The organism is Rhodococcus wratislaviensis (assembly GCF_900455735.1).
GTDB lineage: Bacteria > Actinomycetota > Actinomycetes > Mycobacteriales > Mycobacteriaceae > Rhodococcus_F > Rhodococcus_F wratislaviensis.
The window spans coordinates 461,374-576,716 of sequence record NZ_UAUI01000022.1; the positions used below are offsets into that span (position 1 = coordinate 461,374).

The window sequence follows — 115,343 nt, forward strand, 5'->3', positions numbered from 1 at the left end:
GCGATTCCGCGAACCGCTCGCCGAGGTCACCCTCCAGAGCCGTCATGTCGGACATGTACCGCTGGCCGGCGAGAGACGCCGCCAGAACCCGGGTGAACTTCTCGGGGTCGGCGTCGGCGCGCAGCAGACCGTCGCGCTGCGCGCGGATCGCGAACTCGTGCGCGGTGCGCCCCCACACCTGCGAGCCACCGGACTGCACGTCCGGATAGAACTCGGGTTCGACGATCAGCCGGAACTCGGCCCGCACGATGACGCTCGAATGAAAGAGCTTCGCCAGGTCGATCACGAAACCGTGGAGGGCTTCGAACGGCCCGATGTCCGTGCGACTCGTCCACCTGTCGGTCAGGGCGGTGAATTGCTCCACTCCGGATTGAAGGACGGCACGGGCGAGTTCTTCCTTCGATTGGAAGTGGAAGTACATCGCCCCTTTGGTGGCGTTCGAGCCCTCGAGGATCGTGTTGACCGACGCCGCCGCATAGCCGCGCTTCGCGAACTCGATCGCGGCCGACTCCACCAGCGCAGCGCGAGTGCGTCGCGCACGCTCCTGCTGACGTGCCATGACGGTGAATCCCTCTCCCAGATGTAGTAACCCCGTTTTCGCCCTGTCAGGACGAGTGCGGAGCCATACATAACAGTATCCCCGTTTTGAAAAAACCGACACAGCAGTCTCTAGATCATGGAAACTTCTCAGAAACAAACCTGAAGACCTTTATAGAGTCGAAACCGGACCGCTGCCGAAAACACACCAAGTGGTATAATTTGGGTCGGCTCGGGTGCGCTGCAGGGGGTGCGCACCCGAGCCGACCCTTTTCACCCCCGCGCGGCGCGCCGTGCCGGGGGTCCTGTTTTCTCGGTCACTGTCTGCGCACTAGACTCTGGCCCCGCGCCCCTATAGCTCAGTTGGTAGAGCTACGGACTTTTAATCCGCAGGTCGTAGGTTCGAGCCCTACTGGGGGCACTCTCCCCTTACTCGGCACATGCCGGGTAAGGGGCACAAGCACTCACTCGCGGCCCGGCGCTTCCGCCGTCGCAGACACCCGGATCAGACGACGAACCGCCTCGACAGCGCTCTGCCGCCGCTGCGCCACCGTGCGCTCCCCCGACTTTCCCCCCGCCGGCTTGCGGCCGCCACGGGCGACGGCCAGCGACAGGGCGATGTCGGTGATCACGAGCAGCAGCTCGCCTGCGTTCCAGGACGGATCGACGAACCCCTCCTGCTGCCCTCGCCGAATCTCGGCGATCTTGGGCCGCAGCGTGAGGATCCGCGCATCGCTGTCGGCGATCTGCTCGCGCATCTCCAGGTCGGCCCACTTCTGCAGTCTCGCGTTCTCGGGGTGCGCCACGTAGTCGTCGAACAACCGGCCCACGTAGCCCGGCAGATCGTCGCCCCGCAACGCCGTCTGCTCCGTCGTCTCGGCGATCCATTGTGCGATGACGGCGTCGAACAGCGCTTCCTTGCTGTCGAAGTACGCGTAGAGACGGTCCTTGCTCGCCCTGGCCGCCTCTGCGATGCGGTTGATCCGGGCTCCGGCGACTCCGTGTCGGGCGAACTCTTCTTTGGCCGCGGCGAGGATCCGTTCTCGCGTGGCTTCTCCCGCTGTTCGCATTCCGACATCCTAAATTGCCCGTTGCCGAACCATCTGGTTCGGCGTAGCGTGCGAAGTTGACGAACAGTTTGGTTCGTAAACCTCACACCCCCTCACGCCAAGGACCGTTTCATGGACATCGATCAGGCCCGCAGCACGTTCCACGAGCTCCGGGGACGCGAGAGCGGCGTCTCCCCCGACGAACTCGACGCCGTGTGGGCGGCGCTCGACACCGTCAGGGCCGAAGACATCCTCGGCAGCTGGAAGGGCGACGACTTCGCCACCGGACACCGTCTCCACGAGAAACTGTTCGCGAGCCGCTGGCACGGAAAGACGTTCCACTCTCTCGAGGATGCGAAGCCGTTGATATGCCGTGACGCGGACGGCAACCTCTACTCCGACGTCAAGGGCGGCAACGGCGAAGCCAGTTTGTGGAACATCGAGTTCCGGGGAGAGGTCACCGCGACCATGGTGTACGACGGCGCGCCCATCTTCGATCATTTCAAGAAGGTGGACGACTCCACCCTCATGGGCATCATGAACGGCAAGTCCGCGCTGGTACTCGACGGCGGTCGGCACTACTACTTCCTGCTCGAAAGAGACTGAGCTCCAATGCAGGTCACAGCAGCCGTCTCACGCGGACCCGATTCTCCGTTCACGCTGGAGAAGGTCGAACTCGACGAGCCCCGCGCGGACGAGGTACTGGTGCGGGTCGTCGCCACCGGCTTGTGCCACACAGACCTCTTCACCAAGGCGGCACTCCCCCGCGCCCTCGGCGCCGCCGTCCTCGGCCACGAGGGGGCCGGGATCGTCGTGGACGTCGGGTCACGCGTGAGCGGGGTGGTGCCCGGTGATCACGTGATTCTCAGTTATCGCCACTGCGGCGACTGCGACCAATGCCGAAGCGCGGGTCCGGCATATTGCGTCGACGCGCACCGGCTGAACAGTTCGGGCCGGCGCGCGGACGGCTCGGCCACCGTCACCCAGAACGGCGAACCCGTGCGCGCCGCCTTCTTCGGACAGTCCAGCTTCGCCGAGCACGTCCTCGCGACGGCCGACAACGTCGTCGTCGTCGACAGGTCCGTCGACCTGGCCGCTGCGGCGCCGCTCGGCTGCGGGTTCCAGACGGGGGCAGGCGCGGTACTGAACGTGCTCCGGCCCGGCAGTGATTCGAGCGTGGTCGTCTTCGGCGCGGGCAGCGTCGGGTTCGCCGCGCTGCTCGCAGCCCGATCAGTCGGCGTCGCAACGCTTCTCGCCGTCGATCCGGTACCCGCCCGACGTGCGCTCGCGGAGGAGTTCGGCGCGATCGCGATCGATCCCGGGTCGCAGGACGTGGTCGCCGCGATCCGTGCGGCGACGGGTGGCGGCGCCACCCACACCCTGGACACGACGGGGATCCCCGCCGTCATCGGACAGACGTTGTCCTGCCTGCGGGCGCGGGGCAGCGCGGTGGTCGTCGGGCTGGGCGCGCCCGAAGTGACGGTGAACATCCAGGACCTGATGCTGAACGGCAAGACCCTCCGCGGCTGCGTCGAAGGCGATTCGTCCGTGCAGCAGTTCATTCCGCAGCTGCTCGCGCTGCACGCGGACGGGAAATTCCCGTTCGACCGTCTCGTCACCGAGTACCGATTCGACGACATCAACCGCGCCGTGGCCGATCAGGCCGCGGGCACGGTGATCAAACCGGTGCTCGTGTGGTGAACTCGCTAGGGCGTGGCAGGTGACGGTCCGGCCGGCGGCCCGTCGCCCACCTGTCCGTCCTTCGCTTTCGTGTCTCTTCGCATCTCGGCGAGATCCTCCCCGCGCTTGCGGTACGTGAAGCTGACGCCGGCGACGCCGAGGAACAACACCACTCCGATGATGGCGCCGGCGAGTGACGCGCCGCGGAATCCGGGCGCGTCGACGTCCATGATCCGTTCGCCCGCGTGCGCTGCGCTGTTGCCGCCGAGCACCACACTGAGCGTCAGCAGGTTGGGCAGCACCACCAGGACACCGAGGATCAGCAGCACGATCTGCACGGGCTTGAACCGGCGCCGGCGGAACAGCCGCCACGCTCCGCGGAACAGGAGCAACGGCAGGAGGGTGCACAGGGTGCCGAACAACAGTCCCCACAGGATGCCGCCGCCGAAGCTGCCGTCGGCCAGTCCGCCCACGTTCTGAGCCCACGCCCGCGGGAGGTACGCCGCGAGGATGAAGTACGCGATGACCAGTACCACGAGGAGGACGGCGATGCCGATGGCCTTCTTGGCCCACGCCGGAAGTCCCGATTTCGCCGGTGTGGAGGTGGATGCGCTGTTCTCGGTCGTCATGACTGGTCTCCCTGCGTCGGCAACGGTTCTTCGTCCAGCACCTGCTCGGCCAGTCGCTTCGGGGCGACGAGCGTGTACGACGTCCTGATCCACTCACGCAACTGTTCCCACCGGGGCTCGTCCGCGTCCGCGACGTCCAGTGCGATCCAGCCGTGTCTACCGAGACCGTATCCCGCTGGCTCGGCCCCTGGTTCCGTTGCGACGACGGCTTCGGCCTCGTCCACGGTGAGCTTCACCGTCAACCGGGTGGCCTCGACGTCACTGAACACGAAGTTCTTCCCCCGCACCCGGAACGTCGGGTGTCCGTCCCACTGGGCGATGTCCACCCGAACGGCTTCGGGCAACTCGGCGACGATCTGTTCCAGGCGGCTCATGTTGTTGCCCATGTGACGATTGTCGGCAGCCCTCCGACCGACCGCAACCGGCATAACGGACATTCGGGATTCACTAGTGTCGGGAGTCCGGGGGTGTCGACGACGAACCCCATGACGAGGCAGGCATCAATGGCATCGATCGACGACCTTCTGTCCCAGATCCCGATCAACCAGATCGCCCGGCAACTCGGCGTCGACGAGGCCACCGCCGAGACCGCGGTGAAGTCGGCGCTGCCGACGCTCGTCGGCGGGCTCGGCGCGAACGCACAAGATCCGAACGGCGCCGCGTCCCTCCGGAGCGCGCTCCACGATCACAGCGGCACGACACTGCTCGACGGCGGAATCGACATCGACCAGGTCGACACGGACGACGGCGACAAGATCGTGTCCAACATCTTCGGCGGCGAACGTGACCGAGTGGCGAGCACACTCGGCGGTGTCGGCGGCGGCAGCGGAGTGGGCAGCGACCTCGTGAAGCAGTTGCTCCCGATCCTCGCGCCGATCGTGCTGGCGTACATCGCCAAGCAGGTGACGGGCGGCGGAAGTTCTGCTCCGCAGACGCAGGGCGCGGGCCAGGCCGGCGGAGGTCTGGGGGACGTCCTGGGCGGGCTCCTCGGAGGCACTGGTGGTTCCGGCGGGCTCGGCGGGGTCCTGGGCGGCCTGCTCGGAAAGGGTGCGGGCGGCGGACTGGGCGACGTGCTCGGCGGACTGCTCGGCGGCGGAAAGAAGTAGGTCCCGGGGGCGGCGGGGCCACCGTCGCCCTGCGGGTGGCGATATTCACACCTAGGGTGGATCGAATTCCCAGGAGACCGACAGCTCGGACGAACGGGTTTCCGCGCAACCGCCGACACGGCTCGAGTTACGGCGGGGAATCTGTGGAGACCGACAAATCTGTGATCGTCCACAACTGTCCGCGCGTCGCTGTGATGATCTCTCCCTGCGATGATTACGCTGGTCACCGCACACGCATGCTCATCAGTACACTGTCATGTAACGGTTCGCCGCGTGGCGGCGACACATCCCGGAAGATCCATTACGGATCGGTAACTTGGACGGTTCCCGGGCCGCCGACGGCGTTTACCAACCTACTTACGGTGCCGTAGGCTGAACAAAGTCAAATTGAGCTACTGGAGGCATTACACATGGCGAGGGATCTGACCCAACTCGAACTGCTGCAGGAGTTGTCGCCGGTTGCAGAAGAGAACGTCAACCGCCACATCTCCATGGCCAAGGAATGGCATCCCCACGACTATGTTCCGTGGGACGAAGGACGTAACTTCGCCGCGATGGGCGGCATCGACTGGGATCCCGAGCAGTCGCAGCTCGACGAGGTCGCCAAGGCCGCGATGATCACGAACCTCCTCACCGAGGACAACCTGCCCTCGTACCACCGCGAGATCGCCGAGAACTTCTCGCAGGACGGCGCGTGGGGAACGTGGGTCGGTCGCTGGACCGCCGAGGAGAACCGTCACGGCATCGTGATGCGCGATTACCTCGTCGTGACCCGCGCCGTCGACCCCGTCCAGCTCGAGCGTTTCCGCATGGAGCACATGACGAACGGCTTCGCCTCCCCCGCCGACGTCGACGCCGGCTTCCTCCACTCCGTCGCCTACGTGACGTTCCAAGAACTCGCCACCCGCGTCAGCCACCGCAACACCGGTAAGGCGTGCAAGGACCCGATCGCCGACAAGATGCTGCAGCGCATCGCCGCCGACGAGAACCTGCACATGATCTTCTACCGCAACATGTGCGGCGCTGCCCTCGACCTCGCGCCCGATCAGGCGCTCGAGGCCATCAACATGATCGTCCAGAACTTCCAGATGCCGGGCGCCGGCATGCCGAACTTCCGGCGCAACGGTGTGCTCATGGCCAAGCACGGCATCTACGACCTGCGTCAGCACCTCGAAGAGGTGCTGATGCCGGTCCTGCGCAAGTGGAACATCTTCGAGCGGACCGATTTCACCGCCCGCGGCGAGGAGATCCGCGAGAGCCTCGGCAAGTTCCTCGAGAACCTCGAGGGCCAGGCCACCAAGTTCGAGGAGCAGCGCGACCGCATGCTGGCCCGTGAGGCCAAGAAGCGCGAGCAGAAGGCTTCGTGACGTAAACAGTTATCCTGTGCCCGGTACCGGATTCGGTACCGGGCACAGTTTTTGTTCCAGCACTTTCCCAGAGGTCGTCAATGTCATCCCTTCGTATCGGATCGCTCGAGCTGCGCAGTCCGGTGGTTCTGGCCCCCATGGCCGGGATCACCAACGTCGCGTTCCGCACGCTGTGCCGTGAGCTCGAGACGGAGCGCGCGGGCAGCACGTCCGGCCTGTACGTGTGCGAGATGGTGACAGCGCGTGCGCTGGTGGAGCGTCAGCCCGCGACCCTGCACATGACGACGTTCGGCCCGACCGAGACACCGCGGTCACTCCAGCTGTACACCGTCGACCCGGACACCACGTACGCCGCGGCCAAGATGATCGTGGACGAGAACATGGCCGATCACATCGACATGAACTTCGGCTGCCCGGTTCCCAAGGTGACCCGCAAGGGCGGCGGTGCGGCGCTGCCGTACAAGCGCACCCTGTTCGGTCGGATCGTCGCCGCGGCCGTGAAGGCGACCGAGGGCACCGACGTCCCGGTGACCGTCAAGTTCCGCGTCGGTATCGACGCCGAACACCACACGCATCTCGACGCCGGCAGGATCGCCGCAGGCGAAGGCGCCGCCGCGGTCGCACTGCACGCGCGTACCGCCTCGCAGCGGTACTCCGGCACAGCCGACTGGAACGAGATCGCCCGGCTCAAGGAACACGTCACGGACGTGCCCGTCCTCGGGAACGGCGACATCTTCGCCGCCGAAGACGCGGCCCGCATGATGGAGCAGACCGGGTGCGACGGCGTCGTCGTCGGGCGCGGATGCCTCGGCCGGCCGTGGCTGTTCGCGGAGCTGAGCGCGGCACTGAACGGGAACCCGCAGCCCACTCCTCCCAACCTCGGTGAGGTGGCCACGATCATCCGCCGTCACGCGGAACTCCTCGCCGATCACCACGGCGAGGACAAGGGCCTGCGTGAACTGCGCAAGCACGTGTCCTGGTACCTGCGGGGCTTCCCCGCCGGGTCCGAACTGCGGGTCGCGATGGCCCTCGTGAGCACCCTCACCGAACTCGACGACCTCCTCGTCCAGCTCGATCCGACCATCCCGTTCCCCAAGGACGCCGAGGGACCGCGCGGACGGCAGGGGTCGCCCGGCACGGTCGCGCTCCCCGAAGGGTGGCTCGACGACCCCGACGACTGCCTGGTGCCCGCCGGCGCCGACCTCATGCATTCCGGTGGTTAGCAGCACGGACGCGCGTCACCTCGCTACATGTGTGGAGCCTCGACGTTCGATAAGTACTATGGCTGGAATCCGTCGAGGCCGACGGAGGTCGGAGTCGGCGGAGAGGTCAGGTTGCATCGGTGGGTGATGATCACAGCTCGGACTCACCGACTCCCGAATCCCGCGCCCCCTGGGAGCGTCCTCTCGCGGATCCCAGCTACCGAGAAGCCCAGTCGGGACGGCCGCGGCGTCTCCCGCCGCGGCAGCCACCGCCCGAACGGACCGCACCACCCGAACGGACCGCACCTCCCGAACGGACCGCGCCGCCCGAGCGCCGTGCGCAGGTAGAACGCACCGAACCGTCCCGCCACGACAGTGGCCGGATCGGCCGCCGGGCCGCGGGTGGACCCACCGAAGCGCTCTCCGTCGCAGACCTGGTGAAGAAGGTTTCCGGGGAAGAACCGAGCGAGCCGGACGATCCGGACAAGACGGAGATCATTCCCCCGATCGACGAGCGGCAGCCGCCGCCTCCCGGGATTCCGCCGCGGGAGACCCCTTCCGCGCCTCCGCCGCCGGAGCCGGAGCCCCCGCAGAGCACGCCCGAGCCCGAATGGGTCGCGGATTCCGCCGAGACCACCGCGGTACCGCAGGTGGTCGGCAACCCGGGCACCACCCGCCTGGCCCTCAGCAAGACCCGTAAACGCAAGCGTCTCCGCGCAGCAGGACGCGCCGTCGTCGCGCTCGTGGCGGTGGTCGCACTCGCCGGAACCGGCATCGTCTGGGGTTACCTCCGCTCCACCGAGGGCAAGTTCGACCAGATCGCGGCACTCGACACGGAGTCGACCGACATCGTCGACGCCGTCGGGCAGACCGGTGACGAGACCTATCTCATCGTCGGCAGCGACACCCGCGCCGGCGCGAGCGGTGAAGTGGGTGCCGGGACCATCGACGACGCCGAGGGATCCCGCGCCGACACGGTTATGCTCGTCAACATCCCTGCCGACCGAAGCCGGGTGGTCGCGGTGTCGTTCCCCCGCGACCTCGACGTCGAGCGGCCCGTCTGCCAAGGCTGGGACAACGCCAGCGGCACCTACACCGAGGAAACCTTTCCCGCCGCCGACGGCGACAAACTCAACGCCACCTACGCACTCGGCGGACCGAAGTGCCTGGTGAAGGTGATCCAGAAGATGTCGGGTCTGAAGATCGGTCACTTCGTCGGCATGGACTTCGCCGGCTTCGAGTCGATGGTCAACGAGATCGGCGGGGTCAAGGTCTGTACCACCCAGCCGCTCGAGGACGGCGTCCTCGGCACCGTGCTGCCGGAGGCGGGCACCCAGATGCTCGACGGCAAGACCGCACTGAACTTCGTCCGCGCCAGACATGTCGAGGCGGAGGGCAACGGCGACTACGGCCGCATCAACCGTCAGCAGAGATTCCTCTCCGCCCTGCTGCGGGGCGCCCTGTCCAGTCAAGTGCTGCTCAACCCCAGCAAACTGAACGGCTTCATCAACGCGTTCACCCGCGACACGTTCGTCGAGAACATCGACACGAAGTCGCTGGTCACCCTCGGACGCTCACTGCAGAACGTCGACGCGGGCGCGGTCACGTTCCTGACGGTGCCCACCGCAGGCACCACCGAGTGGGGCAACGAGATTCCCCGCACCGACGACATCAAGGCCATTTTCCGCGCCATCATCGACGACGAGGCGCTGCCCGGCGAGAAGCGTGCCGAACCCCTGCCCTCCGCCCCCGAACCGCAGGCAGCGCCGGCACCGTTGTCGGTCCAGGCCGTCGACCCGTCCAGCGTGACCGTGCAGGTGTCGAACGCATCGGGTGAGTCGGGACTGGCCGCGACCGTGGCCGACTCACTGGCCGCCGAGGGGTTCCAGATCTACAACGTCGGCAACTACACGGGAACCAGCGGCGAGACCGTCGTCCGGTTCTCGCCGGGCCACGAAGCCGAGGCGGCGACCCTGGCGTCGTCGTTCCCGAGTGCGGTGCTCGAGTCGACCACCGGACTCGGGACGGTCGTCGAGGTCGCACTCGGTTCGAACTTCTCCGGGACCCTCCAGACACCGAGCCCGATCGACACACCGCTCAGTATGTCGGACGTGCGAATCGGCCAGCCCGAGGACGTGGAAATCCCCGCGGACCTTGCGGTTGTGAACGCGGGCGACACGTCCTGCGAATGAGCGCCCGCCGGGTCGCGTCGTTCACTCTGCGTTTACCGTGTGATCGTGACTTGGTTTCCCGTGCACCGTAGGCTGTGACCTCATGCGCGTGGCTTACAACGAACAGATGACCGAGCTTGCCGACTTGCTCGGTGAGATGGCGGGGCTTGCGGGGGTCGCCATGGAGCGAGCCACCCAGTCGCTGCTCCAGGCAGATCTCTCCCTCGCCGAGCAGGTGATCGGCGAGCACGACAAGATCACCGAGCTCAGCACCATCTGCGAGGAGCGGGCGTTCGCCCTCCTCGCCCTGCAGGCACCGGTCGCCGGCGACCTCCGCTCGGTTGTCAGCGGGATCCAGATCGTCGCCGACATCGACCGCATGGGTGCGCTGGCTCTCCACGTCGCCAAGATCGCGCGCCGCCGACATCCCAACCACGTGCTTCCCGAAGAGGTCAACGGCTACTTCGCCGAGATGGGACGCATCGCCGTCTCCATCGGCGCCGCTGCCCGCGAGGTTCTCGAGACGCGCGATCCCGAGCGGGCCGCGCGCCTGCGTGAAGAGGACGAGGCGATGGACGACCTCCACCGTCACCTGTTCACCGTGCTCATGGACCGCGAGTGGAAGCACGGCGTGGCCGCGGCGGTCGACGTCACCCTGCTCGGCCGCTTCTACGAGCGGTTCGCCGACCACGCCGTCGAGGTGGGCCGCCGGGTGATCTTCCTCGTCACCGGCAAGCTGCCCGACGAGACCCAGACGCCCGCCGTCGACGCCGACACCCTCACCTCGTACCCCGACCTGTAGAACTCCCCCAACACTTTTCGCGCGAACGGGACGCTCGTACGGTCAGACCGTACGAGCGTCCCGTTCGTTCGCCCGACGTCCGTCCGCGGACACGACAACGCCCCGACCGCAGATCCGGCCGGGGCGTTCTCGTGTGCGTCGCTCTATCCGAAGCGGCCCGAGATGTAGTCCTCGGTGGCCTTCTGCGTCGGGTTGGAGAAGATCTTCTCGGTGTCGTCGATCTCGACGAGACGTCCCGGCTTGCCGGTGGCCTCGAGGTTGAAGAATGCGGTCTGGTCGCTCACACGCGCCGCCTGCTGCATGTTGTGGGTGACGATCACGATGGTGAAGTCCTTCTTCAGCTCCGTGATCAGGTCCTCGATCGCGAGGGTCGAGATCGGGTCGAGCGCCGAGCAGGGCTCGTCCATCAGCAGGACGTCGGGCGAGACGGCGATGGCCCGGGCGATGCACAGACGCTGCTGCTGACCGCCGGACAATCCGCCACCCGGCTTGTCGAGACGGTCCTTGACCTCGTTCCACAGGTTGGCGCCGCGCAGCGACCGCTCGGCCACCTCGTCGAGACGCTTCTTGCTGCGCTCGCCCTGCAACTTCAGTCCGGCCACCACGTTGTCCTTGATGGACATCGTCGGGAACGGGTTGGGACGCTGGAACACCATGCCGATCGTCTTGCGGACGCCGACCGGGTCGATGCCGGAACCGTAGATGTCCTCACCGTCGAGCAGGATCGAACCCTCTACGCGCGCACCGGGAGTCACCTCGTGCATGCGGTTCAGCGAACGCAGCACGGTCGACTTGCCGCAGCCGGACGGGCCGATGAAAGCGGTCACGTTCCGCGGGGGGACGGACAGCCCGACATCGGCGACGGCGTGGAACTTGCCGTAGTAGATGTTGACGTCCTTGAGATCCAGACGCTTGGCCATTACCGGCTCCCTACTGATTGGTGTTCGAGATCGAGTGTATGTGTCACTTGCTGCGGACCTGTGAGAAGTGGCCGACGATCTTGGCCAGGACGTTGAGGATGGCGATGAGGAGGATCAATGTCAGCGCCGCGCCCCAGATGCGGTTGGTACCGGCATCGGTCGGGTTGTTCATCTCGGCGACCATGACGCCGGGCAGCGTGCCCATCTCACCACCGAACAGATTGAAGTTGATGAAGGGCGCGTAACCCACGAGGATCAGCAGCGGCGCGGTCTCACCCATCACCCGGGCCAGCGCCAGCATGACGCCCGTGATGATGCCGGGCAGTGCCGTGGGCAGCACGATCTTGGCGATCGTCTTCCACTTCGGAACACCCAGCGCGTACGACGCCTCCCGCAGGTCCTGCGGAACGATGCGGAGCATCTCCTCCGTGCTGCGGACGACGACGGGGACCATCAGCAGCACCAGGGCGAGCGCCACGGCGAAGCCGGACTTGGGGAAACCGAACGTCGCGATCCACAGGGCGTAGATGAACAGGGCAGCCACGATGGACGGGACACCGCTGAGGATGTCGACCATGAACGTGGTCAGCTTCGCGAGTCGCGACTTCCGGTCGGCGTACTCGACGAGATAGATCGCGACGAACAGTCCGAGCGGAATGGACAGCACCGCGCAGACGAGTCCCTGCAGAATCGTGCCGATCAGCGCGTGATAGATGCCGCCGCCCGCCGCGGAGGACGTCAGTCCGCTGAGCGAGTGGGTGAACCACGTGGCCGACGTCAGGGCAGGGATTCCCTTGATGACGGCGGTGACCAGGACCCACACCAGTGGGACCAGCGCCACGAGCACTGCCAGCGTCACGAGGACGGTGGCGGTGAGGTCGGTGATGCGTCGGCGGACACCGACCCCCTGGAAGGTGGGGGCCTTGACCGGCTTGTCGAGGGTCGCGGTCATGGGTCAGTCCTTCTTTCCTGCGATCACGGCGCGGGCCGCGGCGTTCACGACGAAGGTGAGCACGAAGAGCACCAGGCCTGCGGCGATGTAGGCGCCGGCCTGAATGTTGTTGTTGAACTCCGCGTAGCCGAGAGCGATCTTGGAGGCGATGGTGGCGCCGCCGTCGAACAGCGACCATCCGAAGGGCTGCGACGTGGTGCGCAGGATCAGGTAGAGCGCCATGGTCTCACCGAGGGCGCGACCCAGACCGAGCATCGATCCGCTGATGTAGCCGGACTTGCCGAACGGAATGATCGTGGTCCGCACCACTTCCCACCGGGTGGCGCCCAGCGCGAGCGCCGCCTCGATCTGGGGCGTCGGCGTCTGCACGAACACCTCGCGAGTGACCGCGGTGATGACGGGAAGGATCATGACGGCGAGGACGATGCCCGCGGTGAAGATGGTGCCACCGCCGGTGATGGAACCGCTTCCTGTCGCGAACAGCGGGAACCAGCCGAGCTTTTCGTTGAGCCACACGGCAAGCGGCTTGATCGCGGGAGCGAACACCAGCAGACCCCAGAGGCCGTAGACGATCGACGGCACGGCGGCCAGCAGGTCGATGACGTACGCCAGCGGACGTTTGAGCCAGTTCGGCGAGTACTCGGTGAGGAAGATGGCGATGCCGAGGGCGACGGGCATCGCGAGGATCAGCGCGAACAGCGAGACGAGCACCGTCACCTGGAACAGGTCGAGCACACCGAACGCCATGGCGTTGATGTTCTGAGTGACCCACTCACTGCTGGTGAGGAAGTTGACCTGGTTCCTGCTCAGTGCGGGAACTGCGCGCCAGATCAGGAAGATGCCGATCGCGGCGATGAGGATGGAGATGAAGATGGCCGAGGTGGTTGCGAGGGACTTGAAGATCCGGTCCCCCGGCCTGGCGACGGCCTTGCCGCGGGGTGCACCTGCCGGAGTCGGGGTTTCGGCCTTGGTGGTACTCAACTCGGCCTCCGGGGTGCCGTTCGGACCGCCCACCCCGACTCCGCCAGAAGCGGAGCCGGAGGCGCGAGGTGCTGATTCGATGTGCGCTTCACTCATCTGCGCTCGCAATCTTTCCTGGTCAGAATATCGAGTCATGGGCGGGTCCGAACGACTAACGGTGCGATCAGCCGATGGCGGCGACCGACGCGTTCAGCTTCTCCTTCATGGAGTCGGGCAGCGGCACGTAGCCCTGCTCGGCCAGGTTGTCCTGACCCTCGTTGGCTGCGCTGGTCAGGAACGACTTGACCGCCGCGGAGGTGTCGGCGTCGTAGCCCTTCGAGCACACGATCTCGTAGGTGGCGAGCACCAACGGGTACGCACCCGCTTCCTTGGTACCGAAGATCGAGCCGAGGTCGAGCGTCAGATCGCCCACGCCCTCACCCTTGAACTGTGCACCCTCGATCGCCTTCGCCGCGGACTCGTCGGTCAGCGCGACCGGGCCGGAGCCGGTGTCGATCTGCGCGGCCGACAGCTTGTTCTGGTCCGCGTAGGACTTCTCGACGTAGGTGATCGAACCCGGGGCGGAGGCCACTGCCTGCGCGACACCGGCCGAACCCTTGGCGCCCTCACCGATACCGCCGGTGAAGTCCGAGCCGGCACCGGTGGTCCACGCGCCGTTGGAGGCGGCCGTGAGGTACTGCTGGAAGTTGTCGGTAGTTCCCGACGAATCCGAGCGGATGATCGCGGTGATGTCCTGGTCCGGCAGGGTGGCGCCGGGGTTGAGCGCGGCGATGGCCGGGTCGTTCCACTTCTTGATGGTGCCGTTGAAGATCTTGGCGGTCACCTCGCCGTTCAGCACCAGGTCCTTGACGCCGTCGAGGTTGTAGGCGACGGCGACGGGTCCGAAGACGAGCGGAAGGTTCCAGGCCTCGCCGCCGACGCAACGGGCCTTGGCCTGCTCGGCCTGCTCGGCCTTGATCGCCGAGTCGGAGCCAGCGAAGTCGATCTGGCTCGCGATGAACTGCGTACGTCCGTCGCCGGAACCGCTGGGGTTGTACGCCAGGTTGACGGTCTTACCCTTTTCCTGGCAGACGGAGATGTAGGTGGAGACGAACTGGTCCATGGCATTCTTCTGGGCCGAGGAACCGGCCGAGGAGAGGTTGGCCTTGCCCTCGCACGTCGCGTTGGACGACGCTGCGTCGACGCCGCTCGACGCCGCGTTGTTGTCGCTGCCACACGCGGCCAAGGTCATGGCACCCAGGGCCACTGCACCGAGCAGGGCGCCACTGCGCTTGAGATTCACCTAGTCCTCCGGAAATACCGTCTCGCCCGCGATCGGGCGGCGACATGAGGTGCGCTTCGTTGAAATCTGCACCAGGCAACACGGCGCTGCCCACGGAGAAACCTAGGGGTAGCTAATGTCCAGTTGGACCACGATCGGTGAACGGAAGGTGAACAGACCGAGCATTTGTCCACATTTCCGAGACGAACAACAGGTGCGGAAGTAAAGAAGCCCCTCAGGCGCGCGCGTACGCGACGTCGGTGTGGAACCGCTCGAACCCAAGCCGGTCGTAGGTGTGCAGCGCCGAGGCGTTGTCGCCCTCGACGTAGAGCAGCACCGCACCGAGCCCGCGGTCACGCAGGTAGTGCAGTCCGGCGAGCGTCAGCAACCGGCCGAGACCACGCCCCTGGGCGTCGGGGCCGATCGCCACCACGTAGACCTCACCGATGGCCGGCTCGTCGCCCTGCTTCGGATGCACCTTTGTCCAGTGGAATCCGAGCAGTCTCTGCTCGTCCGAAGCGGCGAATGCCATGAACAGCCCGGCCGGATCGAACCAGGCCTCCGCGCGCCGTTCGGCCATTTCACGTTCGGTCCACGACCCCTGCTCGGGATGCCAGGCGAAGGCGGCAGCGTTGACACGCAGCACCTCGGGATCATCCTCGACTCCGCGGTACACGCGGAGTGAAATATCTTCCGGTACAACGAGTTCCGGGAGTTCCGCATCGGCGAGCGGACGCCGGAGCTGCAGGAGTTCACGCGCACCGGTCAGCCCCAGACGCTGCGCCACCGCCTGCGCCGCAGGCAGGTTGCCGTGCGCCCACACCCTCGTGTCCGGACCACCCTCGGACAGGACCTCGGTGACCAGCCTGCCTCCGATTCCGCGGCCGCGCGCCGCGGGGTCGACGGCGAGTTCGGCCATCGCGGGATGATCCCCGTGACCCGGCTGCAGCTGCGCGTACCCGACGATCCGATCGGCGTCGGTCTCGACGAGATGACGGACACCGTCGCTCCCGGCGCCGGACACGGCGTGCACACCCTGCTCCGACACCGGCGCGGTTCCGTCCGCTGCCGTCGCGCGTTCGAGCAGGGCGGACACGTCCGCGGCCTGCTTGCCGTCGAGTCGATCAGTCCAGGACTGCACGGAGGCACTCACTCAGATCGCCGGCCCTTCCGCGGATTCGAAGTCCGCGTCGTCCGCGTCGAGGTCGTCGACGGGCGGCACCGGCGCACCCGACTTGCTGCGGGTGGGACGGACGGCCTTGTAACCGACGTTGCGGACTGTACCGATCAAGGATTCGTACTCGCTGCCCAGCTTGGCGCGCAGACGACGCACGTGGACGTCGACCGTGCGGGTGCCACCGAAGAAGTCGTAACCCCACACCTCCTGCAGCAACTGCGCGCGGGTGAAGACGCGACCCGCGTGCTGTGCCAGGTACTTGAGGAGTTCGAACTCCTTGTAGGTGAGGTCGAGGGGACGGCCGCGCAGACGAGCCGTGTACGTGCCCTCGTCGATGACCAGTTCGCCCAGCGTGATCTTGCCGGACGCCTCCGGGCTGGCGACGCCGCCGGTGCGTCCGACCAGCAGCCGGAGGCGGGCGTCCACCTCGGCCGGTCCGGTGCCGGGGAGCAGGATGTCGTCGAGGCCCCAGTCGGAATTGACCGCCACCAGGCCACCCTCGGTGAGCACCGCCACCACCGGAACCGCGGAACCCGTGCTGCCCAGCAGCCTGCAGAGGCCGCGAGCCGCCGCGAGATCGGTGCGCGCATCCACCAGGGCGATGTCGGCGGAGCTCGCTTCCAGGAGAGAGGACACCTCCGTCGGGGCAGGCCGCACCGAATGCGCCAGCAGGGCGAGGGCAGGCAGCACTGCCTCGGGGTTGGGGTCGGAGGTAAGAAGCAGTAGCTCCACACAGCCTCCCATCTCGTCGCCGTCGTACCCGGCCGGCCGACGGATCGTTCATCCGCCGGTCCAGGTAGATCGACACTGAAGGTATCGACACTTTTGTCGGTGACAGAGTAGCGCGCCGCCGTCGGCGTCCGTTGCACCGAACCCCCGGCAACCGGCGCGGAGGTTGCACCGACACTCCCCCGGCCGGTGTCCGTCACAATGGGGCCGTGCGGAAACTCATCATCGGAATCGTCTTCCTCGTGGCTCTCGGTCTCGTCGTCGACTTCGGTTCGGCGGCCTACGCGGAGTACCGGGTGTCGCGGGAACTGCGGGCAGGCGCGTCCCTCACAGCGGATCCCGAGGTGACCGTTCACGGCTTTCCGTTCCTCACTCAGGCGTGGGACGGCAAGTACGAGAACATCGAGATCCGCGCCCAGGGAGTACAGAGTGACGTGGTGGGCGAGGTGACGATCGAGTCCACCCTCCTGGGTGTCTCCGCGCCGCTGTCCGACCTCGTCGACGGCTCCGTGAAGACCCTTCCGGTCGATCACCTCTCCGGCCGCATGCTCATCGACGCCACCGACCTGGGACGCTTCCTCGACATCCCCGACCTGCAGGTTTCGGCCCCGCCAGCCAGCAAGTCGGACGGCACCGGCGGTTCCGGCGGCTCGGGGATGCCGACCGCGGGCGGCGTCGTCCTCACCGGCACCGTCCCCGTCGGGCCCATCGAGACCACCGTCAGCGTGCAGGCCGACCTGGTCCTCGACGGTGGTCAGGTGAAGATCGTCGCCAGCGACTTCTACTTCGGGCCCGAGGGCCACGCCGACTTCACCATCCCCGAACCCCTCGCTCCCGCGATCCTCGGCCTCTTCACCCGGACGATCGACCCCAGAGAACTCCCGTTCGGCGTCCAGCCGACCGAGGTCTACGCGGAAGGCTCGCAGATCGTCATCGAGGGCGTCGGCAACAACGTCACGATCGACCTGAACGAACTACAGAGCCGATGACCGGAATCACACTGTTACTGATCGCACTGTTCGCCGCCGTCGTGTTCGGGCTCGTCTGGCAGCGCCGCCAGGGAGCGGTCCGGAGCACCGGCGAGACGACCGCAGTGGTGACCGACCAGCGACGGCTGCTCCTCGAGGCGGCCGGCATCGGGCCGCAGTCGCCCGAACACCCTCGGCGGGCCACCGTCCTCCACTTCTCCGCCGACTGGTGCGGCCCCTGCGCGGCGGTGCGCAGAGTGGTCGGACAGGTCGTCGCCGACCTCGCCGGCGAACCGGAACCGCCCGTCGAAGTGGAGGTCGACATCGACGAGTATCCCGCTCTCGCCAAGGAACTCGGCGTTCTGTCGTTGCCGACGACGTTCATTCTCGACGCCGACCTGCAGCAACGCTTCCGGGTGTCCGGAGTGCCCGCCGCGACCGACCTGCGGGCCGCTCTCGGACCCCTCACCCGGCCCCCGGCTTCAAATTCCTGAAGAACCGGGTAAACTCGTCGTCGTGCAATCCAGCCACGAGCTCATGCTCACCCGTCGCCGCACAGTTGACCTGTGCCGCCTCGGGGCTTGTTGCTGTACCTGTTGCTGATCACCAGGGCTGTCGCTTTCTGCTGACACCGCGGACTCCGCGCACGTGATCGAAATCCCGATGACGACGTCTTCCGTCGTCGTTCGGCGCCAGGCAAGCATTCAGGACTCACCGCAGGAGCACTTCTCATGTCCACAACACTCGAGCTCGAGCAGGTCGACGTTCGTGGCCCCCGGTTCGCCGCCTGGGTCACCACCGCTGTCCTCGTCGCCGTGCTCGTCGTGTCGACGTTCTCGCTGGTCGCAGCAGGAATTCTGCTGGCGTTGCAAGCGGTCGTCTTCGCGGCAGGCGCAGCCACCGGGCCGCGACGCAGCCCGTACGGCCGGATCTTCGGCACCGTCGTCGCGCCGCGACTCGCTCCGGTGAGCGACCGCGAACCCACCGCACCGCTCCGCTTCGCGCAGCTCGTCGGCTTCGTCTTCGCCGCCGTCGGCACCGTCGGCTTCCTCGCAGGCTCCGGCGTCGTCGGCGCCGTCGCCACCGCATTCGCCCTGTTCGCCGCGTTCCTCAACGCCGCATTCGGGTTCTGCCTCGGCTGCCAGATCTATCCACTCGTCGCACGCTTCCGCACCGCGGCCTGAAAGTTTTCACACCGAGAACCACTGCACGATCCACCCGACACAAGTAAGTACACATCGAAAGGAACACCATGGCTCGCTCCGATGTCCTAGTCTCCGCCGACTGGGCTGAGCAGAACCTCAACGCCCCCAAGACCGTTTTCGTCGAGGTGGATGAGGACACCAGCGCATACGACGGCGGCCACATCGAAGGCGCCATCCGCCTCGACTGGCGGAAGGACCTGCAGGACGGCGTCCGTCGTGACTTCCTGAACCAGCAGCAGTTCTCCGACCTCCTGTCCGCCAAGGGCGTCGCCAACGACGACACCATCGTTCTCTACGGCGGCAACAACAACTGGTTCGCGGCATACGCGTACTGGTACTTCAAGCTGTACGGCCACCAGGACGTCAAGCTGATCGACGGCGGCCGCAAGAAGTGGGAGCTCGACGGGCGTCCCCTCTCCAAGGAGACCGTCACCCGCGAGGCCACCCAGTACAAGGCCGAGGCACCCGACCTCTCGATCCGCGCGTTCCGCGACGAGGTCATCGACGCCATCGGCAACAAGAACCTCGTCGACGTGCGTTCGCCCGACGAGTTCTCCGGCAAGATCCTCGCTCCCGCTCACCTGCCGCAGGAGCAGGCGCAGCAGCGTGGACACGTCCCCACGGCCATCAACATCCCGTGGAGCACCACCGCCAACGAGGACGGCACGTTCAAGTCGGACGACGACCTGGAGAAGCTGTACTCGGAGAAGGGCTACGACGAGGCCAAGCCCACCATCGCGTACTGCCGTATCGGCGAGCGCTCCAGCCACACCTGGTTCGTGCTCAAGGAGATCCTCGGCAAGTCCGATGTCAAGAACTACGACGGCAGCTGGGTCGAATACGGCTCGCTCGTCGGCGCACCCATCGAGTTGGAGGTTCACTGAGCCATGTGTGGAGCACCTGTACAGACCCAGACCCTGCCCGCGGGCGTCGACGTCGAGAAGGAAACGGTCATCACCGGCCGCGTTCTCGCCGCTGACGGCCAGCCGATCGGTGGAGCGTTCGTGCGTCTCCTCGACGGCGGCGGAGAGTTCACCGCCGAGGTCGTCGCCTCGGGCACCGGAGACTTCCGCTTCTTCGCCGCTCCCGGCGAGTGGACCGTGCGTGCACTGTCCAGCTCCGGCAACGGCACCTCGACGGTGAGCCCGTCGAGCGCAGGCGTGCACAACGTCGACGTCACGGTCGGCGAGTAGTCACCAGCTGACGACACCAGAATGGCCCCGCTCCGGATTCGGAGCGGGGCCATTCTGTCGTGTGAGACTACTTGCCCTCCGGGACAGGGACGGCTGACGCCTCAGCGGCCTTTCGGTCCTTCTCCGAATGCGCGAGTGCGGTGATCCAGTCGACCACCTTCTCGCTCTCCCAGTACCAGGGGTCGTTCGGATTGTTGTTCCAGTAGAACAGGTGCTGGATGAAGCCCAGGAAGATGTACGGCTTGATCACCAGTTCGAAGACATCGCTGTTGTCCTCGACGAACCCCGGGCCCTCCTGCGCGAGCTTCGCCTTCACGACCTCCGAACCGGGACCCATCGCCCAGTTGAGCGCCTCGACGATCTGTTCCTGGGACACCTGCATGTTCCGGTCCGGGCCGTCGGGGTCGTAGGTCCGGTCGGCGACCTTGCGGAGAACGTCCAGGAAGGACTCGTCGGAGGCGAACCAGTCTTCGTGGGTGACGATGTGCACGATCGACCGCGCCGCCATGTTCGTCACCGCATTCGCGAAGTCGGAGACGGTCTGGCCCGGGTTCAGCAGGGTGAAGTGCATCTGTCCCAGCACCCCGAGCGCCAGTTCGAGGACGGCGATCTCCTGCGGCGCGTCGCACGCGATGTCGTAGGGCCGGCACGCGTACGTGATCTTGCCGTCGAGAGCGCCGTAGTCGGCCGGCTCGGATGACATGAATCCGCCGCCGGGCGGGCCGGGTTCGCCCATCGAGGGGGTGCCCGCGGGGCGGTACGGGTCGCCGATCAACGCGACGCCGGCGATGTCGTCGGCGGTGACCAGAGCATTGCTGTCGCGGTGCCCGAGTTCGCGCGACACCCGTTCGACCACCTCGGCGCCGACGCTGTACCCGAGCAGCACGTACTTGGTGTCGTCGCCGCACTTCACCTTGTTCTCGTCGAGGATCCTGTTCGTCGACGCGACACCCGCGGCCATCGAATCCTGGTATGTCGGAACGGGTTGCAGCAGACCCAGGCCGTACGTGGACGGGTAGGGGACGTACATCCACCCCACCGTTCCCGGTTCGTCCTTGTTCGCCTCGCCGGTCGGCACCGTCACGTTGCCCACCCAGTTCGACCAGAGCTGCCGATTCTCGTCGGCCAGCGGGTTGCGGTCCTCCGTCGAGTCGGTGGCGCCGGACACGGCGACGATCATCACGTCGGGGCAGTCGGCGGCGTAGTTGTTCGGATCGACACGGTCCGTGTCGGCACTTCCCGAACCCGCGCTGCCGGTGTCGGGCGCGGCGACGGCGAGACCGGGAGCGCCGAACGCGGACACGGTCAGCAGCAGCGCCGTCGCCGTGATCGCGGCCCGCACCGGACCGGTGGCGGCAGTACTCGATCGAAGCATGGGACCTCCGGGAGGGGCGGGAGACGAGACGACCGCATGAGGATGTTCGGAACCGACCGGGTGGTCGCCTTCGGGAAACCGTAGCCGCAGTCACCGTAAGTCGCCTCCCGTTTCGACCGTTCGACGGGTTCGGTTTAGGATGTCCCCGTGGTTATCTTCTTCGAGGTACTTCTTGTCCTTGCCGCCGTGTTGATCACGTGGTTCTCGCTCTACACGATCTACCGCCTGGTCACCGACGAGTCGTGAGTCAGAACCCGGACGCAGGCGCAGATCCGCCTTCCGAGCACCCGACTACGAGCGCGCCCGCTGGGGACACCCCCACCGTGCGTCGTGGTAGCGGTGACGCAGCCGTCGCGGACGCCATCGAGCGTTCCAAGACGACGGCGTCGCGGAACATCCCGCAGCTTCCGGACCTTCCGCTGCCCGAGGACACCGCAAATCTGCGCCTCGGCCCGGATCTGAACAACGAACTCCTCGCAGTACTGCCCCTCGTGGGTGTGTGGCGCGGTGAAGGGGAAGGCCACGACCCCGACACAGGCGACTACCCCTTCGGGCAGCAGATCATCGTCTCCCACAACGGTGGCAACTACCTCAAGTGGGAATCCCAGACCTGGGTTCTCGACGCCGACGGCGAATACGTGCGCCCCGACCTCCACGAGACCGGCTTCTGGCGGATCAGCGGAGACGGCATCCCCGGCAGCACCAACGAGGAAGTCGTCGAACTCCTCCTCGCCCACAGCTCCGGCATCGTCGAACTGTTCTACGGCCAGGCCCTCACCCAGTCGTCGTGGGAACTCGCGACCGACGTCGTGATCCGCAGCACCTCCGGTGTTCTCGTGGGCGGCGCCAAGCGCCTCTACGGCATCGTCGAGGGCGGCGACCTCGCGTACGTCGAGGAACGCATCATCGCCGACGGCGAGCTGCGCCCCCACCTCTCCGCGCGGCTGTCCCGCTACGTTGGCTAGCGCCCGTGAGTACTTATTAACCACGGGCGGTTAACAAGTACTCACGGCTCGGGTTATCCACAACCTGAGGTTCATCCACAGGTCAGTTGAAAACGGCCTGTTTCGGGCGAATCCTGTCGGTCGGCGTGCGCACCGTCGCGTTCATGACGACTGCGACGATCGACTTCAGGCCCGACTTCCAACGCGTCCTCGACTATCAGCACGGCCTCGTCACGGCCCGGCAACTGCGCGGACTGGGTATCTCGACCCGGCAGATTCAGCACATGGTGGAGTCCGGCCAGTGGTCGGCGGTTCTGCACGGCGTCTATGCCGTCACGAACGGTCCGCTCGACCGGCCGATGACGCTGTGGGCGGCGCTGTTGTTCGGCGGTTCCCGAGCGATTCTCAGCCATCGGACCGCGGCCGAGGAATGGGGGCTGATGCCCATCGATCCGGACGGGCCGATTCACGTCACCGTGCCCTACGGGTTGTCCGCGGAACCGCAGGGACCGACGTATCGGAAGGTCGGCCGGCGATCCGACCGTCCTGTTCCCCGCGAGGGCGATCTCCTCCACCCCGGGGTCGTGGTGCACCGGTCCCGGGCGCACGCACACATCCTCGTCCCGACGCTTCAGCCTCGAACGTCGCGGGCAGACACCATCGTCGATCTCGCCGTCGCGGAGCCGTCCGCGGTGGCGGCCGCACGGGTCCTCGTGTCATTGGTCACCGGCAGCGACATTCCGGTGCACGAAGTGCTTCGACGGATCGAGCAACGTCCACCGCGCAGATACCGCAAGGCGCTCACCGACGCGCTGGCGTTCGTTTCCGGCGGAGTCCAGTCGATTCTCGAGCACCGGTACGCCGTCGACGTCGAACTCGCGCACGGACTACCGGCCGCCCGACGACAGTCGCCCGTTCTCGTCGACGGAAGAACCCTCTACGAGGATGTGGACTACTCGGACAGCGGCGTTCCGCTCCTCGTGCGGCTGGACGGTCTGCGGTACCACTCGTCGCGGTCGGTGGCGCTGCGCGACCGTCGTCGCGGCAACGCGGCGGAACTCGCCGGCCTGGCGACGCTGGTCTACGGCTGGGAGGAGGTGACGCGGCGCTCGTGCGAGGTCGCGGCCGAGGTGCGGACGGTTCTCGAGCGGGGCGGTTGGAGTGGGCCGAACCTGTGCCCGCGCTGCCGTGAGTACTTATTAACGTCGGGCGGTTAACAAGTACTCACGGGCGCGGAGCGCACAACAGCCCCCGAGCCTTCCGGTGCTGGTGCACCGGGCCCGATCTGGACCAGACCGGGGGCTCGGGGGCCGGGTAGCTGCCTGGGATTCGCTCGCCGCTCGCGCGGTCAGTGAATTCCGTCAGCGGTAGCGGCTAGCTGGCAGCCACCTCACGTGTCCGTCTGTCATTCAATTTCAGACCACCTCCTTCCTCGTGTACTGAAGAAAGTACGCCGCACTCACGGAGTCGGCAACGCATTTTCGCTCTCAGCTTTCTCGACCCGTATCACCAGGTCAGCGCTGGTATCCTCCGGAAGCTGGTGAGTGACCACCACGACGGTGCGCTGCGGCGACACCAGTCCGCCGTCGCGCGCGAGCAGTCGCCGGAGCAGGTCGGCGCCCGCGTCGGCGTCGAGGTGCTCGGTCGGTTCGTCCAGCAGCAGCACCCGGGCGGACGACAGCAGCGCCCTGGCGAGGAGCAGTCGGCGACGCTGTCCGCCGGACACCGCCCTGGCACCACCGGCGAGTGCCGTGTGCACGCCATCCGGCAGCCCCGACACCCATCCCCCGAGCCCGACGCACTCCAGGACGGTCAGCGCCTCCGCTTCCTCGAGGTCGCCGCGCGCCACCCGCAGATTCTCGAGCACGGACGTGTCGAAGAGGTGCGCGTCCTCCGCGAAGAATCCGACGTTCCGGCGCAGAGACTCGGATCTGACCTGGTGCAGGTCGAGCCCGTCCACCTGGACCGTCCCCGACACCGGTGGGAGCAACCCGGCCAGGGTCATCAGGGTGGTCGTCTTCCCGGACCCGCTGCCGCCGACGATCGCGACTCGGAAGCCGGGCCGCAGGTCGAGGTCGAGCGGGGCGGTGACCTGTCCTCCGGGCCAGCCGCACCGCAGGTCCTTCGCGACGACCTCGGCGGGTCCGTCCAGCTCCCGGTCGCCGGGGTGCGGATCCGCGACGGCGGCGTCGAGCACGGCGAGTATGCGGCGCGACGCGATCCGGGCCCGGGTCAGTGCGACCGCCGCGGCGGGCAGCGCGGCCGTGGCTTCGAACGCGGACAGCGGCAGGAGCACCAGGATGCCCATCGCCATCGGGCTCATGGTCCCCGACGAGTACAGGTCCATGCCGATGAGCAGCGACGCGATCACGCTGACGCCCACCGCGAGTGGTGTGGCGGCGTCCGCGAACGCGCTGGGTGCGGCGGCGCGGTCGGTGGCCTCGACCGCGGCGTGTTCGGCGGCGACGGCCCGCGACACGGTCCGGTCGACGCGACCTGCGACGCGGAGTTCCGCGGCGTGATCGAGCGCCGTGACGGCGTCTTCGCTGAACCGCGCCCGCGCGTCGGCGCCGGACGTCTCGGCCAGGCGGGCGGCCCGCGCGGACAACCAGGGCGCCGCGACCCCCGACACCGCGAGCGCGACTGCGAGCACGAGCGCCGAGGCGGGCGAGATCACCGCGAGGATGCCGACCGCGGCCACGGCGAGGACGACGGACACGGCAATGGGGACGAGCGCGCGCACGACGACGTCACCGAGGGTGTCGACATCGGCCCCGGTGCGGGCGAGCAGTTCGCCGCGGCGCAGGCCGGCGGCGGCTGCGGGGTCGCCGTCGGCCAGCCGCTGGTACAGCTGGGTGCGGGCGGACGTGGTCCCGCGCAGGGCGGTGTCGTGGGTGGCCAGCCGCTCGAGGTAGCGGAAGACGCCGCGGGAGATGCCCAGCGCCCGCACCGCCACGACGGCGACGCTGAGGTCCAGGACGGGCGGCATCTGCCACGCCCTCGTGATCAACCACGCCGACAGCGCCGCCAGCGCGAGCGCACTGCCCAGCGTGGCGACGCCGGCGGCGACGGCCCGCACCACCCGTCCCGGTTGCAGGTCGAGGAGCGGCAGTGCCCGGATCAGCGGGTCACGCGACATCGGCGCTCACCTCGATCACCCGGTCGGCGGCCGCGAGCACGGTCGGCCGGTGCCCCACGACCACGACCGTCCGGCCGGCGGCGGCCAGGCTCCGCAGGGAATCGAGCACCGTCCGCTCCGACGCGTCGTCGAGGTGTGCGGTGGGTTCGTCGAGCACCAGGACCGGACGCCGGGTGGCCAGCACGCGGGTCAGCGCGAGCCGCTGCCGCTGACCGAGCGACAGTCCCGTTCCACCGGACCCGACGCGCGTGGACCAGCCGTCGGGGAGTTCGGCGAGGACCTCGTCGAAACCCGTTGCTGCACAAGCCTGTTCGAGGTCGACGACCTCGCCGATGAGCCGAAGGTTCTCGTCCAGCGTGCCGGGAACGAGGACGGGGTGCTGCGGGAGCCACGCCACCTGCGCCCACCACGCGGACCGGTCGAGCGAACTCACGGCGGCGCCTGCCACGCGTACCTCCCCCTGCTCGGGTTCGACGAGGCCGAGGAGTGCCTGCACCGCAGTCGATTTCCCGGAACCGTTGGGCCCGGTCAGCACGGTCACCGCGCCGGGTTCGAGGGTCCCGGTCAGTCCGTGCGGCGCCAGGCCGTGCCGCGACGCGACGTCGACGCCGTCGAATTCGAGACGCGCCCCGGCCGCATCCACCACGACCGCACCGTCGGCGGCGTCGTCGGGACGATCGGTATCGATGACGGCGAAGGCCCGGCTCGCGGCGGCCATTCCGTCCTCGGCGGCGTGGAACTGGGTTCCGACCATCCGCAGCGGAAGGTACACCTCGGGCGCGAGAATCAGCGCCACGATCCCCGCTTCGAGACCCATCTCCCCGTACACCAGCCGCAGTCCGATGCTGACGGCGACGAGCGCGACGCACAGCGTAGCCAGCAGTTCCAGCACCATCGACGACAGGAACGCCACCCGCAGCGCCGACATCGTGGTGCGGCGGTGGGCGTCGCCGAGTTCGCGCACCCGCGTCGCCGGGCCCTGTTCGCGGCCCAGCGCGCGGAGTGTGGGCAGGCCGGCCAGGAGGTCGAGCAGCTGGGAGGACAGTGTGGTCATCGCGGTCAGCGTCTTGGCGGCCTTGCCCTTGGTGAGCAGGCCGATGAGGATCATGAAGACCGGGATGAGCGGCAGCGTGACGAAGATGATCGCCGCCGACGTCAGATCCTGAAACGTGATGACCGCGAGCGTCGCCGGAGTGAGCGTCGCAGCGAGAACCAGAGCCGGAAGATACCCGGTGAGGTACGGCACGAGACCGTCGATTCCGCGGGTGAGCACGGTCGCGATCTCGTCCCGCCGCGGATCGAGTTCGCGCGGTCGCAGGCGGGTGGCGACGCCGAGAACCTCCCCCTTCAGCTCCGCCACGACCCGCGTGGCGGACCGGTGCGCGAACCGGGACTGCAGCCAGGTGCCGAGCACTCGCACTCCGACCGCGGCGGCGAGGACCACCAGTTCGGTGGACCACCGCCCGACGTCGGTGTCGTCGTCGACGATGACCCCACCGAGCACCCGGCCGATCATCAGCGCCGACACGATGACCATCGCGACGTTGACCACCGACAGCGCGACGGTGAGGACGAGGTACCCGCGGGCCGCCGCGGAGTAGCGCCAGAGGCGGGGATCGACGGGACGCCGGGATCCTCGCTCCCCGCCCGGGCGCTCGTCGGCCGGGCGGGGTGCGTCGCCTACCGCTGTGCTCATCTGCGCCCGAGCGGGAGACCGATCGACGGCGGGATGTGCTTGGTCGAGATCCGTTGGCGGAACACCCAGTACGTCCAGCCCTGGTAGATCAGCACCACCGGGGTGAGGAAGGCGGCGGCCCACGTCATCACCTTCAGCGTGTACGGACTCGACGAGGCGTTGTCGATGGTCAGGTTGTACGCGGCGTCCAGCGTGGACGGCATGACGTTGGGGAACAGCGAGCCGAACAGCAGCGCCACGGTGGCGATGACCGCGATGGACGTGAGCAGGAACGCCCAGCCCTCACGTTCGGCGCGGGTGAACGCGACCACCCCGAGGAGTGCGGCGGCGGCGATCGCGACGAGGATCCATGTCCAGCCCTTGCCGTGCGCCAACTGCGTCCACAGCACGAACGCGCCTGCCACCGGAACGGCCGGGATCGCCAGCCGGGACGCCAGTTCGACGGCGTCCGTGCGGACTTCGTCGGCCGTCTTCAGCGCGAGGAACACCGCGCCGTGCAGGGCGAACACGAGCGCTGTCGTCAGACCACCCAGCAGCGCATAGGGATTGAGCAGATCGAAGAGGCTCGAGGTGACCTGCTTGTCGGCGTCGATGTCGACGCCCCGCACGATGTTCGCGAACGCGACACCCCACAGCACGGCGGGCACCCAGGACCCGAAGACGATGCCCCAGTCGCATCGCCTGCGCCAGGTGTCGTCGTCGATCTTGCCGCGGTATTCGATGGCGCAGATCCGGACGATGAGCGCGACGAGAATGATCAGCAGCGGCAGATAGAAGCCGGAGAACAGGGTGGCGTACCACTCCGGGAACGCGGCGAACAGCGCGCCGCCGCCGGTGATGAGCCACACCTCGTTGCCGTCCCACACGGGCCCGATGGTGTTGAGCACCACCCGCCGTCGCGTGTCTCCGTTCGGGTCCTTGCGCCTGCCCAGCACCGGCATCAGCATGCCGACACCGAAATCGAATCCCTCGAGGACGAAGTACCCGATGAAGAGCACCGCGATCAGGATGAACCACACTTCTTGAAGTCCCATGACCGTCTCCCCTAGTACGCGAACGAGAGTTGCTCGGGCTTGCCCGGTTCTTCGGGCTCGTCGTGGTCGTCACCCGGTGGATGCGCGTCGTGTTCGAGTGGTCCCTCGATCGTGTAGCGGCGGATCAGCGTGAACCACACGACGGCCAGCGCCCCGTAGACCACCGTGAACGTGATCAGTGAGACCCAGACGGTCCACGGGGAGTGATTCGAGACGCCCTGGTCGACAGTGAGTCTGATCATGTCGACACCGGTCGGGTTGGGTGCCACGACCCACGGCTGGCGGCCCATTTCGGTGAACACCCAGCCCGCGCTGTTCCCGAGGAACGGCGTCGGGATGACGGCGATGGACAACCAGCCGAACCACTTCTTGTCCGGGACACGGCCGCCGCGGGTCATCCACAGACCGACCACGGCGAGCAGCGCCGACCCTGCGGCCCAGCCGATCATCGCGCGGAACGTCCAGTAGGTGACGAACAGGTTGGGCTTGTAGTTGCCGGGCCCGTACATCTCCTCGTAGCGGGCCTGGATCTCGGTGACGCCCTCGACGGTGGAGTCGAAGGTGCCGTCCGCCAGGAACGAGGTGAGCCCGGGAATCTTGATGAGCTGGGTGATGCTCTCGCAGTTGTTCTGGGTGCCGACGGTGAGGATCGAGAAGTCGGCACCGGTTTCGGTGTGGCACAGCGATTCGGCCGATGCCATCTTCATGGGTTGCTGTTCGAACATCAGCTTGCCCTGGATGTCGCCGGTGATCGCGAGTCCGATGCCCGCGGCGACCATCACCCACAGCGCGAGGATGGTGACCGGACGGAACATCGTCCGTGCGGTCTCCTCGTGCTTCTTCGCCACTTCGGGTTCGGTGGCTTCCTTCGATTTGCGCATGCTGCGCACCATCCACCAGCCGCCGACGCCGGCCACGAATGTTCCTGCCGTGAGGAATGCTCCGGCCACGACGTGCGGGAAGGCTGCGAGCGCTGTGTTGTTGGTGAGCAGTTCCCAGATGCTGGTGAGTTCCGCGCGCCCGGTCTCGGGGTTGTAGACGGCCCCGACCGGGTGCTGCATGAACGAGTTGGCGGTGATGATGAAGTACGCGGACGCGTTCACCCCGATCGCGACGAGCCAGATGGTGGCGAGGTGGACGAGCTTGGGCAGCCGTCCCCAGCCGAAGATCCAGAGGCCGAGGAACGTCGACTCGAGGAAGAAGGCGACCAGGCCCTCGAGAGCGAGGGGTGCGCCGAAGACGTCACCGACGAAGCGTGAGTACTCGCTCCAGTTCATCCCGAACTGGAATTCCTGCACGATGCCGGTGGCCACGCCGAGCGCGAAGTTGATCAGGAAGAGCTTCCCGAAGAATTTGGTGAGCCGATACCAGTGATCCTTTCCGGTGACCACCCACATCGTCTGCATGACGGCGATCAGCGGCGCGAGCCCGATCGTCAGCGGAACGAGGATGAAGTGATAGACGGTGGTTATGCCGAACTGCCACCGGGAGACATCCAAGGCATCCATGGCTACTCCGAAACTGGGCCCGTAGGACAGGCTTCAGGGCCGGAGCGTGGGCTTCCGCCCGACCCTTGAAAACAACGTACTGCGGGGTCGTTTCCCCCGCAGGACTTTGCTACTACGAAATGTAGTAGACCTGTCAAGCCTCCGCGGACTCGGCACCCACCGCCTCGACCGCGAGGTCGACCAGCTCCACGATCTCGTCGGCGAGCGGCGCGTCGGGCAGGGCAAGGCCGTCGATCTTGCGCACGCGCGCGGCCATGGTGACGCTGGAGATGAGCCAAACACCTTCCGCCGTAATGAGATCCGCCGGACGCAGAGACGCGTACTCGCAGCGGAACCCCTTGCCGGACGCGACCTCGAAGAGCGCCTGCTGCGTGGTGCCGGGCAGGATTCCGTGCTCCGGCGGCGGCGTGAGGAGCGTCTTCTCGCGGGCGATGACCACCGTGGAACGTGGCCCTTCCAACACATTGCCCTCACTACTGACGAAGATCACATCGTCGGCGCCGAACGTGGCCGCGTACCGCAGCGCCGCCATGTTCGTCGCATATGACAAGGTCTTCGCCCCGAGTAGCTGCCACGGCGCACTCGCCGACAGATCCACCGAATACCCGCGGGCCAGTGTGAGTACCGACACTCCGTCGCGTCGTGCCTCCAGTATCCGCTCGGACACCGGCCCGACGGTGACGAAGGCGGTCGCGTCGCCACCGGACTCCCGGCCGCGGCTGAGCACGAGTCGCATCGCGCCCTCCCGCTCGGACCCCCACTCCTCGACGGCCAGCTCGAGGGCCAGGCGCCACTCGTCCAGGTCCTGAATGGGTAATCCGAGGGCGCGCGCCGACGCGACGAGTCGGGTGAGGTGTGGCTCGACCTTCAGTGCGCGACCGCCGCGCACCAACAGCGTCTCGAAGACACCGTCGCCGCGCACGACCGCCAGATCGTCCGCGTACAGCAGCGGGGCATCCGCGTCCCGCACCTCGTGGTCCAGCGTCACCAGCACTCGATCAGACATGACACCCAGACTATCGACCCTGCTGACCGCCACCTGTGGTCCATGGTCCCTAGACTGGGTTCGTGGTCGACAAACTGCCCGTCTCACCCAGTCCACTCGTCACGGCCCCGGGCGCGGTCCCTGCGCCGGAAGGCTCTCCCGACGCCGGCGTCGCCTGGCATCACGGCGATCCCCTCGGCGAACAACGCAGCGCCGAACGTTCCGCGGTGGTGGTCGACCGTTCCCACCGGTTCGTCATCGCGATCAGCGGACCCGAACGACTCACCTGGCTGCACACCATCTCGAGCCAGCACGTCGCCGCACTCCCCGACGGCGCGAGCGCCGAGAACCTCAGCCTCGACGTCAACGGCCGCGTCGAGCATCACTTCGTCCAGACCGATCTGGACGGCGTCACCTGGATCGACACCGAGGCCGACCGCGGACCCGACCTCCTGTCGTTCCTCACCAAGATGGTGTTCTGGTCCAAGGCCGAACCCCGTGAGGGCAACGAACTCGCGGTCCTCAGCGTCATCGGCCCCGACGCCGTGACGGTCCTCGACGCGGCCGGTGTCGTGGCGCCCACCGAGCCGTACGCCGCCGCCGCGGTCCCCGGGGGCGGGTTCGTCCGCGGCATGCCGTGGCCGACCGCCGACTCCTTCGACCTGCTGATCCCCCGGGAAGGGCTCGCGACGTGGTGGGGCCGGCTCACCGCCGCCGGCGCCGCTCCCGCCGGAACCTGGGCGTTCGAGGCACTCCGGGTGGCCGCCGGCCGGCCCCGGATCGGACTCGACACCGACGAGCGCACCATCCCGCACGAGGTCCGCTGGATCGGCGGTCCCGCCGAACACGGCGCCGTCCACCTCGAGAAGGGCTGCTACCGAGGCCAGGAGACGGTGGCCCGCGTCCACAATCTCGGCAAACCGCCCCGTCACCTCGTCCTGCTGCACCTCGACGGCAGCGCCGACGCCCTTCCCGAACCCGGCGACCCGGTGACGGCGGGAGGCCGTGCGGTCGGACGGATCGGCACGGTGATCGACCATCACGAACTCGGACCCATCGCGCTGGCCCTCGTCAAACGGTCGATCCCCACCGACACCGAATTGGTGGTCGGCTCGTGCGCCGCCTCGATCGACCCCGACTCCGTGCCCGCGGACGACACCGTCCAGGCAGGTCGCGCCGCCGTCGACCGGCTCCGGGGCCGATGAGCGAGGCGACCGCGACGGCCGGCGAGGTCCTGGCCGTCTGCGTGCTGCACACCGAACGGGACAGCGGCACCCGACGGGTGCCCCGGACGGCGATCGACAAGCGCCCCGTCGACGGCCCCGTGCGCGTCACGACCGCCGGACTGGTCGGCGACCGCGTCTGCGACACCGAATACCACGGTGGCCCGTTCAAGGCCGTCTACGCCTACCAGGAGGACGAGGCGCAGCGCTGGGCGTCGGAACTCGGCCGCGAACTGCCCCCGGGATGGTTCGGCGAGAACCTCCGCGTCGACGGGATCGCCGCGACCGACGCCGTGATCGGCGAGCGCTGGCGGATCGGCACCACCGAACTGGAGGTGACCAGCCCGCGGACACCGTGCGGCACGTTCGGCGTCTGGGCCGCCGAGCCCCGGTGGGTCAAGCGGTTCTCCGAACGCGCGGACACAGGCGCGTACCTGCGGGTGGTGACAGAGGGGTCGGTCACCGCCGGCGACGCCGTCCAGCGCATCCACGTCCCCGGCCACGGTGTCACCGTGCGCGATCTGTTCACCGGCCGCGACCCGGAACGGTTCGTGGCGCTGCTCGAACAGCAGGAGAACCTCTCTCCGACCGTCGCGGACAAGGCCCGCCGACGGATCGCCGGACTGGAAGTGCAGGTCACGTATTGAGCATCGAACTGGTCGAGGTCGTTCGTTCCGGATTCCGCGAATGCGTCCACCGCGGTTCCGCGGTGATCCTCCGCGCGGACGGCGAGATCGCGCTCACCCTCGGTGAGGTGCACACACCGATCTACCCGCGGTCGTCGAACAAGCCGTGGCAGGCCGTGACGATGCTGCGGAACGGTTTCGAACCGTCCAGTTCCGAAGAACTCGCGATCGCGACCGCATCCCACGAGGGTGAGTCGGACCACATCGAACTCGTCGAGCGGCTACTCGCCCGGTACGGCCTCGACGAGGACCGGCTCCGCTGCCCCGCCGATCTACCCTCCAACGAACTCGCCCGGGCCGAACTGCTGGCCGCCGGCGAGCTCCCCCGCCCGGTGTACATGAACTGCTCCGGCAAGCACGCGGCGATGCTCGCCACCTGCCTGGCCAACGACTGGCCGTTGGACAGCTACCTCGAGCCGACGCATCCGCTGCAACTCGCGGTCGTCGAGACGCTCGGATCGATCAGCGGCGACGTCGACGCCGAGCTCGGCATCGACGGATGCGGGCTGCCGATCGTCCCGCTGTCGCTGACGCATCTGGCGCGCGCGTTCGCCCGGCTCGTCACCGCCGAGCCCGACTCCCCCGAGCTCGCCGTCGCCGACGCCATCCGCGAACACCCCTACCTCGTCTCCGGCACCGGCAAGGACGACGCGCGGCTGATGCCGGTCGTGCCCGGACTGCTGTCCAAGGCGGGCGCCGACGGTGTCTACGCCGGCGCGCTTCCGGACGGCTCGGCGTTCGCGCTGAAGATCGACGACGGCCACGAACGGGCCCGGTTGCCCCTCGCCGCAGCACTTCTCCACAGGATGGGCGCCGAGTGGACCGAGGATCTGGCGGCCCTCGCGTCGCAGCCCGTGCTCGGCGGCGGCGTCCGAGTGGGGACGGTCCGGGCAATTCCGGGAGTCTTCTGAAAGCGAAATACCGGCATCGGGGCAGCTCGCGAGCCCGGTGAGACTAAACCGACACCGCTTCGGGGTGTGGATGGAAGCGCGAGGGACTTTTCCACGCTAGAGTGTGGGGCAGGAACTTACACACTCAAACGGGGCCGCCAAATTCCCCAGGCCGCCCCGCGAAAGCGCGAGGGGGTCAGCCATGGGCCGCGGCCGGGCTAAGGCAAAGCAGACCAAGGTTGCACGCGAGCTGAAGTACAGCGTACCGACCACGGATTTTGACAGCCTGCAACGAGAGCTCTCAGGTGGGTCGTCCAACTCGCATCGGGACGAGGTCTTCGCTGACCAGCGTGCCGACAGGGAGGGTCACTCCCGGGAGGACGACGACGACTGGCGGCGCTGAGATCTGAAGACAACGAAATGAGGGGGAGCCGCTACCGGCTCCCCCTCATTTCCACATCTTCAGCCGGTCGGGGCCACTAGCTCGCCCCGTTCCGACCGACGGCGTCCGACCCTAGAACCTCGGGTGATCGCCGGCGAGAATTGCGCGCTCGGCCGACACGTCGTGCGACTTCTTGATGCTGCCCAGCGTCCAGCAGTCGATGTGGCGTGCCGTCAGGACGGCCAGCGCACGATCGACGTCCTCGGGCGCCACGATCGCGACCATGCCGACGCCCATGTTGAACGTCTGCTCCATCTCGGCCCGCTCCACGCGTCCGCGCTGCGCGATCATCGCGAAGATCGGAGCCGGGCTCCACGTGCCGCGGTCGAGTTCGGCGACCAGACCCTTCGGCATGACCCGCGCGAGGTTGTTGGCCAGTCCACCGCCGGTGACGTGGCAGAACGTGCGCACGTCGGTCTCGGCGGCGAGGGCCAGGCAGTCCTTCGCGTAAATCTTCGTGGGCTCGAGCATCTCCTCGCCCAGGGTGCGGCCGAACTCGTCGACGTGCGCCGTCAGGCTCATGTGGTCGATCTCGAGCAGGACCTTGCGGGCCAGCGAGTAACCGTTGGAATGCAGTCCGGACGATCCCATCGCGATCACCACGTCGCCGGGACGGACCCGGTCCGGCCCCAGCACCTGGTCGGCTTCGACCACACCGACGCCGGTCGCGGACAGGTCGTAGTCGCCGTCCGCCATCACACCGGGGTGCTCCGCCGTCTCGCCACCGAGCAGCGCGCAACCAGCCTGGATGCAGCCTTCGGCGATGCCGCTGACCAGTTCGGCGACACGCTCCGGGACGACGCGCCCGACGGCGATGTAGTCCTGCAGGAACAGCGGCTCGGCACCGCAGACGACGAGGTCGTCGACGACCATCGCGACGAGGTCGAGGCCCACGGTGTCGTGCTTGTCGAGTGCCTGAGCGACGGCGAGCTTCGTGCCCACACCGTCCGTGGACGCCGCGAGCAGCGGCTCCTTGTAGTCACCCTTGAGCGAGAACAGACCCGCGAATCCACCGAGACCACCGAGAACCTCGGGACGGCTGGCGCGCTTGGCCAAGGGAGCGAAGAGTTCCACCGCCCGATCGCCTGCGGCGATGTCCACTCCTGCGGCGGCGTAGGACGCGCCAGGGCGACTTGTCGGATCCTCGGTCATGTGGTTGTTACTCCAGCCTTCTGTTGCTCGTCAAAATCGTGTCGGTCGGGCAATCGAGTGCTGTGATTGCGTCCTTACGGTACCGGAGTACGTTCTCCGGCCGGATCCCGATGTACCGGCCTACGGCCGACTGAGGGCGTTCGCGTTGTCGTTCTCCCGCGTCGCGGGACCGCCTGCCGCGCTCTCGAGCATTCCCTCGAGAACGTTCTTTCCGATCGACGTCTCCGTGGGGAGCGCGATGGGGTACGTGCCGTCGAAGCAGGCCGCGCACAGTCGTGTCGCAGGCTGCTCGGTCGCGGCGATCATGCCTTCGGTGGAGATGTAGCCGAGGGTGTCGGCGCCGATGGAACGGCGCACCCCTTCGAGCATCTCGTCGAAGCTGCCGGGTTCGCCACCGCCGCCCGCGCCGTTGGCGATCAGCTCGGCCGGCGAGGCGAAGTCGATGCCGTAGAAGCAGGGCCATTTGACCGGCGGCGACGCGATCCGGACATGGATCTCCAGTGCGCCGGCCTCACGGAGCATCCGGATGAGCGCGCGCTGGGTGTTGCCGCGGACGATCGAGTCGTCCACCACCACGAGGCGCTTACCGCGGATGACTTCCTTGAGGGGGTTGAGCTTGAGGCGGATACCGAGCTGACGGATCGTCTGCGACGGCTGGATGAAGGTGCGGCCCACGTAGGCGTTCTTCATCAGACCCTGCCCGTACGGAATGCCCGACCCCTGCGCGTAACCGACCGCGGCGGGAGTGCCCGACTCGGGGACCGGGATGACGAGGTCGCCCTCGGCGGGGTGCTCGGTGGCGAGGCGACGGCCGATCTCGACGCGGGTGGAATGCACCGAACGTCCGGCGATGACACTGTCCGGACGGGCCAGGTACACGTACTCGAACACGCAGCCCTTGGGCTCGGGGTTCGCGAAGCGGGAGGAACGGACGCCGTCGGCGTCGATGGCGAGCAGTTCGCCGGGCTCGATGTCGCGGACGAAGGACGCGCCGACGATGTCGAGTGCGGCCGTCTCGCTGGCCACGACCCAGCCGCGGTCCAGGCGTCCGAGGCACAGCGGGCGGATGCCGTGCGGGTCACGGGCCGCGTAGAGCGTGTGCTCGTCCATGAAGGTGAGGCAGAACGCGCCGCGCAGTGTCGGCAGGAGCTTCATGGCCGCCTGCTCGATGGTGCTGTCGGCGGCGGCGTGCGCGAGGAGGGCGCCGACGACGTCCGAGTCGGACGTGGCGCCGCCGGGGCGCTTGTCGTTGACCAGTCCGGCTTCACGGGCGCGCTGCGCCAGCTCCGCCGTGTTGACGAGGTTGCCGTTGTGCCCGAGGGCGATGCCGCTGCCCGCGGCGGTGGTGCGGAAGATCGGCTGCGCGTTCTCCCACGTGGTCGAGCCCGTGGTGGAGTAACGACAGTGACCGACGGCGACGTGGCCCGGCATCGCTGCCAGGGTCTGCTCGTCGAACACCTGGCTGACCAACCCGAGGTCCTTGAAGACCAGCACCTGCGAACCGTCGGCGACGGCGATACCCGCCGCTTCCTGCCCACGGTGCTGCAGAGCATAAAGTCCGTAGTAGGTGAGTTTCGCCACATCCTCTCCCGGCGCCCAGACGCCGAAGACTCCGCATTCCTCGCGGGGCTCGTTCTCGTCCTCGTCGGACGGGTTCGAAGAGAGAAGATTAGGACTGTGGACCGACAGATCGGCTCTGGTCACCGGGGTGCTCCCTGGGGATGGGCGTGTGAGGGGCAAGGTCAGTCTACGTGCCCTGCGCCGTCGCTTCGCCCACGGTGCCGATCGAACCGGCCCGACTCCCGGACGGACAGCCGAAAATAGATTAGTTTCGGTATCGATCAGTATCCTCGAATCGCAGAGCGGGGGCTTTTCCGATGAACGTCCGCAGCGCGGCTCCGACCGCCGCAGAACGCCTGCTGAACGCCTTCGAGGGTGCGATGGGCATCCCCATTCCTGTGCACGTCCGATGCTGGGACGGCTCTGAGGCGGGCCCCGACTCCGACGTCACCATCGTCTTCCGCAACCGCCGGGCCATCCGGAGGGTGCTGTGGTCGCCGAACGAACTCGGTCTCGTCCGGGCCTACGTGTCCGGTGACCTCGAGATCGAGGGCGACGTCTTCCGACTGCTGACGCTTCCGGATCTCGTCGGCCGGCTGGGCACTCTCGGTGTCCGCGGATCCGACCGCGGCACCGTCCTGAAGTCGCTGTCGACTTTCGTCCGGCTCGGCGGTCTGGGTCTCCGGCCGACACCGCCGTCGGTGGAGGTGTCCCGGCGCCGCGGCACCAAGCACAGCAAGGCGCGCGACGCGTCCTCGGTGTCACATCACTACGACGTAGGCAACGATTTCTACCGCCTGTTCCTGGGGCCGACGATGGTCTACTCCTGCGGGTACTGGGACCAGCGATCCGACGACCGCGGTGCGATCGGGACGCTCGAGGAAGCGCAGAACGAGAAGCTGGACCTGGTCTGCCGCAAGCTCGGACTCCAGTCGGGCATGCGACTGCTGGATGTGGGCTGCGGCTGGGGTTCGATGGCGATCCACGCCGCCGAGAAGTACGACGTGTCCGTCGTCGGCGTCACCCTCAGCCACGAACAGGCCGAGTGGGCGCGGGCGAGGGTCTCCGAGGCCGGGCTGTCGGATCTGATCGAGATCCGTGTGCAGGACTACCGCGACGTCGTCGACGGTCCGTTCGACGCGATCTCCAGCATCGGCATGTCCGAACACGTCGGCGACTCCGCGCTGCCGGGCTATGCGCAGCACCTGCTCGACCTTCTGCGTCCCGAAGGGCGGCTGCTCAACCACGCCATCGCCGCGGTCCGGTCGCTCACCGGCACGGACAATTCCTCGGGACTGATCGAGAACTACATCTTCCCGGACGGCGAGGTGCTGCCGCTGAGCAGAACGCTCGACGCCTTCGAGCGCGCCGGACTCGAGGTGCGCGACGGCGAGGCCCTCCGGGAGCATTACGCACTCACGCTGCGGGCGTGGGTGGGCAGACTGCGCGACTCCTGGGACGACGCGATCCGGCTCGCCGGCGCGGAGCGGGCCCGCACCTGGTTGCTGTACCTCGCGGCCAGCGCCCTGGGGTTCGAGGAGAAGGGCCGGCTGACGATCCATCAGGTGCTGGCCGTGCGCCCGTCCGACGACGGGTCGAGTGGCCTGCCGCGCACCCGCGCATTGTGGCTGGGCTAGCTATACGCGCAGCAGCGGCAGCCAGTGGGCGATCTCCCCGGCGCGACTCCCCGACACCGAGACTCCGCCGCCGGCGGTCGCGCTGTCGAATTCCAGCAGTCCCGTCACTAGCAGCAGCCACGTCCGGGGGTCGGTCTCCACGACGTTCGGCGGCGTGCCCCGGGTATGCCGGGGACCTTCGATGCACTGGACCGCGACGAACGGCGGCACCCGCACCTCCACGCTCGACCCGGGTGCCACCTGCTCGAGCGTCCGCGCGCTGAGCCGGACCGCCGCGGCCAGCTGGGTGCGGGACGGTTTCTCGTCGGAATCGCCGCGCAGCCACGGACCGACCTCGAGTACGGCGGCCCTCAGTTCGGCGGGATCTACGGCTCGGCGCGACGGCATACGTTCAATCTACTGTGTGAGCTCGCGCGACTTCGGCTGCCACCGCCCCACCGACGTTGACCGAAAGGTGCAGCAGTGCAGGGGCTACGACGCTTCCGCTGCGTCGACGCAACCAGTCGAACAGCACTGCGGAGGAGCCGGTGAGCAGCATGCTCGCGGCGACGCCGTCACCGGCGGTCCGGGCCGCGCGCACGTGCCACAGCGCGAACGTGGCGGCGTGCAGGGCGTGAGCCGTCGTCGGCGGCCAGGCCCGTCGCAGCATCGCGGACAGGACGCTGCGGAACAGCAGTTCCTCGTGCGCCACGGTCCCCACCGGGATCCGGAACCCCACCCAGCCGACGAAATCGGTGACGCGGTCGCCCGTCGGCACACGCCTGCGCAGTGCGGGCACGCACAACGTGATCGCGTATCCGGCGAGCGGGACCACCGAGGCCGCGGCGCCGTATCGCAGCCCGGACGGCACGTTCGACGCGGACAGGCCGAGTTCGTCGACGCCGTACCCCGCGGCGCGTGCTGCTCCCACGACCGACAGTCCGAGCACGCCTCCCGCGACAGCCCGCCCGTACGGGCCGAGGCCCGAACCGGGCAGCACCACGTTGTTCCACAGCACGGCCGCCGTCGCACCGGCAACGGAGGCGAGCCTGCTCACTTCTCCGGTCCCTCTGTCCCGGAGAGGGATTCGAGAGTAGAGCGGACTCGTTCGGTGTCGACGGGCGTCCACCCCTCGGGCTGGGCGACCGTGATCCAGCCGTCGAGGACGAGAGTCCCGTAATTGTGGCCGTGTCCGTCCGGCACGCCTGCGGCGTTGGTGAGGTCGGCCGAGACCTGCCAGAACGTCACGAACGGAAACCATTTCATCGACGGCGAGCGATCCTCGCCCGGTGGTTCCTTCAACCAGTCGGGCCGGGTGAACGCGAGGTCGGGCGACCACCACACGACGGGATCGGACGGGTGCTGGACGTACAGGATGCGCGGCGACAGCCACTCGCCGGTGTTCTCGACCATGTCGGCGGAGTCGTCGGCGAACCGCACCACCAGGCCCGCCGCGTACTCGGGGTCCACCTCGGGTGTGCCGGGGTCCCGGCGCTGGATCAGCTGTCCCCACAGGCGGTTCGAGTTGGGCGGCCCGACCCACAGCACGCCGTCGACGGTCTGCCGGATGTCGCTCAGTGTGCCGAAGGCGCCCTCCCCCGCCTGGGTGCCGAGACTTTCGCCGTAGACCAGCAGTTTGGGACGCGTCGCCTCGGGCTCCTGCAACCACCGCTCGTGCACGCGGTCGATCAGCTTCTTCCCTGCCTCCGCTGCCTTGTCGCGGTCGGCGAGGAACGAGATCCAACTCGGCAGGAACGAGTACTGGCTGGCCACCAACGCCGTGTCACCGTTGTGGACCAGCTCGATCGCCTGCGCCGCAGTCGGATTGATCCAGCCGGTGCCGGTGGTGGGGATGACGACGAGGACCTTGCGCGAGAACGCGCCGGTCCGCTCGAGTTCGTCGATGACGATGTCCATGCGCGCGTCCGGGTCCTCGGCGGTCTCGAGGCCGGCGTAGACGCGGATGGGGTCCTTGGCCGGTGTGCCGTTGGCTGCCGTGAGCTCGTCGGCGTCGAGGCCTCGGGACACGAAGTTGCGGCCCTCGTAGCCGAGGGTGTCCCAGGACGCCAGCGACTCGGGGCTGCCCGACTTCTCGGGGTCGAGTGGCTGCTCGGCGCCGTCCCGGGTGGTCGAATTCTGCAGGCTGAACGCCGCATTCGTGGCGGCGTAGATGCCGCGCATCAGAACACCGTCGACGAGCAGGAAGAACAGCACCGTCACGATGAGGATGCCGACGGTGGTGGCCGTCGGGATCGCGAGGTGCCACCGCCGGATGAGTCGTGCCGCGATCCACCGCACCAGTTCGCGCAGCAGCCGCCACACCGAGATGATCGCGGCGCCCACGAGCAGACTCAGACCGCCCGTGCGGATGTACCCGGTGGTGGTGGTGCCCTCCGCCCCCATCAGCGCGGCGAGCTCGCGCTGCCATGCCGCGGAGTACGCGAGCATCACGAGACTCACGACCACGCACGTCACCGTCACGACGACGCGCAGGCCGGTGGACCACGGTTCCGGCAACGGCCACCACGACCGGCGCCGCAGGAAGTACCGACGCACCAGCCAGCCGATCGCCGTTCCCACCGTGTAGCCGATCGCGGCGTTGATGCCGCCGATCAGCCCCTGGAACAGCCAGTCGCGGGGCAGCAGCGACGGCGTCAGCGACCAGCAGAAGAACAGCGTCGCGAACGCGATGCCGGTGAAGTCGAGCCGAAGGAAACGCCAGGTCCGGTCGAGTCGGGGACCGTGGAGGAGTGCAGGATCAACCAGCCGCGAGAGTTCCCGCGGCCCCCTGTCAACCCTCTCCAATGCCCCCGATTCGACCATTCATCACCCGAACAATGCCGGCAGAGTTCCCTCGAACGTCGTGCGCAGCTCGGCCAGCGAGACCGAGAACTGGCCCTGGACCTCGACGGAATCGGACCCCTCGTCCACCACACCGATGCGCACCCACGGGAGATTACGGGCCGTGCACATACCGGTAAAGCGAGTTTCCTCGGTGCGCGGGACCGCAACGAGCACGCGGCCCGACGACTCGGAGAACAGGGTGACGAACGGATCGGCGTCGTCGGGAAGCAGGATCCGGCAGCCCGTCTCCCCGGCCAGCGCGGCCTCGACGACGGTCTGCGCGAGACCACCTTCGGACAGGTCGTGCGCCGCGGACACCAGTCCGTCGCGGGACGCCGCGAGGAGGATGTCGGCCAGCAACTGCTCCCGCTCGAGGTCGACCTTCGGCGGAACGCCGCCGAGGTGTCCGTGCTCGACCTGCGACCAGATGGACCCGTCGAACTCGTCGCGGGTGTCGCCGAGCAGGATCAGCGTTTCGCCCGGTTCCAGTCCGAGACCGGTGGGGATGCGACGGTGCACGTCGTCGATGACACCGAGCACGGCCACCACCGGGGTGGGCAGGATCGGGGTCGAGCCGGTCTGGTTGTAGAAGCTGACGTTGCCACCGGTGACGGGGATGCCGAGCTTCGCGCAGCCGTCCGCCAGGCCGCGGACGGCCTGCTGGAACTGCCACATGACGCCGGGATCCTCGGGGGACCCGAAGTTCAGGCAGTTGCTGACGGCCTTGGGGGTCGCGCCGGTGACGGCGACGTTGCGGAAGGCCTCGGCGAGCGCGAGCTGGGCGCCGGCGTACGGGTCGAGCGCGGTGTAACGGCCGGACGCATCGGTGGCGAGCGCGATGCCGCGGCCCGTCTTCTCGTCGACGCGAATCACGCCCGAGTCGGCGTTCTCGGCCAGGACGGTGTTGCCGCGCACGTAGCGGTCGTACTGCTCGGTGATCCACTTGCGGCTGCACAGCGCCGGGGACGCGAGCATCTTCAGCAGGGTCGCCTTCAGTTCGTCGGCCGACTCGGGACGCTTCAGTCCGGCGGTGGTGTCGGCGACGAGGGCGTCCTGGCTCGCGGGACGCTGCACGGGGCGCTCGTACACCGGGCCCTCGTGGGCGACGGTGCGCGGCGGCACGTCGACGACGGTCTCGCCGTGCCAGGAGATGGTGAGCCGCTCGCCGTCGGTGACCTCACCGATGACGGTGGCGAGGACGTCCCACTTCTTGCAGACCTCCATGAACGCGTCGACGTTGTCGGGGGTGACGACGGCGCACATGCGTTCCTGGGACTCGCTGGACAGCACCTCGGCCGCGGTCATGCCGGTGGCCCGCATCGGGACCTGCTCGAGGTTGATGTGCATGCCGCCGTCACCGGCCGCGGCGAGCTCGGACGTGGCGCAGGACAGGCCGGCGCCGCCGAGGTCCTGGATACCGACCACGAGCTTCGCGGCGTACAGCTCGAGACAGCACTCGATGAGCACCTTCTCGGTGAACGGGTCACCGACCTGCACCGCAGGGAGCTTCTTCCTGCTTTTCGATGCTCCAGCTCCGCCTTCGGCTTCGTGTTCGTCTCCTGATTCGTCGCCGTCGAACGTCTCCGACGCGAGGACGGACACGCCGCCGATGCCGTCGAGGCCGGTGCGCGCACCGAACAGGATGATCTTGTTGCCGGCACCCGACGCGAACGCGAGATGCAGATCCTCGACGCGCATTGCGCCGGCGCACAGGGCGTTGACCAGGGGGTTACCGGCGTACGACTCGTCGAACACGGTCTCGCCGCCGACGTTGGGGAGGCCGAGCGAGTTGCCGTAGCCGCCGACACCGCGCACCACACCGTCGACGACGCGTCGGGTGTCGGGGGCGTCCGCCGCACCGAAGCGCAGCTGGTCCATGACGGCGATGGGCCGCGCGCCCATGGCCATGATGTCGCGGACGATGCCGCCGACGCCGGTGGCCGCGCCCTGGTAGGGCTCCACGTAGGACGGGTGGTTGTGGCTCTCGACCTTGAACGTGACCGCCCAGCCGTCGCCGATGTCGACGACGCCGGCGTTCTCGCCGATGCCCGCGAGCATCGAGGAACGCATCTCGTCGGTCGTGGTCTCACCGAAGTACTTGAGGTGCACCTTGGACGACTTGTAGGAGCAGTGCTCGCTCCACATCACCGAGTACATCGCGAGCTCGGCCTCGGTGGGGCGGCGGCCCAGGATCTCCTTGATGCGGGCGTACTCGTCGTCCTTCAGACCCAGTTCCTTGAAGGGCTGTGCGACGTCGGGGGTCGCGGTGGCGGCGGTGACGGTGTCGACCGGGTGTGCTGACACTGGAGGTGGGGTCCCTTCCCTACGGGAGTCAAGAGAGGCAAGCCGGGAGTCACGGTCGGCGCAAGCCGGGTGGCGACGAGCCGTACGTCAGTCTATCCGGCGGCTCGTTCCGGCACCGACCTGGCGCTCCTCGCCCCGCTTCCTCACGCCGTCGGTGTGAGGAAGGCCGCAAGGGCGTCGGAATAGGCACGCACGTCACGGGCACCCATCAGTTCCCGCGCCGAGTGCATTCCGAGCTGGGCGGCGCCCACGTCGACGGTGCTCAGTCCGGTCCTGGACGCGGTGATCGGGCCGATGGTCGAACCGCACGGTAGATCGGCCCGGTGCACGTACCGCTGCAACGGCACGCCGGCCTGGTCGCAGGCGAGGGCGAACGCACCGGCTCCGGCGGCGTCGGTGGCGTAGCGCAGGTTCTGGTTGACCTTGAGCACCGGTCCCCCGTTGACGGCGATGTGGTGCGCGGGCTCGTGCCGGTCCGGGTAGTTGGGGTGCGTGGCGTGTGCCATGTCTCCGGACGCGCAGATCGATCCGGCCATCGTCTGCAGGAATTCTTCGCGACCGCCGCCTCGGCCGAGGACGATGCGCTCGAGCACGGTGCTCAGGAGGTCGGAGAACGCGCCCCGGTCGGACATGCTCCCCACCTCCTCGTGGTCGAACAGCGCGAGCACCGGCACCCGGTCCCCGGGGTTCTCGGCCGCCGCCAGCAGCGCCTGGGTGCCCGCGTAGCAGGTGCCCTGGTTGTCGAGCCGCGGCGCACTGACGAGGTCCTGTTCGGTTCCGACGAGGGCGCTGGGCGCGAGATCGTGGGTCATCAGTTCCCATCCGAGCACCGCGTCGGCAGGCACCTCGGCCCGGTCGGCCACGAAGTCGATGAACGAGCGGCGTTCGGACCCCACACCCCACACCCCGTTGAGGTGGCGCTGTGGATCGAGGTGGACGCCCTTGCGGTCCTCGGACAGGTGGATCGCCAGCTGCGGGACGCGCAGGATCGGTTCGTCGACGCGGACGAGTTTCTCCTCGACCGTGTTACCGGCCCGCACGCTCAGCCTCCCCGAGATGCCCAGGTCGCGGTCGAGCCACGAGTTGAGCCACGCACCGCCGTACGGTTCGAGACCCACCAGCTGCCACCCCGCCGACGACAGGTCCGGGTGCTGCTTGACGCGCAGGTTCGGGCTGTCGGTGTGCCCGCCGACGATGCGGAACGGCGCCGTCCGGCCCAGCCCTTCGGTACTCCACGCGATCAGGGATCCGCCGCGCACGAGGAAGTACCGGCCGGGCTCGCCGGGCCACGAGTCGGTCTCGTGTAACTCGGTGAAACCGTTGCCGGTCAGCAACATCGACACCGTCGCGCACACATGGAACGGCGACGGTGATGCATCGACGAAGGTGCAGAGTCCCTGGGCGTCGGCCCACGTAGTGGAAGGCATGGGGTCAATCATGCAGGACCGGTTGTCACGTGTGGGGACCCGAGACGCAGAACTGGTTGCCGTCGGGATCGGCGAGCGTGACCCACCGGAAATCGCCCATCTCGTGCTGCGCGACCTCCGTCGCGCCCTCGGCGCTCAGCCTGCCCACCTCGCCGTCCAGGTCGTCGGACGCCAGGTCGAGGTGGATGCGGTTCTTCCCCGGAGTGGGATCGCCGACCTTCTGGAACGCCAGCTTCTGCGCCGAATCCGGGAGGGCGACGACGTAGAACCAGCCGTCGTTCTCCTGCTCGACCGTGCCCGCCATCTGCTTCGCCCACCACTTCGCGAGCGGTCCAGGATCCGTGGTGTCGAACGTGATCATGCCGAGTGTGAGTGCCATGCCCGCAGAGTAGACGTGACCACCGACACGTTTCGCGGGTTCACAGGAACTCCTCGATCACCCGGACGGCGGCCTCCACTCCACCCGCAGAACGCAACTCGGCGGCGAGCTCGGCGCTGCGGCGCCGGACCGGCTCGGCGTCGAGGTGCGCGAGCGCGTCCCGCAACTGGGCTGCCGACACGTCCGAACTCTCCACTCGCACCGCGACTCCCGCGGCGACGAGCGCGTCGGCGTTCTCGAACTGGTCGGTGGCCTGCGGCGCGGCGATCATGGGTGTTCCCGTGAACATTCCCTCACTGGATCCGCCCATGCCTGCGTGGGTGAGGAACGCGTCGGCCTGCTGCAGGATGTCGAACTGGGGCACCCACCGGTGGATCTCGACGTTGCCGGGCACGGGTCCGAGTTCGGCGACGTCGACGTGCTGCCCGATCTGCAGAACGACGTGCCAGCCGTCGAGGTCGCCGAACGCCTCGATGCAGCGCCGGTAGAAGTCGGCCTGATCGGTGAACGCGGTGCCGAGCGAGATGAGCAGCACCTTGCGCGCGCCTGCCAGACGCTGCCACCGGCCGTCGGCGGGCCGCCGGGTGGGCAGGGCCGGTCCGACGAACGTGTAGACGTCCTCGTTCACCCGGTCGGCATTGGGCTGCATCGATTTCGCGATCAGCACGACCGCCCGCGCCGGGCGCCCGTAGAACTCGTCGGGGTCGGTCTCGACACCGTTGTCCCGCAGCAGCTTCCCTTGCCGCTCGTACAGTGCCGCCCCGCGTGGGTCCGCCCGCATCGTGTCCACGAACGACTTCATGTCGTCCTCGTAGCCCTCCCACGCCACGTACGTCGGCGACAATTGCACGATCGGAACGCCCCATTCCCCGGCGAGGACCCGGGCGGGGCCTCCCGCGATGTCGTAGAGGAACAGGTCCGGGCGGTCGTCCTCGTACAGCGCCCGCAGCTGGGGCAGCATCGACTCGTATTCGGCCTGGAACAGGGTGAGCTGATCGATGGTGTCGCCGTCCCAGGAGTTTTCGGACTCCTCCGTCGCACCCCCCGTGTTCACCCGCGGCAGCGTCGAGGCGTACTCCTTGAATTCCGCTCCGGTGCTCTCGACGACGTCCTTCACGGCGGCGTCGTTGGCGTACGTCACGCGGTGCCCGCGCGTGACGAGTTCACGGAGAATCTCCAGGCTCGGGTTGACGTGCCCGGGCGCCGGAATGCTGACCATGGCGATGTGCGAGCGGGTCATCTTCATCCTTTCCGATACGGAACGGTCCGTCTCGATCAAGGGTGACAGGTGACCGGAGTTCAGTCAAGACGATACGTCTCGTCTGGTCTACGATTCATTCATGCCGTCCGCCGACAATCCCCGCCGTTCCGAACGGTCCCGCGCCGCGATCCTGCAGGCCACGCAGGAACTGATCCGCGAACAGCCCTACGGGAAGATCAGCATCGAAGGCATCGCCGCGCGCGCCAAGGTCGGGAAACAGACCATCTACCGGTGGTGGCGATCCAAGGGCGCGCTGGTCGTGGACGCACTGCACGAACAGAACGCGGCCGGCGCCCAGGAGGCCATGGCACTGCCGGACACCGGCGACCTCGCCGCCGACATGCGCCTGGTCCTGCGGGCCACGGTCGACGAGTTCACCTCACCCGATTTCGAACCGCTGTTCCGGGCGTTGTCCATCGAATCGCTGCAGGACCCCGCACTGCAGCAACAGATCGTCGAGCGGATCTACCGGCCGCAGTTCGAATTCGTCGCGGCACGGTTCCGCTCCGCGCAGGACGCCGGGCAGGTGCGGCCCGACGCCGACCTCGCCGTCGCGTTCGAGTTGTTCATGGCGCCGATGTTCTACCGCTGGCAGAGCGGAGCGCATCCCCTCACCCACGACCACGCGGACGCCGTCGTCGACCTGGCGATGCGCGCTCTCGCCCCCTGACGTCCGGGATCAGCGGGCGTCGTCGACGAACCCGAAATCGCCGTCCGCCAGGTCAACGACGTGGACGGCACGCCCGGACGCGTCCGCGAGGGGAATCTTCCAGTTCGAATACTGGGTCTCGTCGGTGCCCGGCTGATTCTGGACGCGGTACTCCCCCACCAGATCGGCGAGTGCGACACCCGTCAGCAACGACGGGCTCCGGTCGATCAGCCGGTACAACGCCTTCACGGTGTCGGGTATCGATGCGTCGTCGGCCAGCAGTCCGCGGTCGCGCGCCAATTGCAGGACGGCCTCGCGCTGCCGGGCGTCGTGTTCCTTCTCGAGTTCGAGGTCGCGTTCGAGGAGCCCGAGCCGCGAGCGCAATTCGATGTGTTCGCCGGCCAGGTATCCCGCGGTCGGCGGAAGATCGTGCGTGGTAACGGATGTCAGGCACAGGGTCCGGTATCGCTCCGGTGGTGTCGGCCGCTCGCCGTCGTGCTCGAACCACAGGATCGAGGTCCCGAGGATCCCGCGCTCGGCGAGGTAGTCCTGGACCGCGGGTTCGAAGACCCCGAGGTCCTCGCCGATCACCACGGCGCCTGCCCGCTCGGCCTCGAGGGCGAGGATCCCGATGAGCGCCTCGTGGTCGTAGGAGACGTACGTTCCGTCGGCCGGCGACTCCGCGTCGGCGGGGATCCACCACAGCCGGAACAGCCCCAGGATGTGATCCACCCGCAGCCCACCCGCGTGCTTCAGCACGGTGCGCAGCATGTCGCGGTACGGGGCGTATCCCAGTTCGGCCAGCCGATCCGGCCGCCACGGCGGCTGATTCCATTGCTGACCCTGCTGATTGAAGTCGTCGGGAGGAGCGCCGACGGTAATGCCCTCTGCCAGAGCCGTTCCCAGCGACCACGCGTCCGCGCCCCCGCGCTGGACCCCGACAGCCAGATCGTGCACGATCCCGATGTCCATGCCCGCCGCGCGTGCCGCATCCTGGGCGTCGGAAAGCTGCTCGTCGCATACCCATTGCAGCCACGAGTAGAACGCGATGCGCGGCGCGAGCTTACGCCGCTGCGCCTGCACCCAGTCGCTGTCGGGCGCAACGGCCTTCGTCGTCCATCGCGGGTCGTCGGGCGGCAGTTTCTCGGTGAGCGCGCACCAGGTCGCGAAATCTCGCAGTCCGTCCCCCTCGACGCGGCAGAATTCCTCGAACGCGTGCTGCCTGCTCGGGCTGCGCTCGATCCGGAAGACCCGTTCGAGCACCCGGAGTTTGGCCCGGTAGGACGGGTTGCGGTCGATCCGGTCGGACCGGTCGTTCGCCCGCTCGAATCGCGCTGCGGCGTCGCGCATCCGTGCATGGCGCCGCGTCGAGAGGTACGCCGTCTCCGGGATGTTCTCGACACGGATGTACATCGGGTTGACGTAGCGGCGGGTGGTCGGCAGGTACGGCGACGCCTCGATCGGCGGCCGGGGCTGCGCAGCATGCAGTGGATTGACCAGAACGTAGTCGGCGCCGTGAACGAAACCGAAGATCGAGGCGAGATCCGCGAGGTCGCCGAAGTCCCCGACACCCCAGGACCGACGCGACCGGATCGAGTACAACTGCGTGAGCACACCCCAGCGTCGGTGGTCGCTCAGTGCGTCCGACGTCGACAATCGTGCCGGTGTCACCACGAGGGTGCAGGACGCGGACGTGAGCGAGGTGGACGCTCGTACCGTGTGCCACCCGCACCGAACGTCGGCTGGGACGACGAACGTCGCGCGGCCGACCAGGACGCCGTCGACCTCCCGCGGATCGACCCACACCTGGAGTTGGCGTGCCGGGACCGTCCCGCCCGACTCCGTGTCGATCGTGACGTCCACCGGCTCGCCGTGCGGAACGTGGACCACGAAACGGGTCTCCGAACCTTCTCTACCGACGACGACCGGCGGCAGCGTCCGTCGCCACGGTGCCGTGTCGCATTCGGACAGGGCCCGCCGCACCTCGTCCTCCGTTCCGGAGGGGACGTCCAAGGCCGAGAGGACGCTGCGGAGCGTGTCGTCACGCACGTCGTGGCGCTGCTGATCCCAACCCCGGTACCACGTCGCCACCCCGTGCCGGGCCGCGAGGCCACGCAACTGCTCGGTATACGTCACCCCGTCGATCGTGCCAGTTCACCTCGGAATCTGCGCGGCTTACGGCCCCTGCCACGGCAGTCGGAGCGCATCGGCGTGATTGGCCCTGCGTCGACCGGGGTAACTGTGGAGTAATCAGACGCACGGCGTCCACGGTGAGTCCGCAGGGGCATGCCGTGGACGCACCACGATGCGACCGGCGACCGAGGAGTCTTCGATGCTGCTACGTCTTCCCGGAGTCTATCGCCCGCAACACGATACGCAGTTGCTGGCCGACGTCCTGGCCGCGGAGCCACTCGGCCCCCACTCCCGGGTGCTCGACCTCTGTGCGGGAACCGGCGCGCTGAGCGTATGCGCCGCCGCCGCGGGTGCAGACCGGGTGACCGCGGTGGACGTGTCGAGGCGAGCCGCGATCAGCATCAGACTCAATGCCCTTGTCGGAGGGCACCGGATCCGGGTGATTCACGGCGATCTCATCGAGAAGGTTCGCGAGGAACGGTTCGACATCGTCGTGTCCAACCCGCCGTACGTTCCGGCACTGGCCGACGCCGTGCCCGACCGCGGTCCGGCACGGGCCTGGGACGCGGGGAAGAACGGTCGCGCACTGCTCGATCGGATCTGCTGCCAGGCCCCCGACGTTCTCGTCGCCGGCGGCGTCCTGCTGCTGGCTCAGTCCAGCCTGAGCGGAGTCGAGAAGACTCTGACGATGCTCGAGGAACAGAACATGCGGGTCGACATCGCCGCGACCGCCGAGATCCCCTTCGGACCGGTCCTCGTCGAACGCAGAGGCATGCTCGAGCGGAGAGGGCTCATCGAGGTCGGCCAGACCCGCGAGGAGATCGTGGTGATTCGCGCCGTCAAGTAGACATCGAATCTGTGCCACAACGCTTTTCACTACCGACGACACTCCGAGGGAGTCGACATGCCGTCATCCACTCGCCTTCCCAGCCCCAACACCGAGGCCTGGGACTGGCAGATACACGCCCTGTGCCGGGGCGTCGAATCGTCCGTCTTCTTTCATCCCGACGGCGAGCGGGGCTATGCCCGCAGCAACCGCGAACGTCGCGCGAAAGCGATCTGCCGGCGCTGCCCGGTTCTCGTCGAATGCCGGGACCACGCCCTGAGCGTGACCGAACCGTTCGGAATCTGGGGCGGGCTCACCGCGTCCGAACGCCGCAGCATCACGCAGGACGGCGAGGGAACCGTCGCTGTCTGACCCGGCACCGCGCTAGGCACTCGGCCACGCACGGTGCCGGTCGGCTCAGGCGGAGATGACGCTGTCGAGGACGGAGTAGAACATGCCGAGTCCGTCGTCGCTGGGGCCGGTGAGGGCCTCGGTGGCGTGCTCGGGGTGCGGCATGAGGCCCACGACGCGGCCGTTGGCCGAGGAGATGCCTGCGATTCCGCGCTGCGAACCGTTCGGGTTGTCGCCGACGTAGCGGAACACGACGCGACCCTCCCCCTCGAGTTCGTCGAGGACGTTCTCCGACGCCTGGTAGCGGCCCTCGCCGGACTTGAGCGGGACGAGGATCTCGGCACCCGACTCGTAGCGGGACGTCCACGCCGTCGACGTGGCCTCGACCTTCAGCCACTCGTCGCGGCAGATGAAGTGCAAACCCTCGTTCCGGGTGAGCGCGCCGGGCAGGAGGCCCGCTTCACACAGAACCTGGAAGCCGTTGCAGATACCGAGGACGGGCATGCCACCCTGCGCGGCCTGCACGACCTTGCCCATGACCGGCGCGAACCGTGCGATGGCGCCGCACCGCAGGTAGTCGCCGTAGGAGAAGCCACCGGGGACGATGACGGCGTCGACACCCTTGAGGTCGGCGTCGCCGTGCCACAGGCTCACGGCCTCGCCGCCGGCGAGGGTCACCGCACGGGCGGCGTCGACGTCGTCGAGGGTGCCGGGGAAAGTGATGACTCCGACGCGGGCGCTCATGCTTCGACGCGCCTCACGGTCCAGTCCTCGATCACCGTGTTGGCCAGCAGGGCCTCGGCGATCTTCTCGAGCTGGGCGTCGTCGACACTGCCGTCGACTTCGAGCTCGAACCGCTTGCCCTGACGGACATCGGAAACTCCAGCGAAGCCGAGCCGTGGCAGCGCTCCGACAATGGCCTGCCCCTGGGGGTCGAGAATCTCGGCCTTGGGCATGACTTCGACGACGACACGGGCCACGTGCTGCTCCTTGTAGTAGTGCGCGAGCCCAGAGTGGAACACCGGGCACCCGGAAGTTTACCGGGCTACCTGCCTGCGGTTCGCATCGGACGAACGGGACGAGCCATGCATGCAGGCGCATACTCGAATTCATGCGATTGACTCACTTCGGCCACAGCTGCGTCCTCGTCGAGTTGAACGGTTCCACCATCCTCTTCGACCCGGGCAACTTCTCCCACGGATTCGAGGGCATCACCGGACTGGACGCGATCCTGGTGACCCACCAGCACCCCGACCACGTCGACCAGCAACGACTGCCCGCCCTCGTCGAGGCCAACCCCGGCGCGGCGCTGTACTCGGACCCGCAGACCGCGGCCCAGCTCGGCGGCGCGTGGACGGGGGTGCACGCCGGCGACGAGTTCGACGTCGGCGACGTGCACGTCACCGGCACGGGCGGGCGGCACGCGGTGATCCACCCCGACATCCCCGTGATCGACAACACGGCGTTCCTGCTCGGCGATGCCGGCAACCCCGCCCGGCTGATGCACCCGGGCGACTCGCTGTTCGTCCCGGAGCAGAAGGTCGACGTGCTGGCGCTGCCCGCCGCGGCGCCGTGGCTGAAGATCTCCGAGGCCATCGACTACCTGCGCGCCGTCGCACCGCGGGTCGCGGTGCCGATCCACCAGGCCATCATCGCGAACGAGGCCACCGGCATCTTCTACGGCCGCTACTCGGATATGGCTCCCGAGGGCACCGAGTTCCGCACGATGCCGAGCGAGTCGAGCGTCGAGGTGGCCTGACGGCCCCGTGAGTACTTGTTAACCGCCCGCGGTTAACAAGTACTCACGGGTCAGGCGGCGCCGATCTGCGGGATCCGCGGCTCCCAGCGGTACACCTGCGGCCGCGCGTCGTGATAGAGCGCGAGGTCGACGGCGTCGAGCATCGCCTGCCGCGGTCCCGACGTGCCCAGTTGCTTCGCGGTGACGGCGAGGCGCACCACACCCCCACGTCTGGCGGTCCGTCCGGACCCGAGGACGAGCGCCCGGCACCACCACGGTTCGGCGCGGAATCCCTCACCGATCCCCAGCACGCGCGACCGCACCGACGTCTCGCGTTCGAGGTCGTGGATGGCGGTCATCGCAGCCAGCAGCCGGAACCCGGCGGACGGCAGAGCCGCGACAGCGCCCTGCGACGCCAGCCAGCGGGGCGGAGCGAACAGTCTGGTGCGCAGTCCGGTCTGTTCCATCACCCGGTCCGCCGCGAGCAGTCGCAACCGCGCCTCGTGCTCGGGAAGGGAGGCGAACTCGGCCCGGCGACGTTTGGTCGCGGCCTGGTCGTATCCGTGGAGGACGACGGCGTCGCCGCGGGATCGGCGCGCGCGGACCCAGTCCTGCGTCGCGGGGTCGTTGACCAGTCGATACTTGTCTTTCAGGCGCGGGGCGACGAGCAGCGACAGCGGCACGCCGCGCGCATCCATCTCCTCGGCGAACGCGGCCGCGAAGTCACGCGTCTCGTCCTTGATTCCTGACACCGACACGATCAGCTGTCCGGTCATGGTCCCAGCGTGACAGGTGAACGTGAACAAGAGGCAAAGTGCTCGTGCGCCTTTCCGGTAATGGGAGCTACCGGAAAGGCGCACGAGCGCGAAGCGCCTACTGCGGCAGGACCGCCTCGATGGCCTCGACGACCTCGGGGGCGTCGGGCTCGGTGCGGGGACGGAACCGGTTCACGACGGTGCCGTCGGGTGCGACGAGAAACTTCTCGAAGTTCCACTGGATGTCGCCCGCGGCGCCCTCGGCGTCGGCGGCCTTGGTCAGTTCCTCGTAGAGCGGGTGCCGGTTCTCACCGTTCACCTCGATCTTCTCCAGCAACGGGAACGTGACGCCGTAGGTGGTGGAGCAGAAGGTCTCGATCTCTTCGGCGGTGCCGGGCTCTTGACCCATGAACTGGTTGCACGGGATGCCGATGACGGTCAGCCCGCGGTCGGCGTAGTCGGTGGCGAGCTTCTCGAGGCCCTTGTACTGCGGGGTCAGTCCACACTTCGAGGCGACGTTCACCACGAGGACGGCGCGACCGTCGTATTCGCCGAGTGAGGTCGGGGTGCCGCCGAGTGTGTTGATGCCGATGTTCTGAACAGGTGTCGTCATGCGAACCAACGTAGCCAACAAACCTCTGTGCGCCCAGGCTTCGAATCGCCCGGGCGCACAGAGGTTTACTTCGGAGTGGGTGTCAGCTCTTCACGAGCACCCGCTGCTCGTCGGCGGCAGGGGTCTCGGGGGCCTGCTCTTCGACGACCTCGCCGTGGCCGTCGTCGACCATCGTCGACTCGTCGAACGGGAGCTTGCCGTCGAGGACGGTGCGGACGCGCTCGTTGTCGATCGTGTTGGTCCAGGATCCGACGAGCAGGGTGGCGACGGCGTTACCGGAGAAGTTCGTGACCGCGCGGGCCTCGGACATGAACCGGTCGATACCGACGATGAGGCCGACGCCGTCGAGCAGTTCGGGACGGTGGCTCTGCAGGCCGCCTGCGAGGGTGGCGAGCCCGGCGCCGCTGACTCCGGCAGCACCCTTGGACGCGATGATCATGAACACCAGCAGCGACAGCTGCTCGGGGAAGGACAGCGGCTGGCCCATTGCGTCGGCGATGAAGATCGACGCCATGGTCAGGTAGATCGCCGTGCCGTCGAGGTTGAACGAGTAGCCGGTGGGGACGACGACACCGACGGTGGTGCGCTCGACGCCGACGTGTTCCATCTTCGCGATCAGGCGGGGCAGTGCGGACTCGGACGAGGACGTGGCGAAGATCAGCAGGTACTCACGGGCCAGGTACCGGACCAGCTTGAAGATGGAGACGCCTGCGACGACGCGGAGCACGGATCCGAGGACACCGAACACGAAGATCAAGCAGGTGAGGTAGAAGCCGAGCATGAGAGTGGCGAGCTGGACGACGGCGCCGAGACCGGTCTGGCCGACGACGTTCGCGATGGCACCGAAGGCACCGATCGGTGCGAGCCACAGGATCATCGACAGGATCTTGAAGACGAGCTTCTGCACGGAGGCGACACCGCGCAGGATCGGCTCACCCTGCTTGCCGAGGGCCTGCAGTCCGAAGCCGACGAGCAGCGCGACGAACAGGGTCTGCAGCACGCTTCCCTCGGTCAGCGCCGACATCAGCGACGTGGGGATGATCGACTGGAGGAAGTCCATGGTGCCGCCGGCGCCGTGGGCCTTCTCGGCGAGCGCCGCTCCGGTGCCCGCGGTGTCGGCGCTGATGTTCAGGCCGGAGCCCGGGTTGAGCAGGTTGCCCACCACCAGACCGATGCCGAGCGCGACCGTCGACATGCCGATGAAGTAGGTGAGGGCGAGTCCGCCGACCTTGCCGACCTTCGCGGCGGCCTTCACCGATCCGATGCCGAGCACGATCGTGCAGAAGATGACCGGGCTGATCATCATCTTGATCAGGTCGACGAACATCGTGCCGAGCACGCCGAGCGACTTGCCGACTCCCGGAGCCAGCCATCCGACGAGGACGCCCGCGACGACGGCGACGATGACCCCCATGTACAACCAGTGTGTCCGGTCGCGCTTCTTGGTCTTCCCTGTCGCAGTACTCATGGGATTGTCCTCCAATTCGAGTGGCAAGCTGATCGGTGAGGCCGGTTAGTGACCGCGATCACGTCTTGGAAGAATCTTCTAAGCGATCGCTTGGCTGGAGAAGTTTGTGTTCATTACGTTCAGGAGAAATGCATTGCCTCACCATCCGCCGAGACGGCCCATGAGCGTCGCGAGGCAGCTCTTCCTCCTGCAGCTCGTCGTGTTGGTGCTGGTCATCGGCGCCGGGACCGCGCTGGCCATCGTCGATCAGCGCCGCGACAGCGACGAGACCACCCGTCGTGCCGTCACGGCCGTCGCGACCACGCTCGCGCTGTCGGACGGCACCGTCGAGGCGTTGCGGTCCCCCGACCCGACGGCGGTTCTCCAGCCCCAGACCGAGCGGATCCGCGCCGCGACCGGCACCGATTTCATCGTCGTGATGACTCCCGCAGGCATCCGCTTCACCCACACCAACCCGGAGCTGATCGGTGGTGTGTTCTCCGGCAACATCGAGCGCGCCCTCCGCGGGGAGACGTTCACGGAGACGTACGCCGGCTCGCTGGGACCCTCGATCCGGGCCGTGGCCCCGGTGTACGACGGCGACCGGATCGCGGGTCTCGTGTCCGTCGGCGTCACGCGCGAGAAGATCGGCGACCAGTTCGCCGCAAGTCTGCCGACCATCTTCGCGGTCGCCGCGATCGGTCTGGCGGTGTCGGCGGCCGGCTCGTTCCTGCTGAGCCGGCGCCTGCGCCGTCAGACACTGGGGATGGCGCCGGACGAGCTGCGGCAGATGTACGAGCATCACGACGCCGTCATGCACTCGATCGGCGAGGGCCTGGTGGTGCTCGGCCGCGACAGCGGTGACACCGCGAAGGCCGAAGTGGTGAACGACGAAGCGCGCCGCCTCCTCGATCTCCCGGAGGGCCCCGTCCCGGTGACCGCGCTTCCGGAATCGCTGCGACAATCGCAGGACGACGATTCCCGGGACGAGGTGCACGTGACCCCCGACCGCGTGCTGCTGGTCAGCCGGGAGCCCGTGAAGTGGGAGGGGCAGCGCCTCGGGACGGTGCTGACATTGCGTGATCGCACCGAAATGCAAAGCATCATGGGCGAACTCGACTCGGTACGCGGATTCGCGGAATCGCTGCGGTCACAGGCCCACGAATCGGCGAACCGTCTGCACACGATCATCACGATGGTCGAACTGGGCCGCTACGACGACGCGATCGCGTTCGCCACCGAGGATCTGCGGTTGTCGCAGGAACTGATCGACCGCCTGATGACGGCGGTGCACGAACCCGCCCTGGCCGCACTGCTGCTCGGCAAGGTGGGTGTGGCCGCCGAGCGGGGAGTCGACCTGACCGTCACCGAAGACACCGCTCTCGGGCCCGTCGCGCCGCTCAGTGCGCGGGAACTCGTCACGCTGGTGGGTAATCTCGTGGACAATGCGATCGACGCCGCTCGCGGTGCGACGGAGTCCCCCGGAGAGGATGCGTGGGTGGAAGTGACCGTCCGTCAGGAGGATTCGATGATGGTGGTGCGGGTGGCCGACAGCGGACCCGGCATTCCCGCCGACGAACTCGACAAGGCGGTCACGCGCGGCTACTCCACCAAGTCGGGTCAGCGCGGGCTCGGGCTGGCGTTGGTGGCCCAGGTGGTGGCGCGGCACGGCGGGACGATCCACACGGAGCCGTCGCTCGGGTCGATGATCGTCGTCGAGATCCCGATCGACGGGGCCGCCTCGTGATCCGTGTGATGATCGTCGAGGACGAACCACTCATCGCCGAGGCCCACCGGGCGTATGTGGAACGCATTCCGGGTTTTTCGGTCCACACCGTCGTTCACGACGGCAACGGAGCGATGCGCGCGGTCGCCGCCGCGAACGCCAGCGACGACCCCATCGACCTCGTCCTCCTCGACATCGGCCTGCCGGATGCCAGCGGACTCGACGTGGCGGCGGCACTGAGCGGCGTGCGACCGAGTCCCGACGTGATCGCGGTGACGTCGGCCCGCGACCTCGAGATGGTCCGCACCGCCGTGGCGCGCGGAATCGCCCTGTATCTCCTGAAGCCGTTCACGTTCGCCGCGTTCCGCGACAAACTCGAGCGGTACCGGGAATTCCGCGACGCCCTGCCCGCCGGAAGCAACGCGCTGAGCCAGCACGACATCGATCGGGCGATGTCGGCGCTGCGCACCTCCGACGAGCGCGCGGCATCCCCGAAAGGCGTTGCACCACAGACACTCGACCACGTCTCCGCCTGCGTCCGTGACGCTGCGGGACCGCTGACGGCGGCCGAGGTTGCCGCCAGTATCGGGGTCTCCCGGGTCACGGCCTGGCGGTATCTCGAACGTCTCGCCGACGACGGCGTGCTGACCCGACACACCGAGTACGGCAGGGCGGGGCGCCCGCAGATCCGGTACGCGCTGCGCTGACCCGTAACGAACCGGCCACGCCACGCGAGACAGTGAGTGAGGCGAAGTAATTCCTGTCGGGGGGACAACGCAGGGAGAACGCATGAAGACTCACGTGGCAGCGTTTCTGACGGTCGCGGCCGCGACCGCGCTCACCGGGTGCACCGGGAACGGCACCGCAGGGGCACCCACCCCGGCCGTAGTGCAGGCCGGGCTCTGCCTCGATCTCGATTCCGCGCTGGTCACCGACGCGTTCGCGTCGCTCGGTACCGCACCGGGTGGCGATCCGTGGGTACCGGGAACTGGCTCCGATGCCGCCGGTGAGAACTGCCCCGCACTGCTGTGGGCCACGGCGGAGACGCCCGGGGGAACGGTGAGCTCGCCGACCCAGGTGCTGTTCTTCCACGACGGCACGTATCTGGGCACCGCGACAGCCGAATCGTATGCCTACACCCAGGTGGTCGGATCCACCGACGACTCCGTGTCCGTGGAGTACAGGTGGCTCGGCGAGCAGGACGCCAACTGCTGCCCGTCGGGCGGACCTGCGGTCGTCACCTACTCCTGGGACGGATCCCGGGTTGTCATGGAGCAGCCGTTACCGCAGGAGATGCTCGACTCCTACAAGTGACATTCGACTACCACTGTGGCGCACCAGCATTGATCGGACGCCGCAAGACCAACCCGTGCCGAGTCGAGAAAACCTCACCTAGAGGTTGTGACCCGCATCACATCGGTGGACGATTGTAGAGGAGTCACCTCCGGCTCGTAGTAACTCAGTCAAGGACCTTCACATGTCTAGCAGAATTGCCACCACACTCGCCGCGATTGCAATGACCCTGTCACTCGGCGCTCTCGCTGCCCCCGCAGCTGTCGCCGCACCGCTCGCTCCCGCACCGACCCCGGCAGTCGGTTCGATCTCGGTCTGCCTCAACCTGCCACTGGGGTCGGCCAGCATCAGTTTCTGCATCTGAGCCCTGCGAGGCGGAAAGCGCCCTGACAAGCCGATTTCCGCCTCGCCCGCCGATGCTCTTCACACGCCGAGATTTCGCATCCTCGGCGCGGGTGCCGCAGTACCTAATCGCCGATCGTGTCGAGCACCCAGGCGAATTCGAACGCTACTTCTTTCCACTTCTCGTAGCGTCCGCTGACACCGCCGTGCCCGGCGCTCATCTCCGTCTTGAGGAGCAGCGGCGAGTCGCCGGTCTTGGTGGCGCGCAGTTTGGCCACCCACTTCGCCGGTTCGACGTAGAGCACCCTGGTGTCGTTGATGCTGGTGATCGCGAGGATGGCCGGGTAGTCCTTGGCCTCGACGTTCTCGTACGGACTGTACGAGCGCATGTATTCGTAGACCTCGGGGTTCTCCAGCGGGTTGCCCCACTCGTCCCATTCGATGACGGTCAGCGGTAGCGAGGGGTCGAGGATCGACGTCAGCGGGTCCACGAACGGAACGTTGGCGAGGATGCCGGCAAACAGTTCGGGTGCCAGGTTGGCCACCGCACCCATCAGCAGGCCACCTGCGCTGCCGCCGTCGGCGACCATCTGCTGCGGCGTGGTGCGTCCGGTGTCGATCAAATGCCGTGCGCTCGAGACGAAGTCGGTGAAAGTGTTCTTCTTCGTGAGCGTCTTGCCGGTCTCGTACCAGTGTCGGCCCATCTCGCCGCCGCCGCGCACGTGCGCGACCACGAACACCACTCCGCGGTCGAGCAGGGACAGCCGCGCGACGGAGAAGGCAGGATCCATGCTGGCCTCGTACGATCCGTAGCCGTAGAGGAGCGTGGGCGCGGGGTCGTCGACGCCGTTCGTCTTGCGCCGGACGATCGAGAGCGGGATGCGCGTCCCGTCCTCGGCGACGGCCCAGTCGCGTTGCTGCTCGTAGTTGCCGGCGTCGAATTCGCCGAGCACGGGTTGCGACTTACGCAGGGCGAGTTCACCCGTCGACAGCACGTAGTCGTAGACCTGGCCGGGCGTGATGAACGACGTGAACGCCATCCGCAGGGTCGGTTGCCGCCATTCCGGGTTGGCCCCGAGCCCGACGCTGAAAAGTTCCTCGTCGAATTCGATCTCCGTGAACTCGCCGTAGCCGTCCTCGCCGAGCGGCCAGATGGCCAGCCGGGTCAACGCTTCGCGGCGGTAGCCGAGCACCAGGTGATCGGCGAACGCGTCTACCTCCTCCAACCGCACGTCGGAACGGTGCGGAATGAGAATGGTCTGCGACGTCGGATCGGACACCGGCGCCTCGGCGAGCACGAAGTTCTCGGCCTTCTCCCCGTCGACGACGTCGTTGTGCATGATCAGGAAGCGGTCTTCCCCCGCGACGACCGCGTGCTCGACGCCGTATTCGACGCCCTCGCGTCGCGGCAGCACCACCCGGAACTCGCCCTCGGGATTCTCCGATTCGAGCACCCAGCCTTCGCTGGTGATCTTCGACCCCACCCAGATCATCAGGTACTTCTCGCTCCGGGTGGATCCGACCGACACCCAGAACCGCTCGTCCGGCTCGTGGAACACGGTGACGTCCTGCGCACGGTCGGTGCCGAGCTTGTGCCGCCACACGGTGTCGGGGCGCCAGGACTCGTCGACGGTGAGATAGAAGACGTGACTGTGGTCGATGGCCCAGGTGGCGCCGGGCGCGGTGTCGGGGATCTCGTCGGGCAGCAGTTCGCCGGTCACGAGGTTCTTGAAGCGCAGCGTGTACCGCTCGTCGCCGACCACGTCCACCGAGTACGCGAGGAGCGTGCCGTCGTGGCTGAGAGAGAAGGCGCCGATGGAGAAGAAGTCGTGCCCCTCGGCCTCGGCATTGCCGTCGAGCAGCACCTGCTCACCGGGAAGTTCGACACCCGGAGCCAGTTCCGGCGGGGTCCAGTCGCCGGGGCCTGCGATCGGCGCCCGGCACTGGACGCCGTACTGCTTGCCCTCGATGGTGCGGGCGTAGTACCACCAGTCGCCCATGCGGGTGGGAACCGACATGTCGGTCTCCTGCGTGCGGGACTTGATCTCCTGGAAGATCTGGTCCCGCAACGGCGCGAGATGCGCGGTCTGCTGCTCGGTGTACGCGTTCTCGGCCTCGAGATACGCGACGACTTCCGCGTCTTCCTTGTCGCGCAGCCACTCGTATTCGTCGACGAACGTGTGACCGTGGTGGACGCGTTCGGTGGGGACGGTCTTCGCGACCGGCGGGGTGAGTTTCGCGCCTTCTGAGGTCATGTCTCAGCCCACCCAGTCCGCGAACGACAGACCCGAGATCCGCTCGTACGCTTCGATGTACCGCTCGCGGGTCGCCTCCACGATCTCCGCGGGCAGCGGCGGCGGCGGAGTGTCGGACGCGCGGTCCCAGCCGGATTCGGGCCCGGTGAGCCAGTTGCGAACGAACTGTTTGTCGAAGCTCGGCTGAACCTTCCCGGCCTCGTACCCGTCGGCCGGCCAGTACCGGGACGAATCGGGGGTGAGGACCTCGTCGGCGAGAACCAGGTTGCCCTGCGGATCCAGGCCGAACTCGAGCTTGGTGTCGGCGAGGATGATGCCCCGGTCCGCGGCGAAGTTGGATGCCCGGCCGTAGACGTCGAGGGTGTCGTCGCGCAGCTTCACGGCCAGATCCTGGCCCACCTTCTCGACCACGGCCTCGAAGCTGATGTTCTCGTCGTGCTCGCCCAGTTCGGCCTTACTGGCGGGCGTGAAGATCGGGTCGGGAAGCTGGCTCGCCTCCACCAGACCCTCGGGCAGTGCGACTCCGCACACCGCGCCGGTCTCGTTGTAGTCGATCAGCCCCGACCCCGTGAGGTAGCCGCGGGCCACGCACTCGACGGGGACCATGTCCAGCTTCCGGACCACCAGCGCGCGGCCGAGGACCTCTTCGGGGATCCGGCTGTCGTCGGGCTCCCCGGCCAGGTGGTTGTTGCCGCCGAGGACGCCGAAGAAGAAGACGCTCATCGCGGTGAGCACCCGCCCCTTGTCGGGGATCGGGGTGCTGAGGACGTGGTCGTAGGCGGAGATCCGGTCGCTCGCGACCAACAGGAGGTGCTCGTCGTCGATCGTGTAGAGGTCGCGGACCTTGCCACCGGCCAGATGGGCGTATGAATCGAGTGAGGGGCGCACGGTGGTCCAGCCTATCGGTCGGGCACCGACCGGCGGCCGCTGACCTTCGAGCTGGGCAGACGGCCCGCCGTCGACTTCCCGGTCATCTCGTCGCCCTCGACGACCACGTCGAACTTCAGGTGGAGGCGCAGCGGCGTGGTGATGGACTGAGACCAGGTGAGCCGGTTCCCGTCGAGCGCCGGGTCGGTGAGCGGCACTTCCTCCGCGTCTCCACGAGCGGTGCCGCGGAGTTCCCCGTCCTGCGTGACGAAGGTCAGTTCGACTCGTTGCTTCCCGATGGGCGTGGCGATCACCACGTTCCAGGTGCCGTCGACAGACATGGTTGTGCTCCTCAGATGGGGGTGGGTTCGAGCCCGCGGGCACACCAGACGGTGCCGCGGCGCTCGTAAGCGAACAGCGTCTCGACCGCGTGCGCGATGCGCGGTCCCAGCTCCCGCTCGAGCAGATACAGCCCGAGGTCCAGACCCGAGGTGACGCCGGCCGCGGTGACGAGGTCTCCGTCGTCGACGACGCGGGCATCGACGGCGACCACACCGGTGGCGTCGAGCAGATCCATCCCCAGGTGATGGGTGACGGCGTGGCGGCCTTCGACGAGTCCGGCCATCGCGAGCACGAGCGAGCCGCCGCAGACGGTGGCGACGATCAGGTCGGGGTCGGCACAGGCCTCCCGCAGCACGTCGGGGAGCCGCGTCTGGAGGGTCCGCGCGAGAATTCTGGCGATGGTGTCGTCGCCTTCGCCGCGCTCCTCCACGCGCCCCGACGCACCGGGCACGACGATCACGTCGGCCGTGTCCGCGTCGAGCGTCGCGGTCGCCCGCAAGCTCAGCGGCGCCGTTCCGCTGGGTACCTCACGCGCACCCTCCGCGGAGGCCAATTCGACGGTCAGCGCGCCGCCTGCGTGCAGGCCACCCGCGTGCAGTACCTCGAAGGGAGCGATGACGTCGAGCGGGTCGAAGCCGTCGAACAGCGCGATCTGGACATGCATCCGTGGTGCCTTTCCCTGTCTGCCTCATGCCGAGTACATGGGGCCGCCAGTGACGCTAGCCAGCCGATGGACACCTGAGAACTGGCATTTTCGCCACATACCAACAGATTGTCGCCACCACATATCCGCAGCTTTCTGCTACACGCACCGCCATTCAGCGCCGTGATGCTGCCTTGGCGGAAATCGATCGACTGCGTAGGTTGTAGCCATGCACACCGTGGCAGTCCTGGCACTCGACGGTGTCATCGCGTTCGATCTCGCCACCCCGATCGAGGTCTTCGGCCGCACCAGGCTGCCGGACGGACGCGCGGCCTACCGGGTGAAGGTGTGTGCCCCGGACCAGGACGTGGACGCCGGCGCATTCACACTCCGCGCGCCCTGGGATCTGAGCACTCTGGACACGGCCGACACGATCATCCTGCCGGGGCTGGCCGACCCCACCGCTCCGGTTGCACCCGAAGTTCTCGAGGCGCTGCGCCGGGCCGCCGACAGCGGCACCCGAATCGCGTCGATCTGCGTGGGAGCGTTCACTCTGGCCGCCACCGGACTACTCGACGGCAGGCGGGCGACGACGCATTGGGCGGCCGCCGAACTCCTCGCCTCGCGCCACCCGCTGATCGACGTGGACCCGGCCGTGCTCTACGTCGACAACGGCCAGTTCCTGACCTCGGCAGGCGCCGCGGCAGGCCTCGACCTGTGTCTGCACATGATCCGCTCGGATCACGGGTCGGCCGTGGCCACCGACGCTGCCCGGTTGTCGGTCATGCCGTTGGAACGCGAAGGCGGCCAGGCACAGTTCATCGTTCACGAACGTCCACCGTCCGCGGAGCTGACGAGCCTCGAACCGCTGCTCCTGTGGATGCACGAGAACAGCCGCGAAGACCTGACGCTCGACGACCTCGCCCGGCGAGCCGGGATGAGCACCCGCACCCTCAATCGGAGATTCCGCGAGCAGACCGGCACCACACCGTTGCAGTGGCTCCACCGCGTCCGGATTCATCAGGCGCAGTATCTCCTGGAGACCACCGCTCACTCTGTCGACCGCATCGCCGCGCAGGTGGGGTTCGGGTCGCCGACCGCGTTCCGCGACCGGTTCAAGCGCGTCGTCGGGACCAGCCCCGCCTCCTACCGCGCGGCGTTCCGCGGATCCTCGGCGACCGCGTAGCGGCTGCGCGGGCACAGCCGCGGAACACTTCGTCTCCCTTTGTCGTTACCGTTGGTCAGGAACTCTTGTGAGCGCGGTAACCGGAAAAGGTGGGTAATGGCGACGGACACGACCCCGGTCGACGTCGGGTTCCGTTCGGAACGCGGACCGATTCTCGTGTCGCTGATGCTCACGACGTCACTGGTCGCGCTCGATGCGACCATCATCTCCACCGCCGTCTTCACCATCGTCGGGGACCTCGGCGGCTTCTCGCAGTTCCCGTGGCTGTTCTCGATCTACCTGCTCACCCAGGCCGTGTCGGTGCCGATCTACGGCAAGCTGGCCGACATCTTCGGCCGGAAGCCGGTGATGCTCCTGGGCATCGCCCTGTTCGGCGTCGGGTCGGTGCTGTGCGGGATCGCATGGAGCATGCCCGCGCTGATCGCGTTCCGTGCAGTGCAGGGTCTCGGTGCCGGAGCCGTCCAGCCGATGACCATGACCATCGCCGGAGACATCTACACCCTCGCCGAACGCGCCAAGGCCCAGGGCTATCTGGCCAGCGTGTGGGGCATGTCGGCGGTGGTCGGCCCGACCCTCGGCGGGGTGTTCTCCGAGTACCTGTCGTGGCGGTGGATCTTCTTCGTCAACATTCCCCTGTGCCTGCTCGCGGCCGTGATGCTGATCCGCAACTTCGACGAGAAGCAGATCCGCACGAAGCGCTCCATCGACTACGCCGGCGCCGGAATCCTGGCAGTCGGTGCGACACTGCTCATCCTCGGACTCCTCGAAGGCGGGCAGGCCTGGGCATGGAGTTCACCGATCAGCCTCGGCATCTTCGCGGCGGGATTCGTGTTCCTGGTCGTCTTCGTGCTCGTGGAACGGCGCGCCGCCGAACCGGTGCTGCCGCTGTGGGTGTTCACCCGGCGGGTTCTCGCGGCGAGCAGTCTCGTGTCACTTCTGGTCGGGGCGATCGTCCTGGGCCTGACCACCTACGTGCCGACCTTCACGCAGGGCGTCCTCGGGACGGGCGCACTGGTGGCCGGGTTCGCGCTGGCAACCCTGACCATCGGCTGGCCGATCGCCGCGTCGCAGTCCGGGCGCGTGTACCTGCGTTTCGGCTTCCGTGTCACGGCCACCGCGGGAAGCCTGCTGGTGGTGGCGGGCACCGCTCTCACGTTGAGCCTGTCCATCGAGTCGGCGGTGTGGCAGGTGGCGATCTGCTGCTTCGTCATCGGCGGCGGAATGGGTCTCGTCGCGAGCCCGACCCTCATCGCGGCGCAGTCGAGCGTCGACTGGTCGGAACGCGGCGTCGTCACGTCGACCAACATGTTCGCCCGGTCCATCGGGAGCGCCGTGGGGGTCGCCCTGTTCGGCGCCCTCGTCAACGCGCGACTGGGCGGCGCCGACAATCCCGCCCCGGGTGATCTGGCCGGCGCCCTGCATCTGGTGTTCGTGGCCGCCCTCGGCGCGGCCGTCGTACTGGTCGTCGCCGCGGCAGCGATGCCGAAGTCCGCCTCGGCGCCGGAGGTCGAGGACGAGCGCGCCGACGTACGACCGCCGGCTGTGAAGGAGTGACCGTGCCCGACCCGTGCGTCGACGTGCTGATCGCGTCGTATCTGGAGCAGGACCTGGTCGAGAGGATCGCAGGCTGCGACCCTCGGATCCGGGTGTCCTACGCACCCGAACTGCTCCCCCTGCCTCGATGGCACAGCGATCACGTCGGGGTGCCGCGTGAGCTGACGGCCGGCGAGCACGACCGGTGGACGTCGATGTTGCGGACCGCCGACGTCATGTTCGATTTCGACTGGCGCCACCCCGAACGCACACTCGAACAGTCGCCGAAGCTGAAATGGATCCAGGCGACGTCCGCGGGCGCCGGGCAACTGATCGACAAATTCGGGCTGTCGCGGGCGCCGCTGACGGTGACGACCGCTGCGGGAGTCCACGCCGATCCGCTCGCGGAGTTCGCGCTCGCCGGCATCCTGCATTTCGCGCGCGGACTCCCCCGGCTGATCGCCGACCGGCAGTCCCGGACCTGGCGCAAGCAGGAAACGACCGAACTCGCGGGACGTCACGCGCTGATCGTGGGCGCCGGCAAGATCGGCTCGCGCACAGCGGAACTCCTCCGGCGCTTCTCCGTCACCGCCGGCGGGGTCGCCCGCAACCCACGACCCGCAGGCGCGCCCTTCGACAGCATGACCACCACCGACCGGATCGCCGAGCACCTGCCCACCGCGGACATACTCGTGATCTCCTGCGCCCTCACCGACGACACTCGCGGACTGATCGGACGCCGGGAACTCGCCGCCCTCCCCGACGGCGCACTGGTCGTCAATCTCGGCCGGGGGCCGATCATCGACGAAGACGCTCTCGCAGAAGCACTGTCGACGGGCCGGCTGGGTGGGGCGGTCCTGGACGTCACCTCCACCGAACCGCTGCGGGAGGATTCACCGTTGTGGACGGCCGACAACGTCATCCTCAGCCCGCACAGTGCCGCCAACGTGCCGTCCGAGAACGGGAAGGTCGTGGATCTGTTCGTCGAGAACCTCGGACGTTTCCTGTCGGGTGACGCCGCGCTGCTCAACGAGTTCGACTTCGACGCGGGATACTGACTGCGCCGAACGGCCGCCCCCGCTACCGTGGGTATCCACCATGACCGACCGTGACCTCGTCGACCGGATCGACCGGCTCGTGCACGATCAACTCGCGCACCACGACAACCGATCCGGGTACGACTCGAACGTGAACCAGGCCCTGTGCCCGCACTGCGGACGCGAATGGCACGGACTCGCCATCACCGAACGCATGCAGCAGATGCGGCACGCTCGGGCTCTCGACCCGACATACAGCTACGTCCGCGATCACAGCAGGGTGCTGTGCGCGGGTTCGCCGTTCATCGGGCCGATGCCCGAAGAAGTGTTGCTGCTCGCGGGGTTCGATGTGCATGCCGCCTGGCGCGACATGGTGGCGGCGGCACGACAGGCGCCCGATCCGGTCGAGCAACCGGACCCGTTCGACGCGTATCGCACCGCCGGTGCGCCCGGCGACGAACAACCGGCCGTGGGCCTCGCAGGCGGATGCGACCGCGCGTCGTGGCACTGCCCGCAGTGCGGCGACCGAGCGCACTTCCTCGACACCGGCCGCGAACCCAACGCGTTCGCCGTCGCGCTGCGCGCCTACGCCGCGCACATCGCCTCGGCGCACGATCCTGTCGCGGACGACCGGGACGACGCGTCCGCGTTCTCGGCCCGCTGGGCACTCCCCACCCGCGGAGTGCTGTGGGACAGCCGGCACACCGTGATCGGACGATTCGGCCCCGGCGGCAGCGCTTTCGAACCCGGTGCTACCGCACGCGACCTTCGAGGCTTCGGCGGCCCACCGCCCACGCGAGCCTGACCGGAGTCGACGGCCCGACCACTTCACAGAGAGCGCCGGCGAACGGAGACCCATGACGGACGGCCGCGACGAACAGTCGATACAACGCAGAGCTCGCCACCGAACGGAAACGCCGCGGTGGTGGCGGGTGGCGACCGGAATCGTTCTCACTGCATTCGTCGCATTCGTCTGCGCTGCGATGCTGGTGATCACGATTCCGCTCGACCCGGTCTTCCCGTACGTCGTGCTTGCCGGTTTCGCCCTTCTGATTCTGGGTGCCGTGTGGCTGATCCTCGCCGCCGTACAGCTGGGGCGGTACCGGTGGGATCGGCGCATCTGCCTTGCACCGGCGATCGTGGTGCTGACGGCGACCCTCGTGTTCTTCGGTGTGCCGTCCGACCTCGGGTGGCGGCTGTCGGTGGGTGAACTGACCGCGTACGCCCAGACGTGCACCCCATCGTCCGAGGACCAGCGGATCGGCCTGTACGACACCTGGCGGGTCGAGGCTTTCGACACCGGCTGCCATTTCTTCCTCGAAGGCGGCCTGGTCAACCTGGTCGGAGTCGCTCATCTGCCGCACGGCACCGACAAGCTCGGCCGACCCCGGCGCGACGGTGAGATCGGCTATCAGCACATCGAAGGCGACTGGTACCGCTTCATGCAGATCTTCTGAACCGTCCCGGCCGGCGAAGCCGAACCCAGCCGACCGACGTCGCTGTTCAGAAACCGGTGGCTGCGACGACGCGGCCCGCGGCGATGGCCTCGAGCAGGGCCGCATGGTCTCCGGTGTTCTGCTCGGCGTACGTTTCAGCGAATTCTGCTATCGCATGTTCGAATTCGGTGTCGTCCCCGAGATAGGCGGCGATCGCGATCCGATCGCCGGCCCGGGCGTGTGCATAGGCGAGGGCCCGTGCACACATTCGGCCGTACAACATCATGACCTTGGGTGTCTGGGATTCGACCACCGCCGAACCCTTGCCGTCCCGCAGTTGGCGCACGTAGAAGTCCCGCTCGACGCCGTCGGGACCCACGCCACGTTCCCAGCCCAGGAAGATGTCGCTCGCGGCCTGCATCAGCCGCTGTCCGCTGACCACCCGTTCGCCTTCCGTCGCGAACGACGGTCCGTCGACGTAACGCGACAGCACGGACGAACCCGCCTCCTTGACCTGGAGAAACAGCGGATCGTCGTCGTCTGCTCCCAGCATCAGGATGATCCAGGTGCGGGTGCCCACGCTGCCGACCCCGACAACCTTGCGGGCGATCTGCACCATCCGGAACTGGTCGTAGAGGATGCGGTGGTTCCATCGCAGAGACTGCGCGTACACGTTCAGACGGTGTCGGATGTCGCGGTCCAACGATTCGAGGTCCTCGCCCGCGTACAACTCCTCGACCGGGACCAACAGTGGTGGGTCGCTGATGATCCGCCTCTCACCGTCCACCACGGCAGTCAGCTTGGAGAGCGCTTGGACGCTGTCACGGCGCCTCGCCTTCTCGAGAGTTGTGCGGGCGCGTTTCGTGTCTGCCTTGCCCAGCTCGGCTCGAAGCTCCACGAGTTCCGTTGTGGGCTCGATGTGGGAGTACCAGACGGCCAGGTTTCCCAGTTCCGCCTGTTTGGCAATGGTTTCGCGGTACTCGGCGGCGCAGGCGAGGGCAATGTTCCTGGTCTTCTTGCCGCTGAACCCGTTCTCCTGCGCCGCGATCGCGAGGCTGGCGACCAGGCGCTTGACATCCCATTCGAAGGGACCGGGATGTGTCTCGTCGAAGTCGTTGATGTCGAATGCCAGCCGGCGTTCCGGGGTCGCGAAGATTCCGAAGTTGCTCAGGTGCGCATCGCCGCAGAGCTGCGTGCGCAGGCCCGTGGTGGGCGAGCGGGACAGGTCGTCGGCCATGATCGCGGCGGCACCACGGTAGAAGGCGAACGCCGTCGCCGCCATGCGCCCGTACCGGATCGGAACGAGTTCCGCGACTCTCTCCTGTGCCTGCCTCGCGAGGAGGCCCACCGGATCGCGCCGATCGGCGACGCCGTGCTCCGCGAGGGCAGCCGGCGGAGTGTCTCGGCGCGCCGCCGCCCCTCGTTGCGCGCGCTCGGACCGGCCCGGACGCGCCGCCGGTTCGTCGTGTTCCGCGTAGTTCGTCATCGGGCCGTAGATTCCTCGGACATGGCTCTCCGCCTTCCTCGAGCGACGCGATATGGCCGGTTGGTTCCCATTCTCCTCCGCCCGGAGGGGGTCGGCGGCAGATACCAGCATGTTCGTCGGTGAACGGGGGGTGTGATCGCGGTGCCGTTCTGCTTGAATTGATGTATGTGCCGGTGGATGGCGTACTCGGGTGAGCCGATCCTCGCGGAGGACCTGTTGTTCCGACCGGTGCATTCGCTGATCGATCAGAGTCTGCACTCGCGTCTCGGGGCGACGACCACCAATGGTGACGGGTTCGGTGTCGGCTGGTACGGCGAAGGCAGTGAGCCGGCGGTGTACAAGAGCATCGAACCGGCCTGGAACGACAGCAATTTGCGGGAGATCGCCGGTCAGGTGCGAACACCGATGCTGCTCGCGCACGTCCGCGCCTCGACCGGGACGCCCGTGCAGCGCAGCAATTGTCACCCCTTCCGGCACGGGCGGTGGTTGTGGGTCCACAACGGCGCACTGCGCGGATTCCACGAGATCAGACGCGACCTGGTGATGGCCGTCGACCCCTCGCTGTTCTCCGACATCGAAGGGTCGACCGACTCCGAGACGCTGTTCTTCCTCGCCCTGACGTTCGGTCTCGTCGACGATCCGTTCGGTGCCGTTGCCCGGGCGGTCGGCTTCGTCGAAGACGTCGGCCACACATACGGGGTCGAGCATCCGGTGCAGATGACCGTCGCGACCACCGACGGTGAATCGCTGTGGGTCTTCCGCTATTCGAGTGAGCGGCAGTCGAGGTCGCTGTTCTTCTCCACCGAGGTCGCGAAGGTGCGCGCACTGCACCCGGAGGTCGAGGTGCTGCGCGAACTGAGTGGGGAGACCCGCTTCGTGGTCTCCGAGCCCCTCCGCGACCTCGAAGACGCGTGGAACGAAGTGCCGGAATCCTCTGCCGGGGTGGTCCGACCGGGCCAGGACGAAATCCGGCCGTTCGAACCGATCTCACCGGCCTGACTTCGCGAAGCTCACTTGGCGGTGCTCTTGCGAGGCCGCCCCCGACGCGCGGTCTTGACGGGAGGCGGACTCTCCGATTCCGGTTCCGCGTCGGCGGTGGATTCTTCGGACGGATCGTCGCGCCAACTGATTTCGATTTCGATCTCGGTCTCGTCGCCGTCGACCTCTATCTCGAGCTCCCACCGGACCCGGTCGCCGACGACGACGGAAATCGAGTCGCCACCCGAGCCCAGTTCCACCTCGGAGCCGCTCGCGAGGGCCTGTCCGAGCGCGATGAGCCGGTCGGACACCTCTTTCCGGGAGAGCTCGGACTTCCTCTTGATCTCCAGTTTGGGCACGGCGACTCCTCACCTCGGTGCAGTGTCTGATCACCGTAACTGCCGCGAGACCGGTGGCCGGATCGAACCGATAACAAAGTGAAGTTGTAGCTTCGTCGTCCCCACAGTGGGACACTCGGTGCAGCGCTCGATGGACGGACGGTGGGCCTCCTATGATCGAAGAACCGACGACGAGTGATTCGAAGCGGGCAGCCGGCCCACCACGACTCCTCGCGATTCTGTTGGCGATGGCGATGTTCGTGCTCGTCGTCGACACGTCGCTGATGAACGTGTCGATCTCCTCGGTGGTCCGCGACCTCGACACGACCGTCAGCGGCGTCCAGGCGGCGATCGCGCTCGAGGCGCTGGTATCCGCCGCGTTCATCCTTATCGGTGGCAAGGTCGGCGACCTCACCGGACGCAAACGGGCGTATGTGCTCGGCCTGCTCGGCTACGCAGTCGGTGCGACGGCGATGGCACTCGCACAGAGCCTGACCGCGATCATCATCTTCTGGGCCGTGCTGGGTGGAATCGGCGCGTCACTCCTCTTGCCCGCCATGCAGTCCCTCATCCACGGCAACTTCGAAGGCGCCGCTCAGAAGAAGGTCTACGCCCTGGTCGGGGCGGCGGCCGCGATCGCCGCCGCCGTCGGACCGCTGCTCGGCGGTTTCATCACCACCTACCTCTCGTGGCGCGTCGGGTTCGTCCTCGAGGTCGTCATCATCGCGGTCGTCCTGTCCGGCATCAAACTGGTCCGCGATGTGCCGTACACCGGACCCCGAGTCATCGACCTGGTGGGCGCGGCCCTCTCCGTTCTGGGGATGGGCGGCATCGTGCTGGGAATCCTGGTGTGGCAGGAGGGTGGCGAATCCGTAGCGGCGCTCCTGGTGATCGGTGCGACTGCGATGGCCGTGCTGGCGTACTGGCTCGTGCGGCGCAAACGTCAAGGGAAGTCGGCACTGCTGGACCCGGACCTGTTCCGCTCCAAGATCTTCCGGCTGGGCATCTCGGGGCAGATGCTCCAGCAAATCGCCCTGGGTGGCACGATGATCGCGCTGCCGATCTACCTGCAGATGGTGCTCGAGTACAACGCGATGCAGGCGGGCTTGTCTCTCGCACCCCTCTCCCTCAGCATGTTCGCGGTGGCGTTGCTCGCGGGCAAGAAGGCGGGCGACCGGCGCCCGAGCAGCATCATCCGGTGGGGATTCGTGCTTCTCACGATCGGGATCGCGGTACTGATCCCGATCGTGCCGCGCGCCGAGTTCGGCTGGGGCCTCCTGATCCCCCTGATGGTTGCCGGATCAGGGTTGGGATTGCTGGTGTCTCAACTCAACAACTACACACTCGCCCCGATCGAGGAGGAGCGGATCAGCGAAGCCGCCAGCGTCAATTCTGCGGCGGGATCGTTCGGACTATCGTTCGGACTGGCGTTCGCCGGCGCCATCATGCTGGCAACACTGTCGCTCACCTTCACGGCGATGGCGGAATCGAGCACCGTGCTCCCGCCTGCAGAGCAGCAACAGGTCGCGCAGGTGCTCGAGGACGACGCCGAAGTCATGAGCAACACCCAGCTCGAACAACTGCTCGTCGACCAACCCCCGGAAATTCAGGACGAGATCGTCCGCATCAACACGGACGCACGACCCCTCGCCCTTCAGGTCGCACTGCTCATCCCCATCCTCGCCGGCCTCATCGGGGTGTTCAACTCGTTCCGCATGAGGCGGATCCCGGACCCGACACCACAGAACTCGGGCGAAGGGACAGATCTGGGCTGAATCCCCGACAGTCGACACCGCAAGGGGTCGTGGGCACGACTGTCGTTCAGGAGTTTTGCGGGCTCTCCGCTGCAGGCGCTTCCCAGGCGGCGGGTGTTCGCGCCGCATACTTGCGTGCCTCGTCCATGAGCGTCCGCGCGGGTGGTGTGAGGTGGGTTCGCCGGCAGACTGCGGCGACGTGTAGGTAGGACTCGGGGACGATGCGGTGCACGGTGGCGCCGGCCTGCCTGGCCGACGGCGCCCACGACGACGGCATGACGGCCTGCCCGAATCCGCTGAGCACCATCGGCAGGATCGACGTCCGGTGGGCGACCTCGGCGACGATGGTGGCTGCGACGCCGCTGGCGAGGACCTCGTCGACGAGGGTTCGCATCAACGATCCGCGCTGCGAGACGATCAACCGGAATCCGGACAGCTCGGATCTCCGAATCTCCGGGCGGGCCGGTGTTTCGGCGCCCGGCCCGGAGAGGAGGATCAGCGGCTGGCTTTCGAGCGCGACGACGTCGAGTTCGGGGGCGCGCACCGCGGCGGGTGAACCCAGGATCCCGACCTCGCAGACGCCGGTGCGGACGGCGTGCAGCACCTCCTCGGGAGTGAACGCGGCCTCGGCGTTGACGGTGACCGAAGGATAGGTGCGGCTGAAGCTGGTGAGGATCGTGGTGAGGGGTTCGATCCCGGGTGACGGCATCGTGATCAGGTCCACCCGACCGGCGCGCAGCCCTTTCAGCGCATCGACGGACGCCTTCGCGTCCTCGAGATCGCGCAGCACCACGCGGGCAGGACCGACGAGCGTTTCGCCGGCGTCACTGAGCACCAGCCGGCGTCCGACGCGGTGAAAGAGCGGTACCCCGAGTTCCCGTTCGAGCGCGGATATCGACTGGGAGAGCGAGGGCTGCGCGATCAGCAGCGTTTCCGCTGCCCGGTTGATGCCTCCCTGATCGACCACGGCCAGGAAGTACCTCGACTGACGTGCGTCCATCCGAACCCCTCATTTCCGTCGATCTGCGCCGACCCCTCGAGGGGGACCGTCGGGCGCCTGCAAGCGTGCACACTCACTCTACCTGCGAAAACACGTTTCGATTAGGTGAAACCTATAAGCCGGATCGAGTCTTGGTCATGGACGCTGCGCGATTGTGACGGGTTAATGAATGCATCACACACTGTGACGAGCACAACACGATGGAGGCAACGACATGGCACCGCAGACGTTCAAGATTGCATCGATCCCCGCCGACGGCGTCGGCAAGGAGGTCGTCGCTGCCGGACGGCGAGTGCTCGACGTCCTCGCAGAACAGTCCGGTGGGCGCTTCGCCTTCGAGTGGGACGAATTTCCCTGGGGATGCGGGTACTACGAGCAGACCGGGAAGATGATGGCCGATGACGGCCTCGACACCCTGAAGGCGTTCGACGCCATCTACTTCGGCGCGGTCGGCTGGGAGAACGTCCCCGACCACATCAGCCTCTGGGGACTGCGGCTCAACATCACCCAGAACTTCGACCAGTGGGCCAATGTGCGGCCCGTGAAGTTCCTCCCCGGCGTGCAGTCCCCGCTGCGCAAGGCCGACGACACCGAACTCGACTGGGTCGTCGTCCGGGAGAACAGCGAAGGCGAGTACGCCGGCCTCGGCGGACGTAACCTCAGCGGCCGCGGACCGGGCAACGAGGTCGCGCTGCAGACAGCGCTGTTCACCGAGAAGGGCTGCGAGCGCATCATGCGGTTCGCGTTCGACCTGGCCCGCACCCGCACGGTGAAGAAGGTTTCCAGCGTCACCAAGTCCAACGCCCAGCAGTACGGCATGGTCCTGTGGGACGAGGTCTTCAACCGCGTCGCCCTCGACTACCCCGACGTCGCGACCGAAAGCGTCCTCGTCGACGCCATGAGCGCGAAGTTCATCCTGCACCCGGAAGACCTGTCCGTGGTGGTGGCGTCGAATCTCAACGCCGACATTCTCTCCGACCTCGGCTCCGCGCTCGCGGGAAGCCTCGGTGTCGCGGCGAGCGCGAACCTCAACCCCGAGCGCCGCTTCCCGAGCATGTTCGAACCCGTCCACGGTTCCGCACCCGACATCGCGGGCCAGGGCATCAGCAACCCGATCGGCGCGATCGCCAGCGCCGCCCTGATGCTCGACCACTTCGGACTGCACGACGAGGCACGCCGCGTCGAAGCCGCCATCGAGGCCGCCACCGCGAGCGGGGCACTGACCCGCGACATCGGCGGCTCGTCGGACACCGACGCTGTCACCGAGGCGATCGTGCACGCTCTGCAGACCGCGCTGACCCCGGCCTGACCTGCAATCCACATGCGCAGCCGGCCCGACTCGGCAGGATCTGCCGGGTCGGGCCCCCACCCCTCGAACGGTCGGTAACTCTCGACCACCCCGTCTTCACACCCTGAACACTCTCACCCGAGGTGAATGTCATGGAAACACCCAGCAGCGCAGCGAGTTACCACCCGGCGACGGTGAAGAAACCGTGGTACAGGCAACTGTACTTCTGGGTTCTCATCGCGATCGTGCTCGGCATCCTGGTCGGGTGGCTCTGGCCGGACACCGGCGAGGCGATGGAGCCGATCGGCACCACCTTCATCACGGCCATGAAGATGCTGATCTGCCCGATCGTGTTCCTGACGATCGTCGGCGGCATCGCGAGTGTCGCGGACCTGAAGAAGGTCGGGCTGACCGGGATCAAAGCGCTGACCTACTTCCAGGTCGGAACGATCCTCGCGCTGCTCACCGGCCTCGTCGCGATCAACCTCTTCCGCCTCGGGGACGGGGTGAACGCGGACGCCGCCTCGCTGGAAACGACCGACTCCGCCAACAAACTGATTCAGACCGGTGAAGAGAAACAGTGGTGGGAGTTCATCACCCACCTGGTCCCGGACAGCGTGTTCGGCCCGTTCGTCGAGGGCGACATCCTCCAGGTCATATTCCTCGCCGTCATCTTCGGGGTCGCCATCAACGCGGTGGGACAGATCGCCGCACCGATCCGGGACGCCGTCGAACGCCTCACCGCGGTCGTCTTCAAGGTCCTGAGTTTCATCATGAAGCTCGCACCCCTCGGTGCGTTCGGCGCCATGGCCTTCGCCATCGGCAAGTACGGTGTCTCCACCCTCACCAGCCTCGGCAGCCTGATCCTGCTGTTCTACGTCACATCCGCGTTCTTCGTCTTCGTGGTCCTCGGATCGGTCATGGCGTACCTGCGGCTCAACATCTTCCGCATGCTCGGATTCTTCAAGGAAGAACTCCTGCTCATTCTCGGCACCTCCACTGCCGAGCCCGCGCTGCCCGGTTTGATGCGGAAGCTGGAGTACGCCGGAGTCAAGAAGCCCACGGTCGGGCTCGTCGTGCCCACCGGCTACAGTTTCAACCTCGACGGGGCCGCCATCTACCTCTCCCTCGCCGCGCTGTACATCGCGCAGGCCACCAACACCGACCTGTCGATTCCGCAGCAGCTCGGTCTCCTCGGCGTCATGCTCCTCACCTCCAAGGGTGCCGCAGGTGTTGCCGGAGGCGGATTCATCGCACTGACAGCAACATTGAGCACACTCGGCACCATCCCCGCAGCCGGCATCATGCTCATCTTCGGTATCGACAAGTTCATGTCCGAATGCCGCGCCCTGGTGAACTTCATCGGCAACGCCGTCGCCACCCTGTTCGTCGCCAAATGGAACCACGAACTCGACGTCGACCGCGCCCGCCGCGTGTTCTCCGGTGAAGTGCTTCCCCCACCGGACGGTGACGTCGAGAACGACTTCGACATGGAGATCCTGGAACAGGAACCGCGGGAAAAGCATCACCACCACGAACCGCGCCACGACGACACCGTCCGCATCGACCACGAACGGCTCGACCACGCGGCGACGACGCCCGCGCACTCCACCCAGCGATGACCGCACCCCGCACTGCATACGAGAAGGGAAGGCCGATGAGGGTTCTGGTTGCCCCGGACAAGTTCAAGGGATCGCTCACCGCGGCGCAGGTCGCCGAGCATCTCTCGGCCGGGCTCGCCGCCGCGGGTCTCGACAGCAGGCGGTTACCGCTCGCCGACGGCGGTGACGGCAGCGTCGACGCAGCGGTGGCGGTCGGATTCACCCCGCACCCGATCACCGTTGCCGGCGCGACCGGAACACCGCAGCGCGGACGAATCGCTGTCACGGGAACCACCGCGGTCGTCGAGGTCGCGAACACGTGCGGTCTCGCGACTCTTCCCGGCGGCCGCCGAGTCCCTCTCGACGCAGCGAGTCTGGGTATGGGCCAGGCGATCGGGCACGCCCTGCGCCATCACCCCACACGGTTGGTCCTGGCCCTGGGCGGGTCCGCCAGCACGGACGGCGGTATAGGCATGCTCGCCGCGTTGGGTTTCATCTTCTACGACGCCCACGGCCGACAGCTCCGGGCGTGTGGGAGGACTCTGCCGGACGTCCATTCGGTGGATGCATCCCGCGCGGTGAACCTGTCCGGAGTCGAGATCGTGGTCGCCGGCGATGTCACCAATCCGCTGACCGGACCGACCGGTGCCGCCGCGGTCTACGGTCCACAGAAGGGCGCCACCGAGGCCGACGTGCAGTTCCTCGACACCGGCCTGAACACCCTGATCGATGCCCTGACCCGCAGCGGTTATCCCGAGGCCAGGAGGGTGGCGAACTCCCCCGGCGCCGGCAGCGCCGGCGGGATCGGATTCGCCGCCATGCTGCTCGGCGCGCGCATGGTCTCGGGCGCCGACTACTTCCTCGACCTGCTCGACTTCGACGGCTACGTCGCAGGAATGGACCTGGTGATCACCGGCGAGGGAAGCATCGACGACCAAACCGAACACGGCAAACTCCTCACCATCCTGGCTCGCCGCGCCCACCCCGTGCCCGTCGTCGCGGTCGCCGGCCGCAACACCCTTCCCCGGACTCATTGGGCGGCGGCAGGATTCGATTTCATATACGCGCTCGGCGACTACACCGATCGCGACACTGCCGCCGACCCCGACCTGACCGCCGAACTCCTCGCCCGGATCGGGCACGACATCGGAGACAACGTGGCAGCCCCGGCCATCGCGCGATGACCGGTCCAACCGGGCGCCGCGCCCTGCCCCCGATCACGCCGTGGCAGCGGCATACCCCGCCGGTTGCGGAGTCGAAGGATGACATCGTGGATCCCGTCCTCGCCCACAAGGCGATCCAGCGATACACCACCTCCGCCGCCGAACTCCCCCGCCCCCGCACCGAACTCTGGGACTGGCAGCTGCACGCGTTGTGCCGCGGCAGCGACACCGCCGTGTTCTTCCCGCCCACCAACTTGCGCGGGCCGGCGCGGACGCGAATCGAATACCGTGCCAAACGGATCTGCCAGGACTGCCCCGTCCTCACCGAATGCCGCGAACACGCTCTCGAAGCAGGCGAACCCTACGGGGTCTGGGGTGGGATGACCGCCAGGGAACGCGCACTGCATCCCCGCCGACTGCTCGAAACCCTCTCTTGCTGAACAACAGTCAGCACACCTATCGTCAGGAGCATTCTTCGTGTCCCACATCGTCCAGGTCGGAGCCCGTGAGATCCTCGATTCCCGTGGTAACCCCACGGTGGAGGTCGAGGTGCTGCTCGACGACGGAAGTTTCGCTCGCGCCGCGGTCCCGTCGGGTGCATCGACCGGTGAGCACGAGGCCGTCGAACTGCGTGACGGCGGCGACCGGTACGGCGGCAAGGGTGTCGAGAAGGCCGTCGAGGCCGTCCTGAGCGAGATCGCTCCGGCCATCATCGGGATCGACGCCACCGAGCAGCGGACCGTCGACCAAGCCCTGCTGGACGCCGACGGCACCCCGGACAAGTCGCGTCTGGGCGCCAACGCGCTGCTGGGTGCGTCGCTGGCAGTGGCCCGCGCGGCCGCCGAGTCGTCGGGTCTGGATCTCTTCCGTTACGTCGGCGGCCCCAACGCCCACGTCCTTCCCGTCCCGATGATGAACATCCTCAACGGTGGTGCACACGCCGACACCGGTGTCGACGTCCAGGAGTTCATGGTCGCCCCGATCGGGGCCGCCACGTTCAAGGAGTCGCTGCGCTGGGGCGCCGAGGTGTACCACGCACTCAAGTCGGTGCTGAAGGAGAAGGGCCTGGCCACCGGTCTCGGTGACGAGGGCGGCTTCGCCCCCGACGTCGCGGGCACCAAGGAAGCGCTGGATCTGATCAGCGTCGCGATCGGCAAGACGGGCCTGGTGCTGGGCACCGACGTGGCGCTGGCGCTCGACGTCGCCGCCACCGAGTTCTACACCGACGGAACCGGCTACAAGTTCGAGGGCAGCAACCGGACCGCGGAGGAGATGGCGGCGTTCTACGCCGAGCTGGTCGATGCCTACCCGATCGTGTCCATCGAGGACCCGCTGGACGAGGACGACTGGGACGGCTGGGTCTCCTTGACCGATCAGATCGGCAACAAGGTCCAGCTCGTCGGTGACGACCTGTTCGTCACCAACCCGGAGCGTCTGGAAGAGGGCATCGTCAAGGGCGCCGCGAACGCGCTGCTGGTGAAGGTCAACCAGATCGGCACGCTGACCGAGACCCTCGACGCCGTCGACCTCGCGCACCGCAACGGCTACAAGACGATGATGAGCCACCGGTCCGGTGAGACCGAGGACACCACCATCGCCGACCTCGCGGTCGCCGTGGGCAGCGGTCAGATCAAGACCGGTGCCCCCGCCCGCAGCGAGCGCGTCGCCAAGTACAACCAGCTGCTGCGCATCGAGGAGAACCTGGGCGACGCCGCCCGCTACGCCGGCGAGGTCGCATTCCCCCGATTCGCATCTACCCGCTGACGCTCTGCACGACACGCTCCGCCGTTTCCGCACAACGAAGGACCACAATGACTCTCACCGACATCCACTCGTCACTCGCTGCCGAGGTCGACTCGGCTTCACTGCTGTCTCCGCGCAGGGCGAAGATCGTCTGCACGCTCGGCCCTGCCACCGCCACCGACGAACGCACCCACGCCCTCGTCGAAACCGGGATGGACATCGCCCGCCTGAATTTCAGCCACGGCGACCACACCGACCACGAGGCCAACTACCGGCGCGTCCGCGCCGCGGCCGGCAGCACCGGCCGGGCCGTGGGAATCCTCGCGGACCTGCAGGGACCGAAGATCCGCCTCGGCCGCTTCGCCGACGGCGCGGCGGTGTGGGCGGCCGGGGAACAGGTCCGGATCACCGTCGAGGAGTGCGAGGGCACCCACGACCGGGTCTCGACCACCTACCGCCAGCTCGCCGAGGACGCGCGGCCCGGTGACCGCCTCCTGGTCGACGACGGCAAGATCGCGCTGACCGTCATCGACGTCGACGGCAACGACGTGGTATGCCGGGTGACCGACGGCGGCCCGATCAGCAACAACAAGGGCGTGTGTCTGCCCGGGATGAACGTCTCCGTTCCCGCCCTGTCCGACAAGGACATCGACGACCTCGAATTCGCCCTGCGCCTCGGGGTGGACCTGATCGCCCTGTCGTTCGTGCGCTCCCCCACCGACATCGACCGCGTCCACGAGGTGATGGACCGGATCGGCCGGCGGGTGCCGGTGATCGCGAAGATCGAAAAACCCGAGGCCGTCGACGACATCGAGGCGATCGTGCGCGCCTTCGACGCGGTCATGGTCGCGCGCGGCGACCTCGGGGTCGAGGTCCCCCTCGAGCGGGTGCCGTTGATGCAGAAGCGGATCGTGCAGATCGCCCGGGAGAACGCCCGACCGGTGATCGTGGCGACGCAGATGCTCGAGTCGATGATCGACAATTCCCGGCCCACCCGGGCGGAGGCGTCGGACGTGGCCAACGCGGTCCTCGACGGCGCGGACGCGGTGATGCTCTCCGGGGAAACCTCCGTCGGCGCCCACCCGATCGAGACGGTCGCGACGATGGCGCGGATCCTCTCCGCCGTCGAACACGAATCCACCACCGTTCCCGCCCTGACACACATCCCGCGAACCCACGGCGGCGTGATCTCGTTCGCCGCCCGCGACATCGGCGAACGGCTGAACGCCACCGCGCTCGTGGCGTTCACCCAGTCCGGGGACACCGTGCGACGTCTCGCCCGGCTCCACACCCCGCTACCGCTGCTGGCGTTCACCCCGGTACCCCGGGTGCGCCACGAACTCGCTCTCACCTGGGGCACCGAAACCTTCCTCGTCGACCCGGTCGAATCGACCGACGAAATGATCCGCCAGGTCGACACCGCCCTCCTCCGACTGGGCCGCTACCGGCGCGGCGACCTCGTCGTCATCGTCGCCGGCTCACCCCCGCACACCGTCGGATCCACCAACCTCATCCACGTCCACCGGATCGGCGAGGACGACTTCACGCAGAGTTAGACGTGCGCTGCCCCGTCGAGCAGGTGCGGCCGCGTCGCTCCGACGGGGTTGAGCTGCTCGTAGGCCCGCGCCACGTCGAGCAGGAACAGGTCGTTCCCCGGGGCCGCGACGATCTGCACGCCGACCGGCAGACCGTCGGCGCTGAACCCGGCGGGAACGGAGATCGACGGGCAACCCAGCACCGTCACGGTCAACGCCGACGTCATCCAGTCGAGGTAGTCGTCGCAGCGGCGACCGTCGACCGCTGCCGGGTACTCGAGTTCGGCGTCGAACGGGAGCACCTGAGACACGGGCATCACCAGGATGTCGTGGTCGGTGAAGAAGTCGACGGCACGATTCTGGATATCCGCCTGCGTCACCATGGCTTTCGCGATGTCGTCGGCGGAGAGCCGGTCTGCCTGCCGGATGTTGTCGAGCAGCGATGGCTTCAGCAGTTCGGGGGTGGCGTCGGCGCGGTCGCCGAGGTCGATCTTGAACCGCCATGCCCGCAGGGTGCGGAACACCCACTCGGCGTCGGGAATCGACGGTGCGTCCTCGGCCACCACCGCACCCGCGGCGGCGAAGATCGACGACTGCCGGTCGTGGATCTCGCGGACCGGCGCGTCCACGGGGAAGATGCCGTTCAGGTCCGCGGACACCGCGACACGCAGACCCTGCAGGCCGGCGACGCCGAGGCGCGGCGCGAGGGCGTCGGCGCTGAGCGAGCTGCGGATTCGCGCGTCGGGTCCGGAGATCACCGACAGCAGCAGTTCCAGGTCGTCGACGTTCCGGGCCATCGGTCCCTGCGTCACGAGTGCGTCCCAGGGCGCGCTGTTCGGCCAGCACGGAACACGGCCCGGTGTGGGGCGCAATCCGACGACGTTGCAGAACGACGCCGGGTTGCGCAGCGAACCGCCCATGTCGCTGCCGTCGGCGAGCGCGACGAGTCCCGCACCGAGCGCGGACGCGGCGCCGCCGCTCGAGCCACCCGCGCTCTTGGTGGGGTCGTACGGGTTGGTGGTGGTCCCGAAGACGGGGTTGAACGTGTGCGAGCCGGCGGCGAACTCGGGGACGTTGGTCTTGCCGATCGTGACGGCGCCCGCCGCGGTGACGCGTTCGGCGATCAGCTCACTGGTCTCGGGCACGTTGTCGACGAGGAGCGGTGAGCCCGCCACCGTGGGGAATCCGGCAACGTCGTGAGTGTCCTTGAACGCGAACGGCAGTCCGTGCAACGGTCCCACCGGGGTCCCGGCGGCCGTCTGTGCGTCGGCGGCGGCAGCGGTGGCGTGCGCGCGGTCCAGGTCGAGGCTGACGAGCGCGTTGACCGTCGGATTCACCTGCGCGATCCGGTCCGTGTGCAGGTCGAGCAACTCGCGGGCCGAGATGTCCTTGCTACGGAGTGCGGCGAGCATCTCTCGCGCGGTCGAGTAGTGATCGATGGTCATTTCGAGGTCTCCAGGATCGGGGTGGCGGCGGAAAGGTCCTCCGACGACGCGGCGGTCGGGGTGCGAGGACGAGTGGTGCGGACGACGGCCTCCACGACGGCGATCACCGCGAGGTTGAGGACCAGTCCGCAGATGCCGGCGTCGATGTTGGCGAGGTTCAGTTCGAAGACGGTCATCACGATGACGGTGAGCATTCCCGCGACGAGACCGGCGAACACGGATTGCTTCGCGAGCAACGGCTTCTCGGGCAGCGCCAGCGCCAGTCCCGGGGCGAGCTGGCTGAGACCACCGAACGTGAGCAGCAGCAGGTTGGCGAGCAGATCGGGGCGCGTCAGGCCGAGTACGAGAGCCATGGTGGCAGCCGCGATCACGACCAGGTGGTTGAACCGGAGCTTCGTGCGCTCGCTCTCGATCTTCACCAGGTTGTGCGAAGCCAGTGTCGAGATGCCGATGCAGATGGCGCCGGCGGGCAGCATCGCGGCGGACGCGGCGGCGATCGCGATCAGTCCGAGCGCCCAGTTCGGCAGGGCTCCCCCGGCCAGCGTGAGCAGGACGGCGTTACTGCTGGTGTTGGGATTCAGGGCGAGGATCCCGACGAAGCCCAGCATGATCGGGAGAATCATCACCACCTGGTACATCGGCAGAAAAGTGTTGTTGGAGCGGATCACTCGACCGTTCTTGGCGGCCAGCAGCGGCGGCCAGAGGTGCGGGGTGGTGAGGAACCCGCAGCCGATCGCGGAGATCAGCAGGCTGGTGGTCCACCAGACCTTGTCGTAGTCGCCGGGGTTCACGGTCAGCATCTCGCTGTGGGTCTGGGCGATCTGGCCGAACACGTCGCCGATGCCACCGGCGAAATGCAACGGGATCACGATGGACAGCGCCACGACGGCGAGCAGGATCAGCACGTCCTTGACATAGGCCGTGCGGGCCAGGCCGTGGATGCCGGCCCACAGCACGAACCCGACGACGAGGACGGTCGCGACGATCATGCTCAGCGTGCCCGAACTCGCGCTGCCCGTGACGAGACGGACGATCAGCCCGAGGCCGGTGATCTGCAACTGCAGGTACGGCAGCAGGAAGATGATGCCGCACAGGGCGACGAGCCGGCCGAGGAGCGGGCTGCGGTACCGGTCCGCGAAGAAGTCCGCCTGGGTGATGTAGCCGCGGTCCTTGCTGAGCTTCCAGATCCGCGGTCCGATGAAATACAGGGCCACGTAGCCGAGCGGGATGTACGGGATGGCGTAGGTGGCACCGATACCCGCGGTGAACGCGATACCGGCGACCCCGAGGAACGTGAACGTGGTGAACGATTCGCCGGCCTGCAGGAAGAAACTGGTGACCACACCGAAGTTTCGCTTGCCGACCGTCCACTCGCTCAGGTTCTGAGCGCGTTTCCGGCGTCCACCGACGGCGATCACGGCCAATCCGATCATCCCGGCCAGGGTGATCCACAGAGCTGAGTTCGTCATAGGGTCGCCTCCTCGTGCGGCCGGACGAGGCCGAACTCCACCGCCGCCAGCGCGGGCAGCAGCAGGAGCACCCAGGCCGAGCACCACACGAGCAGCCGGGGCATCCCCAGCCACAGATCGGCCGTATTCACAAACGGCAGCCACACGGCGGTGACGAGTGCGAGCACCGGGGCGACCGGGACGAGCAGCAGCCAGCGGCGCTGCGGCGAATCCTCGATCGCCCCGAGAATGGCGTCTCGTTGCATGCTGTTCCTTCTTCCATCCAGGGAGTAGAGGAAGCATGCGTGGTGCGGATCACAGCACTCAACCGCTGGACGAGGTTCGGCGAAATCGGCCACCAGCCTGTCGGAGATCGCAATCAGGTGCGCCTGAGGGACCGTCCGATGTCGAAATCCGTCACATTGCCCGGCCACTGCGTTTGACCGCCTGCACCACCATGTTGGTTTCCAGCGCCAGCGCGTCCGCCACCCACGGTGCGGTGGTGATGTAGTCGTAGAGCACCGACTCGTCCGGCGCGGCGATGTTGGCGACCACCTGGTACTCGCCCGCCGTGCCGGCGGCGTACCGCACGTACGGCATCTCGAGCATCCCCCGCACGAGCGGTTCGATCCGGTTGCGCTGGGTCTTGATGAACAGCATCGCCTCGGCACGCAGCCCGAACAGTGCCGGATCCACCACCACCCGGAGACTGATCGCACCCTCGGTGAGCAACGACTGGACGCGTCGCCGCGCCGTCGCCTCGGACACACCCGCGGTCCGGGCGAGCGCCGTGGTGCCCACCCGCCCGTTCTGCATCAGTTCGCGGATGATCGTCCGGTCGACGGGATCCCGGGTGCCGCGTTCCAGATCCGTGAGGAAGTTCGCCAGAGGGGCCACCCCGCCGATCGCCTCCTTCTCGGCGGGGGTCAGCACCCCGGCCTCCCATTCGCGGACCGTGCGGAAGTACCGCAGCACGGGGTCGGTCCAGCTCCGGACGACGCCCATCGTCGCGGGCAGTTCGTCCATGACGAGCTTCGGGAGGCGGTCCCGGGACACGTGTATTTCGGCCACACAGTCGGCGGTGCCGGTGAGGATGTACACGAAGATGCAGTCGCTGCGCTGAGCGAGGGCGCTCGCTGCCACCCGCACCGTTCCCGGGGAGCACTGGAGGCGGACGATCGCGGTGCCGCCGCTGTTCGCGACCGCGGTGACGGCCACCCGGCCGGACTCGAGGAGCGCGATGCCGTGCCGGGTCACGTTCCGCTCGGGTTCGCCGAGCGCCTGGGCGATGCGGCTCCAGGAACACCGCCCGTCGACCTGGAGGGCGGCGACGATCCGCTGATCGAGCGAGAACCTGCGTTCGGTCATTGCAGTGCCTGCCCTCCATGCCACGTGTGCATGCGATGTTAGGCCACGGGCGTCGGTGTCCGGCTTTCGTCCAGCCGGCGCAGGGTCGGGAGAATCGCCCAGAGCAGCACCGTCGCCACCAACCCGGTGGCTCCGTACACGGTCAGCGCCAGGTGCACCGGGACCACGGCCGCGACCACCCCCGCCACGAACGCGCCGACCGACGCACCGGCGGTGACCTGCGCAGTCCACACCCCGGCGATGCGCCCGTGATAGTCGTCCGGCGTGTATTTCTGGACCGTCGCGAAGCGGAGGATGTCGGCCACCGCTTCGCCGAAGCCGTGCGCGAGGAGTCCGAGCACCGCGACGATCACCGACCCCATGGCGCCTGCCCCCACCAGACCCGCCGCGGAGATCAGCATCGCGAGGAACACGACGAGTCCGGAGCGTCGCACCGTCCCCGTCCAACCGCTGGTGAGCGAACCGACGACCGCACCGATCGCGGGCGCCGCGTACAGCAGACCCACGGCCGAGGGGCCGACTCCGAGCACCTCACTGGCGTACTCGGGAATGAGGACCGCCCAGCCGGCGAGCAGCATGGACACGAATCCGGCGAGCAGCAATCCGCCGATCACCCGGTCACCGATCGCGAACCGGAATCCCCCGGCCACCGAACGCAACGGCGACTCGGACACCTCGGTGGGTGGTGGGAGCGAGGGCAGCCGGGTGATGCAGAACGTCGTGACCGCTGTGGTGATCGCCGCGAGCGTGTAATTGGCACCCACCCCGCCGAGGGCGATCACGACGCCACCGAGCGCGGGACCGATCATCGACCCGAGGTCGGCGGTCAAGGCCATCAGTGCCCCTGCCGCGGCCAGCTTGTCCCGCGGAATGAGGCTGGGGGTCACAGCCATCAGGGCCGTCGCCGAAATGCCGCCACACGCCCCGTCCACGACGGCGCAGAGGTAGATCACCCACACCTGCGGTTCGGGAAGGAACGCGTTGACGGCCAGCACGGCGAAGAACACACCGGCCGAGCCGCGGGCGATCGCGATGACACGACGGCGATCACACCGGTCGGCCAGTGCGCCGCCGACGAACGTGGCGCCGAACGTGGTGAGGCCCAGCACCGTTGCGACGGCCGCGACGTGCGCGGTCGAGCGGGTGAGGTCGTACATCTGCAGGGGGATCGCCACCACGAGGAAGCCGAGCCCGAAGATCGACACCACCCGGGCGACGAAGATGTACCGGAACTCGCGGCTGGTCCGCAGCGGGTCGATGTCGATGACCAGTTTGTCGAGGAGCTGCACGGTGATCGAGCCCCGGGTCACTTCGCCACGAGCTCGTCGACCCAGTTGTCGAGCACCGGTGTGCTGGCCAGCGTCACGAAGTCGACATCCGCTCCGGCACTGCGCCACTCCTCGACGAGCGCCATCAGCCGCACCGAGTCGAGCCCCTGATCGACCAGGCTCACGTCGGCCACCAGTTCGTCCAACTCGACGTCCAGGACGCGCGCCGTGTCGGCGAAGATCTGTGCCCGGTCGAGCGTTCCGTTGTTGTCGGTCATGCCATCTCCCTTGTCGACTACCTGAATGATTTTCGGTTACTTCATTTCCGACGAGACCGCGACCAGCGCGGTCACGGCCTGCACCCACCGGTCCGCGAGGACGCGGGTGGATTCCGCGGTGAGAACACCGTCCGCTGCCGCGAATTCGCAGTCCAGCACCGGGCCGTCCTCGGTGTCCTCGGTGATCGCGTCCACGTGCAGCACGTGATCGAGAGGGGTGGCGGGGTCCACCGAGCCGCCGAGCGCCACACCTTCGGGTGCCCCCGACCACGCCGAACCGGCGGACTCACCGAGCGTCATGCGGCCCAGATAGTTGAAGACGACCGCCGGTGTCCGGTATCCGTCGAAGCGAGAAGCGAACTCCGGGTTGAGACGTCGGAGCAGACCGAAGCCGATTCCGTTGTCCGGCACCGACCGCAGCGACCGGCCGACCTGGTCGAGTGCGCCGGCGGCCGCGGATCCACCGGCGAGTGCGTCGGCGACGTCGATCCCGCCCAGGTCGAGTGCGACCGGGAACATCGACGTGAACCAGCCGATGGTGCGGGAGATGTCGGCGCCCGGCACCACCTGCTCCTCGCGTCCGTGCCCCTCCAGGTCGACGCGGACGACGTCGCCGCCGCGCTCGGACGCCACCGCCAGGGCCAGCGCCGTCAGCAGGACGTCGTTGGCGGCTCCCGCCGCGAGGACCCGTTCGGTGACGTCCGTCGGCACGCGCACGGAGATCGAGCAGGTGGACGACACCGTGTCGAGTGCGGGATCGAGCGGGCGCACGCCGAGTTGCGGCTCGTCCGTGTCGACCGCACTCTGCCAGTGCGACCACCCCGCGGTGATTCTCCCGGTGGTCGCGGCCTCCGCGAGCCCGGCGGCCCAGGCCCGGAACGATGTTCCGGCCGGGTCCAGCGACACCTGTTCCCCGGCGGTGGCCTGCGAGACGGCCAGAGCGAGATCCGGCACCAGGATCCGCCACGACACCCCGTCGACCACCAGGTGGTGCACGGCCACGAAGACTCGTCCTCGCGTGCCGGGTCCGAAGTCGAAGAACACCACCTGCAGCATCACACCGGCCGCCGGGTCCAGCGCCGCGTAGGCCCGCTCGCGTTCGGCCGAGAACAGTGCCTGCCACCCGTCCGCGGGCAATGCCGACGCATCGACCCGCCGAACGAGCGGTGCGACCGCACCGACCGTCTCCGGCACCACCCATTCCGGAGCGCCCTCGGCGACCACGAACCGCGACCGCAGCAGGTGATGCGTCCGGAGCAGCCCCTCGACGGCCTGTTCGAGCACCGGCACGTCCAGGCCGAGCGGTGCCACCAGCAGCCGGGCCTGGGAGAAGCGGCTGATGTCGCCACCCCATTCGAGCGGTTCCCAGACGATCGGGGTGAGCGGGACGTCGCCGACGGCGTCCGCCTCCGCGGATCCGACCGTCGTTGACGGCACCTCCGCGATGCCGTCGAGCGCGGCGAGTCCCGCGGCCGTGCGGAGTTCGAAGACCTGCCGGGCACTGACCTGCAGGCCGGCGGTCCGCAGCCGGGACACCAGCTGGATCGACACGATGGAATCACCACCGAGAGCGAAGAAGTCGTCCTCGACGCCCACCCGGTCGAGCCCGAGCACGTCCGCGAACACCGCGCACAGCGTCGCCTCCGTCTCGTTCCGCGGCTCACCCGAACCGACGAGGCTGCCGAAGTCCGGTTCCGGCAGCGCCTTCCGGTCCACCTTGCCGTTGGCGGTGACGGGGAACGCCCCGACCACCACGATCGCCGCGGGCACCATGTAGTCGGGCAGACGCTCCGCGACCACGGACCGCACCACGGACGGGTCGAGCGCGCCGTCGACGGTCACGTAGCCGACGAGACGACGCACCCCCCGATCATCGGTGTGCGCGACCGCGACGGCGTCGCGGACACCTTCTACTGCGGCGAGGGCCGATTCGACCTCACCGAGTTCGACCCGGAACCCGCGGATCTTCACCTGATCGTCTGCGCGCCCGACGTATTCGAGACCGGAGCCGGTCGTCGCCCAGCGCACCACGTCACCCGTGCGGTACATGCGCTCTCCCGTAACGCCGAACGGGTCGGGCACGAACCGGCCCGACGTCAGATCCGGCCTGCCGAGGTAGCCGCGGGCCACACCGTCGCCGGCGAGGTAGAGCTCGCCGGCGACGCCGGCGGGCACCGGTCGCAGCAGGCGGTCCAGAACATAGGCCGTGCCACCGTGCACGGGCCGCCCGAGCAGCGGCTCCTCGGTGTCGGCGGCCTTCGCGATCAGCGCGTCGACGGTGCACTCGGTGGGTCCGTACAGGTTGAACGCCCGGCCGTCCGCGACATCGCGCAGTGTCCTCCAGAGTGCCGGGTTGACCGCCTCACCGCCGAATCCGACGGTGGCCGGCGCGTGTTCGTGCTCGTAGAGTCCGGCGGCCACCATCCGGTCGAGGAACGACGGTGTGACCTCGAGGAAGTCGAGGCGGCGCTCGGTCACCTCGCGGACCATCAGGTCCGTGTCACGCATGGTCTCCTCGTCGAACACGTGCACGGTGTGACCGTCGAGGAGCCACAGCGTCGGCTGCCAGGAGGCGTCGAAGCTGAACGACCACGCGTGACCGACACCGATGGTGTCGCGACCGGTTGCGGCCACCGTCGGCAAGTACAGGGATTGCCGGTGGCTGTGGAAGAGGTTGAGCAGGTTGGCATGAGTGATCGACACGCCCTTCGGCACACCGGTGGACCCGGACGTGTAGATCACGTACACGGTGTTGGCGCCGCGCAGCGGTGCGCGCCGATCGGTATCCGTGACAGGAGTGCCCGGCAGCACGGCGAGGCGCCCCTGCACGGACGGGTCGTCGAGCACCACCAGGCTCGCCCCGGAGCCCGACAGGATCGCGCCGAGTACCCCGGAAACGGCCGCGGTGCTCAGGACCACGGTGGGCTGCGAGTCCGACACCATGTGCGCGAGGCGGTCCGCCGGGTATGCGGGATCCATCGGCACGTACGCGCCGCCCGCGGACATGACGGCGAAGATGGCCACGACCATGTCGCTCGTCCGTGGCAGTGCCAGCCCCACCTTCGACTCCGGACCCACGCCGGCGTCGATCAGCAGTCGTGCGAGTCGCGCTGCCCGCGTGCCGAGGTCCGCGAACGTCAGCGTGTCGTTGCCGCAGACCACCGCGGTCGTGTCCGGTGTGCGGTCGACCTGCGCGGCGAACAGTTCCGCGACGGTCGGGACCCCGGACGGGGCAGCGGGTTCCGTGGTCGCCCACTCGCCGAGCACCTGCGCGCGCTCGTCCTGCGACAGCATGTCGATGCGCGCGGTCGGCAGTGTCCGGTTCGCGACGAGCTGTTGGAGAATGCGGACCAGCCGTTCACCCAGCCGGGTTGCCTCGGCGTTCGTGAACAGGGCGGGCTGGTACTCCAGCATCAGATCGAGTTCGCCTTCGAGCCCGGCGACGAGAACGAGCGGGAAGTTGGTGGCGTCCTGCCCTTCCGAGTGGGACACCCGGATCCCGCCGGATCGCTGCGCTGCCTCCAGCGCCTCGGTGTCCACCGGGTAGCTCTCGAACACGATGAGACTGTCGAACATCTCGCCGATGCCGACACCGCGCTGGATGTCGGACAGGCCTACGTACTGGTGGTCCATCACGCGGTTCTGCTCGCCCTGCACCCGCCGCAGGAACTCGTCGACCGTCTCCTGCGGGCGGACGCCGACTCGCACCGGCACCGTGTTGATGAACAACCCGACCATCGACTCGATCCCGGGCACGTCCGGCACCCGACCCGAGACGATGGCGCCGAACACCACATCTGGGCGGTTCAGCACCGAACCGAGCAGTAGACCCCATGCAGCCTGCACCGCGGTGTTGACGGTGATGCCGAGGCTTCGGCTGAGTTCGAGCAGCTCACCCGACAGCCCCTCCGGCACGGAAACGGTGATCTCACCGGGGATCTGCGGGTCGAGGGACGATCCGGCCGCGGCCAGCAGTGTGGGTTCCTCGACCCCGGCGAGGGCTTCCGTCCACACCGCGAGGCCGCGCTCGGTGTCCTGGGCCTTCAGCCACGTCAGGTAGTCGGAGTAGGGGCGGACCGGCCGCAGGACCGACGGGTCGGCCGCCGCACCGTAGAGCTGGATCAACTCCTGGATCAGCAGGGGCGTCGACCACCCGTCGAGCAGTAGATGGTGGGCGGTGAAGACCAGCCGGTACCGGCTCTCCCCCACCCGGACGAGCGTGAAGCGCAAGAGCGGCGCCGTGCCCGGATCGAAACGCCGGTTCCGGTCCTCGTCGAGCAGGGCGGACCACTCGGCGGCGGCGTCGTCCGCGGGCAGCCGGTGCAGGTCCGTCTCCTGCCAGGGCAGGATCGCCTCGCGCAGGACGACACCGATCGGTTCACCGGCTTCGCTGATCCGGAATCCGGTGCGCAGATTGGCGTGCCGTTCCACGAGCGCCTCCGCCGACCGGCGTAGCACCGCGGTGTCGAGCGCGCCCTCGATGTCCAGGACGGTGCGCATCGTGTAGACGTCCACACCGGTGGTGTCGAGTCCGGACAGGAAGAACATGCCCTGCTGCAGCGGGGTCAGCGGGACGACGTCCTCGAGTGTCGCGCCGGCGGTGTCCCGCGCCTCGTGTTCGAGGGCGACGAGTTCGGTGAGCGGCAGGGTGTCGTGGGTGAGGTCGGACGGGGACAGCCCGCCCGCTTCCTGGTTCCCGGCATGCCGGGCGAGCGCGGTGAGCGCGTCGACCCAGACGTCGGCGATGCGGGTGGCGTCGCCGGCGTCCAGCACGCCGTCCGCGGCCGTGAACACACAGCTGAGGACGGGACCGTCCGCGGTGTCCTCGGTGATCGCATTGACGTCGAGTACGTGGTCGAGGGGGGTTCCCGGGTCGACGGTGCCGCCGAGCGCATCCGCCTCGGGAGCGCCGGACCAGGCGCCGTCGGTGTTCTCCCCCAGTGTCATTCGACCGAGGTAGTTGAACATCACGGACGGCGGCCGATAGCCGTCGAACCGGGGGGCGTAGTCCGCGTTGAGCCGGGACAGCAACCCGAATCCGATGCCGTTGTCCGGCACGGCTCGCAGGGATTCCTTCACCCGGCGGAGGGCGAGTCCCGCGGCCTGCCCGCCCGCGAGGACGTCGCTCAGGTCGAGGGACTGCAGGTCGAGCACCACCGGGTACAGCGAGGTGAACCAGCCGACGGTGCGCGAGATGTCCGCACCCGGCACGACCTGTTCCTCGCGGCCGTGCCCCTCGAGATCCACCCGCACGAGCGTTCCTCCGCGCACGGACGCCACCGCCACGGCCAGTGCGGTGAGCAGAACGTCGTTGACCCCGGCGCGGAACGCGGCCGGGACGGTGGTGAGCACCTGCGCGGTCACGTCCGCGGGGACGTGCACCTCGACCGACCGGGCGGACGCGACGGTGTCGCGGTCACGGTCGAGCGGCCGGCGCCCGAGCGCGGGTTCGCCGGCGTTCACCGCGGCCTCCCATACCGGCCAGCCGGCCGTGACCCGGTCCGATGCCGCCGCTTCGACGAGTCCCGTTGCCCATCCGCGGAACGACGTCCCGGCGGGTTCGAGCGCCACCGGACGGCCCGCCCCGATCTGCTCGACCGCCGACGCGAGGTCCGGCACCAGAATCCGCCACGACACCCCGTCGACCACCAGGTGATGGACGGCGGCGAAGACCCGGCCCGGCGTGCCGGGTCCGAAGTCGAAGAACACCACCTGCAGCATCACACCGGCCGCCGGGTCCAGGGCCGCGTAGGCCCGCTCCCGCTCGGCCTCGAACACCGCCTGCCACGCATCGGGGTCGGCATCCGGCACCATGACGCGGCGTACCGGATTCAGCCCCTCATCGACCGAATCCGGTACCGTCCACCGCGGTTTCCCGTCCGATACGGCGAACCGCGACCGCAGCAGCGGGTGCGTCGCGAGAAGCGCCCGCAAGGCACCGGCCAGGACGGGCTCGGTCAGCCCGACCGGCGCGAGCAGCATGCGGGCCTGCGCGAAGCGGTCCAGATCGCCGCCCTGATGCAGGGCCTCCCACACGATCGGTGTCACCGGCACGTCGCCCTCGGCGGGTACCTCGACCGTGTCCGGGTTCTCGGCGCCCGACTCGGTGTCCACCGCCGCGGCGAGCCGCTCGGCCGTCCGCAGCTCGAAGACCTGCCGCGCCGTCACCCGGATGTCGTCGCGGCGCGCCCGCGACACGAGTTGGATGGACACGATGGAATCGCCACCGAGAGCGAAGAAGTCGTCCTCGACCCCCACCCGATCGAGTCCGAGCACCTCCGCGAACACCGCGCACAGGGCGGCCTCGGTGTCGGTACGGGGTTCTCCCGAACCGGCCAGCGCACCGAAGTCCGGCTCCGGCAGAGCCTTCCGGTCCACCTTGCCGTTCGCGGTCACGGGAAGCGAATCCAGGACCATCACGACGGCGGGAATCATGTAGTCCGGGAGCCGTTCACCGGCCGCGGACCGCACATCCGACGGCGACGGCGTCCCGTCGACGGTGACGTAGCCGACGAGGCGGCGCATCTCCCGATCGTCGGTGTGCGCGACCACCACGGCGTCCCGCACCCCGGCGACGGCCGCGAGTGCCGACTCCACCTCACCGAGTTCCACTCGGAAACCACGGATCTTCACCTGATCGTCGCCGCGGCCCACGTACTCGAGCACCCCGCATCCGGTCCACCGCACCACGTCGCCCGTGCGGTACATGCGCTGTCCCGGGGCGCTGAACGGGTCGGGAACGAACCGTCCCGACGTCAGGTCGGGCCTGCCGAGATACCCGCGGGCCACGCCGGCCCCCGCCACGTACAGCTCACCGGCGACTCCGGGAGGGACGGGGCGCAGCCACCCGTCGAGCACGTATGCCGACGTCCCCGGCGTCGGGCCGCCGATGGCCACGGTCGCACCGGAGATCCGGGCGAACGCCGCGTCGACGGTGCATTCGGTGGGCCCGTAGAAGTTGTATGCCTCGACACCGCCGGTGCCCGCCAGCCTCTCCCACAGCGCGGGGGTGACCGCCTCGCCGCCGACCGTGACCTTCGCGGGCCGGTGGGCAGCCGACGGATCGAGAAGTCCTTCGTCGAGAAGCTGATTCATCAGAACGGGCACGCTGTCGACGTAGTCGATGCGGTGCGTCCGCACGTAATCGACGACGAACGCGGTGTCCGATCGCCGCTCCTCCGGGAGGATGTGGAGGGCGTGTCCCTCGAACAGCCACGTCAGCGCAGCCACGGACGAGTCGAACGCGAACGGGTAGGTCAGCAGCACCCGCCACGGGTCGTCGGACGGGGTGCGGTCGGTGGCCGGCTGCATCGTCGTCGCACGCTGCGCGCCGTGCAGATCGAGCAGATTCGCATGGCTGACGGTGACGCCCTTGGGTAGTCCCGTCGAACCCGACGTGTAGATGACGTAGGCCGCGTTGTCGGTGTGCAGCCGGGTGCGACGTTCGGCGTCGGTCACGGGGCCGGCAGGCAGCGCGGCGAGTTCCGCGGCGATCTCCGGGGCGTCGAGTTTCACGACGCGAACGCCGTCCAGAACCGCAGCGAGCCGCTGCGACACGGCCTCCGTGGTCACCACGACGGTCGGGGCCGAGTCGGACACCATGTGTGCGAGCCGGTCCACCGGGTACGACGGGTCGAGCGGCACGTACGCGCCGCCGGCGGTGAGGACCGCGGCGATCGCGACGACCGTCTCGGCGGACCGCGGCAGCGCCAGGCCCACTCTCGACTCGGGTCCGACACCCGCGGCGATCAGCAGACGCGCGAGGCGCGCGGATTCCGACGCCAGATCGGCGAAGGACAGGGAGGTGTCGCCGTGCACGACGGCCGTGTCGTGCGGGGTGCGCGACATCTGCTCGGACAGCAGGTCGGCGACGGTCGGGAAACCGGATTCGACAGCGGGTTTCGCCACCGCCCATTCGCCGAGGACGAGGTCACGCTCGGTGATCGTCAGCGCCGCGATGGATGCGGCGCGTGCACTGCCACCGGCGGCGAGGGCCTCCAGAATGTGCAGCAGCCGTGCGCCGATCCGTTCGGCGTCGGCGTCGCTGAACAGCGTCGGCCGGTAGTCCACGATCAGTTTCAGCGTCTCGGCGACACCCGCGGTGAGGACCAGCGGATAGTTGGTGCCGTCGTGGCCGTCGACACCGGCGATGGTCACGCCGCCGTCACGCTGGGCCCGCTCGAGGGCGTCCCGGTCGACGGGGTAGCTCTCGAAGATGGTCAGCGTGTCGGACAGCTCACCGAGTCCGGTGTCGCGCTGGATGTCCGAGAGTCCGACGTACTGGTGGTCGAGGGTGCGGGCCTGTCCCTGCTGCACTCGTTGCAGCAGGTCGCGCACCGTTTCGGCGGCGTCGAGGCGCACCCGCACGGGCACGGTGTTGATGAACAGCCCGACCATCGATTCGACTCCCGCCAACTCGGGCGGACGTCCGGAGACGGTGGCACCGAACACCACGTCGTCGCGGCCGAGCAGCCCGGACAGCAGCAGTGCCCAGCCCGTCTGCAGAACGGTGTTCAGGGTGACCCCGCTCGTGCGGGCGAGTTCCGCGAGCGAGTCGCCGAGCTCGGCCGGGACGTCGAGTTCGACGGCCCGGGAGTCGGTGGTGACGCGCGTCGAGCCCGGCGGGGTCAGCAGGCACGGTTCGACCAGGCCCGACAGGGTTTCCTGCCACAGTGCCCGGGCGCGGTCGTGGTCCTGTCGCCCGAGCCAGGCGAGGTAGTCGCTGTACTTCCGCACGGCGGGAAGGCCGTTCGTGGTGCCGCCCGCCGCGTAGATCTCGAGCAGTTCCCGGACCAGGATCGGGGTGGACCAGCCGTCGACCACGATGTGGTGCGCCGTGAAGACGAGCCGAACGGTGCCGGGGGCGAGTCGGACGAACAGCCAGCGGACCAGCGGCGGCTGGGCGAGATCGAACCAGGTGCGCAGGTCGTCGTCCAGCAGCTCGGCGATCCGCCGTTCCTGCTCGGCCGAGTCGTACTCCGTGAGGTCGACAGTCCGCCAGGGCACCTCCACCGCCCGGACCACGAGCCCCGCGTGGCGCCCGTCCTTGCGTGGCCGGAAGCACGTGCGCATCACCGCGTGACGATCGAGGAGTGCCTGCGCGGAGACCCGCATCCGGTCGTCGTCCACCGGTCCGTCCAGCCGGATCACCGATTGCACCGTGTACACATCGGGTTCCGCACTCCCCATTCCGTCCCCGTCGTCGGGTGCGGCGACCGTGCTGAGAAACAGCAGGCCCTGCTGGAGCGGCGAGAGCGGAACGATGTCTTCGAGCGCAGAAGTGCGGGTCATCTCAGTTTTCCGGTTCGGGTGGACCGCCGCGAGCGGACGGGTGGGGAGGATCGGAGACGGTTCGGCCCCCAGGCCCGATGGACCCGGGGGCCGAACCCGACTGTGTTACTGCTTGTTGGCGGGCAGCTTCGACAGGCCCTCGTCGATGGAATCGAGTGCGAGGAGCGCGGTCTGGTAGGTGGCGGCCAGAGCGTGCTGGACCGGCACGAGGTTGCCTGCCTGCACGGCCGGCAGCGACTTCCACAGCGGCGAGTCCATCAGGGCCTGCAACTCGGGCGAGACCTTGCCATCGGGGCCGACGCCGTAGACGATGACGTTCACGTTGCCGAGGCTGGCCGCGATCTGCTCGGTCGACACGAACTCACCGTGGACATCCGCCGGATCGGCAGGCTGACCGGGGAATTGGAAACCGAGATCGTCGAACAGGTTGGTGGTGAAAGACGACGCGAACTCACGGTAGAACTCGCCCGGATCGCCGGCACACGAGTCGCAGACACCACCGAAGGTCAGGGTGCCCAGCGAATCCTTGTACTTGGCGGCGATCTGCGCGGCCCGGTCGTCGTACTGCTGCTTGAACTCGCCGTAATTGTCGGAGACTGCGGCGGCGTCGGCGAACTGCTCACCGAGCGTGCGCCACTCCCCCGGAGCCTTCGGCCCGAGGAAGACGACCGGAGCCAGCGACTGCAGCTTGCCCATGTCGACCATCGACTGTGCACGGGCGGGGACGCCCATGATGATCAGATCGGGGTCCGCGGCGGAGACACCCTCGTAGTCGAGGGTCGAAATGTCCGCGTCCTGGGCAACCTTGGGCAACGCGTCGTAGGCCGCCTTCGTCTCGGCGTCCATGTTGTCGATCTCGCGCGTCCACTCACACACCGCGGACAGGTTCGCCTTCGCCTGGATCAAGGGAAGTACCGCGTACCCGCAGGCGACGATGCTCTGCGGCTCGGACGGGATCTCGATTGCGCCGTTCTGCGCCTCGAACGTCCGCGTCTGCGAGCTTGCCGCGGACGTAGCACCGGAGTCGCTGCCGGCGCTGTCGTCCGAGCTGCTACAGCCCACGACTCCGACGGCCAAGATTGCCGTCGCACCGAAAACCACCGCCTGGCGCAACCGCGACAGTTCCTTTAACTGCATGACCCACTCCGCATCTCGAATTGCCGGACAGTTGCCCGGGCTCGGTTGGTTAGGCTATCCGAACCAGCCATCCTCGCCAATACCTACGATTTACCAACTCTTGGTCACTGGAATTCGAGCTCGAATTCGTCGATCTCCGACTGGTCCAGTTCGCCCAGAGTGAGATCCGACGGCGTGTACCCGCCCGCGGTCTCCAGACCTGCGTGCCCGGCGAGTGCCGTCAGCGCCGCGACCCAGCCGTGGGCCAGCTCGGTGACGACCGCCTCCGACAGCACGGACGGGCTGTACCCCCAGGTGGCACGCAGCACCGGGCCTTCCTCCGACTCCTCCGTCAGCGCACCGATCTCCAGGGCATGGCTGACGGGCATGGCCACGTCGGTGGCCCCACCGAGCGCGGCCCCTTCCGGTGCCGTCGACCAGTCCCCGCCGTCGGTCTCACCGAGCGTGAATCGACCCAGGTAGTTGAACCCGATCTCGGGCGCCACCGAACCTCCGGCCACCACCGGCCCGTCGGCGCGCAGATACTTCAGCATGCCGAATCCGATTCCACTGTCCGGTATCTCGCGCAGCTGTTCCTTGATCCGTTTGAGGGCGTCACCGGCCGCGGCGCCGCCGGCGTACGCATCGTCGAGGTCGATCCCCTGCGCGTCCAGGAGCACCGGGTACAGGGTGGTGAACCAGCCGACGGTGCGGGCGAGATCCGCACCGGGGACGGCCTGCTCCTCGCGTCCGTGGCCCTCGAGATCGACCGGGACGGCACCGCCGCCGTGCCGGGCGGCGGTCAACGCGAGCGCCGTGAGCAACACGTCGTCGACCTTCGCGTGGAAGCGTTCCGGCACCGTCGTCAGGAGCGCCTCGGTCACCGAGGAGGGCACCTCCACCCGGATCCGATCAGTCGCGTCGATGGTGTCGCGCCGCGGATCGAGTGGGCCGGACGCGAGCCGGACCCGGTGGGCGCCGCCGGCGGTCGCACGCTGCCACAACGGCAGTTCCCCGGCGCGGTCCGCGGCCTGCTCGGCGAGCCCTGTCGACCACAGCCGGAACGGCGTGCCCGCCCGGGCAATCGGTTCACCCGCGCAGGCCGCCGCGAGGTCCGGCACCAGGATGCGCCACGACACCCCGTCCACCACCAGGTGGTGCACCACCATCAGGACCCGGCCGTCGGCGCCGCTGCCCGCGTCGAAGAACACCACGCGCACCATGGCCCCGGATTCGGGATCGACAGCAGCGTATGCACTTTCGGTGACATGCGCGACGACACGCTCCCGCTCGGCGGATCCGAGGCCCCCGATGTCCACGTGCGAGACGACGTCGGCTGCCCGGACGGCACCGACCGGGGGCACTTCGAATTCCGTGCCGTCGAATCGGGCCCGCAACATGTCGTGGACGTCGAGCACGCGCTGCACCGCGCGTTCCAGGGCCTCCGCTGTCAGGCCCACCGGCGCGGTCAGCAGCCGGGACTGCGCGAACCGGGTGTACCGTCCGCCCCGCTCGAGCAGGTCGTGCACGATCGGGGTGGCCGGAATCCGTCCCGCCGCAGACGCTTCCAGCTCGGCCTCGTCCACCTCGCCGGCGTCGATCTCCAGCACCCGCACGAGGCCGGCGACGGTCTTGTGCTCGAACACGTCCCGCGCGGTGAACCGCAATCCGGCAGCCCGTGCCTTCGACACCAGCTGGATGGAGACGATGCTGTCGCCGCCGAGCACGAAGAAGTCGTCGTCGGGGCCGACCGTGTCGAGCCGCAGGATCTCCGCGACGACCGCGCACAGCCGGCGCTCGAGATCCGTGGCGGCTTCCCGCGACGTGCCGAGCGCCGAGAAGTCCGGCGCCGGGAGCGCCTTCCGGTCCACCTTGCCGTTCGGGGTCACCGGCAGCGCGTCGAGCAGGACGGTCGCGGCGGGCACCATGTAGTCGGGCAGCGCGGCCGCGACGTGCGCGCGCAACGCGTCCGCGTCGAGGCCCGTCCCCACCGCATACGCCACGAGGCGTTTCCGTCCGGGATCGTCCTCACGGGCCACGACCACCGCGGCATCCACCCCCGCACACCGGGCGAGGACCTGCTCGATCTCACCGAGTTCGACGCGGAATCCGCGAATCTTCACCTGGTCGTCGGCGCGGCCCACGTACTCGAGGGTTCGGTCCGCCGACCACCGCACCAGATCGCCCGTCCGGTACAGGCGTTCACCCGGCGCACCGTACGGGTCGGCCACGTAGCGCGACGCGCTCAGCCCGGGACGCCGGAGATAGCCGCGGGTCACGCCCGGACCCCCGACGTACAGTTCGCCCGCCACTCCGGGCGGCACCGCACGCATTCGCCGATCCAGGACATATCCGCGCGCACCGGCGACGGGTGTGCCGATGGTCGGCCGGGCGCCCGGCAGGATGTCCGCGACCGCGGCGTCGACCGTTGCCTCGGTGGGGCCGTACATGTTTCGCGAGCGGATCCCGTCCGCCGCTGCGTCGCCGAGCGCCGTCCACAGATCCGCGGGGACGGCTTCGCCGCCGACGGCGAGAACGCTGGGACGGTGATGGGCCGCGTCGATCAGCCCGTCCGCGAGGAGTTCGCTCATGAGAAGCGGCACACAGTCCACCGCGTCGATACGGTGACGCCGAACGTAGTCGACGATGCCCGCCGAGTCCGCGAGCAGTTCCGACTCCAACAGGTGGAGAGTGTGACCACCGAGCATCGACAGCAGCGGATCGACCGACGAGTCGAAGGCCAGCGAATAGGTGAGCAGCACGCGCAGTCGCTCGACCGACGCGTCCCCGACGGTGCGTTCGCGCTGCGTGGCGAGCAGCGCCGCGACACCGCGGTGCGGGACGACGACGCCCTTCGGCTGCCCGGTCGAACCCGACGTGTAGATCAGGTATGCGGCGTTGTCCGGCGTGGTGTCACCACCGCGTTCGTGCGGCGCGATCGGTGCGTCGGTTACCTCGGCCGCCGCCGACCACGCATCGAACGTCGACTGGTCGAGCACGAGTGCGGGTTTCGCGTCGCCTCGCATGTACGCGAGCCGCTCGGCCGGGTAGTCGGGATCGAGTGGCAGATAGGCGCCGCCCGCCTTCCAGACGGCAAGGATCGAGACGATCACCGGGATCCCGCGGGGAAGCATCAACGCGACCACGGACTCCGGTCCGACGCCGCGGCCGACCAGGTGTCGTGCGATCCGGTTGGCGTGCGCATCCAGCTCCGCAAACGTCAGTTCGCGGTCCCCGCCGACGAGGGCGGGAGCGTCCGGCGTGCGTTCCACCTGGCGGGCGAACAGCACGTCGAGGGTGACGGCGTCGTCCTCGATGTCCGCTGCCGCGGCCGGGCTCCCCCGGCGAAGCCACGACCGCTCCTGCTCGGACAGCAGTTCCACCGCGGATACCCGGACACCCGGATCCGCGGCGAGCGCCTCGAACACGCGGACGGTGCGCGCAGCGAGAGCGTCGGCGGTGGCGGCGTCGAACAGGTCGCGGGCGTAATCGACACGCACGCGCATCGATCCGTCCGGCTCGTCGATCACGTCGAAGGTCAGGTCGAACATCGCCGTGTCGTTCGAGACGAACGACACCTCCGGCGAGAACTCCTCGAACAGGCTGACCGGCGGCGGCGCCTGGTGCTGCACGAGCACCTGGAACAGCGGGTGCCGGGCGGCGCTGCGCTCCGGGTTGACGGCCTCCACCAGACGGTCGAACGACACGTCCTGATGCGCGTAGGCCGCCAGGTCCGTCGCCCGGACGCGTCCGAGCAACTCGGCGAGCGTCGGGTCGCCCGACAGGTCTGTGCGCAGTACCACCATGTTGACGAAGAACCCGACCAGTTCGTCGAGTTCCGTGCTCGGCCTGCCTGCGGTCGGTGTCCCGATCGGGATGTCCTCGCCCGCACCGCTGCCCGACAGCGCCACCGCGACGGCGGTGTGCACGAGCATGAACATCGTCGCACCCGCATCACGGGCACGGCCTCGCAGCGCGGTGACGGTCTCCAGCGCGAGGGTGCGCTCCACGTGTGCGCCCGCGAACGTCGCGACCGCGGCGCGGCGACGGTCGACGGGCAGTGTCAGCTCCTCGGGCAGACCGGCCAGCCGCTCGGTCCAGTACCCGATCTGCCGGGCGCACAGACTGTCCGGGTCGGACGGGTCGCCGAGCAGGTTTCGCTGCCACACCGCGAAGTCGGCGTACTGGACCGGCAGCGGTTCCGGCCGGGCCGTCCGCCGCCCGGTGCGCGCCTCGTAGGCCGCACCCAGGTCGCGCAACAGGATCGGGGTGGACAGTTCGTCACTCGCGATGTGGTGCACGAGAAGCAGCAGCACCGATTCCTCCGCCGACACGCGGAACAGCCGCAGCCGAATCGGGATCTCCGTCTCGAGGTCGAAGCCGTGACGGGCGGCGGCCACGAGCCGTTCGTCGAGTTCGGCCGCAGTCACGTTCTCCACGACCAGCGGCGCGGCGATGTCGGCCAGCACGCGCTGGCGGCCCACTCCGTCGATGTCCGTCAGGACGGTGCGCAGCGTCTCGTGCCGGGCGAGGACGTCGGCGAGTGCACCGCGCAGGGCGGTCTCGTCGACGGCGCCGTGCAACCGCATCGTCACGGGGACGTTGTAGGTGGGACCGGGTCCTTCCAGCAGGAACTGGAACCACAGCCGCTGCTGCCCGAAGGACAGGGGCATCGTCTCGGTGCGTGCCACGGGCAGCAGCGGGGCGCGACCCGGGCCGTCCACGCCCCGGGCACACTGTGCGGCCATCGCCACGACGGTCGGGTTGTCGAACACGGTGCGGATACTCAGTTCCACACCGAGCCGGTCCCGGGCCCGCGCGATCACCTTCGCCGCGGACAGCGAGTGCCCACCGAGCAGGAAGAAGTCGTCGTCGATGCCGATCGACGGGATGCCCAGCACCTCCGCGACGATGTCGCACAGTCCGGCCTCGAGCTCGGTGGACGGCGGCCGGGACGTGACCAGCGATCCGAAGTCGGGGTCCGGCAGGGCTTTCCGGTCCAGTTTGCCGTTGGACGTGAGCGGCAGCGCATCGAGGACGGTGAACGCGGCGGGCACCATGTAGGCGGGCAGCCACTGGCCGACCTGCGCCCGCGCCGCCGCGACGTCGAATGCCGCGGCCTCCGAGTCCTCGTCGACCAGCAGGTACGCGACGAGTTGTGACACTCCGCTGCTGTCGGTGCGGGCCACCGCGACAGCGCGCGTCACCCCCGGCAGCCGGGTCAGCGCGGACTCGACCTCGCCGAGTTCCACCCGGAATCCGCGGATCTTCACCTGGTTGTCGCCGCGCCCGCGGTACACGATCTGCGCGGAGTCCCCCTCCGCATCGGGCACCCACCGGACGACGTCGCCGGTTCGGTACATGCGGGACTCCCCGCCCGGGAACGGATTTGCCACGAACCGTCCCGCCGTGAGTCCGGGAGCACCGAGGTAGCCGCGCACGACGCCCGGTCCGGTGACGTAGAGTTCGCCGTCCACACCCGGCGGTACCGGGGCGAGGCTGTGGTCCAGCACGTAGGCGCGGAGATTGGCGACGGGCCGCCCGATCACCGGTGTCGCGCTGTCGGCGACGGCGGCGACGAGAACGTCGACGGTGCCCTCGGTGGGGCCGTAGAAATTGAACGCCTCGCCGTGCCTGGTGCGCAGCTGCTCCCACAGCCGGTCGGTGACGGCGTCGCCGCCGAATCCCACGGTCGGCACGGTCCCTGCGGGGAACAGGTCTGCGTCGATCACCTGCTCGAGCTGCGACGGTGACAGTTCCACGAAGTCCCAGCCCTCGGCGAGCGCCAGGACCGCGAGCTGATCCGGATCACGTTGCGTCACTTCGTCGACGATGCGCAGGGAGTGCCCGCCCAGCATCCACAGATGCGGACCCCAGGAGGCGTCGAACGAGAACGACCACACGTGACCGACGCGCATCCGGGTCTTTCCCGCCGCCGCGCAGGCCCGGGAGAAGACGTGGTGGCGGTGACTGTGGAACAGGTTCACCGCGCCGCGGTGCGGCACCTCCACCCCCTTCGGCCGCCCGGTCGAACCCGACGTGTGGATGATGTACGCGGTGTCGAGGTCGTGCACCCGGCGTCCACGTTCGACGTCGGACACCCGGTCGCCCGGAAGCGCGGCCAGCGTGGCGATCAGGGTGGCGTCGTCCAGCGCCACCGGCTCGGACAGCCCTGCCGCCGCGGCGATCTCGGCGATGCGCGCGGTGGCGTCGCCGCCGGTGAGGATGCACCACGGCTCCGTCTCCCCGAGGACGTGACCGAGGCGCTCGGCCGGATGGTCGGGGTCGAGGGGGATGCACGTCGCGCCCGCTTCGAGTGCCGCGAACAGGGCCACGATCGTGTCGACCGACCGCGGCAGCGCGACGGCCACCCGGCGATGCCGGCCCAGCCCGTGCGACAGCAGGTGCCGGGCCAGCCGGCCGACCCGCGCTTCCAGTTCGCCGTACGTGAGCGTGGTGCTCGCGTCGATGACGGCGGGTGCGTCCGGGTCACGGTCGACGACGGCGTGGAACAGGTCGACGAGCGTCAGGCCCGGCGGTACCGGTAGGTCGGAGGCATTCCAGTCGTGCAGCACCCGCTGCAGTTCCGCCTCGGAGAGGATCGGGAGGCGGGCCAGCGGGATCGCGGGTCCGGCACCGTCCGGAAGGTCGGCCACGGCCGCGAAGAGCCGTTGCAGGCGTTCGGCGTGCGTGTCGAGGTCGGCCTCGGTGAACGTGTCGGCATCGGCGTCGACCCAGACCTCGAGACCACCGACGGCATCGAGTGGCCGCACCGTCACCATGAAGTCCTGCAACGGCCCGCGCGCCACCGAGTGCACCCCACCGCGAATGTCGCCGAACAGCAGCCGATCTCCGAACGGTTTGACGTTGATCGACGGCCCGATCACACCGCGGGAACCCGCGGGAAGCCGCAGGTCACGCTGAATGTCCTCGCCGCGGTACCGGTAGTGGGACCGGCAGTCGGCCACTGCCGAGCGGACGTCCCCGATCAGATCGCCGAGGGTGTGCGCGGCCGTCGGCTGCAACCGCAGCGGAACGACATTCACCGCGGACATGGGCACGCCCATCGACGCGCTGCCGAGACGGTTCATCACCGGGAAGCCGATGGTGAGGCCGGAACGGCCGGTGGCGGCCCGCAGGTACGCGCCGACGGTCGCGGTGACCACGTCACCCCAGCTGGCCGACAGCGCTTTGCCGACCGCGCTGAGTCCGCGCTGCTGGTCGGCGGTGAGCGTCCATCGCGCGGCGCGGGACCGGCGGGCGATCCCCCCGGACACGTCGTCCGGGTCGGCGCTCTCCCCACCGAGGAGGACGGCCTCGTCGACGTCGGCCAGGTAGCCGGACCAGAATTCGCGGTCGGTGAGGAACTCGGGGGTGTCGCGGTAGTCGAGTTCCTCCTGCACGACCGGCCCGACCGGGGTGAACTTCGACGCCGGCACGTCGGCGCCGCGAATGTCGGCGGTGTAGCGCTCGGCGATCCGCCGGGTGAAGAGGCCGAATCCGTACGCGTCGATCACCAGGTGGTGGACGCAGAGGTAGACGATCACCCAGTCGTCGGCGAGAACGAGCAGGGCGGCACGCACACACGGGTCGGCGAGCGGGTCGATGACTCCGGCGACGTCGTCGGCCATCCACTGCTGCGCGGCGGCCCACGGATCCTCGGAGTGGCTCAGATCGACGCGCCCGGGCTCGGCGAGCGGGCGGGCTCCCGGATACTGGAGCACCGTTCCGTCGGATTCCACTCCGAACCCGGCGGTGAGAACCTCCGCGTCGTCTGCGGCGCCGCGAACTGCACGGGCAGCAGCGGCCAGGTCGACGGATCCCCGCAGTTCGATGCACTCCGCCGTGTTGAACACGGGGTTGTCCGGGGTCAACTGCTGGGCGAACCATACGCCCGACTGGGCACGTGTCAAGGGCACTGCTGCGGTCGACATGAATTGACATCCTCTTCTTGGTGACGAATTCAACTGTCCGAATGGACATCACGGCCTGCGAAGCGAGCGCCGGGCGAGAGGGAACAATACCAAAGGTTAGCCTTACCGTATAAGGTCTGGGTCGCGGTGCCCCCACCGTGACGAGTGTCCGAGTTGTCCGTAATCGAGAGGTGATCACACATGGAATCGACGGCCGTTGCCGAGTCCGCAGAGACTTCGGCGGACCTCCCGCCGGGCGCGCCGTTCGTTCTCTCCCGCCCGCACGGCACCGTGATCGCCGACGGCATCCGCACCGGTTACGACTCCGCCCGCGACGCCGCCGCGGCCCTGCGGAGCGGCACCGCGACGTCGGTGGTCGGCGCGCTCGCCTTCGACCCGTCACATCCCGCCGCGCTGATCGCACCACAGACGCTGCGTCATCACCCGGGAAGCTGGACCCCTCGTCTGCAGACCCTTCCGCACGTGCGCGCCGGTGAGTCGATTCCCCCGGAGAACGAGCACATTTCCCGAGTCGCCGCCGCCATTCACGTGCTGCGGGAACCCGAGGCCGCACTACACAAGGTGGTGCTCGCCCGATCGGTCGTCCTGCACGCCGACGAACCGCTGCATCCGCACGCACTACTCGCGCAACTGGTGGCGAACGACCTCGGCGGCAACGGCTTCAGCGTCGATCTGAGCGCCGCAGGCACCGGCTGGTCGGGACGGCACCTCGTCGGCTCGAGTCCCGAGGTGCTCATCCGCCGCCGCGGCGACACCGTGACCTGCCATCCTCTCGCCGGATCCGCTCCCCGGCACACCGATCCCGAGATCGACCGGCTGACTTCGGAAAACCTCGCGTCGTCGGAGAAGAACCTGCGCGAACACGCCCTCGTCGTCGAGGCACTGCGCGCGAGCCTCGAGCCGTTCTGCACCGAACTCGACATCCCCGACCGGCCCACCCTCACCAGCACACCGCAACTGTGGCATCTCGGCACGCCCGTGTCGGGACGGCTGCGGGACCGCTCGGTGACCGCACTGGACCTCGCCGTCGCCGTGCACCCGACCCCGGCCGTGTGCGGCACACCCACCGACGCCGCGCGTGCGCTGATCGGCGAACTCGAGGGCGACCGCGGCTTCTACGCCGGCGCCGTGGGCTGGGCCGACGCCGACGGTGACGGCGAATGGATGGTCACCATCCGGTGCGCGCAGATCGACGCCGACCGCACCACCGTCACGGCGTACGCCGGCGGCGGCATCGTCGCCGCATCCGAACCGGACGACGAACTCGCCGAGACCACAACCAAACTGGGCACCGTCCTCGCCGCGCTGGGACTCACCCGATGAGCGGCACCACACTGGTCGTCGGGGCGGCCCAGGGCATCGGGCGGGCCACGGCCGTCACGCTGTCGCGATCCGGTCACCGCCTGGTACTGCTCGATCGTGACGCCGCCGGCCTCGCCGCCACCGCGGCACTGCTCGGCACCGCGCCGCTCGGCACCGCCGTCACCGACATCCGCGACACCGACGCCGTCACCGACACCGTCCGACGGATCGAGGACGAGCACGGCCCCATCACCGCACTCGCACACGTGGCGGGTGTGCTCGAGACCGGTTCGGTGCTCGACGCCGACCCCGAGAGCTGGCAGCGCGTGTTCGACGTCAACGTCACCGGGCTCGTCAACGTGCTACGGGCGGTCGGCACCGGAATGCGCGAGCGTGCAGCCGGTTCCATCGTCGTGGTCGGTTCCAACGCCGCGGGAGTCCCCCGCACCGGCATGGGCGCGTACGGCGCGTCCAAGGCCGCCGTCTCGATGATCGTCCGGGTACTCGGCCTCGAACTGGCCGAATACGGTATCCGCGCCAACATCGTCGCCCCCGGCTCGACGGACACCGCCATGCAGCGTTCGCTGTGGTCGGACCCCGCCGACGACACCGGAGCGCGCGGAGCGATCGACGGCGACCTGGGCTCGTACAAGGTCGGAATCCCGCTGGGCCGCATCGCCGACGCCGCCGACATCGCGGACTCCGTCGAGTTCCTCCTGTCGGAGCGGGCGCGTCACATCACCATGCAGGCCCTCTACGTCGACGGCGGCGCTACCCTCCGAGCCTGACGACCCGAACAGCCATGCCCGTGAAAGGACTTTCGATGACCACGAGCGTTCGCGCTCCCCTGGAGACCACCACCGGCTACCCCGCCGCCCTCGCCGCACGCTACCGCGACGCCGGGTACTGGACGGACGAGACGTTCCAGCAGTTCCTGGGCGCCCGCGCCGAGCAATTCGGGGACGCGATCGCCGTGACCGGACCGGACGCGTCCGGGGCCGACCGCGCCCTCACCTACCGGGAACTGTCCGACCGCGCCGACCGGCTCGCCGCCGGGCTGCAGTCGTCGGGGGTGCAGCCCGGCGACCGGGTCGTGGTGCAGTTGCCGAACATCGTCGAGTACGTCGAGGTGATCTTCGCGGTCTTCCGGCTCGGCGCACTGCCGGTGTTCGCGCTGCCCGCGCACCGCACCCAGGAGATCTCCTACTTCTGCAGCTTCACCGACGCCGCGGCCTACGTCGTCACCGACACGCACGCCGGATTCGACTACCGCACCCTCGCCCGCGACGTGGTGTCCTCGGCCGAGAATCCGCCCCGGATCATCGTGGCCGGAGACGCGGAGGAGTTCACGTCACTCGACGAACTCCGGGCGGCGGAACCGATCTCGGACGGGCCGGCGGTGGGTCCGGAATCGGTGGCGTTCCTGCAGCTCTCGGGCGGAACCACCGGGGTGTCGAAGCTGATCCCGCGCACGCACACCGACTACCTGTACTCGGTGCGCGAATCGGACCGCATCTGCGGCATCGACGAGAGCACCCGCATGCTCGTCGTTCTGCCTGCGGCGCACAATTTTCCGATGAGCTCACCGGGCATCCTCGGCGTGCTGCACGCCGGTGGTCGCGTGGTGCTCGCGCCGGATCCGAGTCCCGACACCGCGTTCGCGCTCATCGAGAAGGAGGGCGTCACGATTGCGTCGCTGGTGCCGCCGCTCGCGTTGGCATGGCTGGCCGCCAGTGGTCGCACGGAACGCGACCTCTCGAGCCTCGAGGTGCTGCAGGTGGGCGGTGCCAAGTTCAGCGCCGAGGCCGCGAAGCGGGTGCGTCCCGAACTCGGGTGCACGCTGCAGCAGGTCTTCGGGATGGCGGAGGGACTGGTCAACTACACCCGGCTCGACGACCCGGAAGACACGATCGTCACCACCCAGGGCAGGCCGATCAGTCCCGACGACGAGGTCCGGGTCGTCGACGACCGGGGCGAGCCCGTCCCGAACGGCACGGCCGGTCATCTACTCACCCGCGGCCCTTACACCATCCGCGGGTATTACCGGGCCCCCGAACACAATTCGACGGCATTCACCGAGGACGGCTTCTACCGCACCGGCGACATCGTCCGGCTCACGGACGACGGCTACCTCGTCGTCGAGGGCCGCGCGAAGGATCAGATCAACCGCGGCGGCGAGAAGGTGGCTGCGGAAGAGGTCGAGAACCATCTGCTCGCACACCCCGCCGTCGCCGACGTCGCGGTGGTGTCGATGCCCGACCCGTATCTCGGCGAGCGGAGTTGCGCGTTCGTCGTGGTCCAGGGTGAGCAGCCGAAGGCCGTCGAACTCAAGAAGTTCGTCCGCGGCCGCGGACTCGCCGACTACAAGGTGCCGGACAAGGTGGTGTTCGTCGACGAGTTCCCGGTCACCGGTGTCGGCAAGATCAGCAAGTCCGACCTGCGCCGGGCACTGGAGAAGACCTTTGTGACTTCGTAACTCGACCCGGCTATCGGGACAGTCTCCCCAGCAGCGCGGACGCGACGGCGATCCCGAGCACCGCGGCCGCCACGAGCACCCCGAAGTCCAGCCAGTAGTTCGTGGGCTGGCCGATCAGCAGCCCCCTGAGTGCGGACACCTCGTAACTCAGGGGGTTGACGCGGCTGATCGCCTGGACCCACCCCGGCATGAGTTCCACCGGGTACAGCGCGTTCGACGCGAAGAACAGCGGCATCGTGATCGCCTGGCCGATCCCCATCAGCCGGTCGCGTTTGAGCACCACCCCGGCGATGGCCACCGACAGGCACGAGAAGAACGCCGCTCCCAGCACCACGACCACGACGACACCGAGAAGACGCACCGGATTCCACGTCATTCCGACGCCGAGCAGCGCCGCCACGACCACGACGACCACGGCCTGGGCCACCGCGCGAACACCGGCCGCGAACGCCTTGCCCGTCACGAGAGCCGCACGCGGAGTGGGAGTCACGAGGAGTTTGGTCAGGACCCCGGCGTCGCGTTCCCAGATGATCTGGATGCCGTAGAAGATCGCGACGAAGAGCGCCGACTGGGCGATGATGCCCGGCGCCAGGTAGTCCAGGTAGGGGACGTCGCCGGTCGGGATCGCGCGGATGCGGCTGAACGTCTCCCCGAAGATGACCAGCCACAGAATCGGCTGGATCGCACGCGTCACCAACTCGGTGCGGTCGTGGCGGAGCTTCTGCAACTCCACCAGACAGAACGTGACGATCCGCGACAGCAACCGGAGCACACCCCGGGTCGGCGGTTCAGCCCAGACGGCGGGCTGTGCGGCGGGCGCTACGGACATCCCGGAGCCCTCCCTTCTCGTCGGCGGTGAGACTGTCACCGGTGAAGTGGCGGAACACGTCGTCGAGCGTCGCGTCGGGCCCCAGTTCGGCGACGAGTCCCGATGGGGAACCGACCGCCCGCAGTTCGCCGCGGTGCATCAACGCGACCCGATCACACAGCGCCTCGGCCTCTTCCATGTAGTGGGTGGTGAGCAGGACCGTCATCCCGTACTGCTTCTGCATCTCGGTGACGCGGGTCCACACCGAATCCCGCGCGACCGGATCCAGCCCGACCGTCGGTTCGTCGAGCACCAGCAACGACGGCCGGTTGACCAACGCCTGCGCGAGTTCGAGGCGCCGGACCATGCCGCCCGAGAAACTCGACGCCACCCGGTCGGCGACGTCGACGAGATCCACCATCTCCAGCACCTCGTCCACCCGGTGCCGACGTTCGGACCGGGGCACGTCGTAGAGGCGGGCGAACCAGGACACGTTCTCCCGGGCGGTGAGCGCGCCTTCGATCGACAACTGTTGCGGCACATACCCGAGCAGCCGTCGAACAGCCATGGCCCGGGTGCGCACGTCTAACCCGAAGATGCTCACGTCACCGCCCTGCAGCGGAAGGAGCGTGTTGAGCAGCCGGATCGTGGTGGTCTTCCCCGCCCCGTTGGGGCCGAGAAGGCCGAAGCACTCCCCCGCCTCGATCACGAGGCTCAGGTCCTTCACCGCGGTGTGGTCCCCGAACGAGTAGGTCACGTGCGACAGTTCCAGTGCGTCGCCGGATGGTCGCTGCCGCGCGGCGGTCTGCGCCCTGCGAAACATCATCTGACGACCTCCTGATCGCTCGGCCCGGCCTGGTCCGGGTGGAGTGCTCCGGCGAGGCGGGTGATGGCGGGTATGGCGGATTCGATGGCCTTCCTGTCCTCGGCACTCAGTCCGTCGAATGCGGCGGCGACCTCGATGTTGCGGCGGTCGCGCCAACGCTCGACCTGGGCCCGGGCGTCGTCGGTGAGCGCCAGGCGGGCGACGCGGCGATCGGACTCGTCCCGCACCCGTTCGACCAGCCCGGCGTCCGTGAGTTGCCGCACGAGGGTGGAGACGGTGTTCGCCGCGAGGCCCAGGGCCGCCGCGGCCTCCGCGACGGACGTGCCGGGCCTGCGGCGGAGCAGACGCACCAACTCCACCTGCGACCCCGTCAACGGCGTCTCCGGCCACGGCCGCCCGACCCGGCGGCGCGTGTGCCTGCGCAGCAATCCGATTGCGGCGAAGAGCTGTTCGGCAGCCGACTCGTTCTGTGCCATGAAAACAATATAGCTCTGTTTCAGAGGTATTGCGAGGGCGGCTACGCTCGGGCGTGCAAACCGAGTTCGGATGATCGAGGTGACGAGGAGATATCTGCATGTGCCTGGTCCTGTTCGCCTGGCATACCCGCCCCGATCTCCCCCTCGTCGTCGCGGCCAACCGCGACGAGTTCTACGCCCGCCCCACCGAACCGCTGAGCAGGTGGGACGACGGGTTCCTCGCGGGCCGCGATCTCCTCGCCGGCGGCACCTGGATGGGAATTGCCGACTCCCTGCGATTCGCGGCCGTCACCAACGTCCGCAACGGCGCCCCCTCGACCGGGGCACGGTCCCGGGGTTCCCTGCCCGTCGACTACCTCCGCGGCCGGCTCTCCCCCGCCGACTACGCCGAGCAGGTGGCCGCGACGGGCGCCGAGTACGGCAGTTTCAACCTGCTCGTCGGCGACCCCGCGGAACTGTGGTGGGCCACCAACCGGCCCCACGGTCGCCGGCAGCGGGTGGAACCCGGCGTCCACGGCCTGTCCAACGCCGAACTCGACACCCTGTGGCCGAAGGTGACCGGCGGCAAGCAGGCGTTCGCCGCCGCGCTCGCCGCCGACGACGGCGGCCCGGATGCAGATCCGGGGGCGTACTTCGACGTGCTCGCCGACAGCGATCCTGCACCGTGGGACTCGCTGCCCGACACGGGCATCGAGCCCGAACTCGAACGCGCCCTGTCGTCCCGGTTCATTCACTACCGCGACTACGGGACGCGCGCGTCCACTCTGCTGCGGGTGAGGTCGGACGGCACCTTCGACATCACCGAACGACGGTTCGACGAGAACGGCCCCCTCCCCACGTGAGTGGCAAAGTGTGCTCCCGCACGCTTTGCCACTCACGTGTCAGGTGAGGGAGGAACGGATGACGCCCGCCGTCTGATCGAGCGCGACCCGGCTCGGAGACTTCGGCATACCGCGCAGCCCGAACCCGTCACCGGCCGTCCGGGGAACGACGTGCAGGTGAACGTGGAAGACCTCCTGGCCGGCGGCGATCCCGTCGGCCAGGAACAGGTTGACGCCCTGAGCGCGCATCGGCCCGTGGCGCAGTGCGGTCGCGATGCGCTGCCCCACCGCGAACACCGCCGCGCCGTCGCCCGGGTCGAGGTCGGCGAGCCCGCTCGCATGCCGCCTCGGGACCACCAGCAGGTGTCCGGAAGTCCACGGCCGGATGTCCATGAACGCCATCACGTCGTCGTCCTCGTGCACGACGCTGGCGTCGGATCGGCCCGACACGATCTCGCAGAAAATGCAGTTCACGGGGTAGGCACCTCCGGTGCTTGTGCGTGGTTGACGAGTGCCTGCACTCGTCAACCACGCACGGGCGCGAAGCGCCTACAGGATCGGGGACGGCTGGTAGGCGGCCGCCTCGGGGTTGGCGTCGACGAGCTTCTGCACCTGCGCCACGACCGTGGCGACCTGCGACTCGGCGGCACCGATGAACGCCTTCTTGTCGGCGAGGGCCTCGTCGAGGGCGGCCCGGTCGAGGGGCAGTCGGTCGTCGGCGGCCAGGCGGTCGAGGAGGTCGGGCTCCCTGCCCTCCTCACGCATCGCCAGCGCGACGGCGACGGCGTGTTCCTTGATGACCTCGTGCGCCGTCTCCCGGCCCACTCCGGCCCGCACCAGGGCCATCAGGACCTTGGTCGTGGCGAGGAACGGCAGGTACCGGGTGAGTTCCTTCTCGATGACGGCGGGGTAGGCGCCGAATTCGGCGAGCACCGTCAGGAACGTCTCGATCAATCCGTCGATCGCGAAGAACGCGTCCGGCAGCGCGACGCGGCGCACCACCGAGCAGAACACGTCGCCCTCGTTCCACTGCGCGCCCGCCAACTCGGCCGCCATGGACGCGTACCCGCGCAGCACCACCTGCAGTCCGTTGACACGCTCGCAGGAACGGGTGTTCATCTTGTGCGGCATCGCCGACGACCCGACCTGGCCGGGCTGGAAGCCCTCGGTGACCAGTTCGTGTCCGGCCATCAGGCGGATGGTGTGGGCGAACGACGACGGCCCGGCCGCCACCTGCACCAGCGCGGACAGCACGTCGTGGTCCAGCGACCGCGGGTACACCTGCCCGACGCTCGTGAACACGTGGGAGAAACCGAGGTGCTCGGCGACCTTCTGCTCGAGCGCCTCCAGCTTGGACGCGTCGCCGTCGAGGAGGTCGAGCATGTCCTGCGCGGTGCCCATGGGGCCCTTGATGCCGCGCAGCGGGTAGCGGTCGATCAGCTCGCGCAGCCGGGTGAGCGCGACGAGCAGTTCGTCGGCGGCGGACGCGAACCGCTTACCCAGCGTGGTCGCCTGCGCCGCGACGTTGTGCGACCGGCCTGCCATGACGAGGCTGCCGTACTCGGCGGCCCGCTCGGCGAGCCGGGCGGCGACCGCGACACCGTGTGCGTGGACGTGTTCGAGCGACCGCAGGATCTGCAGCTGCTCGACGTTTTCGGTGAGGTCGCGGCTGGTCAGACCCTTGTGAACCTGCTCGTGCCCGGCGAGTGCGTTGAACTCCTCGATGCGGGCCTTCACGTCGTGGCGCGTGACGCGCTCACGGTCGGCGATGGAGTCGAGGTCGACCTGCTCGAGCACCCGCTCGTAGTCGGCGAGCGCCTCGGCCGGCACGTCGATCCCGAGTTCCGCCTGGGCCCGCAGCACGGCGAGCCACAGCTGACGCTCGAGGACGATCTTGTGCTCGGGCGACCACAACTCGACGAGTTCGGGGCTGGCGTAACGGTTGGCAAGGACGTTCGGGATGCGGCTCACGAGTCCTCAGTTTACGGCGGTGCTACAGCTCGACGTGGTCCGGCCGGTCCAGGGCGGGCGCGACGACGTCGACGACGTCGAGCAGCATGGCCCGGGCGAGGGCCCGCAGGTCGGGGTCGTGTTCGCCGAGGGCGGTCACGAGGGCTCCGTCGACGACGGCGACGAGCCGCCGGAGTTGCTCCTGCCGGACGTCGCGGTCGGAGCGTCGCAGTGCCTCGGTGAGTACGTCGTCGAGTTGCGCCCGCAACCGCGACTGCACCTCGCGCAGTTCGGGGCGACGCGCGCAGGCCGTGAACCGCTCGTACCGGGAGATGAGCCGCTCGCGGCAGTCCTCACTGATCAGGGCCGGACCGACGAGGAGGTCGAGGAGGAGGTCGACGGTGGATTCCCGGCCGCGGCGCCGGTGCGTGACGTCGTCGACGCGGCTGCGCATGACCGCGAGATCGCGGTCGCCGTTGCGTTCGACGGCCTTCGCGATCAGGTCGTCCAGCGACTCGAAATAGTAGGTGGTCGACGCGAGCGGAAGGTCGGCCCGGGTGGCCACCGAACGGTGCCGGACCGCGTCGAATCCACCCTCGAGCAAGAGATCGGCGGCAGCCTCGACCAGCGCCTGTCGGCGCCGTTCGCCCTTCGGAGTTGCCGCAGATGACACCAATTCATCCTGCCAGCCGCGGGCGCCGAACCAGGGCAAATTGGACGACAGACCCCGAAGTATGTGGGCGGTTCAGTCCACCCGCGTCGCGTCGCAACCATGCCGGTGTCGGTGCGGATGCCGGCCCTGGGATGTGCGGCGATGACGCCGATCGGCCTGGTGTCGGCGTGCGGATCCCGGGGTGCCTCGACACCTGATCCGGACCGCGCCGTGACGCGGCCGGCTGCCACGTCTCCGACTCCGCGACCCGACCCACTCGTCTATCTCACGGGAGGTCCGGGTGCCCCGGGATCGACGAGTTCCAGATGGCTCAGACAGGTCTGAGCCCGCTCGATCCGGCAACCGCACCGCTCGACGTCCAGGCCACCCGGTCGTGCCGCGACCGCGTGGCCGGCCGCGGTACGACCACCTCGGGACCTACGACACCACCGCGAACGCCGCCGACGTCGCGGATCTGCGGGTGGCAACACGAGTTGCCTCGAACAGGTACGGGCGCCGACGTTCACGACTCCCTGACCTCAGGCGAGGCGACGGAGCCGCAGGGCGATCGTCAGCAGCGCGGGGAACGTCACGGCGAGAAGAGTGAATCGCTGGAGAAGCCCGGCGACGTCGTGCAGTGGGGCACCCTCCGGCATCGCGAACCGGCCCAGCATCACGAAACAGCCCAGACCGACCACCCCGGCGACCCCGACGTACCGCGCCAGGCCGCGCCACCGCGGATCGGCGGCGAACCGGCGCGACAGCACCAGAAGCGCCAGCGCGCTGCAGGAGAAGAATGTGACACCCGCGATCACATGGTTGCCGGGGTCGTAGGCGTTCCCGGCCTGATCCTCACGCAACGGAAACACGGCGGCGAGTACCAGCCCCACCGCCGCGGCGCCGAGCAGAGCCGGTCCTGCCCAGCCGAATCGCGTCGCCGCGATACCGCGGTGCAGTCCGGCCGCGAAGATCAGCAGTAGCGCGGCGAAAGCCAGGAAGTTCAGCTGCTGGAGCCACCCGGTCGGGTCCGCCTCGAGAGCGCTGATCGGGTCGGCGATCGGGCTGTAGTCGTCCCGGAGGAATGCCTCCTGGGCGACGAACCCCGCGGTGAACAGCGGCGGACCGGCCACGCCCGCGTGGGCCGACCACCGCTGGAAGCCGGTGCGCGACACGAGAACTGACGTCATGACCATGGCATCGACGCTAGAGCGTCGTCAGCGCCCGGGCATCGGGCAACGTACCCATCTTCCCGAGGCGGTCACATGGGTCGTTCTACCCACTGCGGTCAGTTGTCGGGCAGGACGGCTCCGGTCGAGGCGTCGACGTTCACGTCGTAGTCCCAGCCCTTGGCATCGCGGATGTGGATGTGCCACACCGTCTTACCGTCCCGCTGCTGCTGTTCGGCGTTCGCGACCGTGCCGCCCGGCACCGT

At 68.3% G+C, this 115,343-nt stretch carries 99 protein-coding genes and 1 tRNA gene (2 of these 100 only partly in view); 45 read left to right on the top strand and 55 right to left on the bottom strand.

The features are described 5' to 3' along the window. On the bottom strand, nt 1–559 hold the 5' portion of the coding sequence (locus DTA22_RS24660; protein ID WP_037230524.1) for a TetR/AcrR family transcriptional regulator. The gene continues 98 nt to the left of window position 1, outside the view; the window shows 559 of its 657 coding nt (coding positions 1–559); its start codon is at nt 557–559; the stop codon falls past the left edge of the window. Nucleotides 560–885: 326 nt separating this feature from the next. Between DTA22_RS24660 and DTA22_RS24665 the strand changes: the two genes are divergently transcribed. Beyond that, nucleotides 886–958: transfer RNA gene (locus tag DTA22_RS24665), tRNA-Lys, on the top strand. A gap of 43 nt (nt 959–1,001) precedes the next feature. On the opposite strand, the gene DTA22_RS24670 is transcribed toward DTA22_RS24665, so the two are convergent. Further along, the gene (locus DTA22_RS24670; RefSeq protein ID WP_112301214.1) at nt 1,002–1,607 is read right to left on the bottom strand and encodes a TetR/AcrR family transcriptional regulator; all 606 of its coding nucleotides are present in this window, start codon (nt 1,605–1,607) and stop codon (nt 1,002–1,004) included. Between the two features lie 111 nt (nt 1,608–1,718). Between DTA22_RS24670 and DTA22_RS24675 the strand changes: the two genes are divergently transcribed. Together DTA22_RS24675 and DTA22_RS24680 are read left to right on the top strand one after the other, a co-directional pair. After that, the gene (locus DTA22_RS24675) at nt 1,719–2,192 is read left to right on the top strand and encodes a DUF4334 domain-containing protein (protein WP_037230526.1); all 474 of its coding nucleotides are present in this window, start codon (nt 1,719–1,721) and stop codon (nt 2,190–2,192) included. A 6-nt stretch (nt 2,193–2,198) separates the two neighbouring features. Then, entirely contained in the window at nt 2,199–3,287 is a 1,089-nt protein-coding gene (locus DTA22_RS24680; protein WP_112301215.1) for an NAD(P)-dependent alcohol dehydrogenase, read from the top strand. A 5-nt stretch (nt 3,288–3,292) separates the two neighbouring features. Here DTA22_RS24680 and DTA22_RS24685 read toward each other — a convergent pair whose 3' ends face one another. Beyond that, nucleotides 3,293–3,895, bottom strand: a complete 603-nt coding sequence (locus DTA22_RS24685; protein WP_037230528.1) for a hypothetical protein — start codon at nt 3,893–3,895, stop codon at nt 3,293–3,295. Next, nucleotides 3,892–4,332 (bottom strand): MmcQ/YjbR family DNA-binding protein, encoded by a 441-nt coding sequence (locus DTA22_RS24690; RefSeq protein ID WP_112301216.1) that lies wholly within the window; start codon nt 4,330–4,332, stop codon nt 3,892–3,894. Before DTA22_RS24690 ends, DTA22_RS24685 begins: the two co-directional genes overlap by 4 nt. Nucleotides 4,333–4,398: 66 nt before the next feature. On the opposite strand from DTA22_RS24690, the gene DTA22_RS24695 reads away from it, so the two are divergent. From DTA22_RS24695 to phoU, 5 genes are all read left to right on the top strand, one after another. Next, nucleotides 4,399–5,001 carry a DUF937 domain-containing protein gene (locus tag DTA22_RS24695; RefSeq protein WP_112301217.1) on the top strand — a complete coding sequence of 201 codons (603 nt, stop codon included), beginning with the start codon at nt 4,399–4,401 and terminating at the stop codon, nt 4,999–5,001. 410 nt (nt 5,002–5,411) lie between these two features. Further along, nucleotides 5,412–6,368, top strand: a complete 957-nt coding sequence (locus tag DTA22_RS24700) for an acyl-ACP desaturase (RefSeq protein WP_037230531.1) — start codon at nt 5,412–5,414, stop codon at nt 6,366–6,368. Nucleotides 6,369–6,448: 80 nt separating this feature from the next. Next, nucleotides 6,449–7,591, top strand: coding sequence for a tRNA dihydrouridine synthase DusB (gene dusB / locus DTA22_RS24705; protein WP_005244337.1), 1,143 nt, complete (start codon nt 6,449–6,451; stop codon nt 7,589–7,591). A 119-nt stretch (nt 7,592–7,710) separates the two neighbouring features. After that, entirely contained in the window at nt 7,711–9,762 is a 2,052-nt protein-coding gene (locus DTA22_RS24710) for an LCP family protein (RefSeq protein ID WP_112301218.1), read from the top strand. A gap of 82 nt (nt 9,763–9,844) precedes the next feature. Beyond that, entirely contained in the window at nt 9,845–10,543 is a 699-nt protein-coding gene (gene phoU, locus DTA22_RS24715) for a phosphate signaling complex protein PhoU (protein ID WP_037230533.1), read from the top strand. Between the two features lie 143 nt (nt 10,544–10,686). On the opposite strand, the gene pstB is transcribed toward phoU, so the two are convergent. The 6 genes from pstB to DTA22_RS24745 form a co-directional block, all read right to left on the bottom strand. Continuing rightward, nucleotides 10,687–11,463: a phosphate ABC transporter ATP-binding protein PstB gene (pstB, locus tag DTA22_RS24720; protein WP_015888703.1), complete on the bottom strand. Its 777-nt coding sequence runs from the start codon at nt 11,461–11,463 to the stop codon at nt 10,687–10,689. Between the two features lie 43 nt (nt 11,464–11,506). Next, complete coding sequence (gene pstA / locus DTA22_RS24725; protein ID WP_112301219.1) at nt 11,507–12,415, bottom strand: phosphate ABC transporter permease PstA; 909 nt, start codon at nt 12,413–12,415, stop codon at nt 11,507–11,509. Nucleotides 12,416–12,418: 3 nt separating this feature from the next. Next, nucleotides 12,419–13,492, bottom strand: a complete 1,074-nt coding sequence (pstC, locus tag DTA22_RS24730; RefSeq protein ID WP_112301220.1) for a phosphate ABC transporter permease subunit PstC — start codon at nt 13,490–13,492, stop codon at nt 12,419–12,421. Between the two features lie 67 nt (nt 13,493–13,559). Beyond that, complete coding sequence (gene pstS / locus DTA22_RS24735) at nt 13,560–14,678, bottom strand: phosphate ABC transporter substrate-binding protein PstS (protein WP_112301221.1); 1,119 nt, start codon at nt 14,676–14,678, stop codon at nt 13,560–13,562. A gap of 214 nt (nt 14,679–14,892) precedes the next feature. After that, nucleotides 14,893–15,810 carry a mycothiol synthase gene (mshD, locus tag DTA22_RS24740; RefSeq protein ID WP_037230537.1) on the bottom strand — a complete coding sequence of 306 codons (918 nt, stop codon included), beginning with the start codon at nt 15,808–15,810 and terminating at the stop codon, nt 14,893–14,895. Then, entirely contained in the window at nt 15,811–16,566 is a 756-nt protein-coding gene (locus DTA22_RS24745; RefSeq protein WP_037230539.1) for a winged helix-turn-helix transcriptional regulator, read from the bottom strand. Nucleotides 16,567–16,772: 206 nt separating this feature from the next. Between DTA22_RS24745 and DTA22_RS24750 the strand changes: the two genes are divergently transcribed. The 5 genes from DTA22_RS24750 (at nt 16,773) to DTA22_RS24770 (ending at nt 19,929) form a co-directional block, all read left to right on the top strand. Further along, entirely contained in the window at nt 16,773–17,552 is a 780-nt protein-coding gene (locus tag DTA22_RS24750) for an LmeA family phospholipid-binding protein (RefSeq protein WP_005244349.1), read from the top strand. Continuing rightward, a complete protein-coding gene (locus DTA22_RS24755) occupies nt 17,549–18,025 on the top strand; it encodes a thioredoxin family protein (RefSeq protein ID WP_112301222.1) in 477 nt (158 codons plus the stop codon). Before DTA22_RS24750 ends, DTA22_RS24755 begins: the two co-directional genes overlap by 4 nt. Before the next feature lie 237 nt (nt 18,026–18,262). Next, on the top strand, nt 18,263–18,715 hold the full coding sequence (locus tag DTA22_RS24760; protein WP_112301223.1) for a DUF4395 domain-containing protein: 453 nt from the start codon (nt 18,263–18,265) through the stop codon (nt 18,713–18,715). 68 nt (nt 18,716–18,783) lie between these two features. Next, nucleotides 18,784–19,620 carry a sulfurtransferase gene (locus tag DTA22_RS24765; protein ID WP_037230548.1) on the top strand — a complete coding sequence of 279 codons (837 nt, stop codon included), beginning with the start codon at nt 18,784–18,786 and terminating at the stop codon, nt 19,618–19,620. Between the two features lie 3 nt (nt 19,621–19,623). After that, a complete protein-coding gene (locus tag DTA22_RS24770) occupies nt 19,624–19,929 on the top strand; it encodes a DUF1416 domain-containing protein (RefSeq protein ID WP_005244353.1) in 306 nt (101 codons plus the stop codon). Nucleotides 19,930–19,996: 67 nt separating this feature from the next. Here the strand turns inward: DTA22_RS24770 and DTA22_RS24775 are convergent, their stop codons facing one another. Continuing rightward, entirely contained in the window at nt 19,997–21,304 is a 1,308-nt protein-coding gene (locus DTA22_RS24775; protein WP_052033033.1) for a cutinase family protein, read from the bottom strand. Between the two features lie 242 nt (nt 21,305–21,546). On the opposite strand from DTA22_RS24775, the gene DTA22_RS24780 reads away from it, so the two are divergent. Next, complete coding sequence (locus DTA22_RS24780; protein ID WP_005244359.1) at nt 21,547–22,269, top strand: heme-binding beta-barrel domain-containing protein; 723 nt, start codon at nt 21,547–21,549, stop codon at nt 22,267–22,269. 86 nt (nt 22,270–22,355) lie between these two features. Beyond that, entirely contained in the window at nt 22,356–23,465 is a 1,110-nt protein-coding gene (locus DTA22_RS24785) for a type IV toxin-antitoxin system AbiEi family antitoxin domain-containing protein (RefSeq protein WP_112301224.1), read from the top strand. A gap of 242 nt (nt 23,466–23,707) precedes the next feature. Here the strand turns inward: DTA22_RS24785 and cydC are convergent, their stop codons facing one another. The 5 genes from cydC to DTA22_RS24810 all read right to left on the bottom strand — a co-directional run bounded on the left by cydC (nt 23,708) and on the right by DTA22_RS24810 (nt 30,631). Next, nucleotides 23,708–25,387, bottom strand: coding sequence for a thiol reductant ABC exporter subunit CydC (gene cydC / locus DTA22_RS24790; protein ID WP_112301225.1), 1,680 nt, complete (start codon nt 25,385–25,387; stop codon nt 23,708–23,710). Beyond that, complete coding sequence (cydD, locus tag DTA22_RS24795; RefSeq protein WP_112301226.1) at nt 25,377–27,083, bottom strand: thiol reductant ABC exporter subunit CydD; 1,707 nt, start codon at nt 27,081–27,083, stop codon at nt 25,377–25,379. The genes cydC and cydD overlap by 11 nt, the downstream gene beginning before the upstream one ends. After that, complete coding sequence (gene cydB / locus DTA22_RS24800) at nt 27,080–28,117, bottom strand: cytochrome d ubiquinol oxidase subunit II (RefSeq protein ID WP_009477911.1); 1,038 nt, start codon at nt 28,115–28,117, stop codon at nt 27,080–27,082. The genes cydD and cydB overlap by 4 nt, the downstream gene beginning before the upstream one ends. An 11-nt stretch (nt 28,118–28,128) precedes the next feature. Continuing rightward, entirely contained in the window at nt 28,129–29,625 is a 1,497-nt protein-coding gene (locus DTA22_RS24805) for a cytochrome ubiquinol oxidase subunit I (protein ID WP_112301227.1), read from the bottom strand. Nucleotides 29,626–29,758: 133 nt separating this feature from the next. Beyond that, a complete protein-coding gene (locus tag DTA22_RS24810) occupies nt 29,759–30,631 on the bottom strand; it encodes an aminodeoxychorismate lyase (protein ID WP_112301228.1) in 873 nt (290 codons plus the stop codon). 62 nt (nt 30,632–30,693) lie between these two features. Here DTA22_RS24810 and ygfZ point away from each other — a divergent pair, with 62 nt between their 5' ends. From ygfZ to DTA22_RS24830, 4 genes are all read left to right on the top strand, one after another. After that, on the top strand, nt 30,694–31,815 hold the full coding sequence (ygfZ, locus tag DTA22_RS24815) for a CAF17-like 4Fe-4S cluster assembly/insertion protein YgfZ (RefSeq protein WP_112301229.1): 1,122 nt from the start codon (nt 30,694–30,696) through the stop codon (nt 31,813–31,815). Beyond that, nucleotides 31,812–32,480: an MOSC domain-containing protein gene (locus DTA22_RS24820; protein ID WP_112301230.1), complete on the top strand. Its 669-nt coding sequence runs from the start codon at nt 31,812–31,814 to the stop codon at nt 32,478–32,480. The genes ygfZ and DTA22_RS24820 overlap by 4 nt, the downstream gene beginning before the upstream one ends. Then, nucleotides 32,477–33,430: an asparaginase gene (locus tag DTA22_RS24825; protein ID WP_112301231.1), complete on the top strand. Its 954-nt coding sequence runs from the start codon at nt 32,477–32,479 to the stop codon at nt 33,428–33,430. The genes DTA22_RS24820 and DTA22_RS24825 overlap by 4 nt, the downstream gene beginning before the upstream one ends. Before the next feature lie 181 nt (nt 33,431–33,611). Next, the gene (locus DTA22_RS24830; protein ID WP_005244376.1) at nt 33,612–33,812 is read left to right on the top strand and encodes a DUF3073 domain-containing protein; all 201 of its coding nucleotides are present in this window, start codon (nt 33,612–33,614) and stop codon (nt 33,810–33,812) included. A gap of 111 nt (nt 33,813–33,923) precedes the next feature. On the opposite strand, the gene purM is transcribed toward DTA22_RS24830, so the two are convergent. Together purM and purF are read right to left on the bottom strand one after the other, a co-directional pair. Next, nucleotides 33,924–35,003 carry a phosphoribosylformylglycinamidine cyclo-ligase gene (gene purM, locus DTA22_RS24835; protein ID WP_005244377.1) on the bottom strand — a complete coding sequence of 360 codons (1,080 nt, stop codon included), beginning with the start codon at nt 35,001–35,003 and terminating at the stop codon, nt 33,924–33,926. A 120-nt stretch (nt 35,004–35,123) separates the two neighbouring features. Continuing rightward, a complete protein-coding gene (gene purF, locus DTA22_RS24840) occupies nt 35,124–36,707 on the bottom strand; it encodes an amidophosphoribosyltransferase (protein ID WP_005254820.1) in 1,584 nt (527 codons plus the stop codon). A 173-nt stretch (nt 36,708–36,880) separates the two neighbouring features. Here purF and DTA22_RS24845 point away from each other — a divergent pair, with 173 nt between their 5' ends. Further along, nucleotides 36,881–38,200, top strand: a complete 1,320-nt coding sequence (locus tag DTA22_RS24845; RefSeq protein WP_112301232.1) for an SAM-dependent methyltransferase — start codon at nt 36,881–36,883, stop codon at nt 38,198–38,200. Here DTA22_RS24845 and DTA22_RS24850 read toward each other — a convergent pair whose 3' ends face one another. The 7 genes from DTA22_RS24850 to DTA22_RS24880 all read right to left on the bottom strand — a co-directional run bounded on the left by DTA22_RS24850 (nt 38,201) and on the right by DTA22_RS24880 (nt 46,373). Next, nucleotides 38,201–38,587: a sterol carrier family protein gene (locus DTA22_RS24850; RefSeq protein ID WP_037230566.1), complete on the bottom strand. Its 387-nt coding sequence runs from the start codon at nt 38,585–38,587 to the stop codon at nt 38,201–38,203. A gap of 4 nt (nt 38,588–38,591) precedes the next feature. Next, nucleotides 38,592–39,236 (bottom strand): CPBP family intramembrane glutamic endopeptidase, encoded by a 645-nt coding sequence (locus tag DTA22_RS24855; RefSeq protein ID WP_112301233.1) that lies wholly within the window; start codon nt 39,234–39,236, stop codon nt 38,592–38,594. Further along, nucleotides 39,233–41,002, bottom strand: coding sequence for an alpha/beta hydrolase (locus tag DTA22_RS24860; RefSeq protein ID WP_112301234.1), 1,770 nt, complete (start codon nt 41,000–41,002; stop codon nt 39,233–39,235). The genes DTA22_RS24855 and DTA22_RS24860 overlap by 4 nt, the downstream gene beginning before the upstream one ends. Before the next feature lie 3 nt (nt 41,003–41,005). Beyond that, the gene (gene purL, locus DTA22_RS24865; RefSeq protein ID WP_037230572.1) at nt 41,006–43,327 is read right to left on the bottom strand and encodes a phosphoribosylformylglycinamidine synthase subunit PurL; all 2,322 of its coding nucleotides are present in this window, start codon (nt 43,325–43,327) and stop codon (nt 41,006–41,008) included. A gap of 143 nt (nt 43,328–43,470) precedes the next feature. Further along, nucleotides 43,471–44,754 carry a M18 family aminopeptidase gene (locus DTA22_RS24870; RefSeq protein ID WP_112301235.1) on the bottom strand — a complete coding sequence of 428 codons (1,284 nt, stop codon included), beginning with the start codon at nt 44,752–44,754 and terminating at the stop codon, nt 43,471–43,473. A 25-nt stretch (nt 44,755–44,779) separates the two neighbouring features. After that, nucleotides 44,780–45,133, bottom strand: coding sequence for a VOC family protein (locus DTA22_RS24875; RefSeq protein ID WP_112301236.1), 354 nt, complete (start codon nt 45,131–45,133; stop codon nt 44,780–44,782). Between the two features lie 40 nt (nt 45,134–45,173). Then, the gene (locus tag DTA22_RS24880; protein ID WP_174233857.1) at nt 45,174–46,373 is read right to left on the bottom strand and encodes a macrolide family glycosyltransferase; all 1,200 of its coding nucleotides are present in this window, start codon (nt 46,371–46,373) and stop codon (nt 45,174–45,176) included. A gap of 100 nt (nt 46,374–46,473) precedes the next feature. On the opposite strand from DTA22_RS24880, the gene DTA22_RS24885 reads away from it, so the two are divergent. Beyond that, nucleotides 46,474–47,064 (top strand): TetR/AcrR family transcriptional regulator, encoded by a 591-nt coding sequence (locus DTA22_RS24885; protein WP_112301238.1) that lies wholly within the window; start codon nt 46,474–46,476, stop codon nt 47,062–47,064. Nucleotides 47,065–47,073: 9 nt separating this feature from the next. Here the strand turns inward: DTA22_RS24885 and malQ are convergent, their stop codons facing one another. Next, nucleotides 47,074–49,179, bottom strand: a complete 2,106-nt coding sequence (gene malQ, locus DTA22_RS24890) for a 4-alpha-glucanotransferase (protein WP_112301239.1) — start codon at nt 49,177–49,179, stop codon at nt 47,074–47,076. Nucleotides 49,180–49,375: 196 nt separating this feature from the next. Between malQ and DTA22_RS24895 the strand changes: the two genes are divergently transcribed. Together DTA22_RS24895 and DTA22_RS24900 are read left to right on the top strand one after the other, a co-directional pair. Further along, nucleotides 49,376–50,023, top strand: a complete 648-nt coding sequence (locus tag DTA22_RS24895; RefSeq protein ID WP_112301354.1) for a HemK2/MTQ2 family protein methyltransferase — start codon at nt 49,376–49,378, stop codon at nt 50,021–50,023. A gap of 57 nt (nt 50,024–50,080) precedes the next feature. Next, nucleotides 50,081–50,374, top strand: coding sequence for a WhiB family transcriptional regulator (locus DTA22_RS24900; protein ID WP_037230580.1), 294 nt, complete (start codon nt 50,081–50,083; stop codon nt 50,372–50,374). A 45-nt stretch (nt 50,375–50,419) separates the two neighbouring features. Here the strand turns inward: DTA22_RS24900 and purQ are convergent, their stop codons facing one another. Then, on the bottom strand, nt 50,420–51,097 hold the full coding sequence (purQ, locus tag DTA22_RS24905) for a phosphoribosylformylglycinamidine synthase subunit PurQ (protein WP_009477892.1): 678 nt from the start codon (nt 51,095–51,097) through the stop codon (nt 50,420–50,422). Further along, nucleotides 51,094–51,333, bottom strand: coding sequence for a phosphoribosylformylglycinamidine synthase subunit PurS (gene purS, locus DTA22_RS24910; RefSeq protein WP_005244409.1), 240 nt, complete (start codon nt 51,331–51,333; stop codon nt 51,094–51,096). The genes purQ and purS overlap by 4 nt, the downstream gene beginning before the upstream one ends. A gap of 131 nt (nt 51,334–51,464) precedes the next feature. Between purS and DTA22_RS24915 the strand changes: the two genes are divergently transcribed. Further along, nucleotides 51,465–52,112, top strand: a complete 648-nt coding sequence (locus tag DTA22_RS24915) for an MBL fold metallo-hydrolase (protein ID WP_112301240.1) — start codon at nt 51,465–51,467, stop codon at nt 52,110–52,112. A 50-nt stretch (nt 52,113–52,162) separates the two neighbouring features. Here the strand turns inward: DTA22_RS24915 and DTA22_RS24920 are convergent, their stop codons facing one another. The 3 genes from DTA22_RS24920 to DTA22_RS24930 all read right to left on the bottom strand — a co-directional run bounded on the left by DTA22_RS24920 (nt 52,163) and on the right by DTA22_RS24930 (nt 54,927). Further along, on the bottom strand, nt 52,163–52,867 hold the full coding sequence (locus DTA22_RS24920; protein WP_037230582.1) for a DUF2334 domain-containing protein: 705 nt from the start codon (nt 52,865–52,867) through the stop codon (nt 52,163–52,165). A 97-nt stretch (nt 52,868–52,964) separates the two neighbouring features. After that, nucleotides 52,965–53,459, bottom strand: a complete 495-nt coding sequence (locus DTA22_RS24925; RefSeq protein WP_037230583.1) for a glutathione peroxidase — start codon at nt 53,457–53,459, stop codon at nt 52,965–52,967. Nucleotides 53,460–53,541: 82 nt separating this feature from the next. Continuing rightward, nucleotides 53,542–54,927, bottom strand: coding sequence for a cation:dicarboxylate symporter family transporter (locus DTA22_RS24930; RefSeq protein WP_037230584.1), 1,386 nt, complete (start codon nt 54,925–54,927; stop codon nt 53,542–53,544). Nucleotides 54,928–55,087: 160 nt separating this feature from the next. Here DTA22_RS24930 and DTA22_RS24935 point away from each other — a divergent pair, with 160 nt between their 5' ends. The 4 genes from DTA22_RS24935 to DTA22_RS24950 all read left to right on the top strand — a co-directional run bounded on the left by DTA22_RS24935 (nt 55,088) and on the right by DTA22_RS24950 (nt 58,289). Next, nucleotides 55,088–56,653 carry a sensor histidine kinase gene (locus tag DTA22_RS24935; protein WP_112301241.1) on the top strand — a complete coding sequence of 522 codons (1,566 nt, stop codon included), beginning with the start codon at nt 55,088–55,090 and terminating at the stop codon, nt 56,651–56,653. Beyond that, on the top strand, nt 56,650–57,339 hold the full coding sequence (locus DTA22_RS24940; protein WP_112301242.1) for a response regulator: 690 nt from the start codon (nt 56,650–56,652) through the stop codon (nt 57,337–57,339). Before DTA22_RS24935 ends, DTA22_RS24940 begins: the two co-directional genes overlap by 4 nt. 82 nt (nt 57,340–57,421) lie before the next feature. Continuing rightward, nucleotides 57,422–57,946 (top strand): LppP/LprE family lipoprotein, encoded by a 525-nt coding sequence (locus tag DTA22_RS24945; protein ID WP_112301243.1) that lies wholly within the window; start codon nt 57,422–57,424, stop codon nt 57,944–57,946. A gap of 163 nt (nt 57,947–58,109) precedes the next feature. Next, on the top strand, nt 58,110–58,289 hold the full coding sequence (locus DTA22_RS24950; protein ID WP_037230587.1) for a hypothetical protein: 180 nt from the start codon (nt 58,110–58,112) through the stop codon (nt 58,287–58,289). 103 nt (nt 58,290–58,392) lie between these two features. Here DTA22_RS24950 and DTA22_RS24955 read toward each other — a convergent pair whose 3' ends face one another. The 4 genes from DTA22_RS24955 to DTA22_RS24970 are packed head-to-tail and all read right to left on the bottom strand — an operon-like array spanning nt 58,393 to nt 62,395. Next, nucleotides 58,393–60,522, bottom strand: a complete 2,130-nt coding sequence (locus DTA22_RS24955; RefSeq protein ID WP_112301244.1) for a S9 family peptidase — start codon at nt 60,520–60,522, stop codon at nt 58,393–58,395. Between the two features lie 3 nt (nt 60,523–60,525). Next, nucleotides 60,526–61,410, bottom strand: coding sequence for a phosphoribosylaminoimidazolesuccinocarboxamide synthase (locus DTA22_RS24960; RefSeq protein ID WP_112301245.1), 885 nt, complete (start codon nt 61,408–61,410; stop codon nt 60,526–60,528). Nucleotides 61,411–61,421: 11 nt separating this feature from the next. Continuing rightward, nucleotides 61,422–61,730, bottom strand: coding sequence for a hypothetical protein (locus DTA22_RS24965; protein WP_112301246.1), 309 nt, complete (start codon nt 61,728–61,730; stop codon nt 61,422–61,424). A gap of 11 nt (nt 61,731–61,741) precedes the next feature. Beyond that, on the bottom strand, nt 61,742–62,395 hold the full coding sequence (locus DTA22_RS24970; protein WP_112301247.1) for a DJ-1/PfpI family protein: 654 nt from the start codon (nt 62,393–62,395) through the stop codon (nt 61,742–61,744). 208 nt (nt 62,396–62,603) lie between these two features. Between DTA22_RS24970 and DTA22_RS24975 the strand changes: the two genes are divergently transcribed. From DTA22_RS24975 to DTA22_RS24995, 5 genes are all read left to right on the top strand, one after another. Continuing rightward, the gene (locus tag DTA22_RS24975; RefSeq protein ID WP_112301248.1) at nt 62,604–63,560 is read left to right on the top strand and encodes a GlxA family transcriptional regulator; all 957 of its coding nucleotides are present in this window, start codon (nt 62,604–62,606) and stop codon (nt 63,558–63,560) included. A gap of 96 nt (nt 63,561–63,656) precedes the next feature. Beyond that, nucleotides 63,657–65,114 (top strand): MDR family MFS transporter, encoded by a 1,458-nt coding sequence (locus DTA22_RS24980; RefSeq protein WP_112301249.1) that lies wholly within the window; start codon nt 63,657–63,659, stop codon nt 65,112–65,114. After that, complete coding sequence (locus DTA22_RS24985) at nt 65,111–66,151, top strand: D-2-hydroxyacid dehydrogenase (protein WP_112301250.1); 1,041 nt, start codon at nt 65,111–65,113, stop codon at nt 66,149–66,151. The genes DTA22_RS24980 and DTA22_RS24985 overlap by 4 nt, the downstream gene beginning before the upstream one ends. A gap of 40 nt (nt 66,152–66,191) precedes the next feature. Next, entirely contained in the window at nt 66,192–66,935 is a 744-nt protein-coding gene (locus tag DTA22_RS24990) for a hypothetical protein (RefSeq protein ID WP_112301251.1), read from the top strand. A gap of 127 nt (nt 66,936–67,062) precedes the next feature. After that, on the top strand, nt 67,063–67,587 hold the full coding sequence (locus DTA22_RS24995; protein ID WP_245973364.1) for a hypothetical protein: 525 nt from the start codon (nt 67,063–67,065) through the stop codon (nt 67,585–67,587). Between the two features lie 46 nt (nt 67,588–67,633). On the opposite strand, the gene DTA22_RS25000 is transcribed toward DTA22_RS24995, so the two are convergent. Further along, nucleotides 67,634–69,052 carry a DUF2252 domain-containing protein gene (locus tag DTA22_RS25000; RefSeq protein WP_245973365.1) on the bottom strand — a complete coding sequence of 473 codons (1,419 nt, stop codon included), beginning with the start codon at nt 69,050–69,052 and terminating at the stop codon, nt 67,634–67,636. A gap of 177 nt (nt 69,053–69,229) precedes the next feature. Between DTA22_RS25000 and DTA22_RS25005 the strand changes: the two genes are divergently transcribed. After that, entirely contained in the window at nt 69,230–70,051 is an 822-nt protein-coding gene (locus tag DTA22_RS25005) for a class II glutamine amidotransferase (RefSeq protein ID WP_037230608.1), read from the top strand. Nucleotides 70,052–70,062: 11 nt separating this feature from the next. On the opposite strand, the gene DTA22_RS25010 is transcribed toward DTA22_RS25005, so the two are convergent. After that, on the bottom strand, nt 70,063–70,389 hold the full coding sequence (locus DTA22_RS25010; protein WP_037230610.1) for an amphi-Trp domain-containing protein: 327 nt from the start codon (nt 70,387–70,389) through the stop codon (nt 70,063–70,065). Between the two features lie 152 nt (nt 70,390–70,541). Here DTA22_RS25010 and DTA22_RS25015 point away from each other — a divergent pair, with 152 nt between their 5' ends. After that, on the top strand, nt 70,542–72,143 hold the full coding sequence (locus DTA22_RS25015; protein ID WP_112301254.1) for an MFS transporter: 1,602 nt from the start codon (nt 70,542–70,544) through the stop codon (nt 72,141–72,143). Between the two features lie 46 nt (nt 72,144–72,189). Here the strand turns inward: DTA22_RS25015 and DTA22_RS25020 are convergent, their stop codons facing one another. Continuing rightward, entirely contained in the window at nt 72,190–73,122 is a 933-nt protein-coding gene (locus tag DTA22_RS25020; protein WP_112301255.1) for a LysR family transcriptional regulator, read from the bottom strand. A gap of 214 nt (nt 73,123–73,336) precedes the next feature. On the opposite strand from DTA22_RS25020, the gene DTA22_RS25025 reads away from it, so the two are divergent. The 6 genes from DTA22_RS25025 to pyk all read left to right on the top strand — a co-directional run bounded on the left by DTA22_RS25025 (nt 73,337) and on the right by pyk (nt 80,473). Further along, nucleotides 73,337–74,431, top strand: a complete 1,095-nt coding sequence (locus tag DTA22_RS25025) for a tartrate dehydrogenase (RefSeq protein ID WP_112301256.1) — start codon at nt 73,337–73,339, stop codon at nt 74,429–74,431. Between the two features lie 131 nt (nt 74,432–74,562). Beyond that, nucleotides 74,563–76,032 carry a C4-dicarboxylate transporter DctA gene (dctA, locus tag DTA22_RS25030; RefSeq protein WP_037230616.1) on the top strand — a complete coding sequence of 490 codons (1,470 nt, stop codon included), beginning with the start codon at nt 74,563–74,565 and terminating at the stop codon, nt 76,030–76,032. 35 nt (nt 76,033–76,067) lie between these two features. After that, nucleotides 76,068–77,195, top strand: a complete 1,128-nt coding sequence (locus DTA22_RS25035; protein WP_112301257.1) for a glycerate kinase — start codon at nt 76,068–76,070, stop codon at nt 77,193–77,195. Nucleotides 77,196–77,308: 113 nt separating this feature from the next. After that, a complete protein-coding gene (locus DTA22_RS25040) occupies nt 77,309–77,614 on the top strand; it encodes a WhiB family transcriptional regulator (protein WP_245973520.1) in 306 nt (101 codons plus the stop codon). 37 nt (nt 77,615–77,651) lie between these two features. Then, entirely contained in the window at nt 77,652–78,938 is a 1,287-nt protein-coding gene (gene eno, locus DTA22_RS25045; RefSeq protein ID WP_112301259.1) for a phosphopyruvate hydratase, read from the top strand. A gap of 47 nt (nt 78,939–78,985) precedes the next feature. Continuing rightward, nucleotides 78,986–80,473 carry a pyruvate kinase gene (pyk, locus tag DTA22_RS25050; protein WP_112301260.1) on the top strand — a complete coding sequence of 496 codons (1,488 nt, stop codon included), beginning with the start codon at nt 78,986–78,988 and terminating at the stop codon, nt 80,471–80,473. Here pyk and DTA22_RS25055 read toward each other — a convergent pair. The 9 genes from DTA22_RS25055 to DTA22_RS25095 all read right to left on the bottom strand — a co-directional run bounded on the left by DTA22_RS25055 (nt 80,470) and on the right by DTA22_RS25095 (nt 104,600). Next, nucleotides 80,470–81,897 carry an amidase family protein gene (locus DTA22_RS25055; RefSeq protein ID WP_112301261.1) on the bottom strand — a complete coding sequence of 476 codons (1,428 nt, stop codon included), beginning with the start codon at nt 81,895–81,897 and terminating at the stop codon, nt 80,470–80,472. The genes pyk and DTA22_RS25055 overlap by 4 nt on opposite strands. After that, complete coding sequence (locus DTA22_RS25060) at nt 81,894–83,366, bottom strand: sodium:solute symporter family protein (RefSeq protein ID WP_112301262.1); 1,473 nt, start codon at nt 83,364–83,366, stop codon at nt 81,894–81,896. Before DTA22_RS25060 ends, DTA22_RS25055 begins: the two co-directional genes overlap by 4 nt. Continuing rightward, nucleotides 83,363–83,611 carry a hypothetical protein gene (locus DTA22_RS25065; protein ID WP_037230626.1) on the bottom strand — a complete coding sequence of 83 codons (249 nt, stop codon included), beginning with the start codon at nt 83,609–83,611 and terminating at the stop codon, nt 83,363–83,365. The genes DTA22_RS25060 and DTA22_RS25065 overlap by 4 nt, the downstream gene beginning before the upstream one ends. Nucleotides 83,612–83,762: 151 nt before the next feature. Then, on the bottom strand, nt 83,763–84,713 hold the full coding sequence (locus tag DTA22_RS25070) for an Lrp/AsnC family transcriptional regulator (RefSeq protein ID WP_037230628.1): 951 nt from the start codon (nt 84,711–84,713) through the stop codon (nt 83,763–83,765). A 38-nt stretch (nt 84,714–84,751) separates the two neighbouring features. Beyond that, complete coding sequence (gene entS, locus DTA22_RS25075; protein WP_112301355.1) at nt 84,752–86,002, bottom strand: enterobactin transporter EntS; 1,251 nt, start codon at nt 86,000–86,002, stop codon at nt 84,752–84,754. Nucleotides 86,003–86,019: 17 nt separating this feature from the next. Beyond that, nucleotides 86,020–86,259, bottom strand: coding sequence for a phosphopantetheine-binding protein (locus DTA22_RS25080; RefSeq protein ID WP_037230630.1), 240 nt, complete (start codon nt 86,257–86,259; stop codon nt 86,020–86,022). A 36-nt stretch (nt 86,260–86,295) separates the two neighbouring features. Next, the gene (locus DTA22_RS25085) at nt 86,296–95,550 is read right to left on the bottom strand and encodes a non-ribosomal peptide synthetase (protein ID WP_112301263.1); all 9,255 of its coding nucleotides are present in this window, start codon (nt 95,548–95,550) and stop codon (nt 86,296–86,298) included. 105 nt (nt 95,551–95,655) lie between these two features. Beyond that, nucleotides 95,656–96,687 (bottom strand): ABC transporter substrate-binding protein, encoded by a 1,032-nt coding sequence (locus tag DTA22_RS25090; RefSeq protein ID WP_037230634.1) that lies wholly within the window; start codon nt 96,685–96,687, stop codon nt 95,656–95,658. 104 nt (nt 96,688–96,791) lie between these two features. Next, the gene (locus DTA22_RS25095) at nt 96,792–104,600 is read right to left on the bottom strand and encodes a non-ribosomal peptide synthetase (protein ID WP_112301264.1); all 7,809 of its coding nucleotides are present in this window, start codon (nt 104,598–104,600) and stop codon (nt 96,792–96,794) included. A gap of 180 nt (nt 104,601–104,780) precedes the next feature. Here DTA22_RS25095 and DTA22_RS25100 point away from each other — a divergent pair, with 180 nt between their 5' ends. Genes DTA22_RS25100 through DTA22_RS25110 form a run of 3 tightly spaced genes read left to right on the top strand, consistent with a single transcriptional unit; the run spans nt 104,781 to nt 108,378 of the window. Then, the gene (locus DTA22_RS25100; protein ID WP_112301265.1) at nt 104,781–105,923 is read left to right on the top strand and encodes an isochorismate synthase; all 1,143 of its coding nucleotides are present in this window, start codon (nt 104,781–104,783) and stop codon (nt 105,921–105,923) included. Further along, the gene (locus DTA22_RS25105; protein ID WP_112301266.1) at nt 105,920–106,690 is read left to right on the top strand and encodes an SDR family oxidoreductase; all 771 of its coding nucleotides are present in this window, start codon (nt 105,920–105,922) and stop codon (nt 106,688–106,690) included. The genes DTA22_RS25100 and DTA22_RS25105 overlap by 4 nt, the downstream gene beginning before the upstream one ends. Before the next feature lie 35 nt (nt 106,691–106,725). Further along, nucleotides 106,726–108,378 (top strand): (2,3-dihydroxybenzoyl)adenylate synthase, encoded by a 1,653-nt coding sequence (locus DTA22_RS25110; RefSeq protein WP_112301267.1) that lies wholly within the window; start codon nt 106,726–106,728, stop codon nt 108,376–108,378. A 10-nt stretch (nt 108,379–108,388) separates the two neighbouring features. Here the strand turns inward: DTA22_RS25110 and DTA22_RS25115 are convergent, their stop codons facing one another. Genes DTA22_RS25115 through DTA22_RS25125 form a run of 3 tightly spaced genes read right to left on the bottom strand, consistent with a single transcriptional unit; the run spans nt 108,389 to nt 110,488 of the window. Continuing rightward, on the bottom strand, nt 108,389–109,207 hold the full coding sequence (locus tag DTA22_RS25115; protein ID WP_112301268.1) for an ABC transporter permease: 819 nt from the start codon (nt 109,205–109,207) through the stop codon (nt 108,389–108,391). Beyond that, nucleotides 109,167–110,012: an ABC transporter ATP-binding protein gene (locus DTA22_RS25120; RefSeq protein ID WP_112301269.1), complete on the bottom strand. Its 846-nt coding sequence runs from the start codon at nt 110,010–110,012 to the stop codon at nt 109,167–109,169. The genes DTA22_RS25115 and DTA22_RS25120 overlap by 41 nt, the downstream gene beginning before the upstream one ends. After that, nucleotides 110,009–110,488: a MarR family winged helix-turn-helix transcriptional regulator gene (locus DTA22_RS25125; RefSeq protein WP_112301270.1), complete on the bottom strand. Its 480-nt coding sequence runs from the start codon at nt 110,486–110,488 to the stop codon at nt 110,009–110,011. Before DTA22_RS25125 ends, DTA22_RS25120 begins: the two co-directional genes overlap by 4 nt. Before the next feature lie 98 nt (nt 110,489–110,586). Here DTA22_RS25125 and DTA22_RS25130 point away from each other — a divergent pair, with 98 nt between their 5' ends. Beyond that, nucleotides 110,587–111,330, top strand: a complete 744-nt coding sequence (locus tag DTA22_RS25130) for an NRDE family protein (protein ID WP_112301271.1) — start codon at nt 110,587–110,589, stop codon at nt 111,328–111,330. A 39-nt stretch (nt 111,331–111,369) separates the two neighbouring features. On the opposite strand, the gene DTA22_RS25135 is transcribed toward DTA22_RS25130, so the two are convergent. The 5 genes from DTA22_RS25135 to DTA22_RS25155 all read right to left on the bottom strand — a co-directional run. Beyond that, on the bottom strand, nt 111,370–111,783 hold the full coding sequence (locus tag DTA22_RS25135) for an HIT family protein (RefSeq protein WP_112301272.1): 414 nt from the start codon (nt 111,781–111,783) through the stop codon (nt 111,370–111,372). A gap of 75 nt (nt 111,784–111,858) precedes the next feature. Beyond that, a complete protein-coding gene (purB, locus tag DTA22_RS25140) occupies nt 111,859–113,280 on the bottom strand; it encodes an adenylosuccinate lyase (protein ID WP_005244448.1) in 1,422 nt (473 codons plus the stop codon). A gap of 22 nt (nt 113,281–113,302) precedes the next feature. Continuing rightward, nucleotides 113,303–113,932 carry a TetR/AcrR family transcriptional regulator gene (locus DTA22_RS25145; protein ID WP_037230654.1) on the bottom strand — a complete coding sequence of 210 codons (630 nt, stop codon included), beginning with the start codon at nt 113,930–113,932 and terminating at the stop codon, nt 113,303–113,305. 518 nt (nt 113,933–114,450) lie between these two features. Then, nucleotides 114,451–115,104 carry a DUF998 domain-containing protein gene (locus tag DTA22_RS25150; protein ID WP_112301273.1) on the bottom strand — a complete coding sequence of 218 codons (654 nt, stop codon included), beginning with the start codon at nt 115,102–115,104 and terminating at the stop codon, nt 114,451–114,453. 92 nt (nt 115,105–115,196) lie between these two features. Further along, a protein-coding gene (locus DTA22_RS25155) for a PepSY domain-containing protein (RefSeq protein ID WP_037230656.1) crosses the window boundary here: on the bottom strand, nt 115,197–115,343 show its 3' portion. Its footprint extends 450 nt past the window's final position; 147 of the gene's 597 nt are visible here — the last part of the coding sequence; the start codon falls outside the window, past its right edge; its stop codon occupies nt 115,197–115,199.

What these genes read in the sequence shown, in the direction of transcription:
- DTA22_RS24690 (WP_112301216.1), bottom strand. Translation starts at nt 4,332, where the DNA reads ATGTCCGTTATGCCGGTTGCGGTCGGTCGGAGGGCTGCCGACAATCGT.
- phoU (WP_037230533.1), top strand. Translation starts at nt 9,845, where the DNA reads ATGCGCGTGGCTTACAACGAACAGATGACCGAGCTTGCCGACTTGCTC.
- cydD (WP_112301226.1), bottom strand. Translation starts at nt 27,083, where the DNA reads ATGAGCACAGCGGTAGGCGACGCACCCCGCCCGGCCGACGAGCGCCCG.
- DTA22_RS25120 (WP_112301269.1), bottom strand. Translation starts at nt 110,012, where the DNA reads ATGATGTTTCGCAGGGCGCAGACCGCCGCGCGGCAGCGACCATCCGGC.
- DTA22_RS24755 (WP_112301222.1), top strand. Translation starts at nt 17,549, where the DNA reads ATGACCGGAATCACACTGTTACTGATCGCACTGTTCGCCGCCGTCGTG.
- pyk (WP_112301260.1), top strand. Translation starts at nt 78,986, where the DNA reads ATGACTCTCACCGACATCCACTCGTCACTCGCTGCCGAGGTCGACTCG.
- DTA22_RS24945 (WP_112301243.1), top strand. Translation starts at nt 57,422, where the DNA reads ATGAAGACTCACGTGGCAGCGTTTCTGACGGTCGCGGCCGCGACCGCG.
- DTA22_RS24695 (WP_112301217.1), top strand. Translation starts at nt 4,399, where the DNA reads ATGGCATCGATCGACGACCTTCTGTCCCAGATCCCGATCAACCAGATC.
- DTA22_RS24850 (WP_037230566.1), bottom strand. Translation starts at nt 38,587, where the DNA reads ATGCCGTCGCGCCGAGCCGTAGATCCCGCCGAACTGAGGGCCGCCGTA.
- DTA22_RS25070 (WP_037230628.1), bottom strand. Translation starts at nt 84,713, where the DNA reads ATGACCGAACGCAGGTTCTCGCTCGATCAGCGGATCGTCGCCGCCCTC.
- pstA (WP_112301219.1), bottom strand. Translation starts at nt 12,415, where the DNA reads ATGACCGCGACCCTCGACAAGCCGGTCAAGGCCCCCACCTTCCAGGGG.
- DTA22_RS25035 (WP_112301257.1), top strand. Translation starts at nt 76,068, where the DNA reads ATGAGGGTTCTGGTTGCCCCGGACAAGTTCAAGGGATCGCTCACCGCG.
- dusB (WP_005244337.1), top strand. Translation starts at nt 6,449, where the DNA reads ATGTCATCCCTTCGTATCGGATCGCTCGAGCTGCGCAGTCCGGTGGTT.
- DTA22_RS24880 (WP_174233857.1), bottom strand. Translation starts at nt 46,373, where the DNA reads ATGACCCGCTCGCACATCGCCATGGTCAGCATTCCGGCGCCCGGGCAC.
- DTA22_RS24930 (WP_037230584.1), bottom strand. Translation starts at nt 54,927, where the DNA reads ATGAGTACTGCGACAGGGAAGACCAAGAAGCGCGACCGGACACACTGG.
- DTA22_RS25130 (WP_112301271.1), top strand. Translation starts at nt 110,587, where the DNA reads ATGTGCCTGGTCCTGTTCGCCTGGCATACCCGCCCCGATCTCCCCCTC.
- DTA22_RS24830 (WP_005244376.1), top strand. Translation starts at nt 33,612, where the DNA reads ATGGGCCGCGGCCGGGCTAAGGCAAAGCAGACCAAGGTTGCACGCGAG.
- DTA22_RS25105 (WP_112301266.1), top strand. Translation starts at nt 105,920, where the DNA reads ATGAGCGGCACCACACTGGTCGTCGGGGCGGCCCAGGGCATCGGGCGG.
- DTA22_RS25055 (WP_112301261.1), bottom strand. Translation starts at nt 81,897, where the DNA reads ATGACCATCGATCACTACTCGACCGCGCGAGAGATGCTCGCCGCACTC.
- cydC (WP_112301225.1), bottom strand. Translation starts at nt 25,387, where the DNA reads ATGTCGCGTGACCCGCTGATCCGGGCACTGCCGCTCCTCGACCTGCAA.
- DTA22_RS25110 (WP_112301267.1), top strand. Translation starts at nt 106,726, where the DNA reads ATGACCACGAGCGTTCGCGCTCCCCTGGAGACCACCACCGGCTACCCC.
- DTA22_RS24965 (WP_112301246.1), bottom strand. Translation starts at nt 61,730, where the DNA reads ATGTCTGTCGACGGCACCTGGAACGTGGTGATCGCCACGCCCATCGGG.
- DTA22_RS24820 (WP_112301230.1), top strand. Translation starts at nt 31,812, where the DNA reads ATGAGCGAGGCGACCGCGACGGCCGGCGAGGTCCTGGCCGTCTGCGTG.
- DTA22_RS25080 (WP_037230630.1), bottom strand. Translation starts at nt 86,259, where the DNA reads ATGACCGACAACAACGGAACGCTCGACCGGGCACAGATCTTCGCCGAC.
- pstB (WP_015888703.1), bottom strand. Translation starts at nt 11,463, where the DNA reads ATGGCCAAGCGTCTGGATCTCAAGGACGTCAACATCTACTACGGCAAG.
- DTA22_RS24760 (WP_112301223.1), top strand. Translation starts at nt 18,263, where the DNA reads ATGTCCACAACACTCGAGCTCGAGCAGGTCGACGTTCGTGGCCCCCGG.
- DTA22_RS25025 (WP_112301256.1), top strand. Translation starts at nt 73,337, where the DNA reads ATGGCACCGCAGACGTTCAAGATTGCATCGATCCCCGCCGACGGCGTC.
- DTA22_RS24845 (WP_112301232.1), top strand. Translation starts at nt 36,881, where the DNA reads ATGAACGTCCGCAGCGCGGCTCCGACCGCCGCAGAACGCCTGCTGAAC.
- DTA22_RS24980 (WP_112301249.1), top strand. Translation starts at nt 63,657, where the DNA reads ATGGCGACGGACACGACCCCGGTCGACGTCGGGTTCCGTTCGGAACGC.
- DTA22_RS24770 (WP_005244353.1), top strand. Translation starts at nt 19,624, where the DNA reads ATGTGTGGAGCACCTGTACAGACCCAGACCCTGCCCGCGGGCGTCGAC.
- DTA22_RS24950 (WP_037230587.1), top strand. Translation starts at nt 58,110, where the DNA reads ATGTCTAGCAGAATTGCCACCACACTCGCCGCGATTGCAATGACCCTG.
- DTA22_RS24955 (WP_112301244.1), bottom strand. Translation starts at nt 60,522, where the DNA reads ATGACCTCAGAAGGCGCGAAACTCACCCCGCCGGTCGCGAAGACCGTC.
- DTA22_RS25020 (WP_112301255.1), bottom strand. Translation starts at nt 73,122, where the DNA reads ATGGACGCACGTCAGTCGAGGTACTTCCTGGCCGTGGTCGATCAGGGA.
- DTA22_RS25015 (WP_112301254.1), top strand. Translation starts at nt 70,542, where the DNA reads ATGATCGAAGAACCGACGACGAGTGATTCGAAGCGGGCAGCCGGCCCA.
- DTA22_RS24810 (WP_112301228.1), bottom strand. Translation starts at nt 30,631, where the DNA reads ATGTCTGATCGAGTGCTGGTGACGCTGGACCACGAGGTGCGGGACGCG.
- DTA22_RS25060 (WP_112301262.1), bottom strand. Translation starts at nt 83,366, where the DNA reads ATGACGAACTCAGCTCTGTGGATCACCCTGGCCGGGATGATCGGATTG.
- DTA22_RS25150 (WP_112301273.1), bottom strand. Translation starts at nt 115,104, where the DNA reads ATGGTCATGACGTCAGTTCTCGTGTCGCGCACCGGCTTCCAGCGGTGG.
- DTA22_RS25000 (WP_245973365.1), bottom strand. Translation starts at nt 69,052, where the DNA reads ATGACGAACTACGCGGAACACGACGAACCGGCGGCGCGTCCGGGCCGG.
- purM (WP_005244377.1), bottom strand. Translation starts at nt 35,003, where the DNA reads ATGACCGAGGATCCGACAAGTCGCCCTGGCGCGTCCTACGCCGCCGCA.
- DTA22_RS24935 (WP_112301241.1), top strand. Translation starts at nt 55,088, where the DNA reads ATGAGCGTCGCGAGGCAGCTCTTCCTCCTGCAGCTCGTCGTGTTGGTG.
- DTA22_RS25090 (WP_037230634.1), bottom strand. Translation starts at nt 96,687, where the DNA reads ATGCAGTTAAAGGAACTGTCGCGGTTGCGCCAGGCGGTGGTTTTCGGT.
- DTA22_RS24925 (WP_037230583.1), bottom strand. Translation starts at nt 53,459, where the DNA reads ATGACGACACCTGTTCAGAACATCGGCATCAACACACTCGGCGGCACC.
- DTA22_RS24860 (WP_112301234.1), bottom strand. Translation starts at nt 41,002, where the DNA reads ATGGTCGAATCGGGGGCATTGGAGAGGGTTGACAGGGGGCCGCGGGAA.
- DTA22_RS25065 (WP_037230626.1), bottom strand. Translation starts at nt 83,611, where the DNA reads ATGCAACGAGACGCCATTCTCGGGGCGATCGAGGATTCGCCGCAGCGC.
- DTA22_RS24675 (WP_037230526.1), top strand. Translation starts at nt 1,719, where the DNA reads ATGGACATCGATCAGGCCCGCAGCACGTTCCACGAGCTCCGGGGACGC.
- dctA (WP_037230616.1), top strand. Translation starts at nt 74,563, where the DNA reads ATGGAAACACCCAGCAGCGCAGCGAGTTACCACCCGGCGACGGTGAAG.
- DTA22_RS24775 (WP_052033033.1), bottom strand. Translation starts at nt 21,304, where the DNA reads ATGCTTCGATCGAGTACTGCCGCCACCGGTCCGGTGCGGGCCGCGATC.
- DTA22_RS25125 (WP_112301270.1), bottom strand. Translation starts at nt 110,488, where the DNA reads ATGGCACAGAACGAGTCGGCTGCCGAACAGCTCTTCGCCGCAATCGGA.
- DTA22_RS24970 (WP_112301247.1), bottom strand. Translation starts at nt 62,395, where the DNA reads ATGCATGTCCAGATCGCGCTGTTCGACGGCTTCGACCCGCTCGACGTC.
- pstC (WP_112301220.1), bottom strand. Translation starts at nt 13,492, where the DNA reads ATGAGTGAAGCGCACATCGAATCAGCACCTCGCGCCTCCGGCTCCGCT.
- DTA22_RS25115 (WP_112301268.1), bottom strand. Translation starts at nt 109,207, where the DNA reads ATGTCCGTAGCGCCCGCCGCACAGCCCGCCGTCTGGGCTGAACCGCCG.
- DTA22_RS24990 (WP_112301251.1), top strand. Translation starts at nt 66,192, where the DNA reads ATGACCGACCGTGACCTCGTCGACCGGATCGACCGGCTCGTGCACGAT.
- DTA22_RS24805 (WP_112301227.1), bottom strand. Translation starts at nt 29,625, where the DNA reads ATGGATGCCTTGGATGTCTCCCGGTGGCAGTTCGGCATAACCACCGTC.
- DTA22_RS24685 (WP_037230528.1), bottom strand. Translation starts at nt 3,895, where the DNA reads ATGACGACCGAGAACAGCGCATCCACCTCCACACCGGCGAAATCGGGA.
- DTA22_RS24915 (WP_112301240.1), top strand. Translation starts at nt 51,465, where the DNA reads ATGCGATTGACTCACTTCGGCCACAGCTGCGTCCTCGTCGAGTTGAAC.
- DTA22_RS24895 (WP_112301354.1), top strand. Translation starts at nt 49,376, where the DNA reads ATGCTGCTACGTCTTCCCGGAGTCTATCGCCCGCAACACGATACGCAG.
- DTA22_RS25100 (WP_112301265.1), top strand. Translation starts at nt 104,781, where the DNA reads ATGGAATCGACGGCCGTTGCCGAGTCCGCAGAGACTTCGGCGGACCTC.
- DTA22_RS24875 (WP_112301236.1), bottom strand. Translation starts at nt 45,133, where the DNA reads ATGGCACTCACACTCGGCATGATCACGTTCGACACCACGGATCCTGGA.
- cydB (WP_009477911.1), bottom strand. Translation starts at nt 28,117, where the DNA reads ATGGGACTTCAAGAAGTGTGGTTCATCCTGATCGCGGTGCTCTTCATC.
- DTA22_RS24885 (WP_112301238.1), top strand. Translation starts at nt 46,474, where the DNA reads ATGCCGTCCGCCGACAATCCCCGCCGTTCCGAACGGTCCCGCGCCGCG.
- DTA22_RS24700 (WP_037230531.1), top strand. Translation starts at nt 5,412, where the DNA reads ATGGCGAGGGATCTGACCCAACTCGAACTGCTGCAGGAGTTGTCGCCG.
- DTA22_RS25085 (WP_112301263.1), bottom strand. Translation starts at nt 95,550, where the DNA reads ATGACCCGCACTTCTGCGCTCGAAGACATCGTTCCGCTCTCGCCGCTC.
- DTA22_RS24765 (WP_037230548.1), top strand. Translation starts at nt 18,784, where the DNA reads ATGGCTCGCTCCGATGTCCTAGTCTCCGCCGACTGGGCTGAGCAGAAC.
- DTA22_RS25005 (WP_037230608.1), top strand. Translation starts at nt 69,230, where the DNA reads ATGGCGTACTCGGGTGAGCCGATCCTCGCGGAGGACCTGTTGTTCCGA.
- DTA22_RS24670 (WP_112301214.1), bottom strand. Translation starts at nt 1,607, where the DNA reads ATGCGAACAGCGGGAGAAGCCACGCGAGAACGGATCCTCGCCGCGGCC.
- DTA22_RS24900 (WP_037230580.1), top strand. Translation starts at nt 50,081, where the DNA reads ATGCCGTCATCCACTCGCCTTCCCAGCCCCAACACCGAGGCCTGGGAC.
- DTA22_RS24920 (WP_037230582.1), bottom strand. Translation starts at nt 52,867, where the DNA reads ATGACCGGACAGCTGATCGTGTCGGTGTCAGGAATCAAGGACGAGACG.
- DTA22_RS24975 (WP_112301248.1), top strand. Translation starts at nt 62,604, where the DNA reads ATGCACACCGTGGCAGTCCTGGCACTCGACGGTGTCATCGCGTTCGAT.
- DTA22_RS24870 (WP_112301235.1), bottom strand. Translation starts at nt 44,754, where the DNA reads ATGCCTTCCACTACGTGGGCCGACGCCCAGGGACTCTGCACCTTCGTC.
- DTA22_RS24680 (WP_112301215.1), top strand. Translation starts at nt 2,199, where the DNA reads ATGCAGGTCACAGCAGCCGTCTCACGCGGACCCGATTCTCCGTTCACG.
- purQ (WP_009477892.1), bottom strand. Translation starts at nt 51,097, where the DNA reads ATGAGCGCCCGCGTCGGAGTCATCACTTTCCCCGGCACCCTCGACGAC.
- DTA22_RS25095 (WP_112301264.1), bottom strand. Translation starts at nt 104,600, where the DNA reads ATGTCGACCGCAGCAGTGCCCTTGACACGTGCCCAGTCGGGCGTATGG.